The following is a 115,343-nucleotide window of genomic DNA, read 5'->3' as shown; positions in this document are numbered from 1 at the left end:
CCTTCCCCGTCGTCGACCAGCGGATCACGATCCTCGGCAACAACTCCACGTTCTTCCACGACGGCACCGCACTGTTCCGCTTCTTCGAAGTCGCCTCCGGCGGCAACCTGACACTCAAGGACCTCACCCTCAAGGGCGGCCAGATCACCGCGCCCCCGCCACCACCAAGCACCGCCAACGGCGGCGCCCTGCTGGTCCAGGAAGGCGGCGAGGCCACCCTGAAGCACACCAAGCTCATCGACAACCGCGCCACCGGCGTCGGCACCCAGGGCAACGGCGGCGCCATCGCCAACTTCGGCACGGTCGAGATCGACAAGAGCGTCCTCGCCAACAACCACGCCCGCGGCGTCGGCAACGGCGGCAACGGCGGCGCCATCTACAACGAAGGCGACCTCACCGTCCACGACACCCGCATCGACAACAACACCGCCACCGGCAACAGCGCCGTCAGCGGCAACGGCGGCGGCATCGCCAACGAGGACGACGGCATCGCCACCATCGCCTACAGCCAGATCACCAACAACAAGGCCAGCAACGACGGCGGCGGCATCCACAGCGAAGACGACGCCCGACTCACCGTCACCCGCACCAAGATCGCCCACAACACCGCGTGCGACGACGGCGGCGGCATCCACAACGACGGCGACTCCACCATGCTGCTCGAATACGTCATCGTCACCGGAAACAAGGCCACCGACGACGGCGGCGGCGTCTTCCACGACAGCGACAACATCGCCACCATCCGACACACCGTCTTCACCGACAACACCGCCGGCGACAACGGCGGCGGCCTCTACAACGGCGAAACCCTGAACCTGCACGACAGCGAGTTCAAGGACAACCACGCCGAACAGGGCGGCGCCATCTACAACAACAACAACGCCACCCTCACCATCCGCAACAGCAAGATCGTCGGCAACTTCGCCGCCGAAACCGCCGGCGCGGGCGGCATCTTCAACGCCAACAACGCCACCGTCAACCTCGACAACAAGACCATCATCAAGAAGAACGAACCCCGCAACTGCACCAACGTCCCCGGCTGCGCCAACTGACGACAGTCACCCGGCATCAGCTGGAACGGCACCGGCTGACGCAGAGGACGGTCCGGCCCCCTTCCGCAGAGCGGAAGGGGGCCGGACACGTGTGACACCTACTACCGCTGCACGAAGACCGCCACGCTGCGGGCCGGCACGGTGAACGTGCCGCTGGCCCGGTCGAAGGAGGCCGTCCGCAGCACCTCGTCGGCCGAGGTACGCAGCACCGGGTGCAGCGCCACGTCCGCCCCGCGCAGCCCGGTCAGCCGCTGCGTCGCCGTCTCGGGTGTGGCGTTGAAGACCACCGTGACCGACTTCCACCGCCCGTCGAGGCCCCGAGCGTCCAGCGTCATGGTGAGCACGCCCGGGGTCTCCCCCGCGCCGGAGAGCGGGAAGGCGACCCGGTTCTGCACCTGCTCGGCCGTGGTCAGCCCGAAGACCGGCGAGGAGCGGCGGATCTCCAGCAGCTCGGCGTAGCGGGCGCCGGCCAGGTTGATCGCGGCGCAGTCCGGGACCAGCGCCGGGTCGGCCAGCAGCGGCTTGGCGTACGGCCACTTGTCCCGGTTGTCCTGCTCGGGCGGCAGGCCGACGCCGAAGCCGTTGCCCTGGGCGCAGTCCCAGCGGATCTGGTTGAACCAGTCACCCGAGTTGTACGAGTTACGGTCCAGCGACTTCGAGCGCAGCCGTTCGGTGCCGGTGGTGACGAACCCGGGCCCCTGCCCCATCACCACCGTGCCCAGCGCCAGCACCTGCATCCGGGCCCGGTCCGCCGCCGGGGTGTCCTGCGGCAGCTTGTACGCCAGCGCGTCGTACAGGATCTCGTTGTCGTGCGCGTCGACGTAGGTGACCGCCTCCCCTGGCGCGGCGGTGTAGCCGGCGGGCGAGCCGTTGTAGTCGACCTGCGCGCCGGTCACCCGCCGGCCCGACGAGTCGGTGAAGCGGTAGCCGCGCAGGTTGCCGGTCAGCCCCACCTTGATCAGGTCGTGCTGGTGCAGCAGGCGGGCCCGCTGCTCGGCCGTGGACCCGTTCACGGCGTCGCCGTTGGGGTCGGTGAACAGGCCGGAGGCAAAACCCTGCACCCGGGGGTTGGCGTCGAACGGCCCGCCCCCGCGTACCGCGTCGCGCAGCCGGTCGTTGAAGGTGCCGATCCCGGTGCCGGCCATGTTGGCCTGGGTGGCCTGCGTGAACCGGGCGTCGTCGGCGACCTCGCCGAAGTTCCAGCCCTCGCCGTAGAGCAGGATCTTCTTCCCGTCCACACCGTCGCGGGCGACGGTCAGCGCGTCGAGCGCCGCGCGTACGGCCAGGATGTTCGCCTTCGGGTGGTGGCCCATCAGGTCGAACCGGAAGCCGTCCACCTTGTACGCCCGGGCCCAGGTGACCAGCGAGTCCACGACGAGCTTGCCCATCATGGCGTGCTCCGGGGCGGTGTTGGCGCAGCAGGTCGAGGTGGCGACGCTGCCGTCGTCCAGCAACCGGTGGTAGTAGCCGGGCACGATCTGGTCGAGCACCGACTTCGGATCGGCACCCGACGCCGAGGTGTGGTTGTAGACGACGTCCATCACCACGCGCAGCCCCGCGCCGTTGACGCCGGCCACCATCTGCCGGAACTCGGTGGTCCGCTTCGCCCCGGCCGGGTCGACGGCGTAGCCGCCCTCCGGCACGGTGTAGTGCAGCGGGTCGTACCCCCAGTTGTAGCCGTCGGTGTCCGCGACCGCCGCGACGCACTTCTGCTGCTGCTCGGAGTCCGGCGGCAGCGCGGCCAGGTCGCAGGCCGGCTGCCGCTGGTCGGCACGCCGCTCGGGGATCGTGGCGAAGTCGAACGCGGGCAGCAGGTGCAGGTGGGTGACCCCGGCGTCGCCGAGCGCCTTCAGGTGCCGCATTCCGGCGGTGCCCGGGTCGGTGAAGGCGAGGAAGGTGCCCCGCCGCTCGGCCGGCACGGTGGTGTCGGCGACCGAGAAGTCCCGCACCGACAGCTCGGAGATCTGCACCTTCGTCGACGGCACCGCCGCCGGCTTGCGCAGCTGCGCCCAGCCCGCCGGGGCGAGCGCCGGGTCGGCCAGGTCCACGAGCTGGCTGTGCGTGGAGTCCGGCGCCAACGCCAGCGAGTACGGGTCGGTCACCGAGGCGGTGACCAGCTGCTGCGTCGCCGGCTGCCACGCCTGGACCTGGTACCGGTAGTACCTGTTCCGCCAGTCGCGGGCGCCGCGCACCGACCAGACGCCGGTGCGGTCGTCGCGGCGCATCGCGACGGTCCTCGGCTGCGCGGTGGGCGAGTCGAACAGCTGCAACGACACCTGCCGCGCGGTCGGCGCCCAGAGCGCCAGCGTCGGCACCCCGCCGGTGAAGGTCGGCCCGAGCCGCGCGTCGGTGGCGCGGGCGTAGACGTCGTCGAGCACACCGGGGATCTGCACGCCGGTCGCGGCGAGCAGGGCGCCCTCGGCGTCGCGCTCGGTCACCAGGAGCTGCCCGCGCAGGGCCGCCGGGACCTTCGCCAGGTCACGCCGGTCGAGCGTGAAGGCGCCGTGCGCCCACAGGTGCGGGAAGTCCGCGCGCTGGGCCTCGGTGAGCCCGTTGCGCCGCGCGGTCAACGGCAGTGTGTCGTACGTCCCGACCAGCTCGCCGTCGACGACGGTGACCCCGCCGGCCGGGGCGGCCACCAGGGCGTACGTCCTGCCGTCGGTGGGCCCGGCCTGCCAGGCCACGGTGGAGCGGTCGATCCAGTGCGCCTTCTGCTTCGTGATGTCGACGTCCCGGGCGGCGCCGGACGCGGTGGACGGCAGCAGCCGTCCGGGCGTGCCGGCGAGCAGCCACACCTCCCGCCCGGCGGCGGCGAAGTCGAGCCGCTGGTCGGTGGGCAGGTCCTTCTCGTCTCCACGGTGGATGATGTAGCTCAGCCCGGTGGCTCCGGCCGCCAGCGGCACCTGGAAGACCGCGCCGAAGGCGTCGATCCGGGCGGGGGCTAGCGGCGTGGCCCAGTCCGTCGGGTTGGCGGCGCCGTCCCACACGTGCAGGCCCCAACCGTCGTGGTTGCCGTCGGCGCGGCGGTAGTGGATGAGCGCGGTGCCGTCCGCCACGGGCGGGTCGGGCTCGCCGGTGGCGGCCTGCCGGCTGGGGTAGGTCGCCGGGTCGCCCTGCTTGACCCAGACCTCGCCGGTCTGCGTCACGTCGATCGTCCGGTCCTGTTCCACGTCCTTGTTCCCGGACTTGTCGACGACCAGGAAGCCGACGGACTTCGCGCCCGGCTTGAGCTTCACCCACGCGAAACGGCCGTAGGAGTCCTCGCCGACGAACGGCTGCCCCTTGGGCCACTCGGTCGCGTACGCGGGGTCGATGTCGCCCCACGTGTAGAGGCCCCAGTCGTCGTAGCCGCCGGCGGGGCGCTGGTAGTGCACCACCGCCCAGTCACGGGAGGCGGACTGCGCCGGGGTGCCCACGGTCGCGGTGGACCGGGCGGTCGCCGTACGGCCCTTGCCGTCGCGGACGACCGCCTTGTACTCGATCCGCGTGCCGCCGGCCAGCCCGGTCAGGTCGTGGTGCACCGTGTACGGGGCCGTCTCGGCGCTGCCGAGCAGCGTCCATTTGCCGCCGGTGACCCGGGCGGCGACGGTGACGGTGGCCAGCGGGTCGCCGGTGACCTGGGCGGTGACGGCGGCCCTCGTGGCGACGGGCTCGCCCGGTGCCGGGGCGGCGATCGAGATCCTCGGCGCGGCGTCGGGCGACGCGATCGGCGTGCCGGCGCGGTGCACCACGGCCGACAACGGGGGCACGGTCAGCGTGAGTCTGCCGTCCGCCCCGGCGACCGGGGCGGCCGAGGCGCCGTACACGCCGGTGAAGGTGGCGCCGGCCGACCAGGTGTCCACGGTGACAGTCTGCGCGGTCGCGGCGTTGTTCACCGCGACGACGTACTCGCTGCGCTGCTTCGGGTCGATCCGGGAGAACGCGAAGACGCCGGGGCCGTCGGCGGCGTACCGGGTGACCTGCACGCCGTCGCGCAGGGCCGGGTGCGCCTGGCGCAGCGCGCCCAGCTCGGCGATGGCCCGGTACAGCGGGTGGCCGCGGTCGAACTGGTCGCTGGCGTGGGTGCGGTCGGTGCCGAGCAGGTCGTCGTCGAGGTAGTCGGGGGTCTTCGAGGCGAACATGTCCTGCCGGGCGTCCTTGTCGCCGCCCGGGCCGGTGAAGCCCTGCTCGTCGCCGGAGTAGATCACCGGCTGGCCGCGGGTGAGGAACATCAGCTCGTGGGCGAGCCGGTCGCGGCGCAGGTGGGTGGCCGGGTCGGTGCCGCCACCGGCGATGAACGAGCCGATCCGGCCCATGTCGTGGTTGCCGAGGAAGGTGGTCAGCCGGCGCGCGTCGGTGTCGCGGGCGCGGTAGAGGTCGTCGCGCGCGTACACGTCGGCGAGGGACTTGGCGGAGCCGTCGCCGGCGGTGTAGCCGCGCGCCGCCTCCTGGAAGGCGAAGTCGAGGGTGGCCGGCAGGCCACCGCGCCGCACGTACGTCGAGGTGATCTCCGGGTCGGCGCTGTAGACCTCGCCGAACATGAAGAAGTCCTGCTTGCCGGCGCGCGCGGCGGCGCGCTCGATGCCCTGGCTGAACTGCGGCCAGAATTCGAGGTTGGCGTGCTTGACGGTGTCCAGCCGGAAGCCGTCGACGCCCGTGGCGGCAACCCAGTCGGAGTAGACCTGGGTCAGGCCACGCACCACCTCGGGGCGCTCGGTCCACAGGTCGTCGAGGCCGAAGAAGTCGCCGTACTCGCTGTTCTCGCCGGCGAAGGTGGAGTCGCCCCGGTTGTGGTACATCGTCGGGTCGTTCAGCCACGCCGGGACCTTGACCTTCGCGTCGGCCGGGGTCTCGAACGTCGGGGTGTACGGGAACGACGACGTGTCCACCTTCGGGAAGCCCCGGCTGCCGTCGGCGTGGTTGCGGTCCTCGAAGGGACGCCCCTGCGCGTCGGTGTACGGCGACGTCGCCTTGTCGACGTAGGTGTACTTGTCCTCGGCGTACTTGATGACGTCGGCGGTGTGGTTGACGATGACGTCGAGGTAGACCTTGATGCCCCGCCGGTGCGCGAGCGCGACCAGCCGCTTCAGGTCCTCCTTGGTGCCGAAGTGCGGGTCGACCTGGGTGAAGTCGGTTATCCAGTAACCGTGGTAGCCGGCGGAGGCGTCGGCCCCGCTGCCCTGCACGGGACGGTTCTTGAAGACGGGGGCGAGCCAGATGGCCGTCGTGCCCAGCCCTTCGATGTAGTCGAGCCGGTCCATGACGCCCTTGAGGTCGCCACCGTGGTAGAAGCCCTTGTCGGTCGGGTCGAGGCCGGTGGAGAGGCGGTCCCCGGTGAGGCCGCCGGTGTCGTTGCGCCGGTCGCCGTTGGCGAACCGGTCCGGCAGGACGAAGTAGAACTGCTCGGCGCGGCCCTTCGTGTCCGCCGCCTTCAGCAGCGCCTCCGCGGAGGGCTCCGCGCCCCACTGGGTGGCGCCGGCGGTGGCCAGCGGGCCGGTGTCGTCGGCGGCGTCGGCACCGAGCTGTCGTACGGCGAGGGGGGTGCCGACGAGGGTGAGGGTGAGCAGGGAGACGAGGGCGAGCAGGGCCTTGTGCGGTATCGGCGGGGGTTTCATCGACGCCTTTCCTCTGGTCGCTGACTGGCCCGCACGCTAGCCCTTGCCGAAACGTTCTGCAATACCTTGCAAACAAAGTCGTAACACGACAGCCGACTTGCAAAAGACGCGGCCCGGCGGGTTTCCGCCGGGCCGTAGGGAGAAGGGGACGGGTCAGGCGCGGCAGGCGCTGCCGTCGACCGTGCAGCTCGCCGGGCGGCTCTGCGCGCCCTGGACGTAGAAGCGCAGCGTGGCCGACCCGCCTGCGGGCAGGTCGACGCCGCTGCGGTAGGTGAAGCCGTCGTCGATGCGCTGTGCCGTCCCCTGCGTCGTGCCCTCGACCCACGCACTGCTCAGCCGCGTGCCCGGGAAGGTCAACTGTGCCGTCCAACCCCGACGCGTCGACGAGGTGTTGGTGATCAGCACTTCCCCGACGAACCCGTCCGCGAACGACTCCACCAGCCGGTAGCGGCCGGTCACCGGCGACGGCGGCGGCGCGATCAGCAGCGTGCCGCCGCTGGAGGTGGGAGTGGGGGCGGGGGTGGGAGACGGCGGGCTGCTGGTGCGGGCGGGCGTGGGTCGCTCCGGAGTGGGCCGGCTGGTGGCCCGGCGCGACGGCGCGGCCGTCGCCCGCGGCGAGGGCGTCGCGGTCGGGCTGGCGGCCGAGGGCACCGGACCGGCCAGGCCGACGGTCGGCAGCGGCGGGCCGGGCTGCGCGTCGAACGCGGGGCCACGCCCCCGGTAGGTGCCGAGCGCGATGGCGAGCAGGACCACCATCACCACGACGCCGACGGAGACCACGATCCATGGCGAGGACGCGACGGCGGTCGTGCCGTAGGACCTGCTCGGTGCGCGCCGCGTGTCGGACATGCCCCTCCTCCCGCTCGTCTCGGGCAGCGTAGCGGTGAGGGGGCCGTGACGCGACCGCTCGCCGGGGCGTTTGTCGCGGTCGCGGCGGCGGTCAGGCGGTCCGCAGGACGGTGCAGATGAGCGGGCCGTCGTCGGTGGCCCGGATCAGGTAGCGGTAGCGCTCGCCGGGCACCGCCCGGCCCCGGCTGTCCAGGAACTCCCACTCCACCGTCACCATGGTCAGCAGCGCGGACATCGGCTGCACGTCCTCGATGGCCGCGTGCGCCGCGACCAGCTCGCGCTCCTGGTAGTCGGGGGCGGCGCCCACGAAGGACAGCGCCACCGCCGCCGGCGAGGTGAACGAGAAGCTGTACGTGTCGGCGACCACCATCCCCGGCAGGGCGTAACAGCCGGCGATGGCGGCCACGTCGCCGGTGGTCAGCGCCACGCCGTACCGGTCGAAGAAGTCGGTCAGCGTGTCCAGATCGGTGGAGGCTCTCACGGGGACAGCAATTGCCGGCCCGGCCACGGACCAAACCTCAGCGCGGCGGGATGGCCACCTCGATCTCGGCCCCGAGCCGGGCGCCGCCCGCGAGCCCGAGGTCGTCGCCGCTCCAGAACCGGCCCGGGTCGTACCAGTTGGGACGCCGCCCCGCCGGCAGCAGCCCCATCGCCTCGTAGGTCACCGCGACCACCTCCGCGCAGTACGCCGTCTCTAGTGCACGGTCGCGCGCGGCCGTGCCGGCGGGCTCGGACGCCGCCGCCCCGACCCGCTCCGGCGCGGGTTCGCCGGGGCGCTTCCCTGCCCGGCCGGGCAGGGCCGGCAGGCGTACCGCCGGGACCCGGCCTCGCAGCCAACGCCAGGCGAGCTGGGCGGTGGACGGGAACGGGGTGCCGTCCAGGCGGGCGACCGTGCGCAGCACCGCCTTCTCCATCTCCGCGTCGGCCGGCGGGTCGAGCTGGCGCAGCCAGGCGCGCTGGCCGTACCGGTTGGCCCAGACGCAGACCGCGTCGCGCAGGTCGTGCAGCTGTACGCCGCGCTGGTGGGTGCCCGTCCACATGTCCGGCAGCGAGCGGCCCAGCTCGGCGTGCCACATCAGGGGCGGCATGTCGTCCAGCACGAGGGCCATGCCGACGTGGTTGACCGGGCTGTTGGTGGTGAACTGGATGGCCCGGTCGGGCACGCTGCGGCCTCGGAACACCCACACGTCACCGGTACGGGTCAGCTCCACGGCCTCGTCCAGGCTGATGCTCATGAGGGTCTACCCTAGGCCGATGCGGCAACGGATGCGGTGGTGGAAGGTGCTCGGGCTGGCGGGCCTCGCCGGCGTCGCGGCGTCGGGCGTGGTCATCGCGCGGGCGGAACGGCGGCGCCGGGCGTACACCCCGGAGGAGATCCGGGCCCGGCTGCGCGACCGGCACGCGGAGGCCACGGCGCCCGCCGACGACGCGCGCTGAGCGCCCGGCGTCAGTCCACCTCGTGGTGGTTGCGGTCCCAGCGCCCGCCGACCGGCGGGGTGTCGAGCCGCACCGCCCCGACGGCGTTGCCTGCCAGATCGTTGTCCTCGATCCGGCAGGACACGCAGCTGCCGGCCGACGTGATCCAGAGCCCGTAGGTCTGGGTCTGCTCGTCGCGGTGGTCCCAGATCCGGTTGCCGCGCACCGTCGCGGAGTCGAACGGCGCGTTGACGGTGATGCCGGCCCGGATCGGCGGGGCCGCCGGCAGTTCGTACGACGCCCCGGGCGGCGGCGTGTCCGCGTTCCAGCCGGTGGGGGAATCCGCCCGCACCTCCGCGAGGGTGAGGTCGGTGTCGGTGTTGGACACCACCACCGCCATGCGTGAGCCGACCCGTACCGCCTTGCCCCGGTGCCCGTCGTGCGGCCAGTGCGCCGTCAGGTCGGTGACGGAACGGTGGTGGTAGCGCACCGACTCGCCCCCGCCGGTGGCCGCCGGGGCGCACCTGCGGCCGTTGTTGCGGATCCGGTTGTTCACCACGACCGCGTCGGTCATCGGCCGGTCGATCCGGATCGCGTCCAGGCCGTTGTCCGAGAAGTCGTTGCCGTCGATGACCACGCCCGTCGCCGCGCCCGGGAAGCCGTGCCCCAGGTCGTGCTCGTGGTAGCCGTAGGCGCCGTTGGCGCTGATCCGGTTTCCGCGCACGGTGTACGGGCCGGGCGTGTTGCCCATGCTGATCCCGTCGCCGACGTTGCGGTCGATGACGCAGTCGCTGACGATGCCGCCCCGACCGGCGACGCCCGCCGTGCCGTTGCCCGAGACGTCGAAGCCCGCCTCCAGGTTGCCGGTCAGCGTGCAGGCGGAGACGATCAGGCCGTCGGCGCCCCAGTCGGAGATACCGAAGCGGTTCGCCTGGCTGTGGCAGCCGACGATGCGGTAGCCACGCGGCGGCGTCCAGTAGTCCTTCTGGAGTTCGAGGAAGATCCCGTTGGTGCCGTTGCCGACGGCGGTGCAGTTGGCGATCGTGAGGCGTTCCACGTCGCCCCACCCGCCGATGCCGACGCCGATCCCGGCACCGCCCATCTCCTCGCCGTTGTCCAGCCGGCCGCAACCGACCACCACCACGCCGTCGATGATGCTGTCCTGGAGGAAGTCGCAGCCGAGTCCGGTGGCGCCGGTGTGGTGGATGTAGAGGTTGCGGAAGATGCCGCGCACGACGTACTGGAGTCCGAGCCCCTTGGCGAGGTAGTTGTACTCGACCATCGCCACGCCGGAGCCGTCGATCTCGAAGTCGGCGAAGGTGCAGTCGGCGATGTACCGGTCGCGGCTCGCGCCGTGCTGCACGGTGGTCCAGAAGGCCAACGGGGTGGGGTCCGCCCGGTTCCCCTCGTTGCTGAGCACGAACCGCGTCGCCCCCGGGCCGGCGCCGATCAGCGACACCCCGCTGCGCCACACCGTCCCGGCGTCCCGGATCGAGTAGATCCCCGGCGGGCAGTGGATGACCCGGGCCCGCCCGTCGGCGGCGTACCCCTCTCCGAGGCGGTCGACCAGGGCCGACAGCGCCGGTTGGTCGTTCGTCACGCCGTCGCCGCGCAGCCCGAACTCCCGCGCGTCGCACCACAGGGGCGCCCCGGCGACGGGGGTGGGTCGCTTCGCGGCCGTGGACACGCCCTGTTGCGGCATCCGACCCCTCCTCTGCGGCGTCCGGTCGTTCGCGAGCGCCGCATTCCCGCCGTACCCGTCCGGAAACGCGCCACCCCGTCGGTGCCGGGACCGGCCTACGCGTCGGTGCCCGGGCCGGACTGCCCGTCGGAGGCGGGAACCGGGCTACGCGTCGGCGCCTGGGCCGGGCTACGCGTCGGCGCCTGGGCCGGGCTGCGCGTCGGTGCCGGGGGTCGCGCCGCTGCGGCGAAGCGCCTCCGCCAGCGCCCCGGCGGTACGCCCCACGAGCGCTCCCCCGTCGTCGAGCAGCAGCAGCGGGCGCTGGATCAGCTCCGGCGCGGCCACCATCGCGTCGATCCAGCGCGGCTCGGCCGCCTCGTCCCGTGGCCAGTCGGCCATGCCGAGGGCCACGGCGGCGGGCTCCTGCGTGCGGCACACGTCCCAGGGGCGCGCGTCGAGCCGGCGCAGCACCTCGGTCAGCTCCGCCGCGCTCGGCGGCCGGTCCAGGTACGGGCGCACCACGTACCCGACCCCTGCCTCGTCGCACGCGGTGCGGGCGGCGGCGCACTTCGAGCAGGACGGGTTGTTCCAGATCTCCATACCCGTCATCGTCGCAAGCGTCCCGCCGCCGGCCCGACGAGGGCGTACGGCCTACGGGTTCCGGCTGCCGCCGGAGTGGTGGTGGAGGCCCTCCACGGGATCCCCGTGCGACCCGGCCGGCGCGGACGGCTCACCGGTCGGCGGCTCACCGGCCTGCGGGGGCACTGGGCGGTGAGACACCGGCCGGCGGGGCGCCGGTCGGGGGGACGTCACGCAGCAGGCGGACGATCAGCACGGCGACGACCGCGAGGAGCGCGGCGCTGATCGCGGCGACCAGGTGCAGCCCGTCGACGTACGCCTCGCGGGCCGGCACGAGCAGCGCCCCGGCCAGATCGGCGGGCAGGTCGCGGGCGGCGACCACGGCGTCCGCGAGGCTCTCCCGCGCGGCGTCGGCGGCGTCGACCGGAACCCCGCTCGGCGGGGCGAACCGGCTGTCGTAGACGGTGGCGCCGATGCTGCCCAGGGCGGCGAGCCCGAACGCGAAGCCGAACTGGCCGCTGGTCTCGTTCAGTCCGGCGGCCGAGCCGGCCTTCTCCGGCGGCGCGGAGGCCATGATCAGGTGGATGCTCAGCGTCACCAGCGGGCCGGCACCGAGGAAGATCAGCGCGAATCCGGTCGCCAGGGTGGTCGGCCCGGATGTCGTGTCGGTCCGGGTGAGCACGAGCAGACCGACCACCGAGATCACCAGACCGGAACCGATCACGTACGCGGGCCGGAACCGGCGGGCGAGAACCGGCGAGACGAGGAACGACAGCGCGTTCGCCGCGACGGCGGGCATCATCCACAGGCCGGCCTCGAACGGGGTGAGACCCTCGACCAGTTGCAGGTCCTGGGTGATGAACAGCATGATCGCGCCCATCAGCAGCGTGCCGGACATCATCGCGCCGAGCGCCGTGCTGAACGACCGGCTGGCGAACAGCCGCAGGTCCAGCAGCGGATGCTCCAGCCGCTGCTGTCTGCGTACGAACAGCACGGCGCAGACGAGCCCGGTCACGACGCCGGCGACGGGCAGCGCCGCCCAGCCGTTCTTGGCCAGTTCCTTGAGCCCGTGGATGGCCGGCAGTACGGCGGCGAGGGAGAGCGCCACGCTGGTCAGGTCCAGCCTCCCGGCGTTCGGGTCGCGGTACTCGGGCAGCAGGACCGGACCGACCACGAGCAGCAACGCCATCGCCGGCACGCCGAACAGGAAGACCGAGCCCCACCAGAACCGCGACAGCGTCGCGCCACCGACCACCGGGCCGATCACGGCACCGGCCGAGAAGCACAGCGCCCAGATCGCGATCGCCAGCCCCAACTGCCTCGCGTCGCGGAACAGGGTGCGGATCAGCGACATGGTCGACGGCGCCAGGGTCGCGCCGGCCACACCGAGCGCGGAGCGGGCGGCGATCAGCATCGCCGGGCTGGTCGCGTACGCGGCGACGACGGAGGCGACGCCGAACGCCACGGCTCCGGTCAGCAGCAGCTTCCGCCGGCCGATCCGGTCGCCGAGCGTACCCATCGTGATCAGGAACCCGGCGAGCATGAACGCGTAGACGTCGGTGATCCACAGCTGCGCGATGCTGCCAGCGCCGAGGTCTGCCGTCAGCTGCGGCAGCGCGAGGAGCAGGACGTACACGTCGATGGAGACCAGCAGGGTCGGCAGGGCGAGCACGGCCAGCCCGGTCCACTCCCGCCGGCCGGCCCTCGCGGGGGGCGGGTCGGCCACGACGTCCCCCTGCACGCTCACCGGGCGCTCCGCCCACCGGCCGCGCAGGTCGCCGCCGGCAGGTCGCGGCAGGCGGCCGATCCCCGACACCCGACGACGTACGACAGTCCCGCGCCGATCCACGGTAGCTTCACCTGGATCTCCCTCCGTGCTCCGTTCGTCCTCTGGCATGGGGTCGGAGTGGGGTGGGCGGTCTTGCGCCGCGATTCCCCGGCGATGTCAAAGTCGGCCGCTCGGCGACGACCACTGAGCGAGCGGCGTCACCGGGGCGCCGGCCACGAGGAGGAGAAGGCGTGAAGTTCCTGTTGATCATGCACATGAACCCGCGGATCTGGGAGGCGCTCACCGAGGACGAACGCAACGAGGTCATGCAGGGACACGACGGCTTCACCGAGACGATCCGCGGATCCGGTGAGATGCTCGGGTCGGTTGCCCTGGCCGAGCCCGAGAACAGCGCCGTCGTCCGGGTCCGCGACGGCGTGCCCGCGGTCAGCGACGGGCCGTACCTCGAGGCCAAGGAGTACCTCGGCGGCTACTACCTCGTCGAATGCGCGAGCCGGGAGCGCGCCTTCGAGCTGGCCGCGATGATCCCGGACGCCAGGGTGGAGGGGCTCGGTGTCGAGGTCCGTCAGGTGGTCTTCTCGGCGGGGGCCGAGGCGGCGTCGGAGGGATGAGCGCGGCGGCGGCAGGGCTCGGATCGGCTGGACCGGCTGACGCTGAGGTGCTGACCCACCCGCCCGCCGGCATGCCGGACAGTGCCGCCGGCAGCGGGCCGGACGGTCCAGTCGGCAGCGGGCCGGACGATGCCGTCGGCAGCGGGCTGGACGGTCCCGTCGGCAGCGGGGCACCGCCGTCGACGACCCGGCCGCCGCTGTCGACGACCCGGCCGCCGCTGTCGACGGGCCGGCTGCCGGCGCGGGACGGTGAGGTGAGCAGCGACGATCTCGGTCGCCTGCTCCGGGAGCTGGCACCGCAGGTTCTCGGCGCCCTCCTTCGCCGGTACCACGACTTCGACGCCTGCGAGGACGCGCTCCAGGAGGCCATGCTGGCGGCGACGGTCCAGTGGCCGGTCGACGGAATGCCGGAGCACCCGCGCGGCTGGTTGGTCACGGTCGCCACCCGCAGGTTCATCGACCAGATCCGCAGCGAGCGGGCCCGCCGTGACCGCGAGACGGCCAGCGCGAACAGGGAGCTTCCGGACGCGATGGTCGCCCCCGGCCCCGACGAACAGGTCACGTACGACCACGACGACACCCTGACGCTGCTGTTCATGTGCTGCCATCACGCGCTGACGCCGGCCTCGCAGGTCGCCCTCACGCTCCGCGCCGTCGGGGGTCTGAGCACGGCTGAGGTGGCCAGCGCCTTCCTGGTGCCGGAGGCCACCATGGGCCCGCGCATCAGCCGCGCCAAGCAACGGATCCGGGCCGCCGGCACGACGCTGCGCCTCTCCGGGTCGGCGTACGCCGATCGACTGGGCGCCGTCCTGCACGTGCTCTATCTGATCTTCAACGAGGGGTACACGGCGAGTTCGGGCCCCGACCTGCACCGACCCGACCTGGCCGCCGAGGCTGTCCGGCTCACCCGGGCCATCCACCGGTCGCTACCCGACGACGGCGAGGTCGCGGGCCTGCTCGCGCTGATGTTACTGACCGACGCCCGCCGCGCGGCCCGTACCGACGCCGAGGGCGGCCTGCTCCCGCTGGCGGAGCAGGACAGGCTCCGCTGGGACGGCGACCTGATCGAGGAGGGCACGCGGCTGGTCACCGACGCGATGCTGCGCTGCCCACTCGGGCCGTACCAACTGCAGGCGGCGATCGCGTCCCTGCACGTGCAGGCGGCCGACGTGGCCGACACCGACTGGCGGCAGATCGAGTTCCTCTACCGGGTGCTGTGCCGGATCGCGCCGAATCCGATGGCCACGCTCAACCACGCCATCGCGGTGGCGATGACTGACGGTCCGGAGGCCGGCCTGGCCATGGTGTCGGCGCTGGCCGCCGATGACCGGATGGCCCGGCACCACCGCCTCACGGCCACCCGCGCCCACCTGAGGGAACTCGCCGGGGACACGGCCGCCGCGCGGGAGGACTACCTGCTCGCGTCCCGTCGCACCGCCAGCCTGCCGGAGCAGCGTTACCTCCGCGCCCGCGCCGCCCGGCTCAGTCGCTGAACACCCCACACCGAAAGCACGCACTGCCGTTGACCACACCCGTGATCAGGACGCCATGGACCTTAAAACCCCCAGATAACGCCCATGGCGCCCTGATCAACATGCACCCACCCCGCGCTTTGCCCTGACAGGGCTCCGGACGACGCACGTGCCTGATGCGCGGGCTGTCCCGGACGCGACGCACCCGCCGCCCCGGGGCGCAACGCACGGTTCGGGCAGGTGTCGGGCCACCTCGCCGCGGTCCGGTTCGCGGAGCAGCGTCCGGTTCGGGCGCTCCGCGATCAGGCGACCCGTCCCGTCTGTCCGGTTTGTGGTGGCGGCCGTCACCGGCCCGGTGGGCATGGCCCGGGGCCCCGGGTCGTTGTAACCACCGTGAGCGCGTGACCCCCCGAGCTAGCTCGACGGCCGGGGCGAGCCGGTCGGAATGCCGGCCGGGCCCGCGTCGTTACATCCCCCCGGAACGCGCACCGCCCTCTCACCCGAGGGCGCGCACCTGGTTCGACCTTTCCCTCAGCCCGCGACCACACCCACCCCCCTGGGTTGTGTCGCGACCCCCGATCGAAAGGTGTTGCCATCATGCGTACCGACATCTTCCGTACCAGCGCCCTGACCGTTGCCGGGCTCGCCTTCGCCGGCGGCGCCATCGCCGGCCCGATCACCGCCGCACACACCGCCTCCCCCACCGACACCCGACCCGCCACCGCCGGCAAGGACCGCAAGCACGGCGAGCGCGAACTGGGCGTGCGCTACGAAGCCCAGCCCAACTTCTACTACTGCGGCCCCGCCGCCGCCCGCAACGCCCTCAGCGTGCAGGGCAAGAACATCGACGTACACGGCATGGCCCAACGCATGGGCACCACCGAAGCCGGCACCAACTCCATCAACGACATCACCCCCGTCCTGAACAAGGAAACCGGCAAGGACGCCTACCAGTCGGTCGAGATCCCCGAGCCCAAGGCCGACGACAAGCAGACCGACAAGCTCCGCACCGACATCGTCACCGCCATCGACGAAGGCCACGCCATCGTCGCCAACATCGCCGGCACCGCCACCGACACCGACGGCACCACCCACTCCTTCGAAGGCGGCCACTACATCAGCGTCGTCGGCTACCGCGACAACGGCAACACCGTCACCATCGCCGACTCCGCCAACCCCAACCAGGCCTCCTACCGCATGAACATCGACAACCTCGCCGACTGGATCGCCACCCGCGGCTACACCTCCTGACACCCACCACGAACGAACGAAAGGGCCGGCCCCCGACAACGGGGACCGGCCCTTTCGGCATGCGCCGTGCGGGCCGTTTCGGCGCCATCCACCCCGACGGCGGAGGGGATCAGTCGACCGGGGCGAGGAACTCCAGCCGGTTGCCGTGCGCGTCCTGGCTGTGGAAGCGGCGCATGCCGGGCAGCTCGTCGTCGCCCCAGGTGACCGGATAGCCGGCGGCGGCCAGCCGGGCGGCGAGCGCGTCCAGGTCCGGCCAGAGCAGGCCCGGGTGGGCCTTGCGGGCGGGGCTGAAGTCGTCCTCCACGCCCAGGTGCAGCTCCGCGCCGTACGCCGTGAACCAGCAGCCACCACGGGCGGCGAGGGCGGGTGGCTTGGGCTTCTCGGTCATCCCGAGCACCCCCACGTAGAAGGCCCGCGACGCATCCTCGGAGCCGCGTGGGCAGGCGAGCTGGACGTGATGGATCATGGTGGCACCTCCTCGTCCCGAACGATGGCACGAGGTTGCGGAGTTAGCAAGACGGACGTACGGTTTTGTTGACGACGAGAATCGGCGGTAAGTGTCCCCTAACCACGGCGGCACCCCGACCGGTGCGACAGACTGCTCAGGACTACTCACGGTCGCTGGTGTGAAGGAGTACGACGTGGCGAGCCTCGACACCTTCGGTGCGAAGACCCAGCTACGCGTCGGAGACGCGAGCTACGAGATTTTCAAGATCAGCAAGGTGGAGGGCCACGAACGGCTCCCCTACAGCCTGAAGATCCTCCTGGAGAACCTGCTCCGGACGGAGGACGGCGCGAACATCACCGCCGACCACATCCGGCAGCTCGGCGCCTGGGATTCCGGCGCCGACCCGAGCGTGGAGATCCAGTTCACCCCGGCGCGGGTGCTCATGCAGGACTTCACCGGCGTACCCTGCGTGGTCGACCTGGCCACCATGCGCGAGGCCGTCCGCGACCTGGGCGGCGACGCCACCAAGGTGAACCCGCTGGCCCCCGCCGAGCTGGTGATCGACCACTCCGTCATCGCCGACCTGTTCGGCCGGGAGGACGCCTTCGAGCGCAACGTCGAGCTGGAGTACGAGCGCAACAAGGAGCGCTACCAGTTCCTGCGCTGGGGCCAGACCGCGTTCAACGAGTTCAAGGTCGTCCCGCCGGGCACCGGCATCGTGCACCAGGTCAACATCGAGTACCTGGCCCGTACGATCATGGAGCGCAACGGCCAGGCGTACCCGGACACGGTGGTCGGCACCGACTCGCACACCACGATGGTCAACGGCCTGGGCGTGCTGGGCTGGGGCGTCGGCGGCATCGAGGCCGAGGCCGCGATGCTCGGCCAGCCGGTCAGCATGCTAATCCCGCGCGTGGTGGGCTTCAAGCTCTCCGGCGAGATGCCGGCCGGCACCACCGCCACCGACCTGGTGCTCACCATCACCGAGATGCTGCGCAAGCACGGGGTGGTCGGCAAGTTCGTCGAGTTCTACGGTCCCGGCGTGGGCGCCGTGCCGCTGGCCAACCGGGCCACCATCGGCAACATGTCCCCCGAGTACGGTTCGACCGTCGCGATCTTCCCGATCGACGCCGAGACCGTCCGCTACCTGGAGCTGACCGGTCGCGACGCCGCGCAGGTCGCGCTCGTCGAGGCGTACGCCAAGGAGCAGGGCCTCTGGCACGACCCGGACGCCGAGCCGGAGTACTCGGAGCGCCTGGAACTCGACCTGAGCACCATCGAGCCGTCCCTGGCCGGCCCGAAGCGCCCGCAGGACCGGGTCCCGCTGGGCAACGCCAAGACGCTGTTCCGCTCGGCGCTCACCGACTACGTGGCCGCCGACGAGACCGGCGGCGATGCCGGCCGCAAGCCGGGCGTCCCGCAGCAGAGCACGCCGTTCGGTGTGCAGGGCCGCGCCGACGAGGCCAGCGCCGAGTCCTTCCCGGCCAGCGACTCGCCGGCCGTCGACGGCGTCAACGACCCCGCCGACGCCCCGCGTGAGCTCATCAACGGCGCGCTCGGCGCCGGCGGCCGGGCCAGCAACCCGATCCGGGTCACCGGCGCCGACGGCGTCGAGTACGAGCTGGACCACGGCGCCGTGGTGATCGCCGCGATCACGTCCTGCACCAACACGTCCAACCCGCAGGTGATGATCGGCGCGGCCCTGCTGGCCCGCAACGCCGTCGACAAGGGCCTGACCCGCAAGCCGTGGGTGAAGACCACCCTGGCCCCGGGTTCCAAGGTCGTCATGGACTACTACGAGCGGGCCGGCCTCACGCCCTACCTGGAGAAGCTCGGCTTCCACCTGGTCGGCTACGGCTGCACCACCTGCATCGGCAACTCCGGCCCGCTGCCGGAGGAGGTCTCGGCCGCGGTCAACGAGGCCGACCTGGCCGTCGTCTCCGTGCTTTCCGGCAACCGGAACTTCGAGGGCCGGATCAACCCGGACGTCAAGATGAACTACCTGGCCTCCCCGCCGCTGGTGGTCGCGTACGCGCTGGCCGGCACGATGGACATCGACCTGGCCAACGAGCCGATCGGTGAGGACAGCGAGGGCAATCCGGTGTTCCTGCGGGACATCTGGCCCAACAGCGCCGAGATCCAGGACGTCATCGCCTCGGCGATCGGCGCCACCGGCTTCAGCTCCGCGTACGAGGACGTCTTCGCCGGTGACGAGCGCTGGCAGTCGCTGCCCACGCCGACCGGCGACACGTTCGCCTGGGCGGACGAGTCCACCTACGTCCGCAAGCCCCCGTACTTCGAGGGGATGCAGCGGGAGCCGAAGGCGGTCGTCGACATCACCGGCGCGCGGGTGCTGGCCAAGCTGGGCGACTCGGTGACCACCGACCACATCTCGCCGGCCGGCTCCATCAAGGCCGACTCGCCGGCCGGCACGTACCTCGCCGAGCACGGCGTGCCGCGCCACGAGTTCAACTCGTACGGCTCGCGCCGGGGCAACCACGAGGTGATGATCCGGGGCACCTTCGCCAACATCCGGCTGCGCAACCAGCTGGTCCCCGGAGTCGAGGGCGGCTTCACGGTCAACCACCTGACCGGCGAGCAGACCTCGATCTACGACGCCTCCGTGGCCTACCAGGAGGCGGGCGTCCCGCTGGTCGTCCTGGCCGGCAAGGAGTACGGCTCCGGCTCGTCGCGCGACTGGGCGGCCAAGGGCACCATGCTGCTCGGCGTCCGGGCGGTCATCGCCGAGTCGTACGAGCGGATCCACCGCTCGAACCTGATCGGCATGGGCGTGCTCCCGCTGCAGTTCCCGGCCGGCGAGACCGCCGAGTCGCTCGGCCTCACCGGCACGGAGACGTTCTCCATCACCGGCGTCACCGCGCTCAACGACGGCGAGACCCCGCGTACGGTCAAGGTCAGCACCGACAGCGGCGTCGAGTTCGACGCGGTGGTGCGGATCGACACCCCGGGTGAGGCGGACTACTACCGCCACGGCGGCATCCTGCAGTACGTGCTGCGTCGCATGATCGCCAGCTGACGCACCGAGGCGAACGGGCCCCCTGCCGGCGTCGGCAGGGGGCCCGTTTCATCGCTCTGACGCACCACGCAGCTCGTGGGCGCGCCGGGGGAAGCCGCAGCGAGGAGCTACGGCGTCCGGTTACTCGGAGGCCGCCGCGCGGCGGCGGGCCTCGCGGGTCTTCATGGCGTGCTCCATCAGCGTGATGAGCACCTCCTTGCTCGACTCCCGCTGCCGGGCGTCGCAGAGCAGCACCGGCACCCCCGGGTCGAGGTTGAGCGCCGCCTGGACCTCGTCGAGCCGGTACTTGCGGGCCCCCTCGAAGCAGTTGACCGCCACGACGAACGGCGTGCCCCGCCCCTCGAAGTAGTCGATGGAGGGGAAGCAGTCGGCCAGCCGGCGGGTGTCGGCCAGCACCACCGCCCCGAGCGCGCCGAGCGCCAGCTCGTCCCAGACGAACCAGAACCGGTCCTGGCCCGGGGTGCCGAAGAGATAGAGCACCAGGTCGTCGCTGATGGTGATGCGGCCGAAGTCCATCGCCACCGTGGTGGTCGTCTTGCTCTCCACCCCGGAGAGGTCGTCGATACCGACGCCGGACTCGGTCAACACCTCCTCCGTACGCAACGGGCGGGTCTCGCTGACCGCGCCGACCATGGTGGTCTTGCCCACGCCGAAGCCACCCGCGACGAGGATCTTGATCGCGGTGGGCAGTGGCGTCGCTCCCGCCGGCCGCTCAGAGTGCCCGTAGTCCATTGATTACCGCCTCGAAAATGCTGTTGTCGGGAAGGCCGGCCGTGGTGTGCGGCTCGCGTACCTGTACCAGGCTGCGGGCCGCCAGGTCACCGAGAAGGACCCGGATTGTGCCCACCGGCAGGTCCAGGTGGGCGGCGATCTCGGCGACGGACTGGATCCGCTGGCAGAGCCCGACGATCGCCAGGTGCTCCGGGCCCAGCCCGACCTCCGGGGTCACGTCCCCGCGGGTCGCCGTCACCAGGGAAATCAGGTCGAACGTGCCGGTGACCGGCCGTGCCCGGCCACGCGTCACCGCGTACGGGCGCACGACCGGGCCGGCATGGTCGTCGACCCACTGGTGCTCCGAGGACTCCCCCTGCACCGTCATCGCGGCTACTTCTCGCCGGTCTGCTGCTCGCCGGTCCGCGTCGGCGACGCCACGTACTTGCCGACGCGGGTGACCAGCATCGCCATCTCGTAGGCGATCAGGCCGACGTCGGCGTCCTCGCTCGCGAGGACGGCGAGGCAGGCGTTGCGCCCGGCCGCTGTGACGAACAGGAACGACGACTGCATCTCGATGATGGTCTGCTGCACCTGCCCGCCACCGAAACGCTTGCCCGCACCTCGGGCCAGGCTCTGGATGCCGGCCGCCATGGCCGCCAGGTGCTCGGCGTCGTCCCGGCCGAGCCCTCGCGAGGCGGCCATCAGCAGGCCGTCCGTCGAGAGCGCAACCGCGTGGTCGGCCTGCTTCACCCGGCCGACCAGATCATCCAGCAACCACGTCAGGTCGGCACTCGAAGCCGTCTTCTGCGCCACTCGTCGTCCTCTTCTCCCCCGGCACTTGTCGCCGTGATCGTCTCGGCGGCCCGCCACGCCACGGGATTCCCCGCACCGTGGCGGCGCCGATCAGGTCGCTTGCAGGTCGTCGCCGGCGTCGGGTTCCTCGCCGGCCTCGGTTCGGCTGTCGCCCGCTCCACCCAACAGCCGGGCGGCGTCCGTACGGCCACGCCGGGTGCCGGTCTGGTAGGAGCTCATCATCCGGCGCACCTGCTCCGGCGGGCGCACCTCGTCGTCGGTGTCGTCGTCCCCGGCGGTCGCCGGATCGTCGCGAAGCTCCGGGACGATGCTGGCCTGCCGGACCCGCACGGGCAGCCCCGAGTCGGTACGCGCCGTCACCTGGCGGGCCGTCGGCGCCGGGCCGCCGGCAGCGGTGGATCCGGTGCCGGGCTCCGGTGCGCCCGGTGTCCCGGTCGCCTCGGTCGTCCCCGCCGGCGTGGGCCGGGCGGCGGTCACCGGCAGGCCGGTCGGGAAGGTCGGGCCGTCCAGGGCGTACTGCTCGGATCCGCCCCTGGGCCGCGCGGGCAGCCGCGCGTCGAGGGCCGGGGCGGCAGCCGGCAGGCTCCGGCCGCGCGACCGGGTCGGCAGGGCATCCCCGTCGGCCTCCATCGCGGTGGCGTCGTCGGCCTCCGGGGACTGCCGGGCGCGGGGCGCGAACGGCGGCTCGGCCAGCGCCACCGGCGCCGCGGCCAGCGGCGGCTCGGCGGCAGGCGGCGCCTGCTCGGGCGTGCCGGAGACCGGGCCGGTGGCGGCGGGCAGGCCGGTGGGGAACCCGCCGGAGGTGCTCGGGTCCTCGTCCCCGGCGGTCACCAGCTCGGCCGGGATCAGCACGACGGCCGTGGTGCCGCCGTACGCGGACTCCTTGAGCTGCACCCGCACACCGTGCCGCTCGGTCAGCCGGCTGACCACGTAGAGCCCGAGGCGGGAGGCGTTGGCCAGGTTCAGCTCGGACTGGTCGACGATCCGGTGGTTCGCGGCGGCCAGGTCCTCCTCGCTCATGCCCAGGCCGCGGTCCTCGATCTCGATGGCGAAACCGTTGGACACCATCTGCCCGCGCACCTCGACGGTGGTGTGCGGCGGGGAGAACGACAGCCCGTTCTCGATCAGCTCGGCGAGCAGGTGGATGACGTCGCCGACCGCCCGGCCGGTGAGCGAGACCGCACCCAGCGGCAGCACGTTGACCCGGGTGTAGTCCTCGACCTCGGCGACCGCGCCCCGGACGACGTCGACCATCGGCACGTTGCGCCGCCAGGCGCGGCCGGGGGTCGAGCCGGAGAGCACGATCAGGTTCTCCGCGTTGCGCCGCATCCGGGTGGCCAGGTGGTCGACCCGGAACAGGTCCTCCAGCTCCTCGGCGTCGTGCTCGCGGCGCTCCATCGCGTCGAGCAGGGTGAGCTGACGGTGCACCAGCGCCTGGGTGCGCCGGGCCAGGCTCAGGAAGACCTCGCGTACGTTGCGGCGCAGCTCGGCCTGCTCGACGGCGGTGCGGATCGCGGTCTCCTGCACGGCGTTGAACGCCTTGCCCACCTGGCCGATCTCGTCGTCGCCGAACTCCAGCGGCGGCGCCTCCTTGGCGACGTCGACCTCCTCGCCGTGGCCGAGCCGCTCGACCACACCGGGCAGCCGTTCGTTGGCGAGCCGGAAGGCGGCCTCGCGCAGCCGTTCCAACTGCTGCACGAGGGCCCGGGCGGTGGTGATCGACACGACGATCGAGGCGATGACGGCGAGCAGGCCCAGACCGGCGGCCAGCACCAGCCGCAGGACGACACCGACGGCGATCGGCGCGGCCCGTTCCACGAGGGCGTCACCGGCCTCGATGATGAAGCGCTGCTGCTCCTCGACGACCACGTCGGCCGCCGCGCGCCACTCGGCCGCCGAGACCGGTGGCGCGCCGCCCGCCCGGCCCTGTACGACGACGCGGTCCTCCAGGGCCCGGAAGGCGGTGAACGCCTCGCCGGCGAGCAGTGCCTCGTAGCGGGTCCGGTCGGCGCTCGAAAGGTCGGTGCGGACCTGGCTGTCCAGGTAGCGCTGGGCGCCCGTGGCGCGGGCGAAGGCGGCGGTCTCCTCGGGCGTCATCCGGCCGGCGGCCAGGGCGCCGGTGATGAGGGCGTCCTCCTGGGACATGAGTTCGCGGATCCGGACGAGCTCGATCAGCGCCGCGGTCTCCTGCGTGAACCGCTCGTCGTCCAGGTTGCCCAGCGACCCGTACATACGCAGCACCGAGTCGATCAGCTCGGTGTACGCGCGGGTGGCGGCGGCCCGGTCCACCTGACGGTCGCGGATGGACTCGCGTACGCCGTCGAGCCGGTCCAGCCCGGCGACGACCGTGTCGATCTGCCGCTGGCTCTCGTCGGCCGCCAGGTCCACCCGCCAGCTGCTCACGGACTCGCGGAAGTCGTCGGCGACCTTCTCGGTCCGCTGCCACTGCGCGTCGAGCTGTTCGCGCTCGGCCGCGCCGGAGCCGCCCAGGTACGCCGCGGACGCCCGGCGTTCGGCCTGCAACTCCAGCACCAGCGGCTCACCCGGTTGGGCGACCTGCGCGTCGAGCACCTGCACCCAGAGGAGACTGACACCTTCCCGGAGGGTCACCCACGCGGCGAACGCCCACAGCGCAACGAGTGAGGCCAGCAGAGCCACGACTTTCCGGCGCAGATTGGAACTGCGGGAACCCATTGAAAACCATCCCTGGCGGGGAGTCTGATTCATCCGATCGGCGGCTTCCGCATGGCGCTTCGACCGACCCGGCGCACGGTAGCAGTGTCGGGACGATCACTCAAGCAGTGCTGATCATGACCGGTGCGTGGTGGACAGCAAGGGTTCACGGTCCTGCGTGGCCGGTCGACCGGGCCAGCTGCCGCGCCGCCAGCACGGCGGCCCGCACGATGAGCACCGGGTGGTAGAGATCCTTGTCATGCCACAGTGGAGCGTCGTCGTCCGTGCCGTCGCGGTCGGCGTCGAGGTAGGCGAGGGCCCGGCGCACGACCGGGGCGAGGTCCGGCCGGGGCGGTCGCCCGGTGCCGAGCAGCACCTGCAGGGCGTACGCGGTCTCCTCCGGCGTACCCGTCCACAGCCCCCACGAGCCGTCGTCGCGCTGGGTGTCGCGCACCCAGTCGGCAGCCCGGTCGAGCCGCCCGGCGACGGCGTCGGGCGCGTACTCGGCCAGGCTCGTCGCGGCGCTGGCCGTCGCGTAGTACGGCGAGGCGTGCCAGCGGTCCGTCCAGCTGCCGTCGGCGAGCTGGCCGTCGACCAGCCAGCCCGCCACCCGCCGCGCCACGTCGGCGTACGGGCGGCCGGGGCGGTGCAGGGCGTGCCAGCCCAGCGCCTCCAGCACGTGGGCGTTCGTGGTGACCGACGCGCCGTCCTCGCCCTGCCACGTGCAGAAGTGCGTGCCCGTGTCGTACGCCAGGAGACTGTCGGGCGCGACCGGGCGGCCGAGCAGGGCCAGCGCGAAGAGCGTGACGGCGGTGGTGTCGGCGTCCGTCGGCAGTCCGGGCGAGGTGGCCGCGCCGGTCGGCCCGAGCGCGGCGACCAGGCCGTCGGTCAGCGCGGCGGGGACGTCCGCCGCCGCGCCGACCCGGGCCAGGCCGCTGAGCACCCAGGCCCGCTCGAACACGGCGATCGGGGTCGTGCACGGCACCGGGCCGCCGCCGCGCGCGACGACCTCGGTCAGGTAGGCCAGCGCGGCGCGGTCGGCATCCGGGCGGGTGGGATCGCCCAGCCAGGCAGCGGTGGCGGCGGGCGAGGCGCCGACGGCGCCCGAGACGGGCCGGGCCCGCAGGTGCGTGCGGGCCCGCCCGTCCAGCACCTCGAAGGCGTGCCACAGCTTCTCCGGGATGGGCCCGTCGGCCGCGAGGAGCCGCGTGACCGCCTCGGCCCGGTGCCGGGTCATCCCGTACGGCATCGGCAGCGTGGGCGCTGGCCGCCCGGTCCGGTCGACCGCGCCGTCGCCGAGGAGCGCGTCGATCCGGTCGATCAGGGCGGGCACGATCAGGTCGACGCCCGGCATGTCCGGCACCGGCTCGGCGGCGACCAGCAGCCGGTCCCGCAGCGCCGCCACGCCCCGGTCCACGGCGGGCGCGAGTCGCCGCGCCTCGCCGGGCTCGACGCGCCCCGGGCTGCGCAGGGTGCTCAGCAGCGCCTCCACCGCGCTCAGGGTCGGCACCAGGCCGTACGCGCCGGGCGCCCCCCATCCGCCGTCGGCGCGCTGGGTGGCCAGCAGGTGACGCAGCCGCTCGGCGTGCCCCGGCAGCCAGGGCGCGTCGCTGACCAGCCGGCCGGTCTCGTAGACCGAGGGCGAGACCGTGCCGGCGGGGGCCGCCAGCATCGCCGCCACCAGTTCGCGGCCGGCGGCGGCCAGCCCGGCGCCGCCCACGTCCGGTACGGCGAGCGGGGCCGCCGTCACGACATTCCCCAGAAGTCGGCCAGCTGGTAGAAGCCGCTGCTGAACCCGACCTGCCGGGCCAGGTAGTCCGCCTCGCGCGGGCAGGTCGCGCGCAGCGGCACCAGCATCTGGCGGCACGTGTCCACCAGCGCGGCGAGCCGCTGCTCCACCTCGGCGCGGTCCTCGACCAGCAGCAGCGCGTTGAGGTCGCCCCAGCGCAGGTCCCGTTCGTAGGTGCCCAGGTCGTTGACGAGGCGCAGGGCGCGCTGCACCTGGTCGCTGACCGCGACCAGCTCGTCCAGCCGGGCGAGGGTGGCCTCGTCGCCGGTGTAGAGCCAGTGCGCGACGTTGACGATCGTGCAGGCGTGGTTGTCGGCGTTGTCGAGATAGGCGTCGAGGCTCGGCAGGGACGACCGGTCCCCGGGCCGCCGGGCCGCCTTCCACTCCCACTCGCGGGCCATCGCCCGCACGGTCGCGTCCACCCGGTCCCGCCACAGCGGACGGTACGCCGCGAAGGCGTCGGACGTCGCCAGCTCCCCCTGGAGCTCGGCCAGGTAGGCGCCGAGGTGGTCGTCGGCGGCGGGCGGTTCGCCGGCGGCCACCGCGAGGCAGCGCGCGACGAGCCCGTCCACCTCGTCGCGGGTACGCGCCCGGTGGTCGATCAGCCAGTCGAGGGCGAAGCCCCACAGCACGGTCCGGTTCGCGGCGCGCAGCTGCTGGGCCGTGCACCACGGCGCGCCGAAGGCGATGGCCAGCGAGATGTTGGCGAACAGCATGGTGTCGAACGGTTCCGCGGGGAACAGTTCGGGGTGGGCGGCGGCCGACGTCTGCAGGTCGCGCTGCCCGCGTACCGCCAGGCCGCAGATGCGCCCCTGTTCCTGCGCGTCGCGCAGTTCGTCGCGCCCGACCGTCGCCGCGCCGGCCGCCGCCGGCACCCCGGTCACGCCGGCCTCCGCTCGCGTACCGGGGTCAGCGCCATGACCACCGGTCGGCCGGGGCGCAGGGCCGCCGCCAGCTGCCGGGGTGGCATGCCGCGCTCCCGCAGGCGGAATCGGTAGCGGCTGAGCATCGTGGCCACCACCAGCGGAGCCTCCAGGTTGAACAGGTACATGCCGAGGCACTGGTGCGGGCCGCCGCCGAACGGGAAGTACGCGTACCGGTGGCTGCGGCGCGGCTGGTCGCCGAGGAACCGCTCGGGGTCGAAGGTGTCCGGACGGTCCCAGAACCGGGCGAGCCGCTGGGTGATGTAGGAGCTGACCACGACGATGCTGCCCGCCTTGATCCTGGTGCCGCCGATGACGTCGTCGGCGAGGGCCGTACGCGGCAGCAGCCAGCCCGCCGGGTACATCCGCAGCAGTTCGTCCACCACGGCGCGGGTGTAGGTGAGCGCACGCAGCTGGTCCCGGCTGATCGTCCGGTCCGTGCCCACCACCTCGTCCAGCTCGGCGTAGAGCCGCTCGGCGATCTCCGGGTGGGCGTCCAGGATCGGCCACAGCCAGGTCAGCACGGCGTAGGTGGTCTCCGTCGCGGTGGCGAAGGACGAGACCACGTCGTCGCGGACCTGCCGCTCGTCGAGGGGGCGCCCCTGCTCGTCGCGGGCGCGGGCCAGGGCGGCGAGCAGGTCGTCGCCGTCGCGCGGGTGGGCGATCTCCCTGCGTACCAGCGGCAGCATGATGTCGTCGACGACGCCGATCGCGCGGCTCAGGGCCCGGTCGCCCGGCACCGGCACGGCGTCCGGCACGAACGGCAGGAGCAGGCGCGCCCGCAGCGCCGTGACGATCGTGCCCTGGGCGGCGACGATCCGCAGCTGGTCGGCGAGGCTCACCTGGTCGGCGAAGAAGACGCTGCTGATCGCCCGGCAGATGACGCGGCCCAGTTCGTTGCCGGCGTCGAACCAGCGGCCGGTCCGGGCCGGCTCCTCGAACTCGTCGACGGCCTCGCTGACGGCGTGGCTCATGGAGTCGACGAGGGAGTCGATGCGCTTGGCGGTGAAGTGCGGCTGCATCCGCGCGCGGCTGGCCTGCCACCGTGGCCCGTCGGACAGGATGCCGTCGCCGGTGAGCCGGCGTACCGGGCGCCAGAGCATGCTCTGCCCGCCACGGGTGTAGTTGGCCTCGTTGTCGCGCAGGATGTGCTGCACGTGGGCCGGCTCGGTGACCAGGTACGGGCGGATCGTCCCGAGGTTGAGCCGGACGATCTCACCTTCGGCCTCGTCCGCCAGCGCGACGAGTCGGCTCAGCGGATCGCGCAGCAGACCGGGGAGCATTGTCCACAGTGGTATCGAGCGGGCCGCCCGTCCCCGTGCGTCCTCGACGCTCCGCCCGGCATTGGCATCCCGCACCCGCGGCTCCTCCCCCTCGGTCACGCTCCGTTGTGACGGACCGTCAAGTGGACGGCTGCCTTGCGTCACAACCCGGGAAGCATGCCACCACCCGCCGAGGCTCCGCTAGCCATCGAACGAGAATTTTGCTCATGGGAATGCTCGTCCATGAAGGATTTCGTGGTGGGAGTCACTTCTGGAGGGTGCGCAGGTGGCGCCATTCGGCGGCCGCCGGCCGGTACCCGAACCACGCGTTCACCGCCCGCATCGCGTCGTTGCCGGCATCGTTGATCGTGAATGCCCGACGGAGGCCCGCCGCGCGGGCGGCCCGTAGCGACGCGTGCTTGACCAGCCGGGCGAGGCCCCGACCCCGCCACCCGGGCCGGGTGCCCGTCATTCCCGACAGGTACCGGTTCCGGCCATCGGTCAGCGCGACCGTGAACGCCACCACGGCACCGTCGGCCGTCGCCACCGTGCTGAGCGCCCGGTCCAGGTCCGGCCGGTCCCAGTACGCGGCCCGCCAGTCGTCAAAGCTGATCTCGTCCATCCCGACGTCGCCCGGCTCGTCCGCGGCGGCGGCCAGGTCCGCCTCGTACAGCGGACGCGGGTCGACCAGGTCCGCGGCCGTACCCAGGCGCACCCCGGCCGGCGGGGCGGGCGCGGGCGGCAGCGCCTCGGTCGCCAGGTCCAGGCCCAGGATCACGTTGCGCCGGCCGGAGCGGTAGCCGTGCCGCTCGGCGAAGGCGAGCGCCGCCGGTTCGTCGGCGACCCGGGCGTACGCCCGACGCACGCCGAGCCCGACGAGCCGCTCCTCGGCGGCGGCGAGCAGCGCCGAGCCGACGCCCCGCCGACGCCCCTCGGGGTGCACGACCAGGTTGACGAAGCCGAGCCCCGGCTCCGCGCTCTCGTGCAGCAACCCCGTACGGGCGACGCCGGCGATCCCGCCGCCCTCCTCGGCGACGAGCATCCCGAAGCGTTCCGCAGGTTTGCCGGTCGCCTGCCAGGCGAGCAGCGCCGAAGTGACCACCAGGTGGGGCCGGGCGGCACGGAGCAGGTCGACGACCGGCGCCGCGTCGGAGGGGCCGGCGGCCCGGACGATGGGGGCCATGGCTGGGCAACCTACCGCAGCGGCGGGCCCGGCGGGGGGGCGTGCGGCGGTGGAAGCCGGGGCGCGCCCGCGCGGGCTGTGCCAGGCTCAGGGACATGGACGACAAGACCATCCTGAACCGGATCTCCGAGCTGGTCGACGAGGAGCACCGCCTGCGCGCCGACGCGCAGGCCGGCGAGTCGGGCACGGACGACGACGCCCGCACGCGGCTGCGCGAGCTGGAGGAGTCCCTGGACCAGTGCTGGGACCTGCTGCGCCGGCGGCGGGCCGCCCGACAGACCCACGGCGACCCGGACGCCCAGGGCCTGCGCCCCAAGCCGGCGGTCGAGCGCTACCTCCAGTGACCCGGTCCCGGGCGGCGGGTGCCGGCCGCCCGGGATGTCGCGGTCAGCGGATCCCCGCCTCCCGCAACAGCAGCGCGGTCAGCGCGGCCGGCTCGGCGTCCGCCGCCGGCAGGCCCCGGGCCGCGAACCAGGTGCCGACCACCCGGACGTCGCGGGCCAGGAACTCCGGCCCCTGCGGGTTGGCCACCACGTCGACCACCTGCGGCAGGTCGATCAGCACCAGCCGCCCCGCGTGCACCAGCAGGTTGTACGGCGACAGGTCGCCGTGGGCCAGGCCGGCGCGGGCGAGCACCACGAGGGCGTCGACGAGCTGTCCCCACAGCTCGCGCAGCTCCCCCGCCTCCGGCCTGAGCTGGGCCAGCCGGGGCGCGGCCAGCCCCTCGTCGTGGTCACCGACGAACTCGAGCATCAGCTCGGTGCCGCGCACCTGCACGGGATAGGGGACGGAGATCGTGCCGTACCGGGCGCCGACCTCCCAGAGCCGGGTCAGCGCGGCGAACTCGGCCGCCGCCCACTGTCCGGCGATCATCTGCCGGCCGAAGGTGGTACGCCCCGCCATCGCCCGGTTCTCCCTGGACCGGCGGACCCGCCGTCCCTCCAGGTAACCGGCGTCGCGGTGGAAGAGTCGGTGCTGCGGGTCCCGGTACCGCTTGACCGCCAGCAGGCAGGACCGGTCGGTGCCGGGCACCGCCCGGCGGACCAGGTGGACGTCCGCCTCCTTGCCGGTCTTGAGTACGCCCAGCTCGGTGTCCCTGGCGGCCAGTTCGGTGACCAGCCAGTCCGGGTAGGGCTGGGGGCCGTGCACGGCGTCGTCCCAGGAGGACCAGCGCTCCCCCGTCTCGGGGTCCGGCTCGTCGTCGGGGTCGGCGGGGGCGGGACCGGTGGCCCGGCCCCGCTTCAGGAAGAGCTGTTCGTCGTCGTCGAAGCGGCGCTTGCCGCGGGTACGGCGCTCGCGCGCCGGAAGGTCGTGATCGCGCACTGCGGTGGTGTTCCCTTGCTCGAGGCTACTGGGGGCAGGTGGAAGTGACCTGCGAAGACGGCCATGACCGACCCCCTCTCCTCGACCGGGCGCGGGCCCGGCTGCACGATGCGCCGACCATGCTCGCGAACCGACGGCGACCCGGTCAACCGGTTTTCGCCCACCGCCCGTCCGGCACACCGCGGGCGGCCACGGCACCCCCTCGGGCGGCGCGCACCGGTCCCGAGGCGGGGCCGGTGGACCGGCAGTCGCGGTCGGGGCACCCGTCCGTCAGGCGGCGAGCACCGCCGCGACGGCGGCGATCAGGCCGTCCGCCGTGCGGGTGGGGGCGAACCGGCTGTCCACCCAGCTCCGTCCCCGGTGCAGCCAGACACTGGGCAGGCCCACGGCGGCGGCGCCCCCGATGTCCGCCTCCGGACCGTCGCCGATCACCCAGGCGCCGTGCAACGGCCGCCGTACCCGCTGGGCGGCCAGCACGAAGATCCTCGGGTCGGGCTTGCTGACGCCGACCTCCTCGGAGATGACCCAGTCGGCGACGAAGCGGTCCAGCCCGGTACGGCGGATGACGGCCTCCTGCTGCCGTACGCCGCCGTTGCTGACCACCACGGGCGTCCAGCCGGCCTCGTCGGCGATCCGCAGGGCACAGGCCACCAGCGGATCGAGCCGGATGTTGGCCACCACGCCGTCGTGCAGCTCCTCGACCAGGTCGATGGACGGGATCAGCAGCCCGTACCGGTCGCGTACGGCGTCGGCCACGTCCCACCGGTCGGTCAGCCCGTCCGCGTCGATCGACACCAGCCAGTCGATGTCGGCCGGCGGCGCACCCACACCGGCCAGGAACCGCTCTCCCCAGGCGCGGAACGGACCGGCGCGGTCAAGCAGCGTGTTGTCCAGGTCCAGCAGGAGCAGCGGCACTCGGGCACCCTACGGGAACGCCACCGCCCACCGACAGTGCCGCGGCCCTCCCAAACCCTCAGGCCGGCAGCGCCGAGCGGGCGGTTCCCTGGTGGGGCAGACGGTCGAGCAGCATGCAGTGCGCCGCCCGGGTCGCCGCGAGGGCCTCCGGGGCGAGCGTGACGACCAGCACGGCCTCGCCGGTGTCGGCGCCGCGCGCCAGCGGCCGGCCCTCCGGGTCGTAGACGGCGGCGCCGCCGTTGAACCGCCACGGGTCGGTGCCGCCGACGAGGTTGGCGAACACGACGTACATCGTGTTGTCCAGCGCGCGGGCGGCGTAGTAGAGGTCGCGGCGGTGCTCCGAGCCGGCCAGGTAGCCGCTCGGGCAGAGGTAGCCGTGCGCCCCGTCGGCCGCCGCGGCCCGGCCGTGCTCCGGGAAGCAGCCGTCGTAGCAGATGCCGACCCCGAGCCGCCAGTCGTCGACGAGCAGGGTCGCGCCCCGGTCGCCGGGCACGAACAGCTCCCGCTCGCCGCTCCACAGCTGCTGCTTGTCGTAGCCGACGCGGACGTCGCCGGCGCGGTCGACCAGCAGGGCGGAGATCGTCCGCCGGCCGTCGGGGTGCCGGACGGCGGCGCCGACCACCACCGCGCCGCCGCCGTCGCGGGCCGCCCCGCGCAGCGGGTCCAGCCGCGGGTCGTCGACGGCGCCGGCCCCGTCGGCCGCGACGTCGGTGCCGGCCGGATCGGCCGCGAGCGTCGGCAGGTGGTACGCCGGCAGGAAGAGCTCGGGCAGCACCGTGACCCGGGCGCCCTGCTGCGTCGCGTGGCGGACCAGCCGGGCGGCGCGCGCCGCGTTGCCGGCCACGTCGCCGGGGATGGATTCGGCCTGCACGGCGGCGACGGTCAGCGGGTCGGCGGGGACCGCGACGGCGGTGGGGAGTGGCGTCACAACGGGATCCTAGCGGCCGACCGGCGGACGATGATCTTTCGCGCGACCAAACCAAGCCGTACGTACGGTTTGCCAGACGAGGGGTGAGCTGTCACGATCGACCCGTGCCCAGAGTAAGCCAGGACCAACTCGACGCGCGCCGCCAGGAGATCCTCGCCGCCGCGCGGGCCTGTTTCGCCCGGCACGGCTACGAGGGCGCCACCGTCCGCAGGCTCGAGGAGGCCACGCGGCTGTCCCGGGGCGCGATCTTCCACCACTTCCGCGACAAGGACTCACTCTTCCTCGCCGTGGCCGAGGACGACGCCGCCGCCATGGTGGAGACGGTCGCCCGCAACGGCCTCGTCCAGGTCATGCGGGACCTGCTGGCCGGCGCGGTCTCCCCCGACACCACCGGCTGGCTCGGCAGCCAACTGGAGGTCTCCCGACGGCTGCGTACCGACCCGGCGTTCGCGAAGCGGTGGGCGCAACGGTCGGCGGCGGTCGCCGAGGCGACCCGCGACCGGTTGGCCCGACAGCGCGAGGCGGGCGTGCTCCGCGCGGACGTGCCGATCGACGTGCTGGCCCAGTTCCTCGAACTCGCCTACGACGGCCTGGTGCTGCACCTGGCCATGGGCCGCCCCGCCGGCGACCTCGGCCCGGTGCTCGACCTGGTCGAGGAGGCCGTACGCCGCCGCTGACCCCGTCGCCGGGATGGACCTCCCCGAGGCGCGTATCGGTCCGGTAACTCGACCCACGCGGTGGGGACGGCGTGGCGGGGCTGCTCCACAATTGGGCCGCGATCCCCCCTCGCCTCAAGGAGCAGCAGATGACCGTCTTCGCCGCACCTGGTGACACCTGGGGCATCTCCGGCCCCACCTTCCTGCGGGTCTACCTGCTCGCGGCCGTCGTGATCGTCGCCGGCACGCTCGTCCACCGCCTCGCGGTCCTCGCCGGCCCGTCGGTGGACAACCTCGGGCAGCTCCACCCGCAGCAGGTCGCCTACCTCAACGGCGGGCAGCAACTGGCCATCTGGGCCTCGGTCGGCGGGCTGCGCAGCAGCGGGGCGCTCGGCGTACGACCGGACCGGCGGCTCACCACCGGCGGACCGCTGCCGGCCGGGATCACGCCACTGGACCAGGCGATCCACATCGCCGCCGGCCGGCACGCCAAGACCCGGGAGCTGGCCCGCGACGGGCGGGTGTGCCAGGCGCTCGACCAGCTCAGGGCCGACCTGGAGCAGCGCGGGCTGGCGCTCGCACCGGCCCGCCGGACCGCGCTGCGCGGCGGCGCGGTCCTGCTCACCGCCCTGTTGCTGATCGGCGTCGTACGCGTCTTCGCGGGGCTGGGCAACGACCGTCCGGTGGGCTGGCTCATGCTCACCCTCCTTCCGCTGTCCGTCGTGGCGATCGTGCTGTACCGCGTGCCGTGGCGCACCCACGCCGCCACCCGTGCCCTGCGTGGCCTGCGCCGCCAGCACACCTACCTCGCGCCGGCCTCGGCCCCCGCCCACACCACGTACGGCGCGGCGGGCGCCGCGATGGGGATCGCGTTGTACGGCACCGCGTCGCTCTACGCCATGGACCCCGGCTTCGCCAGTCAGGCCGAGATCCAGCGCCAGGCGATCAGCGGCACCGGGGCCTCCTCCAGCGGCGGCGGGTGCGGCGGGGGTGCCTCGTGCGGCGGGGGCAGCTCGTGCGGAGGCGGCGGGGGCTGCGGCGGAGGCGGGTGCGGCGGATGACCGGGCCGGCCGGCGTGGGCATCGGCTGGCGGCCCGAGATCGCCGGATTCGTGGCCGACCTGCCCGGGCTGCGTTTCGTGGAGGTGGTCGCGGAGGGCGTCGCCGCCGCCGGGCCCCTGCCGGCGGGGCTGGCCGCGCTGCGCGAGCGCGGCGTGACGGTCGTACCGCACGGTGTGCGGCTGTCCCTCGGCGGCGCGGAACCGGTCGACCCGGCGCGCGTCGCGCACCTGGGCGCGGTGGCGGAACGCCTCGGGGCGCCGATCGTCAGCGAGCACATCGCGTTCGTCCGGGCCGGCGGCGTCGAGGCCGGCCACCTGCTGCCGCTGCCCCGCAGCCGGGAGGCGGTCGACGCGGTCTGCGCCAACGTCGCCCGCGCGCAGGCCGGGTTGCCGGTGCCGCTCGCGCTGGAACCGATCGCGGCCCTCTTCGACTGGCCCGACGACGAGCTGGACGAGGCCGACTTCCTCACCGAGATCCTGGAACGCACCGGCGCGTTCCTGCTGCTGGACATCGCCAACGTCTACGCCAACGCCCGCAACCGGGGCGCCGACCCGGTCGCGCTGCTCGACCGGCTGCCGTTGGACCGGGTCTCCTACGTGCACGTGGCGGGCGGCACCGAGCACGGCGGCTACTACCACGACACGCACACCGATCCGGTGCCCCCGGCGGTGCTCGACCTGCTGCGCGAGCTGTGCGCCCGCCGCCGGCCACCGGCGCTCCTGCTCGAACGCGACGGGCACTACCCGCCCGCCCCGGTGCTCCGCGCCGAGTTGGACGCCCTCTCCGCCGCCTCCGGCTTCCCGGTGGTGACGTGAGCGGCGACCTGACCGAGCGGCAGGCGGCGCTGGTGGCGGCACTGGTGGCCGGCGGCCCGGTGCCGGCGGGTTTCGACCCGGCGGCGCTGGCCGCCGCCGGGGCCGCGCTGCTGCGCAAGCGCGCCGGGGAGGTGGCCCGGCACTGGCCGCTGCTCGCCGCCGGTCTCGGCCCGCAGTGGCCGGCGACCTTCGCCGGCTGGGCGGCGGGGCGGCCGACCGAGGGCTCGCTGCGTGACGGCTGGGACCTGGCCCGCGACCTGCGCGAGCGGGGCGCGCTGCCGCCGCTGGGCGCGGAGGAGCTGGCCGCGCGCGAGGCCACCCACCGCTACGACGGGCACACCCCGCCGCGCCCGCGCCGGCTGCCGGCATGGGGGCGCGCCGACGGGGCCGTCGCGGTCCAGATCGCCGGTCGGGTACGCCTGCTGCGTCCCGCCCGCCGCTGACCGCCCGCCGCTGGCCGCCGCTGGTCGCCGCTGGATCGCCCGCCGCTGGCCGCCCGCCGCTGACCGCCGCTGGATCGCCCGCCGCTGGCCGCCCCCGGATCGGCGACCGCCGAACCGGTCGCCGCCGAACCGCCCGCTGGACCGGCCGCCGCTGGTCGCCGACCGCCGGTCGGCCCGAGCGCCGGTCGGCCCGCTGCCGGTCGGACCGAGGGCCCCGCTGGCGGATCCCGCCGGGTGCGGCAGGATCGGCGGCATGGATCTCGGACTCACCGATCGGGTGTACGTACTCACCGGCGCCTCCCGGGGGCTGGGTTACGCCACCGCGCAGTGCCTCGTCGCCGACGGCGCCCGCGTGGTGCTCTCCGCCCGCGACGCCGACGCCGTGGCCGCCGCCGCGCAACGCCTCGGCGGACCGGAGCGGGCGGTCGGGCTGGCCGCCGACCTGGCCGACGCCCGGACGCCGGAGCGTCTCGTGGCGGCGGCGCGGGAGCACTTCGGCCGGCTGGACGGGGCGCTGGTCTCGGTCGGCGGACCACCGCCGGGCAGCGCCGCCTCGGTCACCGACGAGCAGTGGCGCCGCTCCTTCGAGACGGTCTTCCTCGGCAGCGTGCGCATGGTCCGTACCGTCGCCGAGAACCTGACCGGGGGCGGGGCGATCGGGCTGGTCCTGTCGACCTCGGCCCGTGGGCCGGTGCCCGGCCTGGGCATCTCCAACGGCCTGCGCCCCGGCCTCGTGGGCATGGCCAAGGACGTCGCCGACGAGTACGGACCCCGGGGCGTACGGGTGGTCGGTCTGCTGCCCGGCCGGATCATGACCGACCGCAACGTGGAGCTCTTCGCGGCCACCGGCGATCCCGAACGGGCGCGCGCGGAGGCCGAGGCCGCCATCCCGCTGCGCCGCATCGGTGCCCCGGTCGAGTTCGGCCGGGTGGCCGCGTTCGTCCTCTCCCCCGCCGCGAGCTACCTGACCGGGGTGACCGTGCCGGTCGACGGCGGCGCGCTGCGGGGCCTGTGATGGCCGCACCCGCCGGCGGATCGGGCACCGGTTCTCCCGGCGGGCCGGACACTGGCTCTCCCGGCGGATCGGGCACCAGCACCCCGAGTGGGTCGGGCACCGGCTCTCCCGGCGGATCGGGCACCGGCACCCCGGGCGGATCGGGCACCGGCTCCGCCGGTCGGCGGAAGGCCCGTGCGGCGGAGGCGGTCGGACGGTATCCGCGCCCCAGCGGGGAGGAACTCGCCGCCGCGGCGGAGCGCACCATTCCCGACGTCATCGCCCCCGGTCTGGACGTGCTCTTCGTCGGGATCAACCCGGGGCTGTGGTCGGCCGCGACCGGGTGGCACTTCGCCCGGCCGGGCAACCGGTTCTGGCCCGCGCTGCACCGGGGCGGGTTCACGCCCCGGCTGCTGCACCCCAGCGAGCAGGACGAGCTGCCCGGATACGGCCTCGGCATCACCAACATGGTCGCGCGGGCCAGTGCGCGCGCCGACGAGCTGACCCCGGCCGAACTGGTCGCGGGGGCGCAGCTCCTCACCAAGAAGGTCGAGCGGCACCGCCCCCGCTGGGTGGCCGTGGTGGGGGTGACCGCGTACCGGGTCGGCTTCGCCCGGCCGAAGGCCGCCTTCGGGCCGCAGCGGGAGCCGCTGGCGGGCGCCCGGCTCTGGGTGCTGCCCAACCCCAGCGGCCTGAACGCGCACTTCACACCGGAGACGCTCGGCGCCGCGTTCGGGGAGCTGCGCGCTGCGGTCGCCGCCGGCTGAGGCGCGCCGTCCCGCTCACGGCGCTCCGGGCGGTGTCACTCGGCGGCGGCCTGCTCAGGCGGTGTCACTTGGCGGCGGCCGGCTGAGGCGGCGTCAGTTGGCGGCGGCCGGCGGCAGCGCCTCTTCGGCGAGGTAGGGCCGCAGCGGCGGCACGGCCACCGGCTCGGGTCCTGTCGCGTCGGCGTACGGGGCCGGCGAGTCGGCGACCGCGAACTGGGTGCGGTAGAGCTCGGCGTAGAGCCCGCCCACGGCCACCAGTTCCTCGTGCCGTCCCCGCTCGACGATCCGCCCGCCGTCGAGCACCAGGATCTGGTCGGCGTCGCGGACGGTCGACAGCCGGTGCGCGATCACCAGCGCCGTACGCCCGGTCAGCGCCACCGACAGCGCCCGCTGCACGGCGGCCTCGCTCTCCGAGTCGAGGTGCGCCGTCGCCTCGTCGAGGATCACGATCGACGGGGCCTTGAGCAGCAGCCGGGCGATGGCGATGCGCTGCTTCTCGCCGCCCGAGAAGCGGTAGCCGCGCTCGCCGACGAGGGTGTCCAGCCCCTCCGGCAGCGACCGGACCAGGTCGGCGACCTGCGCCCCGGCCAGGGCGGCCCAGATCTCGTCGTCGGTGGCGTCCGGCTTGGCGTAGCGCAGGTTCTCGGCGATGGTCTCGTGGAACAGGTGCGAATCCTGGGTGACCACACCGATCTCGTCGCGCAGCGAGTCGAGGGTGGCGTCGCGGACGTCGACGCCGCCGACCAGCACCTGGCCGTCGGTGACGTCGTAGACGCGGGAGATCAGCATGGACAGCGTCGACTTGCCGGCCCCGGAGGGGCCGACCAGCGCCACCATCTGCCCCGGCGCGACCGCGAACGACACGCCCTTGAGCACGGGCTCGTTGACCGTACGGTCGAGGGCGGCGACCTCCTCCAGGCTGGCGAGCGAGATCTCGGCGGCGCTGGGGTAGCGGAACCGGACGTCGCGGAACTCGATCCGGCCGCTGCCCCGGGGCACCGGCACGGCGTCGGTTTTCTCCTGGATCGTCGGCTTCAGATCGAGCACCTCGAAGACCCGGTCGAAGGAGACCAGCGCGCTCATCACGTCGACCCGGACGTTGGAGAGCGCGGTCAGCGGGCCGTAGAGGCGGGTGAGCAGCAGGGCGAGGGTCACCACGGTGCCGGCGCTGACGTTTCCGGTGACCGCCAGCCAGCCACCGAGACCGTAGGTGAGCGCCTGGGCCAGGGAGGCGACCAGCAGCATCGCCACGAAGAACGTCCGTGAGTACATCGCGGACTGGATGCCGATGTCGCGGACCCGCTCGGCCCGCCCGGCGAACCGGCGCGCCTCCACCTCGGGCCGGCCGAAGAGCTTCACGAGCAACGCACCCGATACGCCGAACCGCTCGGTCATCGTCGCGTTCATCTTCGCGTCGAGGTTGTAGGACTCCCGGGTGATCTCGGCGAGCCGTTTGCCGACCCGGCGGGCCGGGATGATGAACACCGGCAGCAGCACCAGCGAGAGCGCGGTGATCTGCCAGGAGAGGGTGAACATCACGGCGGCGGTGAGCACGAGCTGGATGACGTTGCTGACGACGCCGGACAGCGTCGAGGTGAACGCCCGCTGCGCGCCGAGCACGTCGTTGTTGAGCCGGCTGACCAGCGCGCCGGTCTGCGTACGGGTGAAGAACTGCAGCGGCATCCGCTGGACGTGGTCGTAGACCCGGGTGCGCAGGTCGAGGATGATGCCCTCGCCGATGCGGGCCGAATACCACCGCTGGGCGAGCGAGAGCAGCGCGTCGGCCACCGCGAGCCCGGCGATGACGAGCGCCAGCCGCACCACCGCGTTGCCGGCGTCGGTGCCGCCCCGGGTGATCGTGTCGATCACGTCGCCGGCGAGCACCGGGGTGGCCACCCCGATGACCGCGGCGAGCACCACGGTGACCAGGAAGACGACGATGTCCCGGCGGTAGGGCGCGGCGAAGGCCACGATCCGGCGGGCCACCCCGCGCTTGAGTCGGTGGGTGGAGATCTCGTCGCGGCTGCGTATCGACCGGAGCATGCTCCACCCGGCCATGCCGCCGCCGGACATCGAGTTGGACACGTTCACCTCCGGGTCGTCGGGCTGACCGCACCGTCAGGTCAATTCTCCCGACGACTCTGACAACCTCGGCCGTGACCCTGATCTTCCCGAACGGTCCTTACCGAGTGCTCTCCCTGGCCAGCAAGGCCCCAGCCGGCCGATCCGCCTACTCTCCCGGCCAACGAAATTCCGTAGCCGGCCGGCCCGCCTGCCCTCCCACCTGGTGAGGTTCCGCAGGCGGACGGTCGCGCTACTCTCCCCGTCCGGCGAGGTCGCGCAGCCGGCGGGTCTGCGCCTCCCGCTCGGCCCGCTGCTGGTCGGCGGCGGAGCGGCCGGTCGCACCGGCCAGCAGCGCCTTGATCTCCACCACCGCGTCGCGGTTGTTGGCCAGCAGCCCGGCGGTCAGGTCGCGCACCGCCGCGTCCAGTTCGGCGTTCGGCACCACCAGGGTGGCCAGGCCGATCCGGTCCGCCTCGGCGGCGTCCAGCCGCCGGCCGGTCGCGCAGATCTCCAGCGCGCGGCTGTAGCCGACCAGGTCGACCAGGCGCCCGGTGCCGGCGAGATCCGGGACCAGGCCGAGCGTCACCTCTCCCATGGAGAACTTCGCGTCCTCGGCCAGCACGCGCAGGTCGCAGGCTAGCGCCAACTGGAAGCCGGCGCCGATCGCGTGCCCCTGGACGGCGGCGACAGTGACGACGTCGGGGCGGTGCAACCAGGTGAAGCCGTCCTGGTATTCGGCGATCCGGTCGGCGCACTCCTGCTCGGACAGGGTGGCCAGCGCGGCGAACGACTCCGCGCCGGAGGAGCCAGCCGCCGACAGGTCGAGGCCGGCGGAGAACGCCCGGCCCTCGCCACGCACGATCACTACGCGTACGTCGCCAGGGAGGTCCCGGGAGAAATCGCTCATCGCGCGCCACATCGACGGGGTCTGCGCGTTGAGCACGTCGGGCCGGCACAACGTGACCGTCGCGACCGGCCCGTCGCATTCCAGCCGGACCCCGGTCGCCTCGGCGGTCACCGAGCGACCCGGGGAACGGCGCTGACGTACGACGCTGGTGGGCGGGTCACGCCTTCTTACGGCGTCGGGCGCCGCCCCGCTGCCGCAGCTGGACCCCGGACTCGGTGAGCACCCGGTGGATGAACCCGTAGGAACGGCCGGTCGAGGCCGCGAGCGCGCGGATGCTCTCACCCGAGGTGTACCGCTTTACCAGGTCCTTGGCGAGCGTCTGACGCTCGGCTCCGACGATCCGGCGACCCTTCTCAGTGCTGGTGGCTGTGCCAGTGGCTGCCATGCTGTGTCCTCACGTCCCAGACTGTGCGGTTCGGATACGGTCCCACCTATTAGACCGCCTCGAACGATCATGCGCCAGATATCAACTCTTCGCCAACCGACACGCTATGCGATGTCATCTTCCCGATAGCGTGATGCTCACGACGCGTCGGGGCGGCCCGACCAGCCCCCGCGCCCCGTCCGGAGCGGCCGGCTCGGTGCAGGCGACGGCGGTCGACGCGCCCTCAGGGTGTCGGCCGGCGGGCCGTACCCTGCTGGCGTGATCGACCTGCTCGGCACCGCCGCCAGCGCCGCCGTGGTGTTCGCCGCCACCGACATCGACGACATCGTCATCCTGACGCTGTTCTTCGTCGCCGCCCGCACCACCGGCCGGCCCCGCACCTGGCAGATCGTCGCCGGGCAGTACCTGGGCATCGGCGCGCTTGCGCTGCTCAGCGCGGTGGTCGCGGCCGGGCTGCTGGTGGTGCCCGATCCGTGGACCGGGCTGCTCGGCCTGCTCCCGATCGCCCTGGGCGTCCGTGCGCTGCTCGACCGCGACGCCGACGACGCCCCGGCCGTGGTGGGCTCCGCCCTCGGCGTGGCCGGGGTGACGATCGCCAACGGCGCCGACAACATCGCCGTCTACGTGCCGGTCTTCCGGGCGCTCGGCCCGGCCGACAGCGCGGTGTTCCTGCTGGTCTTCGTGGTGCTCATCGCGCTGTGGTGCGTCGCAGGGGCCTGGCTGGGCGGTCACCCCCGGGTGACGCGGCTGGTCGGGCGCGTCGGCCACTGGCTCGTCCCGGCCGTCTTCATCGCCATCGGCCTGGTCATCCTGGCCACCTCCGGCGTCCTGCCCCACCTGCTCGCCCTGCTGCCCTGAACCGCCCCTCCCTGCCCTGACCGCCTCCGAACCCCGTTGATCATGAAGTTGTTGGCACGACACGCCGGGACGGAGCGCAACAACTTCATGATCAACGCCGCGGGGCGGGGCGGGTGGCGCGGGGCGGGCGGGTCAGGCGAGTTCTACCAGTTCCAGGAGGTCGTCGCTCCAGGCGTCCTCGTCGCCGTCGGGGAGCAGGATGGCGCGGTCGGGCTTCAGCGCCATGACCGCGCCCGGGTCGTGGGTGACCAGCACGATCGCGCCCGGGTAGCGGGCGATGGCGTCGAGCACCTGCTCCCGGCTGACCGGGTCGAGGTTGTTCGTCGGCTCGTCGAGCAGCAGCACGTTCGCCCCGGAGCAGACCAGGGTGGCCAGCGCGAGTCGGGTCTTCTCGCCGCCGGAGAGCACCCCGGCCGGCTTGTCCACGTCGTCGCCGGAGAACAGGAACGCCCCGAGGATCTTCCGCAGGTCGGTGTCGGTCTGCTCGATGGCGGCGCTGCGCATGTGCTCCAGCACCGTACGGTCCACGTCGAGCGTCTCGTGCTCCTGCGCGTAGTAGCCGAGCCGAAGGCCGTGACCGGCGTGCACTCCGCCGGTGTCCGGCTCCAGCAGGCCGCCGAGCATCCGCAGCAGGGTGGTCTTGCCGGCGCCGTTGAGGCCGAGGATGGCCACCCGGGAGCCCCGGTCGACCGCCACGTTGACGTCGGTGAAGATCTCCAGTGAGCCGTACGATTTCGACAGGCCGGTCGCGGTGAGCGGGGTCTTGCCGCACGGGGCCGGGTTCGGGAAACGCACCTTCGCCACCCTGTCGGCGACGCGTACCTCCTCCAGGCCCGAGATCAGCTTCTCGGCCCGGCGGGCCATGTTCTGCGCGGCGACGGTCTTGGTGGCCTTGGCCCGCATCTTGTCGGCCTGGGCCATCAGCGCGCCGGCCTTCTTCTCGGCGTTGGCGCGCTCCCGGCGGCGGCGCCGCTCGTCGGTCTCGCGGGCCTCCAGGTAGGCCTTCCAGCCCAGGTTGTAGACGTCGACCACGGAGCGGGTGGCGTCGAGGAACCACACCTTGTTGACCACCGACTCCAGCAGCGAGCCGTCGTGGGAGATCACGATCAGGCCGCCCTTGTGGTTGGCGAGGAAGCTGCGCAGCCAGGTGATCGAGTCGGCGTCGAGGTGGTTGGTCGGCTCGTCGAGCAGCAGGATGCCGCCGCCGTTCTCGCCCGCGTCGCGGAACAGGATCCGGGCCAGCTCGATGCGGCGGCGCTGACCGCCGGAGAGGGTGCCGATGGTCTGGGCGAGCGCCCGGTCAGGCAGGCCGAGGTTGGCGCAGATCCGGGCGGCCTCGGCCTCGGCCGCGTACCCGCCGAGGGAGGCGAACTGGTCCTCCAGCGCGCCGTAGCGGCGGACCAGCCGGTCGTCGGCGCCGTCGGCGAGCTTGGCCTCGATCTCCTTCATCTGGGCCATCAGCACGTCCAGGCCCCGGGCGGAGAGCACCCGGTCGCGGCCGGTGACCTCCAGGTCGCCGGTGCGGGGGTCCTGCGGGAGGTAGCCGATGGCGCTGCGCCGATCGATCTGCCCGGCGTACGGCTGGCCCTCGCCGGCGAGCACCTTCAGCGTGGTGGTCTTGCCGGCGCCGTTGCGGCCGACCAGGCCGATCCGGTCACCCGGCTGCACCCGCAGCGTGGTGTCGGACAGCAGGATGCGGGCGCCGGCGCGCAGCTCCAGGCCGGTGGCAGTGATCATGTCGGAGGACTCGCTCTCGGGGTCTGGAAGGGCTGACTCAGGGCACGCGAAAGCGCCGGCGAGCACGAGGCCCGTCGGCGCGGGGCGGTTCAGCCTTCGCAGAGCAGCACGGGGGCAAGTGTACCGGGCGTCGTCCGGCCGCCCCTCCGGATTACCGATCAAGATCATCGGGTACCGGAACGCCGTCCGGACCCGGTCCGGTACCGCAACCACCAAAACGGATCAAATCGGTGATCGGGGTAGACATGGAGCTGAACGAGAACGCACGGATCGACACCAGCCAGGTGGACGACCGGCGAGGATCCGGCGGGGGCGGCGGGCTGGGCGGCATCCCCATCCCGATCGGTGGCGGCCGGGGTGGCCTCGTCGGCCTGGTCATCGCCGTGCTCGTCGCGCTCGTCGGCGGCGGCTTCGGCCTGAACGCGGCCACCAGCGGCGGCGACGAGCCGCAGGGCGACAACACGTCCCTGGAGCAGAAGTGCTCGGCCGAGGACGCGCTCCAGCAGCTCGACTGCCGCAACGCGCTCTACGTCAACTCGATCCAGGCGTACTGGCAGAAGGCCCTGCCCGAGGCGTTCGGCGAGCAGTACCGCCCGTCGAAGACGGTGTTCTTCAGCCAGGGCGTCAACACCGCCTGCGGGCAGGCCGACTCCGGGGTCGGCCCGTTCTACTGCCCCGCCGACGACCAGGTCTACATCGACCTCACCTTCTACCAGGTGCTCGCCCAGCAGCTCGGCGCCTCCGGTGAGTTCGCCCAGCCGTACGTGCTCGCCCACGAGTACGGCCACCACGTGCAGGACCTGCTCGGCACCGAGGCGGAGATGCGCCGCCAGCAGCAGCGCGACCCGGACAACGCGAACGCCCTCTCGGTGAAGCTGGAGTTGCAGGCCGACTGCTACGCGGGCGCCTGGGCGAAGAACGCCACCGGCACCGCCGACGCGAGCGGTCAGAAGATCTTCACCAGCATCAGCGAGCAGGACATCCAGCAGGCCATCGACGCCGCCGAGAAGATCGGCGACGACGCCATCTCCAAGCGGGCCAACCGGCCGGTGAACCCGGAGGAGTTCACCCACGGCTCGTCGGCGCAGCGCAAGGAGTGGTTCACCCGGGGCTACAGCACGGGCGACCCGAAGTCCTGCGACACCTTCCGCGGCAGCCTCTGACCCACCATGGGCGTCGGGCGGGGACGGCAGGCCCCGCCGAGCGCGCCGCCACATCCCGTACAGGCAGGCCACGGGCCCGGTCGGTGACCGGGCCCGTGGCGCGTACGCGTGGCGGAGCGGCGGCGGTCAGACCCGCTGCCAGAGCGCCGGCACGTTCGGCGGCTCCCAGCCCGGCTGGGCGATGTGTCCCTGCAGGCAGCGGTACGACTGGCCCGCGTAGCTCACCGTCGCGCCGGCGGCGTATCCGGTGCCGACCTGCCAGGTCGTGCCGTCGGGCGGGTTGCCGGTCGAGGTGGGTGTGGGGGTCGGCGCGGGGCCGCCGGCGGTGACGAGGCTCAGCCCGTACGCCGCCAGGATCGCGTTGACCGGCTGGAAGTACATCGTCCCGCCGGTGGTGCAGTTGCCGGAGCCACCCGAGGTGACCCCCTGCGCCTGGTCGCCGGAGATCCACGAGCCGCCGGAGTCGCCCGGCTCGGCGCAGGCGTTGCTCCGGGTCAGTCCGGTGACCGTGCCCTCCGGGTAGGTCACCGAGGCGTTCTTCTGCTGGATGGTGCCGCAGCGCCAGCCGGTGGTGGAGCCGGACCGGCAGACCGCCGCCCCCACGGCGGCCTCGGTGCTGCCCGCCACCGTGACCGTGCCGCCGCGGTAGTCGTTCACCAGCCCGCGCGGGGTGTTCCCGGCGTCCACCTGCACCCAGGCGTAGTCGCGGCCCGGGAAGGTGGAGCCGCGGACGGTGCCGCCCGGCTGGGAGGTGCGGGCGCCGGCCCGGCCGCAGTGCCCGGCGGTGACGAAGCCGCCGTTGACGGAGAACCCGATCGAGCACCGGCTACTGCCGGTGTAGTAGGCGTTGCCACCGATCACGTCGGCGTACGGCCTCGGGTTCTCGGTGCTGCCCTGGACCCGCACCGCGCCGGCCGGCACGCCCGCCGCGGCGGCGAAGGACCGGGCCGCGGCCGAGCCGCCGTCGCGGGCCAGCACCACGACGGAGTTGCCGGGAAGGTCGGCGTACCAGCCGACCACGGTGGCCGGCGCGGCGGCGGCCCGACGGTTCAGCCGGTCGACCGCCGCGTGCAGGGTGTCCTCGCCGTAGGTGACCGGGACCGGGACAGCGCCGAGGGCGCGGACGGGGCCGGCGTCGGCGGCGCGGGTGACGCCGACCGCCACGGCGGCACCTTCGGCGGTGACCCAGGTGCCGCCGTAGCCGGCACCGAGCGTGGTCCGCAGCACCTGCTGCGCGCGGCTGGCGCGATCGTCGACCGCCAGGCGGGCGCGGGCCTGGTCCGGGGTCAGCCGAAGGTCCCGTTGCAGGGCGGCGAACATCTCCGGCGCGACGCCGCCGGAACCGACGGCCGGCGCGGTGGGGCTGGGGGTGGTGTCGGCGCCGGCCTGGGTGGCCAGGGCCATGGTCAGCACCAGAACGGCAGCACCCAGGGTAGTTGCCGCCACGGTGGCTGGTCGTCGGAGCATGGGGGTCTCCTCGCGGTCAGAACGATGTGGAGGGTCGGATAAAGCCCGCCTGATCAGGCATGTGAGTGCCGTACGGCGGGATCGCGCCGATGCGCTACAGACACAACAACAAATGTTGTTAACCGTGTTGCCCTCACCGTAGGTTAGACATCCGATGCCGTCAATACAGGTCGCGATCGATCGCACCCCGTCCCTCCACCGCGAACGGAGCCGCCCGTGTCCCCGCCGCGCCCGCACGACCGCCGGACCAGGACCGTGCCCGCACGACCCGCCGTGGTCCCCGCACCGGCCACCCGCTCCCGGCGCCGAGCCCCGTGACCGGCCCGTCGCCGGCGCTGCCCCGGCACGACCTGGCGGTATCCGCCCCGGACGAGCTGCCCTTCGCCGTCGGGTCCTTCGAGGAGATCGGCCCGCTCTCCCGCGCCGACTTTCCGCACCGGCACGTCTTCTACGAGCTGGTGTACGTGACCCACGGGCGGGCCACGCACGTCATCGACCTCGACGCCCACCCCGTCCGACCGCCACACCTGTTCGTCGTCACGCCCGGCCAGGTGCACCACTGGCAGGACCAGCGCGACCTGCGCGGGCACGTGCTGCTCTGCGCCGCCGAGTTCCTGCTGACCTTCCCGGCCGACCGCGACGCGCTGCACCGCTCGGGGCACCGCTCCTGGCGCCCGCGCGACGACGCGCAGGCGAGGCGGATCGCCACCCTGATGCGGTGGACGACGGCCGAGTACCGCCGGGGTGGGCGCGGCCGGGCGAGCACCCTGCGCGCCTACCTGCACCTGCTGCTCACCGAGGTGCGCCGCTCCCGCCCCACGGGCCCGCCTCCCGGCCCGCCGCCCGAGCCGGGCACCCGCAACCAGCGCGCCGCCGCGATCGCCCGCCGCTTCGAGGAGCTGCTCGGCGAGCCGGACCTCGTCGGCGAGCCTCCCCGCGCGTACGCCCGTCGCATCGGCGTGTCGGTGCGCCACCTCAACGACGCGGTCCCGCTGGCCACCGGCGCCACCCCCGCCCGGCTGATCCGCCGGGCCCGGGTCCTGGAGGCGAAGCGCCTGCTGACCCGGACCGACCTCACCGTGGCCGCGATCGCCGACCGGCTCGGCTTCGCCGACCCCGCCTACTTCTGCCGGTTCTTCCGCCGGGAGACCGGCGACTCCCCCGGCACGTTCCGCCGGCACGGCGGAAAACACCACGATTCCGCCGGCTGACACATCGACGTACCCCGACGTCCGTCAATAGCGTCGGGTCGCCGGCCGCGCCGGCCCGCCCGGGTGAGCCGGGACTTCCCGGGCCGGCCGGGCCCCGACACCCGTCCCCCACCAGAAGGAACGCTCATGAACGATGCAGCCAGCGACGCACCGGAACCGGACGGTTCCCGCGCCAACAGCGGCGTGACACGCAAGAGCGTGCTGCGGGCGGCAGCACTGGCCCTGCCCGCCCCGTTCCTCGTCACCGGCGCCGCGCGGGCGGTGGGCGCGAGGACGGCCGACCCCGCGTCGGCGCCGCCGCTCACCCCGTACTGCGACGACGGCGACGACCCGACGCCGGCGCAGATGGAGGGCCCCTACTTCAAGCCGAACTCACCGCGCCGCTCCTCGCTCGTCGAGGCCGGCACGGTCGGCACCCGACTCACCGTCACCGGCCACGTCTTCGGGCTGGACTGCCGGCCGCTCCCCGACGTGCTGCTGGACTTCTGGCAGGCCGACGCCAACGGCGGCTACGACAACACCGGCTACCGGCTGCGCGGCCACCAGTTCACCGACGCGTCCGGCGCGTACCGGCTCAGCACGATCGTGCCGGGCCTCTATCCCGGGCGGACGCGGCACATCCACGTCAAGGCGCAGGCGCCGAACCGGCCGGTGCTCACCACCCAGCTGTACTTCCCCGGCGAGCCCCGCAACAGCACGGACACTCTCTTCGATCCCGCGCTGCTGATGACGGTACGCACGGTGAACGGCGTCCGGGAGGCGAGTTTCGACTTCGTCCTCAACGTGACCTCGGGCCCCGCCCCGACCCCGACCGGCACCGCCCCCGGCGGCACCTGGGCGGCCGGCACCGCGTACCCGGCCGGGGCCCGGGTCACCTACGGCGGCGTCGGCTACCGCTGTCTGCAGGCGCACACCGCCCAGCCCGGCTGGGAACCGCCGAACGCGCCGGCGCTCTGGGCCCGGGACTGACACCCGGCAAGCACCGGCCGCCCCGCGGACCGAGGCAGGGCGACCGGGCGGTGACCAGTGTTTGCGGCCGACCAGACGACCCGGCCGAAGGCCCCCGGCGGCGTACCCGTCGCCGGGGGCTCAGGCCGTGGCGCGCAGCACGGCGACCCGCTCGCCGAGCTGCTCCACCTGGCGCAGCCCTTCGCGGAGCAGGTCGAGCGCGTCGTCCGGGCGGCCCCACCCCTGCATCCGGTCGGCCAGCAGCAGGACCACCGCCGCCAGCTCCCGGCGCCGCCCGGCCGCCCGGTAGCCGGCGAGCGCCGCCCGCAGGTGCCGCTCGGCACCGGCCCGGTCGCCGTCGTCGTCGCGCAGCAGGCCGCGCACCCAGTCGGCGCGGGCCGCCACCACCGGGTCGTCGCCGAGGTCGACGGCGTCGCGCAACAGGGCCTCGGCCCGCGCCGGCTGGCCCAGCGCGTGGTAGACCTCCGCCAGTTCCACCCCGACCTCACGGGCCAGCGTCGGCTGGCCGGCGTCCGCCAGCACCGCGTGCGCCCTCGCCAGGTCGGCGAGGGCACCGGCGAGGTCGCCCGCCTTCCGGCGCCCCTGCCCCCGGGCCCGGTGACAGCACGCCAGCAGCCACCGCATGGCGACCTGCCGGGCCGCATGGCGGGCCTGCTCGGCAGCGACCCCGGCCTCCGCCGTCCGCCCCGCCGCGAGCAACGAGGACGCGACGCTCAGGTGCAGACCGGCGACCCGGGCCGGCGCGGCGAGCACCGCCAGGGCCAGGGCCTGCGTGGCGGCCTCCGCCGCCGCCCCCTCGTCGCCGAGCGCGACGTGACAGCGCACCAGCTCGGCGTGCAGGACCAGCAGGACCGACGGATCCGGGTACCCGTCGCGCAGCAGCGCGTCCCGCGCCTCGGTGAGCAGGTAGCGGGCGTAGCGCGGGTCACCGGCGTGGTATGCCAGCCCGGCCCGGCCAACCGCCGCCTCGGCGCGCACGTGCGGGGACGCCCCTGCCAGGAGAGCCTCCGCACGATCGAGCTGGGCCGACGCGGCCCCGGGTTCGTCGCGGCGCAGCGCCGCGCCCGCCAGGCCCAGCCGGGCCCAGGCTTCCAACACCGGCTCGGCCAGCTCGACGGCGGCCTCGGCCACCTCGCGGCAGACGGCAGCCGCCTCTTCGGCGGAGCCGGCCAGGTCGGCCTCGGCCAGGCGTAGCCGCAGGCGCACCGCGTCCGCCGGCGAGCGGCCGGTGTACAGGTCCGAGGGCGTGACGCCGAGCCGCTCGGCGAAATGGGCGACGGCGTCGGCGGAGGGCACCCGGCGACCGCTCTCCACGGCGGAGACGTAGGCCGCGCTGTACCGGGGCTCGGCCAGGGCGCGCTGGGTGAGCCCCCGTGCCGCGCGCAGCCGCTGCACACGCGCGCCCAGCCCGCTCGTCGCCGCACCCGCCACGACGGGCTCCGGCCGGCTCACGACAGCCGCTCCGCCGCGCGCAGGCCGCGACGCAGCACCGCCGCCGCCTCGTCGCGCTCCCCCCGGGCCAGCAACAGCTCCGCGAGGTGGCGACAGGTGATCACCACGTCACCCATCAGGCCGGCCCGCTCGTACCGGTCGACGGCCCGCAGCAGCAGCCGCCGCGCCTGCTCGCCGTCGCCCTGGACGGCCCGCACCAGCCCGCGTACCCGGTCGGCCTCGGCCATGATCTCGCGGTGGTCGCTGGCGGTCGCCGCCCCGGCCGCCTCCTCGGCCAGCTCAGCCGCCTCGTCCAGCGCGCCCTCGCGCCGACGCGCCTCGGCCAGCTCGAGCGTCGCCCCGGCGTGGTCGAGCACCGCGCCGACGGCGCCCAGCGTCTCCCGGGCGCGCCGCAACTGCGCCCCCGCCTCCCCCGGTCGCCCGGCCCGCAACAGGACGTAGCCACGGGCCCAGTGACACAAGCCGATCTCCCGGGTCAGCCCCAGCTCGGTGTAGCGACGGACGGCCTCCCGCAGGTGCCGGTCCGCCTCGTCCAGCTCGCCGTCGCGACGCAACTGCCCGGCGACGGCGTGGAACTGTGCCACCCACTCCCGGTTGGTCACCCGGGCGAGCAGGGGCGTCACCTCCCGCTCCAACCGTCGGGCCCGCTCCCGCCAGCTCAGCTCGAGAAACGTGTACATCAACGCGTTGGTCAACCGCAGCTCGGCGTCGGCGTCCACCGGGGGCACCGCCCGCAGGTCCCGCAGGCCGCCCTCCAGGATCGCCACCGCCCGCGGCGCGTCCCCGGCGACCAGCAGGCAGTACGCCTGCCGGGCCAGCACCGCCGCGCGCAGCCCCGGACAGTCGTCGGGCAGTTGGTCGGCAAGCTCGTCGTACCGGGTGGCGGCGTCCTCGGTGCGCCCCCGGTGCAGCTGGGCCTCCGCCAGGTGGTATCCGGCCCAACCGGCCAGCTCGGACAGGCGGTAGCGCTCCGCGCGACGGCGTATTCCGGTCAACGCACGCTCGGCGGCGTCCAACCTGCCGGCGGAGAGGTCCCGGCGGGCCGCCGCCAGCTCGGCCTCGAGCTGGGCGGCCGCGTTGGCCGGCCGGCCGTGGCGCAGGTCGTCGACCGCCAACCCGAGGCGGTCGGCGAAGTGGGCCAGCGCCTCGGGGCTGGGCATCCGGGCCCCGGACTCCACGGCGCCCAGGTAGGCGCGGGTGTAGCGGGAGCCGACGACCTGCTGCTGGGTGAGGCCACGGGCCAGGCGCAGCCGTCTGATCCGGTCACCCAGGCTCTCCCTGACCGCGTCGTCGCGGGAGTCGACGTCCCCGAACACGGCGACGTCGGCCGCCGTCTGCGTCATCCTGGCCCCTTCCCCGACCGTCACGCCCAGCCTAGTGCGCCGGGTCAGGACGGCGCGGGGTCGCGGACCAGGATCCGGACCGCCCGGGCCGCCGCGATCGCGCCGACGAGCACGGCGTGGCGGGGCTCGGGCACGTCCAGCAGCCGCTCGGCGCGCAGCGCCGCGAGCGGGGCGAGCCGCCGGTCGGCCAGCACGGTGTCCACCGCCCGCCGATCGCCGCCGCAGACCAGCGCGCTGAGCGACGCCGCCTCCGGCAGCAGCAGCCGTACGGCCAGGTCGACGGCGTCACCCAGCGCCGCCTTCGCCTGGTTGTCGCGCCGCCGGGCGAAGCGCTGCTGGGACCACCCCCCGGCGGCGGTTCGTCCCTGCACGTAGCGGGTGTCCACCTTGGAGACCACCAGTTCCTCCCCCGCCGCGACGCCCACCGCCACCGCGCCCTTGCGGGCCAGCAGCAGGCCGATGCGCCGGGGCGCGGTCGCGGCGGCCACGAAACCGGGCAGGTCGGCGGCGGTGGGCGCGCCGGGCGGGGTGTGCAGCTCGGCGGTCGCGCCGTCCGGCGCGGCCAGCCGCAGTCCGTACGCCTCGATTGTGGTGGTCGGCGGGCCGTGCCGGTCGGCGAAGCCGGCGACCCAGCGGGCCATCCGGCCGGGCTCCACGTCCACCCACCGGCCTCCCCCGGCCGCCGGTCTGCTGCTCATAGGCCCGAAGGTACGGCACTCCCGGCCGCCCAGCTCCGGCGGTCGCTCAGCAGACGGGTACGGATCCGGGGCATCGACATGCTCTAGTACGCTGCCGCTGCCGCTTCCCGGATCGGGGCACTTTCCGGGCGGTCGTGTTCTTCGCCGTTGCGAGCATCGACGAGAGGGCAGGTATGGAGTCGGTAACGGGTGGGATGGACAGCCCTGTCGACGGCTCAGCCGGGACGAGCGCCGACCCGCCGAGTAACGGGCAGTCCCCGGCAGGTGCCGCTCCCGCGACGGAAGAATCCCGACGCCTGCGCGTACGGGACGTGCTCTGGCTGCCCCTGGGGCTGGCCCTGCTCCTGCTCGGCTGGTGGCTTCCCCTCAGGGAGCTGTACCTCGTCGGCGCCGTGACGGCCCCGGCGGGAGTCGCGGTGATCGTCTTCAGGATCTCCGGCGGGCTGCGCGGCATCCGACCACGGCCACTGCTCGTCGCCACGGTCGTCCTCGCCACCTTCGCCGCCGGGGCACTCGTCCAGGCACCACGACTGGTGATGTCCCAGCCGGATGGACCGTACGTGTGGCACTCGTCGAGAGGCACCGGCGACGACAGGTACGGCGCATTTGTCGAAGAGGTCAAGACGCTGCCCCACGTGCTACTCATGAAGACTCGTAGCGGGCTGCGGGGACGCGACCCGCAGACGGGCGAGAGGATGTTCGGGATCTGGACGAAGAACGGTCGCGTTTTCGTCGGCCCGGACGGAAACATGGCGGTGCATGACAGCGCCGAATTCAGATATTACAGCGCCACCGGCTCGTTGCTGTGGCAGCTTGCGCACCCCTCCCGTGTCCCTGTCGAGCGTGTACTGGTCGCCATGGGCACTGGCACCGTCGTCCTGCGCGACTGCCTCAAAGACTCGTGCGTCTACACCGGGCACGGGCCGTCCGGCGCGGTGTTGTGGACGGCCACCGGCGCCCACCATAAAACCGAGTTCGGCCCCGTCGGCAACGACGATCGCATCAGTGGTGCGCGCATCCGGGTCGCTCCGACTGTCGTCGCCGTCGACCCGAACCCGCGCACCGATGAGCGTGCGACCCTCATCAGGACGACCACGGTACGCGGGGCCGACGGACGAATCCTCGGCACCACACGCGGCAACGCGACCGCCGTCATCGGCGAGACGGTGGTGCTGGACGTGGGCGGATGCCAGCTCGCCGCAGTCCGGGGCGGCAAGGCCATCTGGACCACCCAGGGCCTGCCCTGTGCAGACGTGCCCCGGAACGCAAACCCGAGATACTTCGAGAAGCGCCTCTACTTCAAGAGCTTCACCGACAACGAATGGACCGGCACCATCACGGTCGGTCTCGACGACGGTCAGTGGCGCGCGACCGGTCCTCTCCAGACCGACTTCGACAGCAAGTTCGTTCCACATCGCACGACGGGCGTGGCCGGCGACGAGATATGGGTCGAGCGACGCGGCCAGTCCCTCACCGGTGTGGACGCCGCCACCGGCCAGGCCCTCTGGACCTTCCGCGCTCCGGGCCCCCTCTTTCCGACGATGCTCGTTCTCCAGCAGGGGGCTGTCGTGGTGGCGTCGAGCCCGGGCGAGCGGCTCACCGAACTCACCGGAGAGCACGATTCGTGCCTCATCACGGTGCTCGACGCGCGCACCGGCCGGACGACCGCCCGACTGGTCCTGCCGCACCCACGCGGCTCCAGCATCTCCGGCGTCGCACCGGGGCGAGCCTTCCTCCAGGGCCCCAGCTTCGTCGACGATCGAGACGCCGACGGACTTCTGGGCCGCCCGTAGCATCTGCCGACCGGCCAGTGACGGGATGGTCGGTTACGCATCGAGCGCGGCACCCCTGCTGAGGTGCCGCGCTCGACGAGAAACGGGTCAGACGTTGAAGCCGAGGGAGCGGAGCTGGTCGCGCCCCTCGTCGGTGATCTTGTCCGGCCCCCACGGCGGGAGCCACACCCAGTTGATCCGGATGTCGTCGACCAGTCCCCCACCCGGTCCGGTGGTCAGCGCCTGCCGGGCCTGGTCCTCGATCACGTCGGTCAGCGGGCAGGCCGCCGAGGTCAGCGTCATGTCCAGGGTGGCCACGTTGTCGTCGCCGACGTGCACGCCGTAGACCAGGCCGAGGTCGACCACGTTGATGCCCAGCTCGGGGTCGACGACGTCCTTCATCGCCTCCTCGACGTCGGCGACGGCGGCCTTCCCCTTGGCCGCCGACGCGGCGGCCGGCGCCCCGTCCACAGCCGGCGCGGCGGCCTGCGCGGCCGGGGTGGCCGTGCCCTCGGTCTCCGGGGTCGCCGCGGTGGCGGTGTCCTCGCTGCTCATGCCTCAACCTCCGTCGGGCTCACGCCCACACCGGCGCGTGCCGCGGCGTCCTTGAACGCCATCCACGGCAACAGCGCGCACTTGACCCGGGCGGGGTAGCGGGCGACACCCGCGAACGCGACCCCGTCACCGAGCACGTCCTCGTCCGGCGTGACCTGGCCACGACCGGACATCAACTCGACGAACGCCTCGTGCACCCGGAACGCGTCGCCCGCGCCCCGGCCCACCAGCAGCTCGTGCAGCACGCTCGCCGACGCCTGGCTGATGGAGCAGCCCATGCCGTCGTACGAGACGTCGTGCAGCACGTCGCCGTCGGTGGCCACCCGTACGGTCACCTCGTCGCCGCACGTCGGGTTGACGTGGTGCGCCTCGGCGACCCGGGCGTCCGTGGCATCCGTGTCACGCAGGCCGCGACCGTGCGGGTGCTTGTAGTGGTCCAGGATGATCTCCTGGTAAAGAGATTCAAGCTGCATCAGGCTGAACTCCCGTCGATCCGCGGGCTCCCGCGTCGCCGCTCACTCGAACACCTTCCGCACCTGCTCCAGGCCCGCCACCAGGGCGTCGATCTCCTCGGTGGTGGTGTAGAGGTAGAACGAGGCACGCGTCATGGCCGGCACCCGGAACCGGGTGCACACCGGCTTGGCGCAGTGGTGGCCGACGCGCACCTGCACACCGAGCGAGTCGAGCACCTGCCCGACGTCGTGCGGATGGATGTCACCGAGGGCGAAGGAGATGGTGCCGCCCCGGCCCACCGGCACGCTCGGCCCGAAGATCCGCAGGCCGGGCACCGTGGCGAGGGCGTCCAACGCGTACGCCGTCAGCTCCTTCTCGTGCCACTGGATGGCCCGCATCCCGATGCCGCTGAGGTAGTCGACGGCCGCGCCGAGCGCGACCGCCTCGGCGATCGGCGGGGTGCCGGCCTCGAAGCGGGCCGGCGGCGCGGCGAACGTGGAGCGGGCCATGCTGACGGTCTCGATCATCGACCCGCCGCCCAGCACCGGCGGCATCGCCGCCAGCAGCTCCGCCCGGCCCCAGAGCACCCCGATGCCGGTCGGGCCGCACATCTTGTGCCCGGTGAAGACGACGAAGTCGACGTCGTAGTCGACCACGTCCATCGGCATGTGCGGCACCGACTGGGAGCAGTCGAGCAGCAGCAGCGCGCCCACCTCGCGGACCCGCGCGGTGATCCGCGAGGTGGCGTTGACCGTGCCGAGGATGTTGGACATGTGCACCAGCGAGACGATCTTCGTCCGCTCGGTGACCAGGTCCTCCAGGCCCGACTCGTCCAGGCGCCCCTGATCGGTGACCGGGAACCAGCGCAGGGTCGCGCCGGTGCGCTCGCAGAGCAACTGCCACGGGACGATGTTCGAGTGGTGCTCCATCTCGGAGATCACCACCTCGTCACCCGGCCCGAGCCGGAAGCGCTCGTCGGCGTCGGAGCGCAGCGACGCGTTGGAGAACGCGTACGCCACGACGTTGATCGCCTCGGTGGAGTTCTTGGTGAACACCACCTCGTCCACGCTCGGCGCGTTGATGAACGCGGCGATCTTCGCCCGCGCGCCCTCGTACGCCTCGGTGGCCTCCGTGCCCAGCGTGTGCACCGAGCGGGACACGTTGGCGTTGTGCATGGCGTAGTGCTCGCCGAGCACGTCGAGCACCTGCCGCGGCTTGTGCGAGGTGTTGGCGCTGTCGAGGTAGACCAGCCGGTGCCCGTTGACCTCCCGGTCGAGGATCGGGAAGTCGGCGCGCACCGCCGCCACGTCGTAACGCGGCACGTCGTCGTACTGCGGCATCCCCGACGGGATCGCGATGGAAGTCATGTCGACCGGCCCACCCATTCTTCCGAGAGGACTCAGGCCCGCGCCGCGCCGGCCCCGGCGACGTAGCGCTCGTAGCCCTCTTCCTCGAGCTTGTCGGCCAGCTCCGGGCCGCCCTGCTCGACGATCCGGCCGGCGACGAAGACGTGCACGAAGTCCGGCTTGATGTAGCGCAGGATCCGGGTGTAGTGGGTGATCAGCAGCATTCCGGTGTCGCCGGTGTCGCGGACCCGGTTGACGCCCTCGCTGACCACGCGCAGCGCGTCCACGTCGAGGCCGGAGTCGGTCTCGTCGAGGATCGCGATCTTCGGCTTGAGCAGCTCCAGCTGCACGATCTCGTGCCGCTTCTTCTCACCGCCGGAGAAGCCCTCGTTGACGTTGCGCTGGGCGAACGCCGGGTCCATCTGGAGGCGCTCCATGGCCCCGCGCAGCTCGCCACCCCAGGTGCGCAGCTTGGGCGCCTGGCCGTCGATGGCGGTCTTGGCGGTACGCAGGAAGTTCGCCACCGAGACGCCGGGGACCTCGACCGGGTACTGCATGGCCAGGAAGAGGCCGGCGCGGGCGCGCTCGTCCACGGACAGGGCCAGCACGTCCTCGCCGTCGAGGGTCACCGAGCCGCCGGTGATCTCGTACTTGGGGTGGCCGGCGATCGAGTAGGCCAGGGTGGACTTGCCGGAGCCGTTCGGGCCCATGATCGCGTGGGTCTCGCCCGAGCGGACGGTCAGGTCGACACCGGCCAGGATCGGCTTGAGCTCACCCTCGGGCAGCTTGACCGACACCTTCAGGTCGCGGATCTCCAGGGTGCTCATTATCGGGTCACTCCATTGCTCGGCGTGAGACTGACGTAGATGTCGCCGTCTCGGACTTCGACGGGATAGACGGGTACGGGTTCGGTGGCGGGCAGCCCGGTCGGCTCGCCGGTCCTCAGGTCGAAACGGGATCCGTGCAGCCAGCATTCCAGCGTGCAACCCTCGACCTCCCCCTCGGAGAGGGCGACCGCGGCGTGCGAGCACTCGTCGTAGGCGGCGTAGAAGACGCCGTCCTCGCCGTGCACCAGCGCGATCGGGGTGCCGTCGACGTCGGCACTGATCACGGTGCCCTTCGGCACGTCCTCGGTGGAGCAGAGCCGGATCATCAGGCGCCGGCCTTCGCGAGGCGGCCCTCGATGGCGTCGCCCAGCCGCTCCCGCAGCTCCTCGACCGGGATCTTGTTGATCAGCTCGGCGAAGAAGCCGCGGACCACCAGGCGCCGTGCCTCGGCCTCCGGGATGCCCCGGGCCATCAGGTAGAACAGCTGCTCGTCGTCGAAGCGGCCGGTCGCGCTCGCGTGCCCGGCGCCGGCGATCTCGCCGGTCTCGATCTCCAGATTGGGTACGGAGTCGGCCCGCGCGCCGTCGGTCAGCAGCAGGTTCCGGTTGATCTCGTACGTGTCGGTGCCGGTCGCCTCGGCGCGGATCAGCACGTCGCCCACCCAGACGGTACGCGCGCTCTCGCCCTGCAACGCGCCCCGGTAGCCGACGTAGCTGCGGCAGTCCGGCACGGTGTGGTCGACGAGCTGACGGTGCTCCAGGTGCTGCCCCGAGTCGGCGAAGTAGAGGCCGTACAGTTCGGCCTCGCCGCCCCGGTCGGTGTACTCCACCGAGGTGTACTGCCGGACCAGGTCGCCGCCGAGGGAGACCTGGACGTGCACCACCTTCGCGTCGCGACCCAGCCGCACCTTCAGGTGCTGCGCCTGCACGGCGTCGCCGGCCCAGTCGGCGACGGTGACCAGGGTGAGCTTGGCCCCGTCGGCCACGGACACCTCGACGTTGTCGGCCAGCGTGGCCGAACCGACGTGCTCCACCACCAGGGTCACCTCGGCGAACCGGCCCACCTCCACGAAGGTGTGCCCGAAGGCCAGGCCCTCGACGCCCTCGCCGACCACCCGCAGGCTCACCGGCTCGGCCACCACGGCGTCGCGGGCGACCTGGACCAGCAGCGCCTGGTCGGCCCCGCCGTAGGCCAGCGCGCTGACCCGGTCGACCGGGGTGAGCACGCTGCCCACCCGCGGGTCGTCGGAGCCGATCCGCTCGACGGTGACGCCCGCGGGCAGGTCGCCGTACTCGTGGCGGACCGCGCCGGTGGCGGCCTGCGCCCCGCCGGTGAGCCCGCGCAGTCGCTTGAGCGGGGTGAAGCGCCAGTCCTCCTCCAGGCCGGTGAGGGCCGGGAAGTCGGCGACGTCGTACGAGCGGAGCGCCTGCGACTTGGTGCTGGGCGGCGCGGAAGCCTGGGTAGTCATCTCTTCCTTGGGTCTGTTCTACGACGACGGTGTCATTGGTCGGAGGTCGGTCGGCGTCCGCCGGCCCCGCAGCGGGCCGGCTCTCGCGCGGCCCGCAGCGGGTCGGGGTGACGTCAGCCGACCGCGCCCTCCATCTGGAGCTCGATCAGGCGGTTGAGCTCCAGGGCGTACTCCATCGGGAGCTCCTTGGCGATCGGCTCGATGAAGCCGCGCACGATCATCGCCATCGCCTCGTCCTCGCTCAGGCCCCGGCTCATCAGGTAGAAGAGCTGGTCGTCACTGATCTTGGAGACGGTGGCCTCGTGCCCCATCGACACGTCGTCCTCGCGGATGTCGACGTACGGGTAGGTGTCCGAGCGGGAGATGGTGTCGACCAGCAGCGCGTCGCACTTGACCGTGCTGCGGCTGCTGTGCGAACCCTCCAGCACCTGGACCAGGCCCCGGTACGACGTGCGGCCGCCGCCCCGGGCGATCGACTTGGAGACGATGGTGGAGGAGGTGTGCGGCGCGGCGTGCACCATCTTGGCGCCCGCGTCCTGGTGCTGCCCCTCGCCGGCCATGGCCACCGAGAGCACCTCGCCCTTGGCGTGCTCGCCGGTCATGTAGACCGCCGGGTACTTCATGGTGACCTTGGAGCCGATGTTGCCGTCGACCCACTCCATGGTCGCGCCCTCGTGGCACACGGCCCGCTTGGTGACCAGGTTGTAGACGTTGTTCGACCAGTTCTGGATGGTCGTGTAGCGGCACCGGGCGTTCTTCTTGACGATGATCTCCACGACGGCGCTGTGCAGCGAGTCGGAGGAGTACAGCGGCGCGGTGCAGCCCTCGACGTAGTGCACGTACGCACCCTCGTCGACGATGATCAGCGTCCGCTCGAACTGGCCCATGTTCTCCGTGTTGATCCGGAAGTAGGCCTGCAGCGGGATCTCCACGTGCACGCCCTTCGGCACGTAGATGAACGAGCCACCGGACCAGACGGAGGTGTTCAGCGCGGCGAACTTGTTGTCGCCGACCGGGATCACCGTGCCGAAGTACTCCTTGAAGATGTCCTCGTGCTCGCGCAGCGCGGTGTCGGTGTCGAGGAAGACGACGCCCTGCTCCTCGAGGTCCTCACGGATCTTGTGGTAGACGACCTCGGACTCGTACTGCGCCGCGACGCCGGCGACCAGCCGCTGCTTCTCCGCCTCGGGGATGCCCAGCCGGTCGTAGGTGTTCTTGATGTCCTCGGGCAGGTCCTCCCAGCTGGTGGCCTGCTTCTCGGTGGACCGCACGAAGTACTTGATGTTGTCGAAGTCGATCCCGGTGAGGTCCGCGCCCCAGCCCGGCATCGGCTTGCGGCCGAACAGCCGCAGGCCCTTCAGACGCAGGTCGAGCATCCAGGCCGGCTCGTTCTTCTTGGCCGAGATGTCCCGCACCACCGCCTCGTTGAGGCCGCGCTGGGCGGACGCCCCCGCGACGTCGGGGTCGGCCCAGCCGTACTCGTAGCGACCGAGGGCGGCGAGCTGCTCCTCCTGGGTCAGGGGCTGGACGATCTGCTCGGTCATCTATCTGTCCTCACAGTGGTGACGGTGTTACCGGACTGGGCGCGCGGCTGGGTGGGGATGTGCGTGGTGCACACCCCGTCGCCGTGCGCGATGGTGGCCAGGCGCTGCACGTGGGTGCCGACCAGACGGGAGATCACCGCGGTCTCGGCCTCGCACAGCTGGGGGAACTCGGCGGCCACGTGCGCCACCGGGCAGTGGTGCTGACAGAGCTGGCCGCCGGAGGCGATCGTGGACGCGTTCGCAGCGTAGCCCTCGGCGGTCAGCGCTCCGGCGAGCGCCTCGGCCCGCGCGAGCGGATCGTCGCCGGCGTCCTCCATGGCGGCCCGGCAGCGGGCCTCCAGCGCGGCGACCTGGTCGGTGGCGAACGCCTCAACCGCCTCCGCGCCGCCGTTGCGCGAGATCCAGCGCAGCGCGGCGGTGGCCATGTTGTCGTAGTGGTGGGTGCCACAGCGCACGCGGGCCGCGTCGGTCAGCACGAACACCTTCGCCGGACGGCCCCGGCCGCGGTGGCCACGGACGGTCTGCTCGCGGGCGACCACGTCACCGTCGGCGAGCATCGCGTCGAGGTGCCGGCGGATCGCGGCCGGGCTGAGCCCGAGCGCCGAGCCGAGCTGCGCGGCGGTGGTCGCGCCCCGCTCCAGCAGCAGCTGGGTGACCCGGTCGCGGGTGGAGAGGTCCGCGACGGACGCGGACTGACCGGCGGCCCGGGTGGCCGTCGGCCGGTGCCCCGAGAGCCCCGCCACGTTTTTCACAACGCCAACGTTACGTAATTCGTCGGAGCCCCGCAAACTCGGGTCCCGGTGATCCGAACCACCGCACGGACGGAGTCACCCGATCGTGGTCCACTACGGTGCGTAGGATTTGCGCCGTGAAGCGACCCGCCCGATTTCCGGTCTCCACCACCCTGCTGCGCCGTCTCGCGCTCGCCTCGATCATCGCGAACGTGGGAATCGTCGTCACCGGCGGGGCCGTCCGACTCACCGCCTCCGGCCTCGGCTGCCCCACCTGGCCCAGGTGCACCGAGGAGTCGTACGTGACGACACCGGAGATGGGCATCTACGGCGTGATCGAGTTCGGCAACCGCCTGCTCACCTTCGCGGTCGGCTTCATCGCGCTGGCGGTGCTGCTGGCCGTGCTGCTGCACCTCCCCCGGCGCGGGGACCTGGTCCCGCTCGCGGTCGCCGTGCTCTTCGGCATCCCGGCACAGGCGATCATCGGCGGGATCACCGTACTGACCAACCTCAACCCGTGGGTGGTCGGCCTGCACTTCCTCGCCTCGATGCTGGTGATCGCGGCGGCGTACGCCCTCTGGCGCCGGATCGAGGACCCGGTGGGCCCGGCAGCGTCCGTCGTGCCGGCACCGCTGCGGACCCTGACCGCGCTCACCACCGTGGTCAGCGCCGCCGTGCTGGTGATCGGCACCTGGGTCACCGGCAGCGGCCCGCACGCGGGCGACCACGGCGCCGCGCGCAACGGGCTCGACCCGCAGACGATCTCCCAGGTGCACGCCGACAGCGTCTTCCTGCTGATCGGCCTCTCCGTGGCGCTGGTCTTCGCCTTCCGCGCGGTCGGCGCCCACCGGGCCGCGCGGGCCGCCACGGTGCTGGTCGCGGTCGAGCTGGGCCAGGGCCTGATCGGCTTCGTGCAGTACTTCACGAACCTGCCGGCGCTGCTGGTGGGCGCGCACATGCTGGGCTCCTGTCTCGTGCTGCTGGCCACCCTGTCGATGCAGTGGTCGACCCGCGAGCGCCGTCCGGTCGGATCGACCCCGACCCCGGAGGCCGCCGACCGGGCCGTCCCGGTCGCCGCCTGACCGCGCTGGCGCCTCCGGTACGCCCGCGGGCGAACCGTCAGACGCCGCCGTCCAGGCGGGCGAGGATCGCGTCGGCCAGGCGGTCGGCGGCGCCGTCGGCGTGCCCGAGGAACAGCGACGGCTCGGTCAGCTCCAGTTCCACCAGCACCGGCGCGCCGTCCGGTCCCGGGATCAGGTCCACCCGGGCGTAGAGCAGCCGTCCCGGCCCGCCGGGCACCGCCGCGAGGGCCTTCTCCGCCACCGTCAACTGCTCCGCGGTGGCGGTACGGGCCGTGATCTCCTCCGGCCTGAACAGCCCCTCCACGCCGAGATCCGGGCCGGTCAGCATCGGGCCCTTGCGCACGGCGTGGCTGAACGTCGGGCCGTGCGGCCCGGCCAGGAAGAGCAGCGCCGTCTCACCGGCCGTGTCGACCGCGCCGAGGTACGGCTGGACCATGGCCAGCCGCCCCGCGTCCGACAGCCGCCGCAGGTGTGCCGCCGCCAGTGCCCGGTGTCCGGGGTCGGCCAGGTCGTAGCAGCCGGTGTCCTGGCTGCCCGCGCTCACGGCCGGCTTGACGACGTACTCGCCGCGCTCGGCGGGTGGTCGCCAGGTCTCCCCCGGCGCGATCCAGGACGTCGGCACGGTGGGCACCCCGGCGGCGGACAACTCGGCCAGGTACCGCTTGTCGGTGTTCCAGCGCACCACGTCGCCCGGGTTGGCAAGGGCCGGGACCCGCGCGGCCCAGGCGACGAACTCGTCCCGCCGCAGCGCGTAGTCCCACGGCGAGCGGAGCACCGCCAGGTCGTACGCCGGCCAGTCGACGCCCGGGTCGGCCCAGTCGAGCACGTCGACGGCCACGCCCCGGCGCGCCAGCGGGTCGAGCAGCAGCCGGTCGTCGGGGTCGAGGTCGGGCAGCCGGGCACAGGTAACGAGAGCGACCCGGGGTCTCCCCCGGGTCGACTGGTGGTGTTCGGTCAATTTATGTCAACGGGCCATCGTGCGCCGGGCCATCGACCGCCAGAGGTCGTTGCTCGGACGCATCTGGTCCATCAGTTCACGCTCCCAGGCGTTCTCGACGGTGACTCCCGCCTTCGCGCACGCCTGCCGCGCCACGACGGTGTCGTCGGCGAACTGGTCACCCCACACCCCGTCCTCACCCACGAGGACGATGCGCGCGCCACGCTTGCCGACGTACTCGATGACCGCCTTCGCCCCGCCGTGCCCGGCGGCGAACGACTTGATGCCCGCGACCAGGCCCTGCGGGGTCTGCTCAGCCGTCAGCGTCGTATCGGAACCTTCTGCCATGCCGGGAAGCGTAAGCAGACTTCCACCCGGGCGGGCGAGAACCATGAACCTTTTGTGATGCCAATTACCCGCAGGTTTAAGGAGAACCAAAGGCAGTTTGCCCTGCTCAATCAGCACTTATCATGCCAAACCGCCGCCGCGAACCGGCCCGGCTCCGGGCATCCGCGCGTTTCCCGGGGCCCATGGCCACGGTGTAACCGATGTGACACAAAAACCGGACAAGCCATGCAGAATGACGACTTTCCAGGTGGGCGGAGTGCCGGTGGGCGGTCGACGCCGGTCAGATGAGGGCGTCGAGCGCGACGGCGGCGAAGAGGATCGTCAGGTAGGTCGTCGACCAGTGGAACAGCCGCATCGGCTTCACGGCCTGCCCGCGCGCCACCCGCCGGGCGAGCTTGTGCGCCTCGATCACGAAGATCGCACCGACCACCACGGCGGGCACGCCGTAGATCAGGCTCATTCCCAGCGGCCACACGGCCAGCGAGGACGCCACGGTCAGCCAGGCGAACCCGATGATCTCGGCGTTCACCCGCCGGGTGGAGGCCACCACCGGCAGCATCGGGATGCCCGCCCGGGCGTAGTCGTCCTTGTACTTCATCGCCAGCGGGTAGAAGTGCGGCATCTGCCAGAAGAAGACCACCGCGAACAGCGCCCACGCGGCCGGGGAGAGGGTCCCGGTCACCGCCGCCCAGCCGATCAGCACCGGCGCCGCCCCGCAGGCCCCGCCCCAGAACGTGTTCGCCGTCGTGGTGCGCTTGAGCCACAGGGTGTAGACGACGTCGTAGTAGACGATCGCCGCCAGCGTGAGCCCGGCGGCCAGCAGGTTGGTGAACACCGCCATCATCGCGACCGACACCGCCGCCAGCACCAGCCCGAAGATCAGCGCGTTGCGCGGCGTCACGGTGTGCGTCGGCAGCGGGCGGCGCTTGGTGCGCCGCATCAACTGGTCGATGTCCCGGTCGATGTAGCAGTTGATGACGCTGGCGGCGCCGGCGGCGAGCGAGCCGCCGACCAGCACCACGGCCACCAGCCAGAGCGACGGCATGCCGCCGTCCGCGAGCATCATCGCCGGCACCGTGGTGACGAGGAGCAGTTCCACGATCCGCGGCTTGGTCAGCGTCACGTAGGCCGAGACAACCGCGCGGATGTCGCGCCGGACCGCCTCCGACGTCTCCACCGTGGTCCGCACCGGCGGCTCCCCGGCAGAGTTGCTGACGGGGCGCTCGGTGATCATGCTCACGGATTGCCACCTTCCGGCGTCGGCAGGGGAGGTCGGATCGGCTGGGCCCGGCTGGGGCCACACGCCGCACCACAGACTACGCGTCGTCGTTTTGGCTGCCCGGGCGACCCGACAACGGTGCGGGCCGTCACACTGTCGGGGCACGACCAGGAGTGACGCGGACCAGTACAGACCGGCATGCAGAGATCCCTGGGCGGACGTTTAGGACCGCTCGATAGGGTCACCAGTGAGGGTTCCGCCCATCTGCCGAGGAGCACAACCATCGTGGCTGCCAACCGACCCGAGCACCCCGCACTCAACTGGTCCGACCTCGACCGCCGGGCCGTCGACACCGTCCGCGTGCTGGCCATGGATGCCGTGGAGAAATCCGGCAACGGCCACCCGGGCACCGCGATGAGCCTCGCGCCCGCGGCCTACCTCCTCTTCAACCGGGTCATGCGGCACAACCCGGCCGACCCCAACTGGGCCGGCCGGGACCGCTTCGTGCTGTCCGCGGGCCACTCCAGCCTCACCCTCTACATCCAGCTCTTCCTCTCCGGCTACCCCATGTCGCTGGAGGACCTGAAGTCGCTGCGGCAGTGGGGCTCGCTGACCCCGGGCCACCCCGAGCACGGGCACACCCCCGGTGTGGAGACCACCACCGGGCCGCTCGGGCAGGGCATGGGCAACGCGGTCGGCATGGCGATGGCCGCCCGCCGCGAGCGCGGCCTGTTCGACCCGGAGGCGGAGCCGGGCCGGTCGGTCTTCGACCACGACATCTGGTGCATCGCCTCGGACGGCGACATCGAGGAGGGCATCAGCCACGAGGCCAGCGCGCTCGCCGGGCACCAGCAGCTCGGCAACCTCACGGTGATCTACGACGACAACGAGATCTCGATCGAGGACGACACCCGGATCGCCAAGAGCGAGGACGTCGCGGCCCGCTACGAGGCGTACGGCTGGCACGTGCAGACCGTCGACTGGCGCATCGGCGACGCCGACCAGGGCGACTACCACGAGGACGTCGAGGCCCTGTACCAGGCGTTGCTGGCGGCGAAGGCCGAGACCGGCCGCCCCTCCTTCATCGCGCTGCGCACCATCATCGGCTGGCCCGCGCCCAACAAGAAGAACACCGGCAAGATCCACGGCTCGGCGCTGGGCGGCGACGAGGTGGCCGCCACCAAGCGGCTGCTCGGCTTCGACCCGGCCCGCTCCTTCGAGGTCGACGAGGAGGTGCTCGGCCACGCCCGCAGCGTCATGGAGCGCGGCGCCCGCGCCCAGCAGGAGTGGACCACGGCGTTCGACGGCTGGGCGAAGGCCAACCCCGAGCGCCACGCGCTCTACGACCGGATGGCCGGGCGGATCCTGCCGAACGGCTGGACCGAGGCGCTGCCGGAGTTCCCGGCCGACGCCAAGGGCGTCGCCACCCGGGCGGCCTCCGGCAAGGTCCTGGAGGCGCTCGCCGGGGTGCTGCCGGAGCTGTGGGGCGGCTCGGCCGACCTGGCGGAGAGCAACAACACCACCATGAAGGGCGAGCCGTCCTTCGTCCCCGCCGTCCACGCCACCAAGGACTTCCCCGGCCACGAGTACGGCCGCACGCTGCACTTCGGCATCCGCGAGCACGCCATGGGCGCGATCCTCAACGGCATCGCCCTGCACGGCGGCACCCGCCCGTACGGCGGCACCTTCCTGGTGTTCAGCGACTACATGCGCCCCGCGGTGCGGCTCGCCGCGCTGATGAAGCTGCCGGTGATCTACGTCTGGACGCACGACTCGATCGGCCTCGGCGAGGACGGCCCCACGCACCAGCCGGTGGAACACCTGACCGCGCTGCGCGCCATCCCCGGCCTGGACGTGGTCCGGCCCGCCGACGCCAACGAGACGGCCTGGGCCTGGCGGCAGGCGCTGGAGCACACCGACCGGCCGACCGCGCTGGCGCTGAGCCGCCAGGCGCTGCCGACGTTCGACCGGTCGACCCTGGCTGGCGCCGAGGGCGTGGCGAAGGGCGGCTACGTGCTGGCCGAGGCCTCCAACAGCAAGCCGCAGGTGATCCTCGTCGGCACCGGCTCCGAGGTGCAGCTCTGCCTGACGGCGCGCGAGCGGCTGGAGGCCGACGGCACCCCGACCCGGGTCGTGTCGATGCCCTGCCAGGAGTGGTTCTTCGCGCAGGACGAGGCGTACCGGGAGTCGGTGCTGCCGCGCGGGGTAAAGGCACGGGTGAGCGTGGAGGCGGGCATCGCCATGTCCTGGCGGGGCATCGTCGGCGACATCGGCGAGAGCGTCAGCCTGGAGCACTACGGCGCGAGCGCCCCGCACTCCGTGCTCTTCGAGCAGTTCGGCTTCACCCCCGACCGGATCGTGGCCGCCGCACACGCGGCGCTGACCCGGGCGGGCGACATCACCGGTTTCACGACCGGCAACTGAGGGGAGCGTGGACGGCATGACGGACAGGCTGAGTGAACTCACCGCCGCAGGCGTGGCGGTCTGGCTCGACGACCTTTCCCGGGTACGGCTCTCCTCCGGCGGGCTGGACCAGCTCCGCCGGGAGAAGCACGTGGCCGGGGTGACCACCAACCCGACGATCTTCGCCAAGGCGTTGAGCGACGCCGACGAGTACGACTGGCAGCTGCGCGACCTCGCCGCCCGTGGGGTGGAGGTCGAGGAGGCCGTGCGCATGCTCACCACGTACGACGTGCGGTGGGCGTGCGACGTGATGCACCCGTCGTACGAGCGCAGCGCCGGGGTCGACGGCCGGGTCTCCATCGAGGTGGACCCACGGCTGGCCCACGAGACCGACAAGACGGTCGCCGAGGCCAAGGCGCTGTGGTGGCTGGTCGACCGGCCCAACCTCTTCATCAAGATCCCGGCCACCGAGGCCGGCCTGCCGGCGATCACCGCCACCCTCGCGGAGGGGATCAGCGTCAACGTCACGCTGATCTTCGGGCTGGACCGCTACTCGCAGGTGATGGAGGCGTTCCTGGCCGGCCTGGAGCAGGCGAAGGCGAACGGGCACGACCTGTCGAAGATCGGGTCGGTCGCGTCGTTCTTCGTGTCCCGGGTCGACAGCGAGGTCGACAAGAGGCTGGAGAAGATCGGCTCCGCCGAGGCGAAGGCGCTGCGCGGCAAGGCAGCCGTCGCCAACGCCAAGCTCGCGTACGAGCGCTACAGCGAGGTGTTCGCCTCCGACCGCTGGCAGGCCCTCGCCGACGCCGGCGCCCACCCGCAGCGGCCGCTGTGGGCCTCGACCTCGACCAAGAATCCGGACTACCGGGACGTGATCTACGTCGAGGAGCTGATCGCCCCCGGCACGGTCAACACGATGCCGGAGCCGGTCGTGCACGCGTACGCCGACCACGGCGAGACCCGCGGCGACACCATCACCGGCTCCTACGCGGAGGCCCGCGAGGTCTTCGCCGGCCTGGAGTCGGTCGGGGTCGACATGGCCGACGTGATCGAGACCCTGGAGCGCGAGGGCGTGGAGAAGTTCGAGGCGAGCTGGCAGGAACTGCTCGACGGCGTCCGCAAGTCGCTGGCGGCCGCGGGCCGGGGCGCCGGTCGTCCGAGCGACGCCGCGACGGGCAACGCCCAGGCCGCGCAGCAGGCGGGAGGGAACGCGTGAGTGAGCGTAGCGAGCGAACCATCAGGCTCAGCAGTGCGGCGCCTCGCGCCGCCGCCGAGCGGAGCGAGGTGGCGGCGTGAGTGACCTGCTCAACGGGGCGGTCGAGGCCGCCGCGGGGCTTTCGGTGCACGGGGCCGACCCGGTCGACAAGGCGGCCCCCGCTTCCACGCGGGACGCGCTGGTCAACGCCGGCGTCCCGGGCAAGCTGGCCGCGAAGGACCCGACCCTGTGGGGCCCGGACGCCGAGGCCGAGGCGAAGATCCGCCTCGGCTGGGTGGACACCCACCTGCGCAGTCGGGAGCTGCTCCCCCAGCTCGCCGAGCTGAAGGCGGAGCTGGCCGACCTCGACCACGTGGTGCTCGCCGGAATGGGCGGCTCGTCGCTGGCTCCCGAGGTCATCGCCCGTACCCTCGGCAAGCAGCTGACGGTGCTCGACACCACCGACCCGGGGCAGGTACGGGCGGCGCTGGCCGACCGGCTGGAGCGCACCGTGGTCGTGGTGGCCAGCAAGTCCGGCTCGACCGTCGAGACCGACAGCCACCGCCGCGCCTACTGGCAGGCGTTCCTCGACGCGGGGATGACCGAGGCGGAGGCCGGCCGGCACTTCGTCATCGTCACGGACCCCGGCTCGCCGCTGGAGGCGACCGCCGCCGAGATGGGCGCCTTCACCGTGCTCGCCGACCCGAACGTCGGCGGCCGGTACTCGGCGCTGACCGCGTTCGGGCTGGTCCCGTCGGCGCTGGTCGGCGTCGAGGTGGCCGAGCTGCTCGACGAGGCCGACGAGCTGGCGCGGTCGCTGGGCGGGGACCGCGACAACCCGGGCCTGGCGCTCGGCGCGGCCCTCGGGGCGGCGGCCACCATGGGCCGGGACAAGATCGCCCTGATCTCCGACGGCACCGGCATCGAGGGTCTCGGCGACTGGGCCGAGCAGCTGATCGCGGAGTCCACCGGCAAGGCCGGGGTCGGCATCCTGCCGGTCGTCGTGGAGTCGCCACAGAGCCCCGGCGCCGCCGGCGACGACGTGCTCACCGTGACCTACGGCGGGGCGCTGCCCGCCGGCGCCGTGCCAGGCGGCGGCGTCGACGCGGACGTGGCGGTCAACGGCCCGCTCGGCGCGCAGTTCCTGGCCTGGGAGTACGCCACCGCGATCGCCGGGGTGGTCCTCGGCATCGACCCGTTCAACCAGCCCAACGTCACCGAGAGCAAGGAGAACACGAACCGGATCCTCGCCTCGGGCCCGCCGGCGGAGACGCCGTCGTTCACCGAGGGCGCGATCGAGGTGTACGCGCCGCAGGGCGCCCCGGGCGACCTGGTCGGCGTGCTCCGCCAGTTGGTCGACGCGACGGGCGACGACGGTTACCTCGCGGTGATGGCGTACCTCGACCGCTTCGCCGACGCCGACGCGGCCCGGCTGCGGCCGCTGCTGGCCGGTGCCGCCGCGCGGCCGGTCACCTTCGGTTGGGGCCCGCGGTTCCTGCACTCCACCGGCCAGTACCACAAGGGCGGTCCGCAGGTCGGCAGCTACCTCCAGCTCACCGGCGCGGTCGTCGACGACCTGCCGGTGCCGGGCCGGCCGTACACCTTCGGGCAGTTGCAGGCGGCGCAGGCCGCCGGCGACCGGCAGGCCCTGGCGGAGCGGGAGCGCCCGGTGGTCCGGCTGCACCTGACCGACCGGTCCGCGGGCGTGGCCCAGCTGCTCGATGCGGCCGGGTCGTTGCGGGCGTGACGATGGGAGCATGGACGACGCGGAGCGAGGAGGCGGCGTGAACCCCCTACGCGACCCGCAGGACCGCCGGCTGCCGAGGATCCCGGAGCCGTGCGCTCTGGTGATCTTCGGCGTCACCGGTGACCTGGCCCGCAAGAAGCTCCTGCCCGCCGTGTACGACCTGGCGAACCGGGGGCTGCTGCCCCCGGGCTTCGCCGTGCTCGGCTTCGCCCGCCGGGACTGGGGCGACGGGGACTTCGAGTCGCTCGCCCACGAGGCCGCCAAGAAGCACGCCCGCACCCCCTGGCGGGAGGAGGTGTGGGCGCGGCTCGTGGGCAACATCAAGTTCGTCGGCGGCTCGTTCGACGACGACGCCGCGTTCGACCACCTCTCCGAGATGCTCGACGAGCTGCGCCAGACGCACGGCATCCCCGGCAACGCCGCCTTCTACTTCTCCATCCCCCCGGCGGCGTTCCCCGTGGTCCTCAAGCAGCTGGCCCGCACCGGGATGGCCGACAACGCCAAGTCCGGCGGCTGGCGCCGGGTCGTGGTGGAGAAGCCCTTCGGGCACGACCTGCCCTCGGCGAAGGCGCTCAACGACCTGGTCGACGACGTCTTCACCCGCAAGGACGTCTTCCGCATCGACCACTACCTGGGCAAGGAGACCGTCCAGAACATCCTCGCCCTGCGGTTCGCCAACAACCTGTTCGAGCCGCTGTGGAACTCCCAGTACGTCGACTCGGTGCAGATCACCATGGCCGAGGACGTCGGCATCGGCACCCGCGCCGGCTTCTACGACTCGGCCGGCGCGGCCCGGGACGTGTTCCAGAACCACCTGCTCCAACTGCTGGCGCTGGTGGCGATGGAGGAGCCGACGAGCTTCGACGCCGACGAGATCCGCACGGAGAAGCTCAAGGTGCTCCGGGCGATCACGCTGCCCAAGGACGTCGCCAAGGGCACCGTACGCGGCCAGTACCTGCCCGGCTGGGTGGGCGGCGAGCGTGCCGTCGGGTACCTGGAGGAGGAGGGCGTCCCGGAGGACTCCACCACGGAGACCTACGTGGCCGTCCGGCTCGGCATCCAGAACCGCCGCTGGGCGGAGGTGCCGTTCTACATCCGGGCCGGCAAGCGGCTGCCGCGTCGCGTCACCGAGGTCGCGATCATGTTCAAGCGGGCGCCGCACCTGCCGTTCAACGCCGCCGACATGGAGTCGCTGGGCAACAACCAGCTCGTGATCCGCGTACAGCCGGACGAGGGCGTCGTGCTCAAGTTCGGCTCCAAGGTGCCCGGCACGACGATGGAGGTCCGCGACATCGCCATGGACTTCCAGTACGGCGAGGCGTTCACCGAGGCCAGCCCCGAGGCGTACGAGCGGCTCGTGCTGGACGTGCTGATCGGCGACCGTACGCTCTTCCCGGACGCCGCCGAGGTCGAGCAGAGCTGGCAGGTGGTGGACCCGTTGGAGCACGCGTGGGCGGGCACGAAGCCGGAGCCGTACCGGGCCGGCGAGTGGGGCCCCCGGGCCGCCGACGAGATGCTGGCCCGCGAGGGCCGGGCCTGGCGCAGAGCGTGAGCGCGAGGAGTGAGCCGGTTCTGCGAGCCCCGCAGTCGCGAACGAAGACAAGCGCCGTGAGCAGCCGCAGCGAGCAAACCAGGAGGCTCCATTGATCGGCCTGTGGGACACCACCGGCAACGAGGTGGTCAAGGCGCTCGCCGCCGAGCGGCGCAGCGCCGGCGGGGTGGCCAGCGGCATGGCGCTCACCCTGATCGTGGTCGTGGACGAGAAGCGGGTCCGCGAGGCGGAGGCGGCGGCGACGATAGCCGCCGCCGCCCACCCCTGCCGGCTGCTGGTGGTGGTCCGCACCGACGTGGAGCGCGAGCGCAACCGGCTGGACGCGGAGATCGTCGTCGGCGGGCGGCTCGGCCCGTGCGAGGCGGTGGTCACCCGGATGTACGGGCGGCTGGCCCTGCACGCCGAGTCGGTGGTGATGCCGCTGCTGGTGCCGGACGTGCCGGTGGTGACGTGGTGGCACGGCGAGCCGCCGGCCGAGATCTCCACGGACTTCCTCGGCGTGGTGGCCGACCGGCGGATCACCGACTGCGCGCAGGCCGCCGATCCGATCGAGGCGCTGCGCCAGCGGGCCCGCGACTACGCGCCCGGCGACACCGACCTGGCGTGGACCCGGATCACCCCGTGGCGCACCCTGGTGGCGGGGGCGTTCGACACCACCCAGGCCCGGGTGACCGAGGCGACCGTGGTGGCCCCGCCCACCGACCCGACCGCCGCGCTGATGCGGGGTTGGCTGGCGGCGCGGCTCGGCATCGAGCCGGTGTGGGAGCACAGCGACGCGTCGCCCCGGATGCGGGAGGTGCAGCTGCGCTGCGCCAACGGCGACACGCTGACCCTGACCCGGGACGACAGCGTGGCGACGTTCCGGCGTACCGGCCAGGAGGACCGTCAGCTGCCGCTCGTCCGCCGGCCGCTGGGCGACGAACTGGCGGAGGAGCTGCGCCGGCTCGACGCCGACCAGGTGTACGCGGAGGCGCTGGGTACGGCGGCCGGGCTGGCCGGCCTCGACCAGCGCCCACCGCAGCGGGTGCACGTCTGGAAGGACCCGGCCACGGCCCAGCGGGCCGAGGCGGGGGTCACCGCGCACGTGGGTACGAGCGCCGAGCGCTGAGCCCCGGTCCCCGGGGCGTTACGGAAGACCGGCCGCGCGGGCGGCCGGAGAAACGAAGGCAGACAGATGAGTGAGGCGAGTGTCGCCGTCCACGCCGACGCCGACCTGCTGGCCCAGGCGGTGGCCGCCCGGCTGGTGGTCAAGCTGCTCGACGCGCAGGCCGAGCGGGGCCAGGCGTCGGTGGTGCTGACCGGCGGGCGGATAGCCGCGGCGGTGCACCGGGCGGTGGCGGCGCTGCCCGCCCGCGACGCCGTGGACTGGTCCCGGGTCGACGTCTGGTGGGGCGACGAGCGGTTCCTGCCCGCCGGCGACTCCGAGCGCAACGAGACCCAGGCCCGCGCCACGCTGCTGGACGCGGTGCCGCTGGATCCGGCCCGGGTACACCCGATGCCGGCCTCCGACGGGCCGGCCGGGGCGGACCCGGAGGAGGCGGCGGCCCGGTACGCCGAGGAACTGGCCCGCGCGGCACGCCCGGGGCACGCCGCACTCCCCCACTTCGACGTGTTGATGCTGGGCGTCGGCGAGGACGGGCACGTCGCCTCGGTCTTCCCCGAGCATCCGGTGCACCACGACAGCCGGCCGGTCAGCGCGGTGCGGGGCAGCCCGAAGCCCCCGCCCGTACGGACCACGCTGACCCTCCCGGCGATCAACACGGCCGAGGAGGTCTGGTTGGTGGCCAGCGGCGCCGACAAGGCGCGGGCCGTCGGCATGGCGCTGGCCGGGGCGGGCCCGGTGCAGCTGCCGGCGGCGGGGGCACGGGGCACGGGCCGCACCCTCTGGCTGCTGGACCGGGCGGCGGCGGCCGACGTACCGGCCCGCCTGCGCAGCCTGCGCTGACGAAAGAAGGACCCCTCGTCGACGCCGGGCGTGGACGAGGGGTCCTTTGCTGTCCGCCGTGGGCGGGAGGGCCAGCTAGCCGGTGGAGCGGCCACGACGGCGGCGCAGGGCGGCGAGGGCCTCGGCCAGGAGGGCCGCCCCCTCCTCCGCGGTGCGCCGCTCCTTCACGTACGCCAGGTGGGTCTTGTAGGGCTCGGGCCGGGTGCGGCCGGGCGGGTTCTGCGCGTCCTGACCGGCGGGGATGCCGCAGCGCGGGCAGTCCCACAGTTGCGGCGCCTCGACCTCGGCGGCGAGCCGGATCTCGGTGTGGTGGTCGTTGCGGCACCAGTAGGTGACCGTCCGGCGCGGGGCCGGCTGGTGACGCTCGGCGCGGCGGTCGGGCGCGGACCCGACCCGGGTGCCCCGGATGACGTTGCCAGTGGGCACGGCTGCTCGCTCCTGTCGTCGGAGGGGAACCGCCGCGGAGGGGGCGGCGGGCGACGCGGTGCAGCGGGTGAAACGGACTGCGCGCGGCCCGTCGGTGACGGACCGCGCGCAGATTGTACGACTTGACGGCCTCAGACCGTGCCGCTGGCCATCTGGAGGCGGAGCCAGAGCCCCAGCCCGACGATGCAGGCGAACCAGACGATACCCACCAGGACGGTGTAGCGGTCGAGGTTCTTCTCCGCCACCGAGGAGCCGGCGAGGCTGGAGCTGACGCCACCGCCGAACATGCTCGACAACCCGCCACCCTTACCGCGGTGCAGCAGGATCAGCATCGTCAGCAGGATGCTCGTGATGACCAGCAACACGATCAACGTGTATGCGAACCAGATCGGCATGGCTGGGGTCAGTCCTCTCGTTACGATCCTCGCCCGGGCAGATCGGGCACGGTGGCACCGACCGACGGACGGGCGGAGTCAAGGATAGCGAGCGATCAGCGGGCGATGTGCTCCGGGAACCGGCAGATCTTCGCGAACTCCTCGGCGTCCAGGCTCGCGCCGCCCACCAACGCCCCGTCGACGTCCGGCTGGGCCATGATCGCCGCGACGTTGGAGGACTTGACCGACCCGCCGTAGAGGATCCGGACCTGCGCGGCGGTGTCCTGGCCGAAGGACTCGGCGAGGCGCTGACGGACCGCGCCGCACACCTCCTGGGCGTCCTCCGGGGTGGCCGTCTTGCCCGTGCCGATCGCCCAGACCGGCTCGTACGCCACCACGACCTTCGTCACCTGCTCGGCGGTCAGCCCCTTCAGCGCGCCGTCGAGCTGGTCGCTGCAGTGCGCCACGTGGGTGCCCTTGTCGCGCACGTCGAGCCCCTCCCCCACGCAGAGGATCGGGGTGAGCCCGTGGGTCAGCGCGGCCTGCACCTTGGCGTTGACGATGGCGTCGTCCTCGTGGTGGTAGGCCCGCCGCTCCGAGTGCCCGATCACCACGTAGGTGCAGCCCAGCTTCGCCAGCATGGAGCCGGAGATGTCCCCGGTGTAGGCCCCCGACGCGTGCGGCGAGAGGTCCTGCGCGCCGTAGCCGATGAGCAGCTTGTCGCCGTCCACGGCGGTCTGCACCGTACGCAGGTCGGTGAACGGCGGCAGGACCACCGTCTCGACGTCCGTGAGCTGCTTCTCGGTGAGGCTGGCCGCCAGCTTCTGCACCAGCAGGTTGGCCTCGAGGTGGTTGCAGTTCATCTTCCAGTTGCCGGCCATCAGGGGCCGGCGGGTGACGCTCGCCATCAGTTCTCCAGGGCCGCGATGCCGGGGAGGGTCTTGCCCTCCAGGTATTCCAGGGAGGCGCCACCGCCGGTGGAGATGTGCCCGAAGGACGACTCGTCCAGCCCGAGCGCGCGGACCGCCGCCGCCGAGTCACCGCCGCCGACGACGGTGAACGCGTCGGCCTTCGCGATCGTCTCGGCGATGCCCCTGGTGCCGTGGGCGAACGCCGGCATCTCGAACACGCCCATCGGGCCGTTCCAGAAGATCGTCCGCGCGCCCTTGAGGGCGGCGGCGAACCCGGCGACCGTCTCCGGCCCGATGTCGAGCCCCACCCGCTTGCTGGGGATGCCGTCGGCCGGCACGGTGTCGTGCGCGGCGTCCGGGGCGAACGCGTCCGCGGCCACCACGTCGACCGGGAGCATAATCTTGCCCTCGGAGCGCTCCAGCAGGTTGCGGCAGGTCTCGACCATCTCCTCCTCCAGCAGCGAGGAGCCCACCTCGTGGCCCTGGGCCTTGAGGAAGGTGAAGCACATCCCGCCGCCGATGAGCAGCCGGTCGACCGTCGGCAGCAGCGCCTCGATCACCGCCAGCTTGTCGGAGACCTTCGAGCCGCCGAGCACCACGACGTACGGGCGCTCCGGCTCGCCGGTCAGCCGGGACAGGACCTCCACCTCGCGCAGCACCAGCCGGCCGGCGACGTGCGGCAGCCGGGCCGGCACGTCGTGGACGCTGGCGTGCTTGCGGTGCACCGCGCCGAACGCGTCGTCGACGTACGCGTCGGCGAACGCGGCGAGCTGGTCGGCGAAGGCGCCCCGCTCGGCGTCGTCCTTGCTGGTCTCGCCGGAGTTGAAGCGCAGGTTCTCCAGCAGCGCCACCTCGCCGTCGGCGAGCGCGTCCACCGTGGAGCGGGCGGACTCGCCGACCGTGTCGGAGGCGAAGTGCACCCGCGTGCCGAGCAGCTCACCGAGGCGACCGGCGACCGGGCTCAGGCTGAACTGCGGGTCCGGCGCGCCCTTCGGGCGGCCCAGGTGCGAGCAGACGACCACCTTGGCGCCGGCCTCCACCAGCGCGCCGAGCGTCGGCAGCACCGCGCGGATGCGACCGTCGTCAGTGATGTCGCCGGTCTGCTTGTCGAGCGGGACGTTCAGGTCGGCGCGCACCAGCACGCGCCGACCCGACACCCCCTCGGCGAGCAGGTCGTCGAGGGTACGGATGCTCACTTAGGCCAGCCCTCCGTTCGTGGCAGACGGCTCACTCACAGGGACTTACCGACCAGCTTGACCAGGTCGACCAGGCGGTTCGAGTAGCCCCACTCGTTGTCGTACCAGCCGACGACCTTGACCTGGTTGCCGACGACCTTGGTCAGCGGCGCGTCGAAGATGCACGACGCCGGGTCGGTGACGATGTCGGCGGAGACGATCGGGTCGTCGTTGTAGACCAGGATGCCCTTGAGCGGGCCCTCGGCGGCGGCCTTCAGCGCGGCGTTGACCTCGTCCACCGTGGTCTCCCGGTTGACGTCGACCGTCAGGTCGGTGGCCGAGCCGGTCGGGATCGGCACGCGCAGCGCGTAGCCGTCCAGCTTGCCCTTGAGCTCCGGCAGCACCAGGCCGATCGCCTTCGCCGCGCCGGTCGAGGTCGGCACGATGTTCAGCGCGGCGGCGCGGGCCCGACGCAGGTCGGAGTGCGGCGCGTCCTGCAGGTTCTGGTCCTGGGTGTACGCGTGGATCGTCGTCATCAGGCCGTGCTGGATGCCGAACGTGTCGTGCAGGACCTTCGCCATCGGCGCGAGGCAGTTGGTGGTGCAGGAGGCGTTCGAGATGATGGTGTGCTTGGCCGGGTCGTACTGGTCGTGGTTGACGCCCATGACGACCGTGACGTCCTCGTTCTTCGCCGGGGCGGAGATGATGACCTTCTTGGCCCCGCCGTCGACGTGCGCCTTCGCCTTGGTGGCGTCGGTGAAGAAGCCGGTGGACTCGATGACCACGTCCGCGCCGACCTCGCCCCACGGCAGCTTCGACGGGTCCTTCTCGGCGTACGCCTTGATGGTCTTGCCACCCACGGTGATCTCGTCGGCGGTGGCCTTCACCTCGTGCGGGAGGCGGCCCAGGATGCTGTCGTACTTGAGCAGGTGGGCGAGCGTGGCGTTGTCGGTCAGGTCGTTGACCGCCACGACCTCGATGTCAGCGCCGGACGCCAGCACTGCCCGGAAGAAGTTGCGGCCGATCCGGCCGAAGCCGTTGATGCCAACCCGGATGGTCACAGGTCCCATCTCCTTGCGTTCTGGTCCGCCGGCGTAAGACCCGGGCCGGCGGAGGTGTGTGCGCCGACCGTTGGAGCCGGCCGTTGACGGTTCATCTCGGCCACCCCGCCGCGGTCTCGAAGGACCTGACCGCCCGAGGCGGTGTGCACGGCGAGGAGTGCCTGTGCCGGCCTCCTTGCCGTACGCAGCGACCTTATCCGAGCGTGCGGCGCAGTGCAGCGCCGGGTGGTGATCCCACCGACACCGTCGACCCGCTCCGTCCTATCAGACCACGAGCATGTCGGGCGTGACGGCTGCTTCCGTATCCGGGATGCCCAGGTCCCGGGCCCGCTTGTCGGCCAGCGCCAGCAACCGGCGGATCCGGCCGGCGATCGCGTCCTTGGTCAACGGCGGGTCGGCCAACGCGCCCAACTCCTCCAGGGAGGCCTGCCGGTGCTCCAGACGCAGCCGGCCGGCCGAGGTGAGGTGGTGGGGCGCGTCGTCGGCGAGGATCTCCAACGCCCGCGTCACCCGGGCGGCGGCGGCGACGGCGGCCCGCGCCGAGCGGCGCAGGTTGGCGTCGTCGAAGTTGGCCAGCCGGTTCGCCGTGGCCCGCACCTCGCGGCGCACCCGACGCTCCTCCCACGCCAGCACGCTGGAGTGGGCGCCGATCCGGGTGAGCAGCGCGGCGATCGCGTCGCCGTCCTTGACCACCACCCGGTCCACGCCACGCACCTCGCGGTTCTTGGCGGTGATGCCGATGCGCCGGGCCGCACCCACCAGGGCCAGCGCGGACTCCGGGCCGGGGCAGGTGATCTCCAGCGCGCTGGAGCGACCCGGCTCGGTCAGCGAGCCGTGCGCCATGAACGCGCCGCGCCAGGCCGACACCGCACAGCAGACGTTCGCGGCGACGACGTGCGGCGGCAGGCCCCGCACCGGGCGCCCCCGCACGTCGAGCAGCCCGGTCTGTCGCGCGAGGGCCTCACCGTCCTTGACCACCCGGACGATGAAGTGGCTGCCCTTGCGCAGCCCACCGGACGCGAGCACGTGGATCTCGCTCGGATAGCCGTAGACCTCGGCGATCTCCCGCCGCAGCCGTCGGGCCACCGCCCCGGTGTCGAGTTCGGCCTCCACCACCACCCGACCGGAGACGATGTGCAGCCCGCCGGCGAAGCGCAGCAGCGCCGCCATCTCCGCCCGCCGGCAGCAGGGCTTGGGCACGTCGACCCGACTCAGCTCGTCCTTGACCGCAGCCGTCATCGCCATTGTGCGTCCCCTCACGGACCTGTTCCGGCGTGTCGCCGGAGATTACGTACGTGTCTAACGATCGGCGCCCAGGACAGGCACCAGTGCGGCGCCCAGGGCGGCTGGATCATGACGGGGAGTGCCGTCGGTGACCGCGATGGGAGCGAGGACCAGGCGGGCACCCAGCGATTCTGCCGCACGGGCGACCGGTTCGGGGTCACCCGCCGCCTTGGAATCGGCGACCACCCGGTCGACCCTCAGCTCCGGCAGATAGGCGCGCAGCGCGGCCAGATGGTCGGCCTGGGAGAGCCCCGACGTCTCCTTCTCCGCGGCGAGGTTCAGCGTGACGAGCCGCCGCGCCGGGCTGGCGACGACAGCGGCGGCGAGCTGCGGCACCAGCAGGTGCGGCAGCACGCTCGTGTACCAACTGCCCGGGCCGAAGATCAGCCAGTCGGCCGTGCCGATCGCGGCCACCGCCTGCGGGCAGGCCTCCGGCGCGGCCGGGGTGAGTCGCAACGACTCCACCCGCCCCGTGGTAACGGCGACCTGGTGCTGACCGGTGACCGTACGCACCTCGTCCGGCCGGCGCGGATCGGCGCCGCGCACCCGCGCCTCGATGCCCACCGGCTCACACGACATCGGCAGCACCCGGCCCACCGCGCCGAGCATCGCGCCGGCGTGTTCCAGGGCGGCCACCGGGTCGCCGAGCAGCTCCATCAGCCCGCAGAGCACCAGGTTGCCCACCGCATGCCCGGCCAATCCGTCGCCACTCTCCCGCGCAGCCTCGGCCGCCCCGGCCCCCGCCACGGGGGAAGGTGCCCTGCCCGCAGCGGAGACGTCGGGACGGCGACCGCCCGGTCCGCTGCCGGCACGGGCCGGTTCGTCGGCGCCGGGCGCGGACACCTTGGCGAAGCGGTGCTGGAAGAGGCTCGCGCTGCGCCGGGTGGCCGGGTGGTCCCCGGCCAGCGCGACCAGCGCCTGCCGCAGGTCCCCCGGGGGCAGGCCGCCCCGCTCGGCCCGCAGCCGGCCGCTGGAGCCGCCGTCGTCGCCGACGGTGACCACCGCCGTGATGTCCAGGTCCAGCTCGGGCGCGCAGCGGCGCAGGGCGCGCAGTGAGGCGGACAGGCCGTGCCCGCCGCCGAAGGCGACCACGCGCGTCGCCGTCACTCGCGCCCCAGATCGCGGTGCTGGGCGTTGGCCGCCAGACCCGAGTGGCGCAGCCGGGCGGCCAACTCCTCGGCGATGGCCACGCTGCGGTGCTTGCCGCCCGTGCAGCCGACCGCCACGGTCAGGTAGCGCTTGCCCTCCCGCTCGAAGCCGGCCGTGGTGGCGTTGACCAGGTCGGCGTACGACGTGACGAAGGCGTCCGCGCCCTCCTGCCCCAGCACGTACGAGCTGACCGCCTCCTCCCGCCCGGTGTGCTCGCGCAACTCCGGCACCCAGTACGGGTTGGGCAGGAACCGGGCGTCGAGCACGAAGTCGGCGTCCGGCGGCAGTCCGTACTTGAAGCCGAAGGAGAGCACGGTGAGGCGCAGCCGGCGGGCGTCCTCGCCGCCGAAGAGCTCCTCGACGCGGCGGCGCAGCTGGTTGACGTTCAGGTGGCTGGTGTCGATGATCACGTCGGCCTGGTCGCGGGCCTCCTCCAGCAGGCCGCGCTCGACCGCGATGCCGTCGGCGAGCCGCCCGTCGCCCTGCAACGGGTGCGAGCGCCGGACGCTCTCGAACCGCCGGATCAGCACCTCGTCGTCGGCGTCGACGAAGACCACCCGGGGCGAGAAGCCGCGCTCCTTCAGCTCCCGGATCGCCCCCGCCAGGTCGGTGGAGAAGGCGCGCGAGCGCACGTCCAGCACCATCGCCGTACGCCGGGCCGCCCCGCCCGCCTTGAACGCCAGCTCGGCCATGTCGAGCATCAGCGCCTGGGGCAGGTTGTCCACCACGTAGAACCCGACGTTCTCCAGCGCCCTCGCCACCGTGCTGCGACCGCCGCCGGAGAGCCCGGTGACCACCACCAGGGTGGTGTCCGACTCCGCCGGTGTCTGCTGCCCGGTCACTGTCACGCTCCGTTCCTCGGCCGTACGCGACTCGCCCACCTGACTACCCCCAAGCCGTGGCGCCGCGGCCGACACCCCCGGCCGCGCATGGTCAATCAGCGACTCTATCCCGCACCGTCCCCGCGTCGCCGGCACGCCCCGCGCCACGTCGCCGCCCCGGTGGCGAGCGCGCCACGGGCGGTGCGACCTGCGGCGCGAGGGTCGCGCTCCCGACAGGCGGACACCTTGATGACGATCAGTGAGCATCCATACGCTTAGCGCCATCGCCGCAGGTGGCGGCCATTTTCCGGGGAGGCACAGTGCACGATCTGGCGGAAAAGAACAAATACGTCGGCTTCCTGCTCATGAGGATCAGCCCGGAGTACTTCGCCCTGGGCCAGGAGGGCATCCACGAGATCTCCGCCGAGCACGCCCGCGACCTGGCGCGCTTCGCGAAGCAGCTCACCCACGTGGTCTGCACCGGGGTCAACGGCCGCTACGACCAGGTGACCATGGTCGAGGCGGACACCCTGGAGGAGATCAACGCGGCGGCCACGGCGTTCCGGACGGGCAACAAGGGCCGCTACATCGAGATCGTCGACATCGTGGTGGGGATGAAGGCCCCGCCGCGCGGACTGGCGAAGAGGTCCGCCCAGCCCGACTGAGCGCCCCGGAGCCGCCGGACCGGGACGCCGTGGTCCGGCCCGTCGAGGTCCGGCGCGACCCGCCCGCTCGGTTCACCCGGCTGTCGGGGAGGGTTCGTAGAATCCCCGGATGGCTTCCCCCACCGACCTGCGTACCTCCGACGCCCTGGAGGTGCTGCGCCGGGTGTTCGGCTACGACGCCTTCCGCGGCTTCCAGCAGGAGGTGATCGACCACGTGGTGGCCGGCGGCGACGCGCTGGTCCTGATGCCCACCGGCGGCGGCAAGTCGCTGTGCTACCAGATCCCGGCGCTGGTCCGCGACGGCGTGGCGGTGGTGCTCTCCCCGCTGATCGCGCTCATGCAGGACCAGGTCGACGCGCTGACCGCGGTCGGCGTCCGGGCCGGCTTCCTGAACTCCACCCAGGATCTCGACGCCCGCCGGGAGGTGGAGCGGGCGTTCGTCGGCGGCGAGCTGGACCTGCTCTACCTCGCCCCGGAGGCGCTGGGCACCCGCGGTGTGCAGCAGCTGCTCGACCGGGGCCGGATCGCCCTGTTCGCCATCGACGAGGCGCACTGCGTGTCGCAGTGGGGGCACGACTTCCGCCCCGACTACCTCGCCCTGTCGATGCTGCACGAGCGCTGGCCGGACGTACCCCGCATCGCGCTGACCGCCACCGCGACCAGCGCGACCCGCGACGAGATCGCCACCCGGCTCAAGCTCACCGACGCCCGGCACTTCGTGGCCAGCTTCGACCGGCCCAACATCCAGTACCGGATCGTGCCCAAGCGCGAGCCGCGCAAGCAGCTGCTCGGTCTGCTGCGCGACGAGCACCCCGGCGACGCGGGCATCGTCTACTGCCTGTCGCGCGCGTCGGTGGAGAAGACGGCGGAGTTCCTCACCGCCAACGGTGTCGCCGCGCTGCCCTACCACGCCGGCCTGGACGCGGCGACCCGCGCCCGCAACCAGCAGCGCTTCCTGCGCGAGGACGGCCTGGTGATGGTGGCGACCATCGCGTTCGGGATGGGCATCGACAAGCCCGACGTCCGCTTCGTCGCCCACCTCGACCTGCCCAAGTCGGTCGAGGGCTACTACCAGGAGACCGGCCGCGCCGGGCGTGACGGGCTGCCGTCGACCGCCTGGCTGGCGTACGGGCTGCAGGACGTGGTGCAGCAGCGCAAGATGATCGAGACCTCCGACGGGGACCTCACCCACCGGCGCAACCTCGCCGCCCACCTCGACGCGATGCTGGCGCTCTGCGAGACGGTCCGCTGCCGGCGCGGGCAGCTGCTCGACTACTTCGGCGAGAAGGCGACCGCCGCCTGCGGCAACTGCGACACCTGCCTCAGCCCGCCGGAGTCCTGGGACGGCACGGTCGCGGCGCAGAAGCTGCTCTCCACGGTCTTCCGGCTCGACCGGGAACGCAACCAGCGCTTCGGCGCGGGGCACTGCGTCGACATCCTGCTCGGCCGCACCACCGACAAGATCACCCAGTACGGCCACGACTCGCTGACCGTCTTCGGCATCGGCACCGAGCTGCGCGAGGCCGAGTGGCGCGGCGTGGTACGGCAACTGCTGGCCGAAGGGCTGCTGGCCGTCGAGGGCGACTACGGCACGCTGGCCCTCACCGAGGCGAGCGCCGAGGTGCTGGGCCGCCGCCGCACGGTGATGATGCGCCGCGAGCCGGAGAAGGTGGCCTCCGCGCGGGCGGCCAAGCCGCGTGGGGCGGCCACGGTCGTCGCCGAGCTGTCCCCGGCCGCCGCCGAGGTCTTCGAGCGGCTGCGCGCCTGGCGGGGGGCCACCGCCAAGGAACAGGGCGTCCCGGCGTACGTGATCTTCCACGACGCCACCCTGCGGCAGATCGCCACCGACGCGCCGACGTCCCTGCGGGAGCTGTCCGCCGTCAGCGGCGTGGGCGAGAACAAGCTCGCGAAGTACGGCGAGCAGATCCTGACGGTCCTCGCCGACGGGGCCGGGCCGGCCTGAACCCGCCGCAGCCGGCGTCTCGCCCCGGCGGCGGACACCATCGCCGCCGGGGCGAGCGGCTCTCCCGGGCGAAGGTGACCGGCCTCGGCCGGTTCCCGGTGGCTGAGGCCGGGGCGCCACGGGCCGAGGTGCGCCTCGTCCGCCCCTCTGCTTCGGCGTCACGACGTGGTCAGCGGAAGGCGTCGGCGTGCTCGGCCACGAACTCGGCGAGGGTGCGGGGCGGGCGACCGGTCACGTCGCGGACGACGCTCGTCGTGCCGGCCCAACGCCCGTCGCCGACGAGGCTCATCAGCGCGGCGAGGTCGTCGGCCAGGCCGGCCGGCATCCCGGCTCGGCGGAGGCGCTCGGCCATCTCGGACGGGGTCAGGTCGACGTACCGCACGGGCCGGCCCAGGGTCGCGCTCATCACCTCGGCGATCTCGGCGTGCGTCGGCGCCTCGGCACCGGTCACCACCAGCGTCGCGTCCTCCCCGACGGGCCGGGTCAGCACGACGGCGGCCACCGCCGCGACGTCCCGGGCGTCGACGTAGCCGACCCGGCCCGCGCCGTAGCTGCCGTGGAACCGGCCCTCGCCGTCGGCGGACACGACGTCGGCGGGGAGGTTCTGCATGAAGCCCACCGGCTGCAGGATCGTCCAGGGCAGCCCCGACCGCTTCAGATGTGTCTCGACCTCGCCGTGCATGCCCTGGCCGAGCAGCCCACCGGGCGCGGCGTCCCGCACCGACACCTTCACCACCTGGGCGATGCCCACCTCGGCGGCGAGGTCGATGATCCTGCGCTGCTGGTCGACGAAGTTCGGGCCGAGGGAGCCGTTCAACAGCAGTCGCGCTCCCGGGGCGAGGGCCCGCCTGATCGAGTCGGGATCGTCGAAGTCGCCGAGCACGTAGTCGCCGCCCAACTGCGCGCCCTGCTGGTGCTGCCGGACGAACGCGCGGCGCGGCGCATCCCACCGGTCGAGCCGTTCGATCAGGGCCCGGCCGATCTGTCCCGACGCCCCCATCACCACGATCACGACTACCTCCTAAGCGGAATGATGCCCTCCGGTTTCGCGGGATAGAATAACCGGAGGGCTGCATTCCGGATAGGGGTCAGGTGAAGCGCGACAAGTCGGGAGCCGGGTCGCTGCGGGCGGATGCCTCCCGCAACCTCGCCAAGATCCTCTCGGCCGCCCGTGCCGTCTTCGCGGAGGACGGACTCGCCGCCCCGATGGACCTGATCGCCCGCCGGGCCGGCGTCGGAATCGGCACGCTCTACCGCCGGTTCCCCACCCGCGACGCCCTCGTCGCCGCCATCGCCGAGGAGTACGTCACCGACCTCGTGGCCGTCACCCGTGAACTCGGCGAGGCCGAGCAGGACGTCCGGGCGGCGCTGTGCGGGCTGGTCGACTGGTGTGCGGAGCCGGGCCGCGGCGCCCTCGCGGCAGCCCTCGCCGACGTGCCCACGGAGCGGTTCCACGCCTCCCCGCCGTTCGCCCGGGCGCGCCACGAGTGGCTCGAACTCGTCGACGACCTCGTCCGCCGTGGGCAGCGGGACGGGGTGGTACGCCCCGACATCGGCACCGGCGACGTCGTGGGACTGCTCAACCTCTTCGCCTGCCACCCCGACCGACTGCCGGGGCAGGTCGGCGTCCAGCCCGGACGGTACCTGCGTCTCATGCTCGACGCGCTCCTGACCGGCCCGGCGCGGCTCGGCGAACTGCCCGGCGCGCCCGTCGATCTCGACGCCCTGCGGTGAGGGCTGGCCCCTCCCGCTCGACGCCCTGCGGTGAGGGCTGACCCCTCCCGCTCGTGCCCGCGTCAGCGGCCCCGCTGCGGCGACCCGGCGTTGTCGCTGCCGTGCAGGCTGGCGAGGATCGCCTCGGCCGTACGCCGGCCCACGCCGGGCACCTCGGTGATCTCCTCCACGGTGGCCGCGGAGAGCCGCTTGAGCGAGCCGAAGTGCCGCAGCAGCGCCTTGCGCCGCACCTCCCCCAGGCCCGGCACGCGATCCAGCGCCGACTCGGTCATCCGCTTGGAGCGCCGCTGCCGGTGGAAGGTGATGGCGAAGCGGTGCGCCTCGTCGCGTACCCGTTGCAGCAGGTAGAGCCCCTCCGAGGTGCGCGGCAGGATGACCGGGAACTCGTCGTCGGGCAGCCAGACCTCCTCCAGCCGCTTGGCCAGGCCGCACAGCGCCACGTCGTCGACTCCCAGCTCCGCGAGGGCCTGGGCCGCCGCCGCCACCTGCGGCGCGCCGCCGTCGACCACCACCAGCTGCGGCGGGTACGCGAACCTGCGGGGACGCCCGGTGGTCGGGTCGATGAGAGTGCCGACGCCGGGCTCGTCGGGCACACCCTGCCCCGCCGGGGCGGCCGGATCGTCGGTCGGCTCGACACCCGCCTCGCCCGTCTCGGCCCGGGCGTCCAGGTAGCGGGCGAAGCGGCGGCGCAGCACCTCCGACATCGCGGAGAGGTCGTCGGTGGCGCCCCGGATGATGAAGCGGCGGTATTCGCTCTTGCGGGGCAGCCCGTCCTCGAACACGACCATGCTCGCCACCACGTCGGTGCCCTGCATCTGGGAGATGTCGAAACACTCGATGCGCAACGGCGAGGTGCGCATGTCGAGGGCCTCGGTGATCTCGTCGAGCGCCTTGCTCCGGGTGGTCAGGTCACCGGCCCGGCGCAGCTTGTGCCGGGCGAGGGCGTCCTTGGCATTGCGTTCGACGGTCTCCAGCAGCGACCGCTTGTCGCCGCGCTGCGGCACCCGCAGGCTCACCCGGCTGCCCCGGTGGCCGGAGAGCCAGTCGGCCAGGGCCTCGGCGTCGGCGGGCAGCGCCGGCACGAGCAACTCGCGGGGCACGTCGGCCTCGCCCTGCTCGCCGCCGTAGACCTGGGTGCAGAAGTGGTGCACCAGATCGCCCGTGCTCAGTTCCTCGGTCTTCTCCACCACCCAGCCGCGCTGGCCACGGACCCGGCCGTCGCGGACGTGGAACACCTGGACGGCCGCTTCCAGCGGGTCGTCGGCGAACGCCACCACGTCGGCGTCGGTGCCGTCGCCGAGCACCACGGTCTGCTTCTCCATCGCCCGGCGCAGCGCGGCCACGTCGTCGCGCAGCCGGGCCGCCCGCTCGAACTCCAACTCCTCGCTGGCCTCGGTCATCTCCCGTTCCAGCCTGCGGACCATCGTGTCGGTGCGGCCGGCCATGAAGTCGCAGAAGCCGTCGACGATCTCCCGGTGCCGCTCCGGGGTGACGCTGCCGACGCAGGGAGCCGAGCACTTGCCGATGTAGCCCAGCAGGCAGGGGCGGCCGACCTGGCTGGCCCGCTTGAACACCCCGGCCGAGCAGGTGCGGGCCGGGAAGACCCGCAGCAGCAGGTCGAGCGTCTCGCGGATCGCCCAGGCGTGCGAGTAGGGCCCGAAGTAGCGCACCCCCTTGCGCTTCGCGCCCCGCATCACCTGCAACCGGGGGAACTCCTCGTCGAGGGTGACCGCGAGGTAGGGGTAGGACTTGTCGTCGCGGTAGCGGACGTTGAAACGCGGGTCGTACTGCTTGATCCAGGTGTATTCGAGCTGGAGCGCCTCGACCTCGGTGCCGACCGTGACCCAGTCCACCGACTCGGCGGTGGTGACCATCTGCTGGGTGCGCTGGTGCAGGCCCCACAGGTCGGCGAAGTAGGAATTCAGCCGGCTGCGCAGGTTCTTCGCCTTGCCGACGTAGATCACCCGGCCGGTGCCGTCGCGGAAACGGTAGACCCCCGGTGACTCCGGGATGGTGCCGGGCGCGGGACGGTAGGTCGAGGGGTCAGCCACACTCCGAGACTAGCCGCCGGCCCCGACAGTCCAGATCACGCCGAGCTGGTCGACCTCGCTGCCGGAGCGGCCGAAGAAGCCGGCGAGCCGCCCGCCGGTCGGGGCGGTGTAGGTCACCGCGTCGGAGGTCGGCGTGCCGCCGGTCAGCGTACGCCCGAGATTGGTGGTGAACCGGGCGGAGAAGATCCGCAGCTTGCCGTCCTTCTTCCCCTGGGTGAGGGTGACCTGGGTGACGTGCTCGCCCTCGGCCAACGCGAGGGTGCCCGCGGTGCCGCCCGTGCCGCCGTGGGTGAGGGTGACGCCGTCGGCGAGGCCGACGCCGACCTGGTCGAGCCGGGAGCCGCCGCGCAGCGACACGGCGGTGACCCGGGGGCCCACCCGGTCGGCGTCGCTGAACGGGGTGCCGCCCGGACCGCCCCAGGTGTCGCTGGCCCGCAGCCCGCTGGCGAGGGTCCAGCCGAACCAGGCGGCGTGCGGATAGTGGTCGGACAGCGGCTCGCCGGCCGGGTCGAGGAACCGGGCGTGCTCGTTGTGGTAGCGCGTCAGGGTCAGCCGGACCAGCCGGTTGCTCCGGTACAGGATCTTGTCGACCACCTCGCAGGCGTTCGTGACGTTCGCCGGGTCGCAGTTCAGCGCGGGGCTGCCGATGGCCGGGGGCACCCCGCCGCGTTCCTGCTGCACCCACGCGTCGGTGAGGCCGTTGGCGGCCACCAGGTCGCGGACGTTGTCCCCGGCGCGGGTGTAGCGGGCGTTGAGGTCGCCCGCCACGATCACGGCGTTGCCGGCGGAGTTGGCCGCGATGTACGCGGAGAGCTGGCTGAGGTTCGACCGCCGGGCGGCGAGGTCGGCCTCGGCACTGCCGGCGTTGGCGTGCACGTCGTAGAGGTCCACGAAGACCCCTTCGGCCAGCCGGACCCGGGAGCGGCTGAAGCCCTTCGGGGTGAGGCAGTCGAAGCCGTTGCAGTCGTCCCAGGTGACCCGGACCAGGTCGGCCACCGGGTGGTTGGACATCGTGTTGAGACCGTCGCCGAAGGGCACCCCGCCGCTGGTCGGGGTGCGGTACGGGTGCCGGTCGGTGGCGTACAGGTCGGCGTGGTAGTTGAAGTCCTCCTGGACGTGCACGATGTCGTAGGCGTTGACCCGCTCCCCGATCGGCCTGGTGTTGACGTCCGGCTTACTACCGGACAGCGGCTCGGGCAGGCCGGCCACGTTGTAGGTGAGCAGCGAGAAGGCACCGGAGGTGACGGCGGCCGGGGCGGAGGTGCCGGCGGCCGAGGCGGCCGGCGCGGACGGGGCGACCAGGGTCGCGGCCAGGGCGGCGGCCAGCGCCACGGAGGCGGTCAGACGGGCGGATCTCATCCGGCGTCCCTTCTCGGCGGTGCGACCGGTCCGACCGGAACCAGCCTGGGGATCGAAGGCTATCGAATCGATCCGGCCAGCTCAATGCGCACGGGCAGATCCCGGACGACGCCACGATCGACGCCTTCCAATACCGCGTCGCTCCACATACGATTCGACAACTGAATGTTCTTCACGATCGGCCCCCGTCCCACGTCCTGATCCCCACCCCTCGGAGGATCACCATGTCCCGTCCCCGTCCCGCGCGCCGGCTGCTGGCCGGCGCGACCGCCGCCGTCGGCGTCGCGGCCCTGCTCGTCGCCGTCCCCACACCGCCCGTCGCGACCGGTGCTCCGGCCGCCACCGCCGTCACGACCACCTCCTTCGCCGCCAACGACTACTGCCTCGGCGAGTGCGCCGACATCGTGCCGCCCGGCCAGAACGGCAACGCCACCCTCGTCGAGATCCTCGCCCACCAGACCCTCGGCACGAAGCCCCGGCACTCCGCCGACCAGCTCGGCCGCTACGCCGACCTCGTCTACGGCTACGCCGGGCTACGCGAGGACCAGATCGGCAGCTTCTTCAACGACGCCTCCTTCGGTGTCCCGGCCGGGCAGGTCGAGCGCGACTACTCCCCCCGCTCCGACGTGCGGATCGTGCGGGACAAGGCCCTCGGCATCCCACACGTCACCGGCACCACCCGGGCGGGCACCATGTACGGGGCCGGCTACGCCGGCGCCGAGGACAGGCTGTTCACCATGGACCTGCTGCGCCACGTCGGCCGCGGCACCCTCACCCCGTTCGCGGGCGGCGCGCCCGGCAACCGGGCGCTGGAGCAGAGCGTCTGGAGCAACTCGCCGTACACCGACGCGGACCTTGAGGCCCAGGTGAACGCCCTGCGCGCCAAGGGACCACGCGGCGAGCAGCTCTACGCCGACGTACGGGAGTACATCGCGGGCGTCAACGCCTACATCGGCGTGTGCATGGCCAACCGCAACTGCCCCGGCGAGTACGTGCTGACCGGGCACCTCGACGCGGTGACCAACAAGGGCGGCCCCGAGCCGTTCACGATGTCCGACCTGATCGCCATCGCCGGGGTCGTCGGCGGGCTGTTCGGCGGCGGGGGCGGCAACGAGATGCAGTCCGCGCTCGTCCGGATCGCCGCCCGCGCCAAGTACGGCCCCACCGAGGGCGACCGGGTGTGGGCGGCCTTCCGAGGCCAGAACGACCCCGAGGCGGTGCTGACCCTGCACGACGGGCAGAGCTTCCCGTACGGTGCGGCCTCCCCGGACGCCGCCAGCGTGGTGCTGCCCGACGCCGGCTCCGCCAGGCGCGAACCGATCTACACCGACCCCACCGGTTCCGCCACCGCCGCGAGCACCTCCAACCAGAGCTCGCAGCTGGCCGCCGCGCTGTCCGGGCTGACCATCGACCCGGCCCACCGGGGCATGTCCAACGCGGCCGTCGTCTCCGGCGCCCACACCACGTCCGGCCATCCCGTCGCCGTGTTCGGGCCGCAGACCGGCTACTTCGCCCCCCAACTGCTGATGGTGCAGGAGTTGCAGGGCCCCGGGATCAGCGCCCGGGGCGCCGCGTTCGCCGGCCTCAACCTCTACGTGCTGCTCGGCCGGGGCCAGGACTACGCCTGGAGCGCCACCTCGTCGACCCACGACATCACCGACACGTACGCGGTGCCGCTGTGCACCACCGACGGCAGCACGCCCACCCTCACCAGCAACCGCTACCTCTACCGCGGCCAGTGCGTGGCGATGGAGCGGCTCACCCGGACCAACCGGTGGAGCCCGACCGTCGCCGACAGCACCCCGGCCGGGTCGTACACGCTGGTGGCCTGGCGGACGAACCTCGGCCTGGTCGCCTGGCGGGGCACCGTCGGCGGCAAGCCGCACGCCTTCACCCAGCTCCGCTCGACGTACCGGCACGAGGCCGACTCCGCGATCGGCTTCCAGATGTTCAACGACCCCGCCGTGATGGGCTCCGCCGACGCCTTCATCACCTCGGCGCACAACGTCGAGTACGCGTTCAACTGGTTCTACGTCAACTCCACCCAGTCGGCGTTCTTCACCTCCGGGCTCAACCCCGTACGCGCCGCCGGGTCGAACCCGAACCTGCCCATGAAGGCCGAGCCCGCGTACGAGTGGCAGGGCTACCAGCCGGCGACGAACACCGCGACGTACGCCCCGCTGTCCGCCCACCCCCGCTCGGTGGACCAGGACTACTACGTCAACTGGAACAACAAGCAGGCCAAGGACTTCGGGGCCGCCGACGGCAACTTCAGCTTCGGCGCGGTGCACCGGGGCGACCTGCTCGACCGGCCGCTGCGGGCGGGCCTCGCCGCCGGCAAGAAGTACGACCGGGCGTCGCTGACCGAACTGGTGGAGCGTGCCGGGCTGACCGACCTGCGCGGGATCGAGGTGCTCGACGAGCTGATCCGGGTGCTGGAGAGCCAGCCCGTGACCGACTCCGCCCTGGCCGCCGAGATCAGCCGGCTGAAGGCGTGGCGGGCGGACGGCGCGCTGCGCGTGGAGACGGCCAAGGGCTCGAAGGTGTACCGGCACGCCGATGCGATCCGTACCTTCGACGCCTGGTGGCCGCTGCTGGTGCGGGGGATGTTCGCCGCGCCGCTCGGCGCGGACCTGTACCAGTCGCTGGTCAGCGCCATGCAGATCAACGAGTCCCCCTCCGGGCTTCAGCAGGGCGACGCGTCGGACGCGCCCGGCTCGGCGAACGGCGCCCAGACCCACAAGGGCTCGGCGTTCCAGTACGGCTGGTGGGGCTACGTCGACAAGGATCTGCGGGCGGTGCTCGGCGACCCGGTCTCCGGCGGCCTCGGCCGCACCCACTGCGGCGGCGGCACCCTCGCCGGCTGCCGGCAGGTCCTCCTCGACACCCTGCGCAGCGCGGCGGCGACCCCGGCCGCCCAGACCTACCCCGGCGACTCGACCTGCGCCGCCGGCGACCAGTGGTGTGCCGACGCCATCGTCCAGTCGCCGCTGGGCGGGATCACGCACGACCCGATCGCCTGGCAGAACCGACCCACCTTCCAGCAGGTCGTCTCGTTCCCCGCACGGCGCGGAGACGACCTGACCAACCTGGCCGCCGGCCGGGCGGTGACCGCGTCGAGCACCCAGCTCGGCTATCCCGCCGCCCGAGCCGTCGACGGGAACCTGGGCACCCGGTGGGCCAGCTCCCGCAACGACAACCAGACGCTCACCGTCGACCTGGGCTCCGCCCAACCGGTCGGCCGGGTCGTGGTGGCCTGGGAGGCGGCGTACGCGAGGTCGTACCGGATCGAGGTCTCCGCCGACGGGACGACCTGGCGCACGGCCTGGTCGACCACGGCCGGCGACGGCGGCACCGACGTGCTGGCCTTCCCCACCGCGACCGCCCGGTACGTGCGGCTGCACGGGCTGACCCGCGCCACCGAGTACGGCTTCTCACTGTGGGAGCTGTCCGTGTACGCCCGCTGACCGCAGCGACGGCGGCGACCCCGGCCCGGAAACCCCGTGCCCGCCCCACACGCCCTCGGCTAGCATCCGCCCCTGGCGATCCGAGGCGAGGGGGAGGCACGGGGACGTGGACGCGCACACCGCGACACGCAGCCGGGGCGCCGCCGTCCTCGTGGCGGCCCTCACCGTCGACTCGATCGGCAACGGGCTGTTCCTGCCTCTGTCGCTGGTGTACTTCCTGCGGCTGACCGACGTGCCCCTGGCGCTGCTCGGGGTGCTGCTCAGCGCGGCGACCGTGCTCACCCTGCCGGTGCCGCTGTGGGCGGGCTCGCTGGCCGACCGGCTGGGGGCGCTGCCGGTGGTGGTCGCCTCCCAGTTGCTACAGGCCGCCGGCTATCTGGCGTACGCCTGGGTGCGGGGACCGGTCGGCGTCTTCGTGGCGGCGGCGCTGGTCGCCGTCGGCGTGCGGTTCTTCTGGTCCACCGTCTTCACGGCGGTCGCCGACCACGCCGACGGCAGTCCGGGCGGCTGGACCCGCGACACCTGGTACGCGATCAGCAACGGCGCCCGCACGGCCGGCCTGGCCGTGGGGGGCCTGACCACCGGCGTGGTGGTGGCCGACGGGCGGGCGGGCACCTACCGCGCGGTGGCCTACGCGGCGGCGGCCTGCTTCGCCCTCGCCGCCGTGCTCATCGCCGCCTGCGTGCGGGTCCCGCCGCCCGCCGCCCGCCCGGCGGACTCCGGCCGGGGCGGGTACGCCGCCCTGGTCCGGGACCGGCCGTTCCTTGCCCTCATCGGCCTGAACACCGTCTTCGCCCTGAGCAGCATGATGCTCGGCCTGGCCCTGCCCACCGTGATGCTCACGGACCTGCGGGGCCCCGCGTGGCTGACCTCCGGCGTCCTGGCCGGCAACGCCTTCCTCGTCGCCCTGCTCTCCGCGCCCGTCGGCGCCCGCCTGCCGCGTCACCGCCGCACCCGCGCGGTCGCCCTGGCGGCGGCCCTGTGGACGCTCTGGGGACTCGCCATGGCCACCCTCGGCCCGGGGCGTCTCGGCGTGGTGGCCGCGTTGCTGGTCGCGGCGACGCTGCTGTTCACGGTCGCGGAGGTGGTGCACGCGCCGGCGTCCGCCGCGCTGGCCGCGGCTGCCGCACCGGTCGCCGCCCGGGGCCGGTACCTGGCGGCCTTCCAGTACTCGTTCGCCATCGCCTCGATGCTCGCGCCGGCCTTCTTCGGCACCCTGTACGAGGTCGGCACCGCCGCGCCCTGGCTGGCGCTGGCGCTGCTCAACGCCGCCGGCGTCGCCGGCATCCTGCTGCTGGAGCGGCGCCTGCCGCCGAACGCCCTGCGCGACCCGCCGCCAGCGGACCAGCGGCCGAAAGCCGGCGCGACCGCCCCGGCGGACTGACCGGCGCCAGCGCCCCGGCGGGGCAAGGGCCGGCGGGCAAGGGCCGGCGGGGCAAGGGCCGGCGACCAGGGGCCGGCGACCAGGGGCCGGGGCCGGCGACCAAGGGTTGACTCGAAGGGCCGGGGCCGGCGGCCCTCGTCCGGGTCGCCGGCCCCGCCCGGAGGGTCAGGCCAGCGAGATCTGGTCGCCGGTGACCTTGACGTTCTTCGGCGGGAGCGGCTTGGTGGCCGGGCCGCCCTTGACCGAGCCGTCCTCGATCGAGAACTTGCTGAAGTGGCAGGTGCAGTTGATGGTGCCGCCGTCGACGTTCGTCACCGGGCAGCCCTGGTGGGTGCAGATCGAGTCGAACGCCTTGAACTCGCCCTCGCGGGGTTGGGTGATGACCACACCCTGGGCGGGATAGACGGTGCCGCCGCCGACCGGGATGTCGGCCGTACGGGCCAGCGACTGCGCGCCCTGGCGGTCGCCGCCGCCGGCGTCACCGGTGCTGGGCACCGGCGGGCCGCCGCTGGTCGGGGCCCCGGCGTCGCCGGAGTCGTCGCTGCCGCAGGCGCCCAGGACCACCGCCGCGCCGACGGCGCCCGCGCCCGTGAGGAGGGCGCGTCGCGTCCTCGCCGGCCCGGTCAGCTCCTGATCGTCACTCATGCCTCGCCCTTCTCTCGGCTGCCGCTGCCTGGTCGTGATCTGCGGCGACACTCGGTTACACGGATCACTCTGCCCGACGGTTCACCCGACCGGCGACCGCGGGCCGCCCCGGCAGGCCCACGGCCCACCCGGCGGCCCCGGTCGGCGGTTCTCTCTCCCGCGCGGTGGTGCGGTTCCCGTCCGCGTACGGGCTGCGCGTCGAGCGGGTGGCGTCCAGCGCGCGGCGGGTGTCGTCAGCGGGCCCCGGCCGGCACCTTCCGGGCGCGGGACCTGGCGCCGTTGGCCTTGGCCGCCCGGGAGGTAGCCGCCGCCGCACCCTTCGCCTCGCCGCCGAGCTTGAGCACCTGCCGCAGGAACTGCCCGGTGTGGCTCTCGGGCACCTCGGCGACCTCCTCGGGGGTGCCGGTGGCGAGCACCGTGCCGCCCCGGTGACCGCCCTCGGGGCCCATGTCGATCAGCCAGTCGGCGGACTTGATCACGTCGAGGTTGTGCTCGATGGTGATCACCGTGTTGCCCTTGTCGACCAGCCCTTCGAGCACCATCAGCAGCTTGCGGATGTCCTCGAAGTGCAGGCCGGTGGTCGGCTCGTCGAGGACGTAGACCGTCCGCCCGGTCGAGCGCTTCTGCAGCTCGGAGGCGAGCTTGACCCGCTGCGCCTCGCCGCCGGAGAGCGTGGGCGCGGGCTGGCCGAGCCGGACGTAGCCGAGGCCGACGTCGACCAGCGTCTTGAGGTGCCGGTGGATGGCCGGGATGGCGGAGAAGAACTCGGCCGCCTCCTCGATCGGCATCTCCAGCACGTCGGAGACGGTCTTGCCCTTGTAGTGCACCTCCAGGGTCTCCCGGTTGTAGCGGGCGCCCTTGCAGACCTCGCACGGCACGTACACGTCGGGCAGGAAGTTCATCTCGATCTTGATCGTGCCGTCGCCGGAGCACGCCTCGCAGCGACCGCCCTTGACGTTGAACGAGAACCGGCCGGGGCCGTACCCCCGGACCTTGGCCTCCGTGGTCTCGGCGAAGAGCTTGCGGACGTGGTCCCAGACCCCGGTGTAGGTGGCCGGGTTGGAGCGCGGCGTACGCCCGATCGGCGACTGGTCGACGCCGACCACCTTGTCGACGTTCTCCAGGCCGGAGACCCTGGTGTGCCGGCCGGGGACCAGCCGGGCCCCGTTGATCTGGTTGGCCAGCACCGCGTAGAGGATGTCGTTGACCAGCGTGGACTTGCCGGAGCCGCTGACCCCGGTGACGGCGATGAGCTGGCCGAGCGGGAACGACACGGTCAGGTTGCGCAGGTTGTGCTCGCGGGCGCCGTGCACCACCAGCTCGCGGCCCGGCGTCTGCGGGCGGCGCCCCCCGGGGATCGGGATCGACCGGCGACCCGACAGATAGGCCCCGGTGATCGACTCCGGGTTCTCCAGCAGCGCCGGCACGGAACCGCTGTGCACGATCTCGCCGCCGTGCTCGCCCGCGCCCGGGCCGATGTCGACGATCCAGTCGGCGGTGCGGATGGTGTCCTCGTCGTGCTCGACCACGATCAGCGTGTTGCCCAGGCCGCGCAGCCGGACCAGGGTCTCGATCAGGCGGTGGTTGTCGCGCTGGTGCAGCCCGATCGACGGCTCGTCGAGGACGTAGAGCACGCCGACCAGGCCGGAGCCGATCTGGGTGGCCAGCCGGATGCGCTGCGCCTCGCCGCCGGAGAGGGTACCGGCCGGGCGGTCCAGGGAGAGATAGTCGAGACCGACGTCGAGCAGGAACTTCAGCCGGGCGTTGATCTCCTTCAGCACCCGCTCGGCGATCATCTTCTGCCGGTCGGTCAGCTCGATGCCGGCGAGCAGGTCGGCGGCCTCGCCGACGGACAGGTTGCAGACCTCGGCGATGCTCCTGCCGGCCAGGGTGACCGCGAGCACCTCGGGCTTGAGCCGGGCGCCACCGCAGGCCGCGCAGGGCACGTCGCGCATGTAGCCCTCGTACTTCTCCCGCGACCACTCCGACTCCGTGTCGGTGTGCCGGCGCTCGATCCACTGCACCACGCCCTCGAAGCCGGTGTAGTAGGAGCGTTCACGGCCGAACTTGTTGCGGTAGCGCACGTGCACCTGGTCGTCGGAGCCGTGCAGGATCGTCTTCTGCGCCCGCGACGGCAGGGCCCGCCAGGGCGTGTCGACGTCGAAGTGCTCGGCCGCGCCGAGAGCCTCCAGCAGGCGCAGGAAGTATTCCAGGTTGTGCCCGGTCGACCAGGGCTGGATCGCGCCCTCGCGCAGGGTGCGCTCGGGGTCGGGGACGACCAGCTCGGGGTCGACCTCCTTCTTGGTGCCCAGGCCGGTGCACTCGGGGCACGCGCCGTAGGGCGCGTTGAAGGAGAAGACCCGGGGCTCCAGGTCCTCGATCGCGAGCGGGTGGTCGTTGGGGCAGGCCAGGTGCTCGGAGTAGCGCCGCTCGCGCTCCGGATCGTCCTCCGGCAGGTCGACGAAGTCGAGCAGGACCAGGCCGTTGGACAGGCCCAGGGCCGCCTCGACGGAGTCGGTCAGCCGCTGCTTGGCGCTCGGCTTGACCGTGAGGCGGTCGATCACCACCTCGATGGTGTGCTTCTCCTGCTTCTTCAGCTTGGGCGGCTCGGTCAGCGGGTGCACCACGCCGTCGACCCGGGCGCGGGCGTAGCCCTTCGCCTGGAGCTCGGCGAAGAGGTCGACGTATTCGCCCTTGCGGCCGCGCACCACGGGCGCGAGCACCATGAACCGGGTGCCCTCGGCCATCGCGAGGACCCGGTCGACGATCTGCTGCGGGGTCTGCCGGGAGATCCGCTCGCCGCAGACCGGGCAGTGCGGCTCGCCGATGCGGGCGAAGAGCAGCCGGAGGTAGTCGTAGACCTCGGTGATGGTGCCCACCGTCGAGCGCGGGTTGCGCGAGGTCGACTTCTGGTCGATGGAGACCGCCGGGCTCAGGCCCTCGATGAAGTCGACGTCCGGCTTGTCCATCTGGCCGAGGAACTGCCGGGCGTACGACGACAGCGACTCCACGTAGCGGCGCTGCCCCTCGGCGAAGATCGTGTCGAAGGCCAGGCTCGACTTGCCCGACCCCGAGAGCCCCGTGAACACGATCAGGGCGTCCCGGGGCAGGTCGAGACTGACGTCACGCAGGTTGTGCTCGCGCGCGCCACGGATGATCAGTCGGTCGGCCACTGTCCGAGTACTCCAGGGTTGACGAGGATGAGGTGATCTGTCCCGCTCTGATGGCACCCTGAGCGGTCGAGTCAGCGCAGGAAAGCGCCCCGGCAACTCTAGCTCCGGGCTACGACACTTTCCCGCGCCGACTCGTCGCCCCAGCTCAAGCCCGCCACGATCAGCCTCGACGGGTCGACCTCCGGCCCCTCCCGCGGTGCCCCTGGTCGGCCGCCTACGGGTTGTCGGTCACCTCGAAACCCGCACCGTAGACGTCGGCGGGGTCGGCGGCGTCGCGGGCCCGCAGGTCGGCCAGGATGTTGGCCGAGCTGGTGTACGCGTACTGCGGCACGCCCAGGATGATCGCCTTGGTGATCCCGGCCCACGGCCCCTCGGCCTGGAACCCGTTCTGCTCCGACGGGTAGGCACTGCCCGGCACGTGCCAGATCGCCGGCCCGCCCGAGTCACCCGCCGCGTGCCTGGCCCAGCACTGGTAGACGCCTCTGCTGTTGTTGGTGATCCGCCCGTACCAGACGCCGAGCTGCCCCGACACCACGAGCTCGTTGTTGTTCAACAGCGCGGCCCCGAGCAGCCGCTCGTTGTCGAGTGCCGGGCTGAGGGCGTTCGGGCTGACGGCACCGCCCGGAACCTCCAGCTCACCCGTCTGCCGCAGGTGCGGTCCCTGCGCCGACGGCGTCACCCCCGGCACGAGCTCGATGACCATGTAGTCCTTGGTCAGATGGCCGGTCATCGAGCCCTCGGGGTCCTTGAAGTAGCGCACGTACCCGATCGGGCCGAACGCGACGTCCTGCCGGTGGTAGACGGGGGCGATGTTCTCGTGGATCTCCCGGTCGGCGTACTGGGGGCCGGTGACGCAGTGGCCTGCCGAGATGGCGATCTCACGCCCGTAGTCGTCCTCGCCGACCGCGCCGATGGTGCAGAAGGCGTCGAGGTTCGACGTGCTGAAGACGATCTGCATCGCGTTGTGGACGCGCTTCTCCGCCTGCGCCTGGGCCGCCCCCGGGCCCGACGCTCCGGCGAGCAGCAGCCCTGCGAGGAGGGCCCCCAACCATCGTGTACGCATGTGGCTCCCATTCCACGGGAAGGGACACAACCCTTCGATGGGCACCAATGTCTCACAACATACGTACTGCTGCCGTCCCGGACATCAGGGGCAACAGCCGCGCCGCCGCGCGGGACAGCGCTGCCGCCCGGGACAGCGCTGCCGCCGCCCGGGACGTCAGGGGCGGGCGGTGGGTCGCCGCCCGCGCCGCCAACCGCCACGCCGCTGCGCGGCCAGCCGGACCTCCCGCCGCCGGCTCTCGAAGGCCAGCTCCCGCTGGAGCTTGCGCCAGCTCTCCCAGCGCCGCACCGGCAGTTCGCCGCTCTCCAGCGCGTCGCGCACCGCGCAGGCGGGCTCCCCGTCGTGCCCGCAGTCGGCGTACCGGCAGCCGAGGGCCAGCTCGGCGATGTCCGCGAACGCCCGGTCCAGGCCCGCCGAGCCGTCCAGCAGGCCGACGGCCCGTACGCCCGGGGTGTCCAGCACCGCGCCGCCGCCCGGCACCGGCAGCAGCGCCCGCCACGTGGTGGTGTGCCGGCCCTTGCCGTCGACGCGCCGGATCGCCTGGGTGGGCATCAGCGCCGCCCCGGCCAGCGCGTTGACCAGGCTCGACTTGCCGGCGCCGGACGGGCCGAGCAGGCCGAGCGTGCGGCCAGGCGCCACCTCGGCGCGCAGCGGGTCGAGCCCGGTGCCGTGCTCGGCGCTGACGGCCAGCACGGGCACCCCCGGGGCCACCCCGGCGAGCTGACGCGCGACGGCCCGCGGGTCGGCCGCCAGGTCGGCCTTGGTGAGCACGACCAGCGGCCGGGCGCCGGACTCGTGCGCCAGGGAGAGCAGCCGTTCGATCCGGCCGACGTCCGGCTCGGGGTGCACCGGTTCCACCACTGCGGCGGCGTCGAGGTTGGCGGCCAGCACCTGGCCGCTGGCGTCCTTGCCGGCGGTGCGCCGGACGAGGGCGGTGCGCCTCGGCAGCACCGCCTCCACGGTGACGTTGCGGTCGGGCCAGGTGCCCAGCAGCACCCAGTCGCCCGCGCAGGGCAGCAGGGTCAGGTCGCGCGCGGCGGCGGCCAGGACCGCCCCGCCCAGGGTGGCGCGGACCGGGCCGTCCGCGCAGAGCACGGTGCAGACACCGCGGTCCACCCGGGCCACCCGGCCGGGACGGTGGCCGCCGCGTCGTGGTACGTGTGCCGCCCGCTCGGCGTCCCAGCCGAGGGCGGTCAGGTCGATGGTCATGGCATCCTCATCGGTGTCGGAGCGGTTGACGCACGCGTGCTGCTGCTACCGGCATGGTCACCACCTCCCCCGCCGTTCCGGTGCCGCGTTCGACGCCGACGGTAGGACGCGCCGCGACGCGCCGAAAGCGATTTCCCCGGCGACGCCGGGCCACCCGGCGGATAGGGTCGGTGGGTGACCACGGATCCGCTCCTGCTGACGGGCGAGGTGGACGCGGCCACGGACCGTCTGCTGCGGACCGCGGCCACCTTCGACGGCACCGACCTCGCCGCCGCGTCGCTGTTGGCGGGCTGGAGCCGGGGGCACGTCCTGGCCCATCTGGCCCGCAACGCCGACGGCTTCGTCAACCTGCTCACCTCGGCGCGCACCGGCGAGGCGATCCCGATGTACGCCTCCGCGGCGGCCCGCGACGCCGACATCGAGGCCGGCGCGCCCCGCCCGCCCGAGGCCCACCTCGACGACCTGCGCCGTTCGGCCGACCGGTTCGCCGAGGCGGTCGCCGCCATGCCGGTCGAGGCGTGGGCGGCCACCGTCCAGACGCGGCGCGGCCCCTGGCCGGCGGCCATGCTGGTGTGGGGCCGGCTGCGCGAGATCGAGGTGCACCACGTGGACCTCGACGCCGGCTACCGCCCGGCCGACTGGCCCGAGGCGTTCGGTCACCGGCTGCTGCACGAGGTGGCCGGCGACCTCGCCGGCCGCGCCGACGTGCCGCCGATGGTGCTGCGCTTCGACGGCAGCCGGCACGAACTGGTCGTCGGCGAGCGGGCCAGCGCGCCCACGGTCACCGGCGCCGCCCCCGAACTCGCCGCCTGGCTGATCGGCCGCAGCCCCGGCACCGTGTTGACCGTCACCCCCGACGGTCCCCTGCCGCAACCACCGGAATGGATATAGACGACCTCATGACCTACAGCGGAGACGTCACGCCCGGCGGCACGCCGGCCGTACGCGAGCTCGACCAGCTCACCATCACCAAGGTGTCGGTGGGCCCGATGGACAACAACGCCTACCTGCTGCGCTGCCGGGCGACCGGCGAGCAGGTGCTGATCGACGCCGCCAACGAGGCGTCCCGGCTGCTCGAACTGGTGGGCGACGCGGGGCTGACCACGGTGGTCACCACCCACCAGCACATGGACCACTGGGTGGCGCTGGAGGAGGTCGTCGCCAAGACGGGCGCCCGCCCGCTGGTGCACGCCGACGACGCGGCCGGGCTGCCCATCGAGGCCGAGACGCTCGCCGACGGCGACACCGTGGCGGTGGGCGGGTGCGCGCTGGAGGTCATCCACGTCAAGGGCCACACCCCCGGCTCGATCGCGCTGCTCTACCGCGACCCCGCGGGCACGCCGCACCTGTTCACCGGCGACAGCCTGTTCCCCGGCGGGGTCGGCAACACCGACAAGGACCCGGAGCGGTTCGCCGCGCTCATCGACGACGTCGAGCACAAGCTCTTCGACCGGCTGCCCGACGAGACCTGGTTCTACCCGGGTCACGGCAAGGACGGCACGCTCGGCGCGGAGCGCCCCGCGCTGCCCCAGTGGCGCGCCCGGGGCTGGTGAACCCAGTGGGGCCGGACGCGATCCGCGCCCGGCCCCACTCCCCCGTCGGCCCCCGTTCCCCCCGTCGGCCTCCGCGGCCCCGTCGATCCCCCGATCCCCGGGCTCTCCCCCGTCTTTGCTCCCCCCGGGATTCCGGTCGCCGCCCGTTCCCTGCCGACCCCCGTCGGCGCGCAGTCAGGCCCGGTGAGCGCAGTCAGGCCCCGGTGAGCGCACGCAGTCGGTGCCGCGTGCCCATCAGCACCGCGCCCGCCAGCAGGAGGCCGACCACCAGGGTGGCCAGCATCGGGCTGGGCTCCCCCGGCACCAGCCCGGCCAGCGACCGCGAGGCGGTACCCAGCCCCAGGTAGAGACCGGCCCACGCCGCCGCGCCGAGCGTCGCGCAGCCGAGGAATCGCGGGTACGACATCCGCAGCCCGCCCGCCGCCAGCGGCAGCAGCGCGTTGAACACCGGCAGGAAGGGCGCGACCAGCACCATCCGGCCACCCCCGCGCTGGAGGATCCCCTCCGCGGCCGCCCAGCGCGCCTCGCCGATCCAGTCCCCGAGGCGGCTGCGCCGCAGCCGTTCGCCGTAGCGGCGGCCCGCGAGGAAGCTCAGCGACCAGCCGGCGAGGCAACCGGCCACCACGACGGCGAAGGTCACCGCCCCGGTGCTCGGTCCGCCGACTCCCATGGCGGCCAGGACCGCCACGTCACCGGGCACCAGCACCCCGAGCAGCGGCACCGCGTCGAAGAGCATCACCACCCCGAGCACCCCCATGAGCAGGGTGGTGGGCAACTCCCCGATCTGGTGCAGCCATTCCGACATGCCCCGTACGCTATGGCCGCCCGGCCACCCGGGGCATCGGGTCCGATCCCCGACCACCCCCTGGTATCAGCCTCGGGGTCGACCCTGAGAACGGTGGGTCACCGGGGGCGCAGCACCTGCACCCGGCGCACGGACGAGTCGACGGAGGGTTCGGTGGTCGGCACGGGGTAGCTCGCCACCGTCGCCAGTACGCCCGGCGGCAGGTGGCCCCGCCCGGGGTCGCCGACCAGCACGTCGGCGCCCGTCGCGGCGGCCCGGCGTAGGAAGGGCAGCACCCGCGCCGCCATCGTCGCGTCGTAGAGCACGTCCCCGGCCACCAGGAGGTCCGTCCCGTCGGGCTCGGAGTCGAGCAGGTCACCACAGGTGGCCGCGACCGTCACGTGGTTGGCCCGGGCGTTGACGGTGACCGCCGCCAGCGCGTACGGGTCGATGTCGTTGGCGACCACCCGCTCGGCGCCGGCGAGCGCGGCGGCGATCGCCACCAGGCCGGAGCCGGCGGCGATGTCGAGCACCCGGCGGCCGGCCGCGAGGTCGGGGTGGTCCAGCAGGTGCCGCGCGAGGGCCTGGCCACCGGCCCACACGGAGGCCCAGTACGGCGGGGGCAGGGCGTGCCCGGCGTGCGCCTCCATCCGGGCCCACCAGACGATCGCGTCCTCGGCCAGGTGCAGCCGGACCTCGGGGACGAAGGGGATCCGCACCAGCCCGAGCCGGTCCAGCCCGCCGCCGGGAGCGTCGATCTCCCGCTCCAGCTCAATCAGCGCGTCGGCTGTGGCACCTCTCATCGGGGCAAGCATGCCGCAGCCGACCGGGCACCGCCCGGCTTTCGCGTCCCCTGCCTCCGCACGGCCCGGCTTCCCATCGCCCGCGTCGAGAGTTTCGCCGCACCGCCTGCGGCACTTCGGCCAGCAGATCGAGGTTCGGCCGGTTACTCTCGGGGTAGCACCGGGCGATCTTTGGTCGAAGACCGGGATTGGCCCGCTTTGGAACAGGGAGAGATGCATGGCAACCGGCACGGTTAAGTGGTTCAACTCGGAAAAGGGCTTCGGCTTCATCGAGCAGGATGGCGGAGGGCCGGACGTGTTCGTCCACTACTCGGCCATCGCGTCGAGCGGTTACCGGGAGCTGAACGAGGGCCAGAAGGTCGAGTTCGAGGTGACCCAGGGTCAGAAGGGCCCGCAGGCGGACAACGTCCGCTCGCTGTAGATCCCGTGCCGGTGGTGGCGGCCGTTCGCCGGCCGCCATCGCAGCGCGTTCAGGGCCGCTTCGGCGCGACTGGCAGGTTCCGTCGCCGCCGTAGCGGCCCGCTCAGCAGGATCGCCGGAGTGAGCGCCAGCCCGAGGTCGACCAGCCTCCGCAACGGTGGTGATGCGACACCGGCGACGAGGCGCATCCCGGCGACCCTGCGGAGCGGCAGGTCAGGCCGCCAGCCGGCGGGCCAGTTCGTCGGTGACCTGCTGGGCGATGGTGGGCGGGATGGCCTCCGCGATCTGCTCCGGCGAGAGACCGGCGAGCACGCCGGCGATGATGGCCTGCTCGTCGCTGAAATCGCCGTCGGCCAGCGCCTTGACCTGGTTGACCAGAGCCGGGTAGCCCCGCGCCATCGCGAGCAGGAGGGTCAGCGGCGACTGCTCACTGGGGGGACTCACCTGGTTCGGTGTGCCGACCGGTGAGACCAGCCAGTTGCGCAGGTTCGCCAGGTCGGCGAGGACCTGGCCGACGGTGCGGTTGGCCACGTCGGTCTTGTAGGCGAGCTTGTCGGTCTGCTCCATGGTGGACTCCTCTACGGGCGGGGCGATCAGTCCGATGCTGGTCAGGTAGCGGCGGAACAGCGGGGTCTGGTCCCGGTTCGCCTTCGTCGAGTCGCGGAAGAAGCTGAAGTGGGTGTGCCACAGGTGGGAGCTGTCGCCGCTCGTCCGCTTGCGCAGGCGGTCCCACCGTCGGACGACCTTGCCGTCCGGGGAGTAGATGATCTCCCGGATGTCCCGGCTGTCCGCGCTCCCCGCCGTGCACTGCGCGACACACCAGGTGGAGAAGCTGCGGAGGTCGTGGGTCCGGCCCGCGACGCTGACCCGGAAGCTGCCGACGTCGAGCGCGGACGCGTCGAGGGTCAGGCCGGATGAGTCGCGGGACGACTCGACGACGGAGTAGTCCCGGGTCACCACCCGGTCCTTCCCGCAGTGGTAGCCGCCCCGGTGGGCGGGGTCGCCGACGATGCCGACCTCGGCGGGTTCGAGATCCTGGTCGCGGGACTTGTTGGGGTCGACGTTGAGGTGCTCGAGTAGCAGACGGCGCACGGCCAGCAGATTCTGCGGTGCCCGCGTCATGGGATTCCCCCTTGCGGATGTCGTCGGGGCCGGGCACGACGGTGACACCGCGTAGGCGGTGTGCGAGCCTCACGCGCACGGCCCGACCGATGGTGCACGGCGTCGGGCGTTGGCCCAACCATAGCCCTGCGAATTGATGAATGCCCAGCTCAGGATGGGTTTTTTCGACTGGGGGAAAGCTTCGCCGCTGGCGGCATGATCGGCAGGACCACTGCGGACGGACACTGTGGGTCGTGGATGATCTCCCGCCATCCAGCACGCAGGGTCACGGCCGTGCCGAGAGGCTCGCCGGTGCCGGGGTTGCGTGCGTAGCGGGGATGGGCGCCCCCGGAGACCTGCACCCGCAACCGGTGCCCGGGCGCGAACCGGTGCGCGGCCGGCCAGAGTTCCACGGGTACGCGCACCGCGCCCGTCGGGTCGACGGGAAACCGGTCGGGGGTGACGCGGACCAGCCCGTCGCAGACGTTCCAGGACCGGCCGCGCCGGTCCACGTCGCACAGTCGCACGAAGACGTCCAGGTGGGACAACTCACTGCGCAGGTGGATCTCGGCGCGTACCGGGCCGATCACCTCGACGGACGCGGTCAGCGGGGCGCTGGTGAAGGTCAGCACGTCGGGCCGGGCCTCGACCGGACGGTTGTCGACCGGGCCGGCGCGCTGGGCGACGAGCAGCGGACCACCGAGTGAGGGCGTCGGGTCGGCCGGGTCGTAGTGGAAGCGGTCCGGCGCCGAGGGGACCGGCGCGGCGGTGGCCAGCTCGCCCGCCGGGTGCAGGTACCACGGGGTCGGCGCCGCCGGCGGCGGCCAGTCGGGCAGGTCCCGCCAGCCGCCGCCCGCCCCGCCGACGTACACGCGCACGGGCGCGCCGGGCGCCGCCGGTGGGATCCGCCCGGCGAGGTGTTCGTCGAGGTGCTCCAGCCCGCCGCGCAGCGCGGCGAGGAGGAGCCCGGGGCTGCCGTGGGTCCACGGCCCGACGGTCAACCGGGGCCGGGCGCCGGCCGCGCGCAGCGCCGCGAAGTCGCGCAGCTGGGCCGGCAGGAAGATGTCGTGCCAGCCGCTGACCATCGCCACCGGGGCGTGGACCTCGGTGATCCGGTCGCCGAAGACGCGCGGGCGCCAGTAGTCGGCGTCCGGGGTGTGGTGGCGCAGCCACTCCTGGAAGAACGGCACGGTCACGCCGGTGGCCACCCGGTCCGCCTCGACCAGCGGCAGGTGGGCCAGCGCCGCGACCAGCCGGGGCTGGCCGCGCTTGAGCTCCCACTGCCGGGCCAGCCACGGCACGGTCTGCGCCTGGAGCAGCTCGGCCCAGGTGAGCACGGTGTCCAGGGCGAAGGACTCCCCGGCGTACGTCGAGTCGCGGGTGCCCGAGGCCGTCACCACCGCGACCATGGCGCGCAGCTCCGGCCCGGCGTCGGCGGCGACGGCCCACTGCACGAAGCCCTGGTAACTGGCGCCGAACATGCCGAACGCCCCGGTCCACCAGGGCTGGCGGCGCAGCCAGTCGAGCGTGTCGAGGCCGTCCTCGCGCTCGTGCACCAGCGGGGCGAAGGTGCCGCCGGAGCCGAACGTGCCACGGCAGGACTGGATCACCACGTGGAAACCGCGTTCGGCCGCGAGCCGGCCGAGTAGCCGCATCGGCCCGCCCCGCCCGTACGGCGTGCGGATCAGCACGGTCGGCGCGTCGGCGAGGTCCGGGGCGTAGTGGTCGGTGCGCAGCGGCACACCGTCGCGGACCCGCACCGGGATGCCCCGGGTGAGGGTGACCCGCCGGGTGCGCGCGGGCGGCAACCGCAGCGCGGCGGTGGCGAGGCGGGTGGCCAGCCGGTCGAGCACCGCCTCAGCCGTTCGCGCGCCGGGCCGGCTCGTCGCGGGCGGCGCGCACGGCGTCGCGGTGCTCCGCCATCGAGGTGGTCATCGCGGACATGAACCGGTGCACCACCGCCAGCTCGTCGTCGCTGAAGCCGGCCATCACGTCGTCGGTGCGCCGGCCCAGCGGGCGGAAGAAGTCCGCGGCCAGCGCGGCGCCCCGCTCCGCGTAGTGCAGGAGGACCTTGCGCCGGTCGGTGGTGTCGCGGTCGCGGCGGATGTGCCCCGCGCGCTCCAGCCGGTCGACCAGCGCGGTGACCGAGCCGGACGAGAGGTTGAGCTGTTCGCCGAGGCGGCCGGGGGTGATCGGCTGGCCCGCCAGCTCGGCGTCCATCACCGCGATGAGCGCCTGCAGGTCGGTGGCGCCCAGCCCGTGCAGGTTGGCGAAGGCGTGCCCGATGTGCTGGGCGTCGACCGAGTAGCGCCGCAGTTCGATCCCGATCTCGGCGACCAGCCGTTCGCGGTGCGTGTCGCGCCGTCGGTACATGCCGTGACCTGCCACCTGGGTCGCCGCCTCCTGCCGTCCGTTCCGGTTGCAGCATAACTCAGCAGTCGATAATCTCGTTTATCAAGATACTCGGAGCTCGGCACTTTGCGTCGTTCGAGTCCTTGATCGTCGAAGGAAAATTCGTCGAGAGACCGTGAGGGCATCCCATGTCAGTGTTCACCCGCGCGGCGCGCGGACGGCTCGCCGCGTGGCTCACCGTGGTCGCCGCGATCGTCTTCGGGGCGATCGTCTTCGGGCTGCCCAAGCCCGACAATCCGGAGCCCGTCTCGTCCACCGGCCTTTCCGCGCAGTGGCAGTCGACCCAGGTGGAACGCCTCCAGGACCAACTGCCCTCCCGCGACGTCCAGGCGGCACTCGTCGTCGTCAGCCGCGCCGACCGGGCGCCCCTCACCGAAGCCGACCGCGCGGCCCTCACCAGCCAGTCCGGTGACCTCGGCCAGTTCGCCGTCGGCGGGCGCGTCAGCCCGCCGCAGATCTCACCCGACGGCACCGTCGCGCTGATCGCCGTGCCGCTGTCGGCCACCGGCGGCCAGGAGGCGGTCACCGAACGGGTCGACCAGCTCCGCGCGTCGCTCGACGACGTACCGGACGGGCTGACCGTGGAGGTCACCGGCGGGCCCGCGTTCGCCACCGACCTGACCAAGGTCTTCGACGGCGCGGACATCACGCTGCTCGCCGTCACCGCCAGCGTCGTGGCGCTGCTGCTGCTCATCACCTACCGCAGCCCGTTCCTGTGGATCGTGCCGCTCGTCGTCGTCGCGGCCACGGAACAGGTCACGCTGCGCGCCCTCGAGACGGTCGTCCCCGCCTTCGGCATCAACCTGCCCGGCGGCGCCGTCACCGGCATCGCCAGCGTCCTCGTCTTCGGCGCCGCCACCAACTACGCGCTGCTGCTCATCGCCCGCTACCGCGAGGAACTACGCCGCGAGGAGGACCGCTTCGTGGCCATGCGCGCCGCGCTGCGCCGCGTCGCCGAGCCCATCCTCGCCAGCGGCTCCACCGTCGTCCTCGGCGTGCTCACCCTGCTGCTGTCGGAGCAGGAGCTCAACCGCGCGCTCGCCGTGGCCTGCGCGACGGGCATCGTCCTCGCCATGCTCTCCGCGCTGTTCGTCCTGCCGGCCGCACTGCTGATCTTCGGTCGCGGCCTCTTCTGGCCGTTCGTGCCCCGCGTCGGCGGGGAGGCCCGCGAGGGCCGGCTGTGGGGCCGCCTCGGCGCCGCCGTCGAACGCCGCCCGATTCCGGTCGCGCTGCTCGCGACGCTGCTGCTCGCCGGGCTCGCCCTCGGCGGGCTCGGCATCCGCACCGGCCTGTCGGAGACCGAGCAGTTCCGGGTCAAGCCGGAGGCGGTCGCCGGCGCGGAGACCCTCGCCCGGGCCTTCCCCGCCGGCACGACCCAGCCGGTCGCCGTGCTCACCACCCCGTCGGCGGTGCAGGCCGTCACCGACACCGCCGCCGGGATCCCCGGCGTCGCCTCCGCGCGTCCCGGCGAGGCGGGCCCCCAGGTCGCCCAGGTCGACGTCGTACTCGAGGCCGAACCCGGCACCGCCGCCGCGAACCGGACCGTCGAGGCGCTGCGGGACGCGGTCGCCGCGATCCCCGGCTCCGCCCCGCCCGCGGTCGAGGGCGCACCCGCGTTCGACGGTGCGGTGGTGGGCGGCGCCGTCGCCGCCACCTACGACGAGAACCAGGCCAACGGCAAGGACCTGCGACTGATCCTGCCGATCATCCTGCTGCTCGTCGGCGCGGTGCTGGTGCTGCTCCTGCGCGGCCTGGTCGCCCCGGTGCTGCTGGTGCTCACCGTGGTCGCGTCGTTCTTCGCCAGCATCGGCGCGTCGTGGCTGGTCTTCGACCACGTGCTCGACATGCCGGCGCTCGACAGCGGGGTCCTGCTGCTGGCCTTCGTGTTCCTGGTGGCGCTCGGGGTGGACTACAACATCTTCCTCGTCACCAGGGCCCGCGAGGACGCCCGGCGCAGCGGCACCCGCGCCGGCATGCTCTCGGCCCTGCGGGTCACCGGCGGCGTCATCACCAGCGCCGGTGTCCTGCTCGCCGCGGTCTTCGCCGTCCTCGGCGTCCTGCCGCTGCTCCTGCTGACCCAGATCGGCGTCATCGTCTGCATCGGCGTCCTGCTGGACACCCTGCTCGTCCGGACGATCCTGGTGCCGGCGCTGGCGTTCACCCTCGGCGACCGCTTCTGGTGGCCGGGGCGGGTCGTCCGTAGGCCCGTCGGAGAGACGGGGGACGCGCAGGACGCGCCGACCGGACGCGAACCGACGGCCACCCGGGACTGACCGGCCCGCCGGAACGGGGGCCGTGGCGTCACCGCCACGGCCCCGTTTCCGTCAGTTCGGGCGGTGCGGGCCGGCTCACGCCTCGGCGCGTACCGCCACCGGTTCGGGTTCCGCCGCGCCGCCGCCCACCGCCTTGTCGCGGGTGGCCCAGGCGACCATGAACAACGCCGTCCAGGCCACCCCCAGCAGCACCGCCGTGGCGCTGCCGCTGAGGGTGCTCAATCCCAGGTAGAGGCGGGCGCCGACGAGGCCCACCACCCCGGCCGCCGCGGCCGTCCAGGCGGTGACCGCCACCGGCCAGCGCGCCCTGCGCGACAGCAGCCAGGCGAGCGTGCAGAGGCTGGCCGCCACCACCGCGTTCTGCGCCGGGAACAGGGCGGCCCCCCGGTCGCCCGGGCCACCCGCCGGCCCGGCCAGGTCGACCACCACGGCCAGCACCACCAGCGGTACGAACGCCCCGACCGTGCCGACCACGCTGAGCAGATCCGCCCGCCAGGGCCGGTTGCGCCAGGCCAGCACCGCCGCCACGGCGGCCACCAGCACGATCAACGACGATCCCCGCAGCGCCGAGACCACCGCGAGCGTGACGTCGACCGCCCCGGGCGTACGCCGCTCGGCGAACCAGTCGGCGATCGCGCCGTCGAGCACCGCCAAGCCGCTGTGCCGGACCACCGCCCCGAGCACCCAGGCGATGGCGAGCCCGACCACGAAGAGCAGCAGCAGGCCGACGGCCAGATTGATCAACAGCGTCCAGGCCGGACCGACGTGCATGGCGAGCAGGAAGAACAGCACCCCGTACCGGCCACTGAGCCAGCGCACCGGCCGCAGCCCGGCGGCCCGGGAAGCCAGCGCCCGCGCCGGGTCCGGGTTACGGCCCAGCCACCGCCCCGCCAGCACCACCGCCACCAGCGCGGCCACGAGCACCAGCACCGCCCCCGTGGCACGCCCGAGCAGCCGGGAGACCGTCTCGTACGACTCCCCCGCCAGGTTGCCGGCGAGCACCGAGCCACCCACCCAGGTCACCACCCCGGCCACGTTCCAGGGCGCGAACCGCCGGTACGGCATCCCGGCCGCCCCGGCCAGCCGGGGCACGAGGGTGCGCGCGAAGGCCACCCAGCGGGCGGTCAGCACCCCGCGCCCGCCCAGCCGGCCGAGCATCGCGTCCGCCCGGCTCCACCGCTCGTGCCCCACCCGGGCGCCCAGCCGGCCGGCGCGCAGCCGGGGCCCGTGCCGCCGGCCTGCCCGGAACGCCAGTGTGTCGCCGATCACTGCTGCAAGGATCATCACCAGCAGCGCCGGCGCGAGCCGCAGCGTCCCCGCGTACGCTAGGAAGCCGATCAGCAACAGGGTCGCCTCGCCCGGCACCAGCAGACCGAAGATCACGGCGGTCTCCCCCGCGACGACAATCGCGGCGATCACATAGATCAGCAGGGGCGGCAGGCCCTGCAGCGAGGTCAACAGGTCGTGCATCGGGCCCCCATTCCCACGGGGGTCAGCATGCCAGGCGCTGAAACGGTCGGAACATCAGTTCCGGCAGAGATCCGGGCCAATTCGGGGGTGGACCCCCGACGCGTGCCCGGCAACCGCAGACAGGAGTATGGAGGGTATGCAGCTTCGCACCGACCTCCGCAACGTCGCCATCATCGCCCACGTCGACCACGGCAAGACGACCCTGGTCGACGCCATGTTGCGGCAGGCCGGCGCCTACGGCGCCCGCGGCGAGGTAACCGAACGGGTCATGGACTCGATGGACCTCGAACGGGAAAAGGGCATCACCATCCTGGCCAAGAACACCGGCGTGCGGTACCTGCCGGCCGACGGCTCCGACCCGGTGACCATCAACATCATCGACACCCCCGGCCACGCCGACTTCGGCGGCGAGGTGGAGCGCGGCCTGACCATGGTCGACGGTGTGGTGCTGCTGGTGGACGCCAGCGAGGGCCCCCTGCCGCAGACCCGGTTCGTGCTCCGCAAGGCGCTCAAGGCGCGCATGCCGATCATCCTGGTCATCAACAAGGTGGACCGCCCCGACGCCCGGATCAAGGAGGTCGTGGACGACACCTACGAACTCTTCCTCGACCTGGACGCCGACGAGGAGCAGATCGACTTCCCGATCGTCTACGCCTGCGCCCGCGACGGCATCGCCTCGCTGACCCAGCCCGCCGACGGCGCTGTCCCCGACGACAGCAACAGCCTGGAGCCGCTGTTCCGCACCCTGCTCGACACCATCCCGCCGCCCGCGTACGACGAGGAGGCGCCGCTTCAGGCGCACGTCACCAACCTCGACGCCTCCCCGTTCCTCGGCCGGCTGGCGCTGTGCCGCGTACGTCAGGGCACCATCAGCAAAGGCCAGACGGTGGCCTGGTGCCGCACCGACGGCAGCACCCAGCGGGTCCGCATCTCCGAGCTGCTGATGACCGAGGGCCTGGAGCGCAAGCCGGCCGAATCGGCGGGCCCGGGCGACATCATCGCCGTCGCCGGCATCCCCGAGATCATGATCGGTGAGACCCTGGCCGACGCGGAGGACCCGCGCCCGCTGCCGCTGATCACCGTCGACGAGCCTGCCATCTCGATGACCATCGGCACCAACACCTCGCCGCTGGTCGGCCGGGTCAAGGGCGCCAAGGTCACCGCCCGGATGGTCAAGGACCGCCTCGACAAGGAACTCGTCGGCAACGTGTCGCTGCGGGTGCTGCCCACCGAGCGCCCCGACGCGTGGGAGGTGCAGGGCCGCGGCGAGCTGGCGCTGGCCATCCTCGTCGAGCAGATGCGCCGCGAGTCCTTCGAGCTGACCGTCGGCAAGCCGCAGGTGGTCACCCGGGAGATCGACGGCAAGACCTGCGAGCCCGTCGAGCGGCTCACCATCGACGCCCCCGAGGAGTACCTGGGCGCGATCACCCAGCTGCTGGCGACCCGCAAGGGCCGCATGGAGCAGCTGGTCAACCACGGCACGGGCTGGATCCGGATGGAGTGGCTGGTCCCGGCCCGGGGCCTGATCGGCTTCCGCACGGAGTTCCTCACCGAGACCCGGGGCACCGGCATCCTGCACCACGTCTTCGAGTCGTACGAGCCGTGGTTCGGCGAGCTGCGTACCCGCAACAACGGCTCGCTGGTCGCCGACCGCTCCGGCGCGGTCACCGCCTTCGCGATGACCAACCTCCAGGAGCGCGGCCAGCTCTTCGTCGAGCCGGGCACCGAGGTGTACGAGGGCATGATCGTCGGGGAGAACTCCCGCTCCGACGACATGGACGTCAACATCACCAAGGAGAAGAAGCTCACCAACATGCGCTCGTCGACGGCCGACGAGACCGAGAAGCTGATCCCGCCGCGCAAGCTGTCGCTGGAGCAGGCCCTCGAGTTCTGCCGCGAGGACGAGTGCGTCGAGGTCACCCCGGCCGCCGTGCGCATCCGTAAGGTCGTACTCGACCAGACCACCCGTGGCCGGGCCGCCGCCCGCCGCAAGCACGCCGGCTGACCTACGACGGCAGCCACCCCCGGAGCCCGGACCGCCCCGCGCGGTCCGGGCTCCGCCCGTTGCGCCCTCCGGACACTCAGGTGGGACGGGTGGCGAGGAAGCCGAACAGGTCCGGCACCGGGCCGGAGCCCGCCTCGACGGTACGCACCAGGGTCAGGCCGGCGTCGGTGACCGCGTTGAGCAGGTCGGCCAGCGGGACGTGCCACGCGCCGACGCGCACCCGCACCCCGTGCGGCGCCCAGGCCCGGAAGCTGCGCTCCCGCTCGGCGTAGCCGCCGTCGATCACGATCCGCTGCGGGTCGGAGCGGTCGGCGAAGGCCCCGATGAAGCACGGGTGCACTCCGACGTGGACGAACCGGCCGCCGGGCGTGAGCACCCGTGCGACCTCGGCGACGACCGCCGCGTAGTCGGGCACGTCGGTGTGCGCCAGCACGCACGCCACCGCCGGCACCGAGGCGTCGGCCACCGGCAGCGCCGCCGCGTCGGCACGGGCCACCGGCAGACGCGGTCGGGCGTGCCGCAACTGCCCGGCGGACAGGTCGAGCCCGACCGGCTCCCAGCCCAGCCGGCGCAGCTCCGCCGCCTGCAGCCCGGTCCCGCAGCACAGGTCGAGGCAGCGGCCGGGGCCGGGGCCGAGCAGGTCGCCGAGCCGGCTGCGGACCCGGGTCATGTAGTCGCTGGACGTGTCGGTGGCGAACGCCTCATACCAGTCGGCGTGCGCGTCGTAGGCGGCAACCGTCATCCCCGCACGGTACGACCGATCGCCCCGCCCCGCCGCCCCGTCGACCGACCCGCTACGGTCAGCCGCATGACCTGGGACGCGCTCGACGCCCATCTGGACGGGGTGCCCGGCACCGTGTCGGCGTACGTGGGGCGGGTCGGCGCCACTCCCACCTGGACCCGGCACGCCGACGCGACCCACTACGCCGCCAGCACCATGAAGGCCGCGGTGCTCGTCGCACTGCACCGCGCCGCCGAGGCCGGCACCCTCGACCTGGACGCCCCGGTGCCCGTGCGCAACGAGTTCGACTCGGCGCTGCCCGGCGCCCCCCGGTTCTCCTGCGCCCGCCACTACGACAACGACCAGGCCGTCTGGGAACGCGTCGGCGGTGACGCGCCACTGCGCTGGCTCGCCCACCGGATGATCGTCCGCTCCAGCAACCTCGCCACCAACGTGGTCATCGGCCACGTCGGACTGCCCGCCGTGGCACGGGTGTGGGACCTCGCCGGCGCCCGGCACAGCGTCACCGGCCGGGGCATCGAGGACTTCGCGGCCCGCGAGGCGGGCGTCACCAACCTGGTCACCGCCGCCGACCTGGCCGCGCTGCTCGCCGCCGTGGCCGCCGGCGCGGACCGCCCCGGCCCGCTCGCCTCACCGGCCGGCTGCGCCGCCATGCTCGACGTGCTGTTCGCCCAGGAACACCGCGAGGACCTGGCCGCCGGGCTGCCCGAGGGCACCCGCATCGCACACAAGAACGGCTGGGTACGCGGCGTGCGGCACGGCGCGGGAGTGGTCTTCCCCGACGACGCGCCGCCGTACGCCGTCGTCGTCTGCACCACCACCGACCTCGCCGACGGCGGCGCCTCCGGCGAGGAGGACGACGACGCCTGCCGACTCATCGCACGGGTGTCGGCCGCGGCCTGGGACGCCCGGCACGACCTGTGACCCGACGCCTCAGTCCAGCAGGTGCGCCCGCAGCGCCGCCACGACGTCGTCGCCCACCCCGAGCCCGTCACGCAGGTACGCCCCGAACGACCCGTGCACCCGGTGCACCTCCGCGTACGCGGCGTCCAGGTACTCCTCCCGCACCTCCAGCACCGGGCGCACCGCCTCGGCGTTTAGCCCCGGCATCCGCCGCCGCATCGCCTCCAGCATGACCTCCCGCAGGCTCTCGGTCAGCCGGTTGTTCGCCAGGTAGTCGGCCCGGATCGCGGCCTCGTCCACCCCGAGCGCGCTGAGCAGCAGCACCGTCAACCAGCCGGTCCGGTCCTTGCCCGCCGAGCAGTGGTAGACCAGCGGCAGGTTCTCCGCCTGCGCCGCCAGCCGCACCGCCGCGCCGAAGTTCGCCCGCGCCGACTCCCCGCTGACGAACCAGCGGTAGATCGCCTCCATCGCCGCCGGCGTCCCCTGTCGGGCCAGGGCCGCGTACGCGCTCAGGTCGTGCCCGAGCAGCACCGCCGAGACGTACGTGAAGACGGGATGCTCGGCGTCGTGCACCGGCAGGTGCACGACCCGCGGCTCGCCGGTCAGGCGGTCCGGCGGGGCGACCGTCATCTCCGAGTCGTGCCGCAGGTCGACCACGCACGCCGGGCCCAGCTTGGCCAGCAGCGGCACGTCCTCGTCGGTCAACCGACCCAGCGCCGGGGTACGGATCAGCACCCCCGGACGTACCCTGCGGCCGTCGACGCCGACCAGGCCGCCGAGGTCGCGCGCGTTCGGCGCGCCCACCAGCTCCCAGTCCCGCCCGACGATCCGCTCGCTCCCCGCGCTCATGCCGGCACTCCACCGCGCTCCGCGCCGCCATGGGGCGCCGCCGCCCCGCACCCGATGATCCGCTCACTTCGTTCGCTCATGCCGGCCTCCCCTTCGCCTGCCCGTGTCCGTATAGGGTGCCGCACATGACCATCGCCGCGGTACGCACCCATCGGCTCTCCGCGCCCCTGCACACGCCGTTCGTCACCGCGCTGCGCCGTACCACCACCGTGGAGACCCTGGTGGTGGAGGTGGTCGACGCGGACGGCCGGTCCGGCTACGGCGAGGCTCCGCAGGTGTGGCAGGTGACCGGGGCCTCCGTCGCCGGTTCCGAGGCGTGCGTCCGCGAGCTGATCGGCCCGATGCTCACCGGTCGCGACGCCGACGACCTGGTGGCCCGCTGCACCGAGGTGCAACGGGTCGCGGTCGGCAACGAGGCGGCCAAGGCGGCCGTCGACGTGGCGCTGCACGACCTGGCGGCGCGGCGGCTCGGCGTACCGCTGGTGCGCCTGCTGGGGGGCACCGCCCTGCGGGTGCCCACGGACGTCACGCTCGCCGCCGGCGACGCGGTGGACCTGGCAGCGGCGGCCCGGCAGCGGCGGGCGGAGGGCTTCGGCGTGCTCAAGCTGAAGGTCGGCACCGACGCCGCCGGCGACCTGGAGCGGGTCCGCGCGGTGCGCTCCGCGGTCGGCGACGGGGTGCGCATCCGGCTCGACGCCAACCAGGGCTGGACCCCGCGCGAGGCGGTCCGGGTGATCCGCGGCGTCGAGGACGCCGGGCTGGGCGTCGAGCTGGTCGAGCAGCCGGTCTCCCGCTGGGACCTGGACGGGCTGGCCTGGGTCAGCGATCGGGTGGACGTGCCGATCCTCGCCGACGAGTCGGTCTTCGGCGTCCGCGACCTGGTCGAGGTGATCCGCCGCCGGGCCGCCGACATGGTCAACGTCAAGCTCGCCAAGTGCGGCGGCCTGCACCCGGCCCGGACCCTGCTCGACCTGGCCGCCGCGCACGGCCTCGGCACCGTCGTCGGGTCGATGATGGAGACCCAGGTGGGCATCGGCGCCGCCGCGAGCCTGGTCGGCGCCTACGGCACCACCGCCGTGGCCGACCTCGACGCCGCCTGGTGGCTGGCCTGGTCGCCGGTGCGCGGCGGCCTGCGGTACGACGGCGCGACCGTCGTGCTGCCGGACGCGCCGGGCCTCGGAATCAGCTCCGTAAATGAAGTAAAGATGCAGAACCGTAGTTGATGCACGTCGGAAACTTTCATATGGTCGCGGGAACATTCGGCGCTAGCTGGGGGTGGACGTGGAGCTGCAACCGGGCCGGGAGGCCGTGGTCCGGGTCGCGGTCGCGACCCTCTGGAGCCACCCCGAGGCGGTACGACCCGTCGACGGTCCCGCTTTGGCCGCGCGTACCGACATCGCGGCCTGGATCTCCGGCATGGACACCGACCAGCAGGTCGGCGACTGCGTGCTCAGCCAGTTGCTGCTCGGCGAGCGGGTGCTGGTCACCGAGCTGCGCGGCGACGGCTGGGCCCACGTGGTGGCGGTCGAGCAGCCGGCCCCCCGGCTGCACCCGCACGGCTACCCCGGCTGGCTCCCCGCCGAGCAGCTCGCCCCCGTCGTCGCCGACGCCGACCCGCTCGTGGTCGACGCCACCGTCACCGCGCTGCGTGACGCGCCGGGCGGCGCCGAGGTGCTCTCCGGCGTCATCCTGGGCACC

General features: G+C 73.1%; 99 protein-coding genes (2 of these 99 cut by a window edge). 38 read left to right on the top strand and 61 right to left on the bottom strand.

The genetic code is table 11. The annotated features are described in order from the left end of the window. Positions 1–1,052, top strand: partial view of a hypothetical protein gene (locus ACGFIG_RS13970; protein WP_393002576.1) — the 3' portion only. The gene continues 514 nt to the left of window position 1, outside the view; 1,052 of the gene's 1,566 nt are visible here — the last part of the coding sequence; its start codon lies off the left edge, out of view; its stop codon occupies positions 1,050–1,052. Positions 1,053–1,153: 101 nt separating this feature from the next. Here the strand turns inward: ACGFIG_RS13970 and pulA are convergent, their stop codons facing one another. The 4 genes from pulA to ACGFIG_RS13950 all read right to left on the bottom strand — a co-directional run bounded on the left by pulA (position 1,154) and on the right by ACGFIG_RS13950 (position 8,730). Beyond that, positions 1,154–6,646, bottom strand: a complete 5,493-nt coding sequence (pulA, locus tag ACGFIG_RS13965; protein WP_393002574.1) for a pullulanase-type alpha-1,6-glucosidase — start codon at positions 6,644–6,646, stop codon at positions 1,154–1,156. 153 nt (positions 6,647–6,799) lie between these two features. Next, entirely contained in the window at positions 6,800–7,495 is a 696-nt protein-coding gene (locus tag ACGFIG_RS13960) for a cellulose binding domain-containing protein (protein ID WP_393002572.1), read from the bottom strand. 91 nt (positions 7,496–7,586) lie between these two features. Further along, a complete protein-coding gene (locus tag ACGFIG_RS13955) occupies positions 7,587–7,976 on the bottom strand; it encodes a hypothetical protein (RefSeq protein ID WP_393002570.1) in 390 nt (129 codons plus the stop codon). Positions 7,977–8,013: 37 nt separating this feature from the next. Beyond that, positions 8,014–8,730 carry a hypothetical protein gene (locus ACGFIG_RS13950; protein WP_393002568.1) on the bottom strand — a complete coding sequence of 239 codons (717 nt, stop codon included), beginning with the start codon at positions 8,728–8,730 and terminating at the stop codon, positions 8,014–8,016. Positions 8,731–8,749: 19 nt separating this feature from the next. Here ACGFIG_RS13950 and ACGFIG_RS13945 point away from each other — a divergent pair, with 19 nt between their 5' ends. Next, on the top strand, positions 8,750–8,932 hold the full coding sequence (locus ACGFIG_RS13945; RefSeq protein ID WP_091630004.1) for a hypothetical protein: 183 nt from the start codon (positions 8,750–8,752) through the stop codon (positions 8,930–8,932). A 10-nt stretch (positions 8,933–8,942) separates the two neighbouring features. Here ACGFIG_RS13945 and ACGFIG_RS13940 read toward each other — a convergent pair whose 3' ends face one another. From ACGFIG_RS13940 to ACGFIG_RS13930, 3 genes are all read right to left on the bottom strand, one after another. Continuing rightward, positions 8,943–10,613, bottom strand: coding sequence for a right-handed parallel beta-helix repeat-containing protein (locus ACGFIG_RS13940; RefSeq protein WP_393002566.1), 1,671 nt, complete (start codon positions 10,611–10,613; stop codon positions 8,943–8,945). A 168-nt stretch (positions 10,614–10,781) separates the two neighbouring features. Continuing rightward, entirely contained in the window at positions 10,782–11,201 is a 420-nt protein-coding gene (locus ACGFIG_RS13935; protein ID WP_393002564.1) for an ArsC/Spx/MgsR family protein, read from the bottom strand. A 136-nt stretch (positions 11,202–11,337) separates the two neighbouring features. Beyond that, positions 11,338–12,897: an MFS transporter gene (locus ACGFIG_RS13930; RefSeq protein WP_393002939.1), complete on the bottom strand. Its 1,560-nt coding sequence runs from the start codon at positions 12,895–12,897 to the stop codon at positions 11,338–11,340. 293 nt (positions 12,898–13,190) lie between these two features. On the opposite strand from ACGFIG_RS13930, the gene ACGFIG_RS13925 reads away from it, so the two are divergent. The 3 genes from ACGFIG_RS13925 to ACGFIG_RS13915 all read left to right on the top strand — a co-directional run bounded on the left by ACGFIG_RS13925 (position 13,191) and on the right by ACGFIG_RS13915 (position 16,294). Then, positions 13,191–13,571: a YciI family protein gene (locus tag ACGFIG_RS13925; protein WP_393002562.1), complete on the top strand. Its 381-nt coding sequence runs from the start codon at positions 13,191–13,193 to the stop codon at positions 13,569–13,571. A 47-nt stretch (positions 13,572–13,618) separates the two neighbouring features. Beyond that, entirely contained in the window at positions 13,619–15,064 is a 1,446-nt protein-coding gene (locus ACGFIG_RS13920) for an RNA polymerase sigma factor (RefSeq protein ID WP_393002560.1), read from the top strand. A gap of 576 nt (positions 15,065–15,640) precedes the next feature. Then, positions 15,641–16,294 carry a C39 family peptidase gene (locus tag ACGFIG_RS13915; protein WP_393002558.1) on the top strand — a complete coding sequence of 218 codons (654 nt, stop codon included), beginning with the start codon at positions 15,641–15,643 and terminating at the stop codon, positions 16,292–16,294. Positions 16,295–16,403: 109 nt separating this feature from the next. Here ACGFIG_RS13915 and ACGFIG_RS13910 read toward each other — a convergent pair whose 3' ends face one another. Next, positions 16,404–16,760, bottom strand: coding sequence for a VOC family protein (locus ACGFIG_RS13910; RefSeq protein ID WP_393002556.1), 357 nt, complete (start codon positions 16,758–16,760; stop codon positions 16,404–16,406). Between the two features lie 160 nt (positions 16,761–16,920). Between ACGFIG_RS13910 and ACGFIG_RS13905 the strand changes: the two genes are divergently transcribed. Further along, positions 16,921–19,779, top strand: coding sequence for an aconitate hydratase (locus ACGFIG_RS13905; RefSeq protein WP_393002554.1), 2,859 nt, complete (start codon positions 16,921–16,923; stop codon positions 19,777–19,779). 120 nt (positions 19,780–19,899) lie between these two features. Here the strand turns inward: ACGFIG_RS13905 and ACGFIG_RS13900 are convergent, their stop codons facing one another. The 8 genes from ACGFIG_RS13900 to ACGFIG_RS13865 all read right to left on the bottom strand — a co-directional run bounded on the left by ACGFIG_RS13900 (position 19,900) and on the right by ACGFIG_RS13865 (position 29,136). Next, positions 19,900–20,511 (bottom strand): ATP/GTP-binding protein, encoded by a 612-nt coding sequence (locus ACGFIG_RS13900; protein ID WP_393002552.1) that lies wholly within the window; start codon positions 20,509–20,511, stop codon positions 19,900–19,902. Next, positions 20,492–20,878 (bottom strand): DUF742 domain-containing protein, encoded by a 387-nt coding sequence (locus ACGFIG_RS13895; RefSeq protein ID WP_393002550.1) that lies wholly within the window; start codon positions 20,876–20,878, stop codon positions 20,492–20,494. The genes ACGFIG_RS13900 and ACGFIG_RS13895 overlap by 20 nt, the downstream gene beginning before the upstream one ends. Before the next feature lie 5 nt (positions 20,879–20,883). After that, complete coding sequence (locus ACGFIG_RS13890) at positions 20,884–21,306, bottom strand: roadblock/LC7 domain-containing protein (RefSeq protein WP_393002548.1); 423 nt, start codon at positions 21,304–21,306, stop codon at positions 20,884–20,886. Between the two features lie 90 nt (positions 21,307–21,396). Then, positions 21,397–24,000, bottom strand: coding sequence for a nitrate- and nitrite sensing domain-containing protein (locus ACGFIG_RS13885; protein ID WP_393002546.1), 2,604 nt, complete (start codon positions 23,998–24,000; stop codon positions 21,397–21,399). Positions 24,001–24,145: 145 nt separating this feature from the next. Further along, positions 24,146–25,729 carry a prenyltransferase/squalene oxidase repeat-containing protein gene (locus tag ACGFIG_RS13880; RefSeq protein ID WP_393002544.1) on the bottom strand — a complete coding sequence of 528 codons (1,584 nt, stop codon included), beginning with the start codon at positions 25,727–25,729 and terminating at the stop codon, positions 24,146–24,148. After that, positions 25,726–26,652 (bottom strand): terpene synthase family protein, encoded by a 927-nt coding sequence (locus tag ACGFIG_RS13875; protein ID WP_393002542.1) that lies wholly within the window; start codon positions 26,650–26,652, stop codon positions 25,726–25,728. The genes ACGFIG_RS13880 and ACGFIG_RS13875 overlap by 4 nt, the downstream gene beginning before the upstream one ends. After that, a complete protein-coding gene (locus tag ACGFIG_RS13870; protein WP_393002937.1) occupies positions 26,649–27,989 on the bottom strand; it encodes a cytochrome P450 in 1,341 nt (446 codons plus the stop codon). Before ACGFIG_RS13870 ends, ACGFIG_RS13875 begins: the two co-directional genes overlap by 4 nt. A gap of 229 nt (positions 27,990–28,218) precedes the next feature. Further along, entirely contained in the window at positions 28,219–29,136 is a 918-nt protein-coding gene (locus ACGFIG_RS13865) for a GNAT family N-acetyltransferase (RefSeq protein WP_393002540.1), read from the bottom strand. Between the two features lie 95 nt (positions 29,137–29,231). Here ACGFIG_RS13865 and ACGFIG_RS13860 point away from each other — a divergent pair, with 95 nt between their 5' ends. Continuing rightward, a complete protein-coding gene (locus ACGFIG_RS13860) occupies positions 29,232–29,480 on the top strand; it encodes a DUF2630 family protein (RefSeq protein ID WP_101411608.1) in 249 nt (82 codons plus the stop codon). A 43-nt stretch (positions 29,481–29,523) separates the two neighbouring features. Here ACGFIG_RS13860 and ACGFIG_RS13855 read toward each other — a convergent pair whose 3' ends face one another. The 3 genes from ACGFIG_RS13855 to ACGFIG_RS13845 form a co-directional block, all read right to left on the bottom strand. Then, positions 29,524–30,459, bottom strand: coding sequence for a serine protein kinase RIO (locus ACGFIG_RS13855; protein WP_393002538.1), 936 nt, complete (start codon positions 30,457–30,459; stop codon positions 29,524–29,526). A 270-nt stretch (positions 30,460–30,729) separates the two neighbouring features. Then, positions 30,730–31,374, bottom strand: coding sequence for an HAD family hydrolase (locus tag ACGFIG_RS13850; RefSeq protein ID WP_393002536.1), 645 nt, complete (start codon positions 31,372–31,374; stop codon positions 30,730–30,732). A gap of 58 nt (positions 31,375–31,432) precedes the next feature. Continuing rightward, on the bottom strand, positions 31,433–32,302 hold the full coding sequence (locus ACGFIG_RS13845; protein WP_393002534.1) for a carbon-nitrogen hydrolase family protein: 870 nt from the start codon (positions 32,300–32,302) through the stop codon (positions 31,433–31,435). 104 nt (positions 32,303–32,406) lie between these two features. On the opposite strand from ACGFIG_RS13845, the gene ACGFIG_RS13840 reads away from it, so the two are divergent. From ACGFIG_RS13840 to mug, 6 genes are all read left to right on the top strand, one after another. Further along, complete coding sequence (locus tag ACGFIG_RS13840) at positions 32,407–32,979, top strand: helix-turn-helix domain-containing protein (RefSeq protein ID WP_363902747.1); 573 nt, start codon at positions 32,407–32,409, stop codon at positions 32,977–32,979. Positions 32,980–33,107: 128 nt separating this feature from the next. After that, complete coding sequence (locus ACGFIG_RS13835) at positions 33,108–34,019, top strand: TIGR04222 domain-containing membrane protein (RefSeq protein ID WP_393002532.1); 912 nt, start codon at positions 33,108–33,110, stop codon at positions 34,017–34,019. Then, on the top strand, positions 34,016–34,834 hold the full coding sequence (locus ACGFIG_RS13830) for a DUF692 domain-containing protein (protein ID WP_393002530.1): 819 nt from the start codon (positions 34,016–34,018) through the stop codon (positions 34,832–34,834). Before ACGFIG_RS13835 ends, ACGFIG_RS13830 begins: the two co-directional genes overlap by 4 nt. Continuing rightward, positions 34,831–35,277 carry a hypothetical protein gene (locus ACGFIG_RS13825; protein ID WP_393002528.1) on the top strand — a complete coding sequence of 149 codons (447 nt, stop codon included), beginning with the start codon at positions 34,831–34,833 and terminating at the stop codon, positions 35,275–35,277. Before ACGFIG_RS13830 ends, ACGFIG_RS13825 begins: the two co-directional genes overlap by 4 nt. Positions 35,278–35,530: 253 nt before the next feature. Continuing rightward, on the top strand, positions 35,531–36,292 hold the full coding sequence (locus ACGFIG_RS13820; protein WP_393002526.1) for an SDR family oxidoreductase: 762 nt from the start codon (positions 35,531–35,533) through the stop codon (positions 36,290–36,292). Continuing rightward, the gene (gene mug, locus ACGFIG_RS13815; protein ID WP_393002524.1) at positions 36,292–37,038 is read left to right on the top strand and encodes a G/U mismatch-specific DNA glycosylase; all 747 of its coding nucleotides are present in this window, start codon (positions 36,292–36,294) and stop codon (positions 37,036–37,038) included. Before ACGFIG_RS13820 ends, mug begins: the two co-directional genes overlap by 1 nt. A gap of 93 nt (positions 37,039–37,131) precedes the next feature. Here the strand turns inward: mug and ACGFIG_RS13810 are convergent, their stop codons facing one another. From ACGFIG_RS13810 to ACGFIG_RS13800, 3 genes are all read right to left on the bottom strand, one after another. Continuing rightward, a complete protein-coding gene (locus ACGFIG_RS13810) occupies positions 37,132–39,111 on the bottom strand; it encodes an ABC transporter ATP-binding protein (protein WP_393002935.1) in 1,980 nt (659 codons plus the stop codon). Between the two features lie 241 nt (positions 39,112–39,352). After that, positions 39,353–40,120 (bottom strand): enoyl-CoA hydratase/isomerase family protein, encoded by a 768-nt coding sequence (locus ACGFIG_RS13805; protein ID WP_393002522.1) that lies wholly within the window; start codon positions 40,118–40,120, stop codon positions 39,353–39,355. Positions 40,121–40,166: 46 nt separating this feature from the next. After that, positions 40,167–40,394 carry a helix-turn-helix domain-containing protein gene (locus ACGFIG_RS13800; protein ID WP_007462679.1) on the bottom strand — a complete coding sequence of 76 codons (228 nt, stop codon included), beginning with the start codon at positions 40,392–40,394 and terminating at the stop codon, positions 40,167–40,169. Between the two features lie 258 nt (positions 40,395–40,652). Here ACGFIG_RS13800 and ACGFIG_RS13795 point away from each other — a divergent pair, with 258 nt between their 5' ends. Beyond that, positions 40,653–41,252, top strand: coding sequence for a cadmium resistance transporter (locus tag ACGFIG_RS13795; RefSeq protein WP_393002520.1), 600 nt, complete (start codon positions 40,653–40,655; stop codon positions 41,250–41,252). 132 nt (positions 41,253–41,384) lie between these two features. Here the strand turns inward: ACGFIG_RS13795 and ACGFIG_RS13790 are convergent, their stop codons facing one another. Next, complete coding sequence (locus ACGFIG_RS13790; protein ID WP_393002518.1) at positions 41,385–42,989, bottom strand: ABC-F family ATP-binding cassette domain-containing protein; 1,605 nt, start codon at positions 42,987–42,989, stop codon at positions 41,385–41,387. Positions 42,990–43,234: 245 nt separating this feature from the next. Between ACGFIG_RS13790 and ACGFIG_RS13785 the strand changes: the two genes are divergently transcribed. After that, positions 43,235–44,152: a neutral zinc metallopeptidase gene (locus tag ACGFIG_RS13785; RefSeq protein WP_393002933.1), complete on the top strand. Its 918-nt coding sequence runs from the start codon at positions 43,235–43,237 to the stop codon at positions 44,150–44,152. Positions 44,153–44,278: 126 nt separating this feature from the next. Here ACGFIG_RS13785 and ACGFIG_RS13780 read toward each other — a convergent pair whose 3' ends face one another. Further along, positions 44,279–45,598: a carbohydrate-binding protein gene (locus ACGFIG_RS13780; RefSeq protein ID WP_393002516.1), complete on the bottom strand. Its 1,320-nt coding sequence runs from the start codon at positions 45,596–45,598 to the stop codon at positions 44,279–44,281. A gap of 335 nt (positions 45,599–45,933) precedes the next feature. On the opposite strand from ACGFIG_RS13780, the gene ACGFIG_RS13775 reads away from it, so the two are divergent. Both ACGFIG_RS13775 and ACGFIG_RS13770 read left to right on the top strand, forming a co-directional pair. Continuing rightward, positions 45,934–46,830, top strand: coding sequence for a helix-turn-helix domain-containing protein (locus ACGFIG_RS13775; RefSeq protein ID WP_393002514.1), 897 nt, complete (start codon positions 45,934–45,936; stop codon positions 46,828–46,830). Positions 46,831–46,956: 126 nt separating this feature from the next. Then, the gene (locus ACGFIG_RS13770) at positions 46,957–47,799 is read left to right on the top strand and encodes a carbohydrate-binding protein (protein WP_393002512.1); all 843 of its coding nucleotides are present in this window, start codon (positions 46,957–46,959) and stop codon (positions 47,797–47,799) included. A gap of 120 nt (positions 47,800–47,919) precedes the next feature. On the opposite strand, the gene ACGFIG_RS13765 is transcribed toward ACGFIG_RS13770, so the two are convergent. Genes ACGFIG_RS13765 through ACGFIG_RS13755 form a run of 3 tightly spaced genes read right to left on the bottom strand, consistent with a single transcriptional unit; the run spans position 47,920 to position 51,292 of the window. Further along, positions 47,920–49,251, bottom strand: a complete 1,332-nt coding sequence (locus tag ACGFIG_RS13765) for a helix-turn-helix domain-containing protein (RefSeq protein WP_393002510.1) — start codon at positions 49,249–49,251, stop codon at positions 47,920–47,922. Continuing rightward, complete coding sequence (locus ACGFIG_RS13760) at positions 49,248–50,594, bottom strand: helix-turn-helix domain-containing protein (protein WP_393002508.1); 1,347 nt, start codon at positions 50,592–50,594, stop codon at positions 49,248–49,250. Before ACGFIG_RS13760 ends, ACGFIG_RS13765 begins: the two co-directional genes overlap by 4 nt. Positions 50,595–50,638: 44 nt before the next feature. Next, positions 50,639–51,292 carry an acVLRF1 family peptidyl-tRNA hydrolase gene (locus ACGFIG_RS13755; protein WP_393002506.1) on the bottom strand — a complete coding sequence of 218 codons (654 nt, stop codon included), beginning with the start codon at positions 51,290–51,292 and terminating at the stop codon, positions 50,639–50,641. Between the two features lie 311 nt (positions 51,293–51,603). Here ACGFIG_RS13755 and ACGFIG_RS13750 point away from each other — a divergent pair, with 311 nt between their 5' ends. Then, complete coding sequence (locus ACGFIG_RS13750; RefSeq protein ID WP_393002504.1) at positions 51,604–53,085, top strand: PQQ-binding-like beta-propeller repeat protein; 1,482 nt, start codon at positions 51,604–51,606, stop codon at positions 53,083–53,085. Positions 53,086–53,172: 87 nt separating this feature from the next. On the opposite strand, the gene ACGFIG_RS13745 is transcribed toward ACGFIG_RS13750, so the two are convergent. The 8 genes from ACGFIG_RS13745 to ACGFIG_RS13710 form a co-directional block, all read right to left on the bottom strand. Beyond that, positions 53,173–53,619: a metal-sulfur cluster assembly factor gene (locus ACGFIG_RS13745; RefSeq protein WP_393002502.1), complete on the bottom strand. Its 447-nt coding sequence runs from the start codon at positions 53,617–53,619 to the stop codon at positions 53,173–53,175. Beyond that, entirely contained in the window at positions 53,616–54,092 is a 477-nt protein-coding gene (gene sufU, locus ACGFIG_RS13740; protein ID WP_393002500.1) for a Fe-S cluster assembly sulfur transfer protein SufU, read from the bottom strand. Before sufU ends, ACGFIG_RS13745 begins: the two co-directional genes overlap by 4 nt. Positions 54,093–54,134: 42 nt before the next feature. Then, positions 54,135–55,439: a cysteine desulfurase gene (locus ACGFIG_RS13735; protein ID WP_393002498.1), complete on the bottom strand. Its 1,305-nt coding sequence runs from the start codon at positions 55,437–55,439 to the stop codon at positions 54,135–54,137. Positions 55,440–55,471: 32 nt separating this feature from the next. Next, complete coding sequence (sufC, locus tag ACGFIG_RS13730) at positions 55,472–56,245, bottom strand: Fe-S cluster assembly ATPase SufC (RefSeq protein WP_393002497.1); 774 nt, start codon at positions 56,243–56,245, stop codon at positions 55,472–55,474. Next, positions 56,245–56,571 (bottom strand): non-heme iron oxygenase ferredoxin subunit, encoded by a 327-nt coding sequence (locus ACGFIG_RS13725; RefSeq protein WP_393002496.1) that lies wholly within the window; start codon positions 56,569–56,571, stop codon positions 56,245–56,247. The genes sufC and ACGFIG_RS13725 overlap by 1 nt, the downstream gene beginning before the upstream one ends. After that, complete coding sequence (gene sufD, locus ACGFIG_RS13720) at positions 56,571–57,713, bottom strand: Fe-S cluster assembly protein SufD (protein ID WP_393002495.1); 1,143 nt, start codon at positions 57,711–57,713, stop codon at positions 56,571–56,573. The genes ACGFIG_RS13725 and sufD overlap by 1 nt, the downstream gene beginning before the upstream one ends. Before the next feature lie 113 nt (positions 57,714–57,826). After that, the gene (gene sufB, locus ACGFIG_RS13715; protein WP_393002494.1) at positions 57,827–59,257 is read right to left on the bottom strand and encodes a Fe-S cluster assembly protein SufB; all 1,431 of its coding nucleotides are present in this window, start codon (positions 59,255–59,257) and stop codon (positions 57,827–57,829) included. Next, positions 59,254–60,009, bottom strand: coding sequence for a helix-turn-helix transcriptional regulator (locus ACGFIG_RS13710; RefSeq protein ID WP_393002493.1), 756 nt, complete (start codon positions 60,007–60,009; stop codon positions 59,254–59,256). The genes sufB and ACGFIG_RS13710 overlap by 4 nt, the downstream gene beginning before the upstream one ends. A 98-nt stretch (positions 60,010–60,107) precedes the next feature. Here ACGFIG_RS13710 and ACGFIG_RS13705 point away from each other — a divergent pair, with 98 nt between their 5' ends. Next, positions 60,108–61,070 carry a heme A synthase gene (locus ACGFIG_RS13705; protein ID WP_393002492.1) on the top strand — a complete coding sequence of 321 codons (963 nt, stop codon included), beginning with the start codon at positions 60,108–60,110 and terminating at the stop codon, positions 61,068–61,070. Between the two features lie 37 nt (positions 61,071–61,107). Here the strand turns inward: ACGFIG_RS13705 and ACGFIG_RS13700 are convergent, their stop codons facing one another. The 3 genes from ACGFIG_RS13700 to ACGFIG_RS13690 form a co-directional block, all read right to left on the bottom strand. Further along, entirely contained in the window at positions 61,108–62,028 is a 921-nt protein-coding gene (locus tag ACGFIG_RS13700) for a RimK family alpha-L-glutamate ligase (protein WP_393002491.1), read from the bottom strand. A gap of 6 nt (positions 62,029–62,034) precedes the next feature. Continuing rightward, on the bottom strand, positions 62,035–62,355 hold the full coding sequence (locus tag ACGFIG_RS13695) for a hypothetical protein (protein ID WP_393002490.1): 321 nt from the start codon (positions 62,353–62,355) through the stop codon (positions 62,035–62,037). 280 nt (positions 62,356–62,635) lie between these two features. Then, positions 62,636–63,595, bottom strand: a complete 960-nt coding sequence (locus ACGFIG_RS13690) for a heme o synthase (protein ID WP_393002489.1) — start codon at positions 63,593–63,595, stop codon at positions 62,636–62,638. A gap of 264 nt (positions 63,596–63,859) precedes the next feature. Between ACGFIG_RS13690 and tkt the strand changes: the two genes are divergently transcribed. The 6 genes from tkt to pgl all read left to right on the top strand — a co-directional run bounded on the left by tkt (position 63,860) and on the right by pgl (position 72,416). After that, positions 63,860–65,998 carry a transketolase gene (gene tkt, locus ACGFIG_RS13685; protein WP_393002488.1) on the top strand — a complete coding sequence of 713 codons (2,139 nt, stop codon included), beginning with the start codon at positions 63,860–63,862 and terminating at the stop codon, positions 65,996–65,998. Between the two features lie 16 nt (positions 65,999–66,014). Further along, entirely contained in the window at positions 66,015–67,193 is a 1,179-nt protein-coding gene (gene tal, locus ACGFIG_RS13680) for a transaldolase (protein WP_393002487.1), read from the top strand. Between the two features lie 76 nt (positions 67,194–67,269). Beyond that, positions 67,270–68,919 (top strand): glucose-6-phosphate isomerase, encoded by a 1,650-nt coding sequence (locus ACGFIG_RS13675; RefSeq protein WP_393002486.1) that lies wholly within the window; start codon positions 67,270–67,272, stop codon positions 68,917–68,919. A gap of 10 nt (positions 68,920–68,929) precedes the next feature. Continuing rightward, a complete protein-coding gene (gene zwf / locus ACGFIG_RS13670; RefSeq protein ID WP_393002484.1) occupies positions 68,930–70,471 on the top strand; it encodes a glucose-6-phosphate dehydrogenase in 1,542 nt (513 codons plus the stop codon). A 91-nt stretch (positions 70,472–70,562) separates the two neighbouring features. After that, positions 70,563–71,579: a glucose-6-phosphate dehydrogenase assembly protein OpcA gene (locus tag ACGFIG_RS13665; protein ID WP_393002482.1), complete on the top strand. Its 1,017-nt coding sequence runs from the start codon at positions 70,563–70,565 to the stop codon at positions 71,577–71,579. Between the two features lie 66 nt (positions 71,580–71,645). Next, the gene (gene pgl, locus ACGFIG_RS13660) at positions 71,646–72,416 is read left to right on the top strand and encodes a 6-phosphogluconolactonase (protein ID WP_393002480.1); all 771 of its coding nucleotides are present in this window, start codon (positions 71,646–71,648) and stop codon (positions 72,414–72,416) included. A 75-nt stretch (positions 72,417–72,491) separates the two neighbouring features. Here pgl and ACGFIG_RS13655 read toward each other — a convergent pair whose 3' ends face one another. The 8 genes from ACGFIG_RS13655 to rapZ all read right to left on the bottom strand — a co-directional run bounded on the left by ACGFIG_RS13655 (position 72,492) and on the right by rapZ (position 79,638). Then, a complete protein-coding gene (locus tag ACGFIG_RS13655; RefSeq protein WP_393002478.1) occupies positions 72,492–72,842 on the bottom strand; it encodes an RNA polymerase-binding protein RbpA in 351 nt (116 codons plus the stop codon). Positions 72,843–72,973: 131 nt separating this feature from the next. Further along, positions 72,974–73,237: a preprotein translocase subunit SecG gene (gene secG / locus ACGFIG_RS13650; RefSeq protein ID WP_121400676.1), complete on the bottom strand. Its 264-nt coding sequence runs from the start codon at positions 73,235–73,237 to the stop codon at positions 72,974–72,976. Positions 73,238–73,332: 95 nt separating this feature from the next. Continuing rightward, entirely contained in the window at positions 73,333–74,124 is a 792-nt protein-coding gene (gene tpiA, locus ACGFIG_RS13645; protein ID WP_393002476.1) for a triose-phosphate isomerase, read from the bottom strand. Then, positions 74,124–75,323, bottom strand: a complete 1,200-nt coding sequence (locus tag ACGFIG_RS13640) for a phosphoglycerate kinase (RefSeq protein WP_393002474.1) — start codon at positions 75,321–75,323, stop codon at positions 74,124–74,126. The genes tpiA and ACGFIG_RS13640 overlap by 1 nt, the downstream gene beginning before the upstream one ends. A gap of 35 nt (positions 75,324–75,358) precedes the next feature. Beyond that, on the bottom strand, positions 75,359–76,363 hold the full coding sequence (gene gap / locus ACGFIG_RS13635; RefSeq protein WP_393002472.1) for a type I glyceraldehyde-3-phosphate dehydrogenase: 1,005 nt from the start codon (positions 76,361–76,363) through the stop codon (positions 75,359–75,361). Between the two features lie 264 nt (positions 76,364–76,627). After that, positions 76,628–77,608: a DNA-binding protein WhiA gene (whiA, locus tag ACGFIG_RS13630; RefSeq protein ID WP_088992890.1), complete on the bottom strand. Its 981-nt coding sequence runs from the start codon at positions 77,606–77,608 to the stop codon at positions 76,628–76,630. A gap of 54 nt (positions 77,609–77,662) precedes the next feature. Continuing rightward, positions 77,663–78,754, bottom strand: a complete 1,092-nt coding sequence (locus ACGFIG_RS13625) for a 2-phospho-L-lactate transferase CofD family protein (protein ID WP_393002470.1) — start codon at positions 78,752–78,754, stop codon at positions 77,663–77,665. Next, positions 78,751–79,638, bottom strand: a complete 888-nt coding sequence (rapZ, locus tag ACGFIG_RS13620) for an RNase adapter RapZ (RefSeq protein WP_393002931.1) — start codon at positions 79,636–79,638, stop codon at positions 78,751–78,753. The genes ACGFIG_RS13625 and rapZ overlap by 4 nt, the downstream gene beginning before the upstream one ends. Before the next feature lie 299 nt (positions 79,639–79,937). On the opposite strand from rapZ, the gene ACGFIG_RS13615 reads away from it, so the two are divergent. Continuing rightward, positions 79,938–80,282 carry a hypothetical protein gene (locus tag ACGFIG_RS13615; RefSeq protein ID WP_393002468.1) on the top strand — a complete coding sequence of 115 codons (345 nt, stop codon included), beginning with the start codon at positions 79,938–79,940 and terminating at the stop codon, positions 80,280–80,282. Between the two features lie 109 nt (positions 80,283–80,391). Then, positions 80,392–82,245: a DNA helicase RecQ gene (gene recQ, locus ACGFIG_RS13610; protein ID WP_393002466.1), complete on the top strand. Its 1,854-nt coding sequence runs from the start codon at positions 80,392–80,394 to the stop codon at positions 82,243–82,245. A gap of 169 nt (positions 82,246–82,414) precedes the next feature. On the opposite strand, the gene ACGFIG_RS13605 is transcribed toward recQ, so the two are convergent. Next, positions 82,415–83,257 carry an NAD(P)H-binding protein gene (locus ACGFIG_RS13605; protein ID WP_393002464.1) on the bottom strand — a complete coding sequence of 281 codons (843 nt, stop codon included), beginning with the start codon at positions 83,255–83,257 and terminating at the stop codon, positions 82,415–82,417. Positions 83,258–83,337: 80 nt separating this feature from the next. Between ACGFIG_RS13605 and ACGFIG_RS13600 the strand changes: the two genes are divergently transcribed. Further along, complete coding sequence (locus tag ACGFIG_RS13600; RefSeq protein WP_393002462.1) at positions 83,338–83,979, top strand: TetR/AcrR family transcriptional regulator; 642 nt, start codon at positions 83,338–83,340, stop codon at positions 83,977–83,979. 62 nt (positions 83,980–84,041) lie between these two features. On the opposite strand, the gene uvrC is transcribed toward ACGFIG_RS13600, so the two are convergent. Next, positions 84,042–86,030 (bottom strand): excinuclease ABC subunit UvrC, encoded by a 1,989-nt coding sequence (gene uvrC / locus ACGFIG_RS13595; RefSeq protein ID WP_393002460.1) that lies wholly within the window; start codon positions 86,028–86,030, stop codon positions 84,042–84,044. A 9-nt stretch (positions 86,031–86,039) separates the two neighbouring features. Next, the gene (locus ACGFIG_RS13590) at positions 86,040–87,389 is read right to left on the bottom strand and encodes a jacalin-like lectin (protein WP_393002458.1); all 1,350 of its coding nucleotides are present in this window, start codon (positions 87,387–87,389) and stop codon (positions 86,040–86,042) included. A 224-nt stretch (positions 87,390–87,613) separates the two neighbouring features. Between ACGFIG_RS13590 and ACGFIG_RS13585 the strand changes: the two genes are divergently transcribed. Beyond that, the gene (locus tag ACGFIG_RS13585) at positions 87,614–90,856 is read left to right on the top strand and encodes a penicillin acylase family protein (RefSeq protein ID WP_393002456.1); all 3,243 of its coding nucleotides are present in this window, start codon (positions 87,614–87,616) and stop codon (positions 90,854–90,856) included. A 106-nt stretch (positions 90,857–90,962) separates the two neighbouring features. Next, on the top strand, positions 90,963–92,240 hold the full coding sequence (locus tag ACGFIG_RS13580; protein ID WP_393002454.1) for an MFS transporter: 1,278 nt from the start codon (positions 90,963–90,965) through the stop codon (positions 92,238–92,240). A 165-nt stretch (positions 92,241–92,405) separates the two neighbouring features. Here ACGFIG_RS13580 and ACGFIG_RS13575 read toward each other — a convergent pair whose 3' ends face one another. The 4 genes from ACGFIG_RS13575 to rsgA all read right to left on the bottom strand — a co-directional run bounded on the left by ACGFIG_RS13575 (position 92,406) and on the right by rsgA (position 98,330). After that, positions 92,406–92,885, bottom strand: coding sequence for a Rieske (2Fe-2S) protein (locus ACGFIG_RS13575; protein ID WP_393002452.1), 480 nt, complete (start codon positions 92,883–92,885; stop codon positions 92,406–92,408). Between the two features lie 233 nt (positions 92,886–93,118). After that, entirely contained in the window at positions 93,119–96,058 is a 2,940-nt protein-coding gene (gene uvrA, locus ACGFIG_RS13570) for an excinuclease ABC subunit UvrA (RefSeq protein ID WP_393002450.1), read from the bottom strand. A gap of 214 nt (positions 96,059–96,272) precedes the next feature. After that, positions 96,273–97,121 (bottom strand): hypothetical protein, encoded by an 849-nt coding sequence (locus ACGFIG_RS13565; RefSeq protein ID WP_393002448.1) that lies wholly within the window; start codon positions 97,119–97,121, stop codon positions 96,273–96,275. Positions 97,122–97,277: 156 nt separating this feature from the next. Continuing rightward, positions 97,278–98,330: a ribosome small subunit-dependent GTPase A gene (gene rsgA / locus ACGFIG_RS13560; protein ID WP_393002446.1), complete on the bottom strand. Its 1,053-nt coding sequence runs from the start codon at positions 98,328–98,330 to the stop codon at positions 97,278–97,280. A gap of 174 nt (positions 98,331–98,504) precedes the next feature. On the opposite strand from rsgA, the gene ACGFIG_RS13555 reads away from it, so the two are divergent. Both ACGFIG_RS13555 and ACGFIG_RS13550 read left to right on the top strand, forming a co-directional pair. Then, positions 98,505–99,221, top strand: a complete 717-nt coding sequence (locus ACGFIG_RS13555; protein ID WP_393002444.1) for a maleylpyruvate isomerase family mycothiol-dependent enzyme — start codon at positions 98,505–98,507, stop codon at positions 99,219–99,221. 8 nt (positions 99,222–99,229) lie between these two features. Then, entirely contained in the window at positions 99,230–99,883 is a 654-nt protein-coding gene (locus ACGFIG_RS13550) for an MBL fold metallo-hydrolase (RefSeq protein ID WP_393002442.1), read from the top strand. 193 nt (positions 99,884–100,076) lie between these two features. Here the strand turns inward: ACGFIG_RS13550 and ACGFIG_RS13545 are convergent, their stop codons facing one another. Both ACGFIG_RS13545 and ACGFIG_RS13540 read right to left on the bottom strand, forming a co-directional pair. Continuing rightward, positions 100,077–100,688, bottom strand: coding sequence for a DedA family protein (locus ACGFIG_RS13545; RefSeq protein ID WP_393002440.1), 612 nt, complete (start codon positions 100,686–100,688; stop codon positions 100,077–100,079). Between the two features lie 98 nt (positions 100,689–100,786). Next, complete coding sequence (locus tag ACGFIG_RS13540) at positions 100,787–101,470, bottom strand: class I SAM-dependent methyltransferase (protein ID WP_393002438.1); 684 nt, start codon at positions 101,468–101,470, stop codon at positions 100,787–100,789. 217 nt (positions 101,471–101,687) lie between these two features. Here ACGFIG_RS13540 and ACGFIG_RS13535 point away from each other — a divergent pair, with 217 nt between their 5' ends. Further along, positions 101,688–101,891 carry a cold-shock protein gene (locus tag ACGFIG_RS13535; RefSeq protein ID WP_088999344.1) on the top strand — a complete coding sequence of 68 codons (204 nt, stop codon included), beginning with the start codon at positions 101,688–101,690 and terminating at the stop codon, positions 101,889–101,891. Positions 101,892–102,103: 212 nt separating this feature from the next. Here ACGFIG_RS13535 and ACGFIG_RS13530 read toward each other — a convergent pair whose 3' ends face one another. The 3 genes from ACGFIG_RS13530 to ACGFIG_RS13520 all read right to left on the bottom strand — a co-directional run bounded on the left by ACGFIG_RS13530 (position 102,104) and on the right by ACGFIG_RS13520 (position 105,364). Then, positions 102,104–103,012: a hypothetical protein gene (locus tag ACGFIG_RS13530; protein WP_393002436.1), complete on the bottom strand. Its 909-nt coding sequence runs from the start codon at positions 103,010–103,012 to the stop codon at positions 102,104–102,106. A gap of 149 nt (positions 103,013–103,161) precedes the next feature. Then, positions 103,162–104,844, bottom strand: a complete 1,683-nt coding sequence (locus tag ACGFIG_RS13525) for a CocE/NonD family hydrolase (RefSeq protein WP_393002434.1) — start codon at positions 104,842–104,844, stop codon at positions 103,162–103,164. A gap of 4 nt (positions 104,845–104,848) precedes the next feature. Beyond that, positions 104,849–105,364: a MarR family winged helix-turn-helix transcriptional regulator gene (locus tag ACGFIG_RS13520; RefSeq protein WP_393002432.1), complete on the bottom strand. Its 516-nt coding sequence runs from the start codon at positions 105,362–105,364 to the stop codon at positions 104,849–104,851. A gap of 167 nt (positions 105,365–105,531) precedes the next feature. On the opposite strand from ACGFIG_RS13520, the gene ACGFIG_RS13515 reads away from it, so the two are divergent. Then, positions 105,532–107,676: an MMPL family transporter gene (locus ACGFIG_RS13515; RefSeq protein ID WP_393002430.1), complete on the top strand. Its 2,145-nt coding sequence runs from the start codon at positions 105,532–105,534 to the stop codon at positions 107,674–107,676. Positions 107,677–107,751: 75 nt separating this feature from the next. Here the strand turns inward: ACGFIG_RS13515 and ACGFIG_RS13510 are convergent, their stop codons facing one another. Then, positions 107,752–109,146 (bottom strand): DedA family protein, encoded by a 1,395-nt coding sequence (locus ACGFIG_RS13510; protein WP_393002428.1) that lies wholly within the window; start codon positions 109,144–109,146, stop codon positions 107,752–107,754. A 136-nt stretch (positions 109,147–109,282) separates the two neighbouring features. On the opposite strand from ACGFIG_RS13510, the gene typA reads away from it, so the two are divergent. After that, positions 109,283–111,151, top strand: coding sequence for a translational GTPase TypA (gene typA, locus ACGFIG_RS13505; protein WP_393002426.1), 1,869 nt, complete (start codon positions 109,283–109,285; stop codon positions 111,149–111,151). 76 nt (positions 111,152–111,227) lie between these two features. Here typA and ACGFIG_RS13500 read toward each other — a convergent pair whose 3' ends face one another. Continuing rightward, on the bottom strand, positions 111,228–111,893 hold the full coding sequence (locus tag ACGFIG_RS13500) for a class I SAM-dependent methyltransferase (RefSeq protein ID WP_393002424.1): 666 nt from the start codon (positions 111,891–111,893) through the stop codon (positions 111,228–111,230). A 66-nt stretch (positions 111,894–111,959) separates the two neighbouring features. On the opposite strand from ACGFIG_RS13500, the gene ACGFIG_RS13495 reads away from it, so the two are divergent. Beyond that, on the top strand, positions 111,960–112,817 hold the full coding sequence (locus ACGFIG_RS13495) for a serine hydrolase (RefSeq protein ID WP_393002422.1): 858 nt from the start codon (positions 111,960–111,962) through the stop codon (positions 112,815–112,817). 9 nt (positions 112,818–112,826) lie between these two features. Here ACGFIG_RS13495 and ACGFIG_RS13490 read toward each other — a convergent pair whose 3' ends face one another. Next, the gene (locus ACGFIG_RS13490) at positions 112,827–113,624 is read right to left on the bottom strand and encodes a tyrosine-protein phosphatase (RefSeq protein WP_393002929.1); all 798 of its coding nucleotides are present in this window, start codon (positions 113,622–113,624) and stop codon (positions 112,827–112,829) included. Between the two features lie 146 nt (positions 113,625–113,770). Between ACGFIG_RS13490 and ACGFIG_RS13485 the strand changes: the two genes are divergently transcribed. Beyond that, positions 113,771–114,868: a mandelate racemase/muconate lactonizing enzyme family protein gene (locus tag ACGFIG_RS13485; RefSeq protein WP_393002420.1), complete on the top strand. Its 1,098-nt coding sequence runs from the start codon at positions 113,771–113,773 to the stop codon at positions 114,866–114,868. A gap of 58 nt (positions 114,869–114,926) precedes the next feature. Continuing rightward, on the top strand, positions 114,927–115,343 hold the 5' portion of the coding sequence (locus tag ACGFIG_RS13480) for an NlpC/P60 family protein (RefSeq protein ID WP_393002418.1). The gene runs 495 nt beyond the window's last position; 417 of the gene's 912 nt are visible here — the first part of the coding sequence; the start codon lies at positions 114,927–114,929; its stop codon lies off the right edge, out of view.

Source organism: Micromonospora sp. NPDC049048 (assembly GCF_043197615.1).
In the GTDB taxonomy this organism is placed as follows: Bacteria; Actinomycetota; Actinomycetes; order Mycobacteriales; family Micromonosporaceae; genus Micromonospora.
Note: the sequence above shows the minus strand (reverse complement) of the source record. Positions and strands in the feature narration are given on the sequence as shown.

Coding starts and splice junctions, on each gene's coding strand:
- pulA (WP_393002574.1), bottom strand. CDS start 6,646: ATGAAACCCCCGCCGATACCGCACAAGGCCCTGCTCGCCCTCGTCTCC.
- ACGFIG_RS13960 (WP_393002572.1), bottom strand. CDS start 7,495: ATGTCCGACACGCGGCGCGCACCGAGCAGGTCCTACGGCACGACCGCC.
- ACGFIG_RS13950 (WP_393002568.1), bottom strand. CDS start 8,730: ATGAGCATCAGCCTGGACGAGGCCGTGGAGCTGACCCGTACCGGTGAC.
- ACGFIG_RS13945 (WP_091630004.1), top strand. CDS start 8,750: ATGCGGCAACGGATGCGGTGGTGGAAGGTGCTCGGGCTGGCGGGCCTC.
- ACGFIG_RS13940 (WP_393002566.1), bottom strand. CDS start 10,613: ATGCCGCAACAGGGCGTGTCCACGGCCGCGAAGCGACCCACCCCCGTC.
- ACGFIG_RS13935 (WP_393002564.1), bottom strand. CDS start 11,201: ATGACGGGTATGGAGATCTGGAACAACCCGTCCTGCTCGAAGTGCGCC.
- ACGFIG_RS13915 (WP_393002558.1), top strand. CDS start 15,641: ATGCGTACCGACATCTTCCGTACCAGCGCCCTGACCGTTGCCGGGCTC.
- ACGFIG_RS13910 (WP_393002556.1), bottom strand. CDS start 16,760: ATGATCCATCACGTCCAGCTCGCCTGCCCACGCGGCTCCGAGGATGCG.
- ACGFIG_RS13900 (WP_393002552.1), bottom strand. CDS start 20,511: ATGGACTACGGGCACTCTGAGCGGCCGGCGGGAGCGACGCCACTGCCC.
- ACGFIG_RS13895 (WP_393002550.1), bottom strand. CDS start 20,878: ATGACGGTGCAGGGGGAGTCCTCGGAGCACCAGTGGGTCGACGACCAT.
- ACGFIG_RS13885 (WP_393002546.1), bottom strand. CDS start 24,000: ATGGGTTCCCGCAGTTCCAATCTGCGCCGGAAAGTCGTGGCTCTGCTG.
- ACGFIG_RS13865 (WP_393002540.1), bottom strand. CDS start 29,136: ATGGCCCCCATCGTCCGGGCCGCCGGCCCCTCCGACGCGGCGCCGGTC.
- ACGFIG_RS13860 (WP_101411608.1), top strand. CDS start 29,232: ATGGACGACAAGACCATCCTGAACCGGATCTCCGAGCTGGTCGACGAG.
- ACGFIG_RS13835 (WP_393002532.1), top strand. CDS start 33,108: ATGACCGTCTTCGCCGCACCTGGTGACACCTGGGGCATCTCCGGCCCC.
- ACGFIG_RS13830 (WP_393002530.1), top strand. CDS start 34,016: ATGACCGGGCCGGCCGGCGTGGGCATCGGCTGGCGGCCCGAGATCGCC.
- ACGFIG_RS13820 (WP_393002526.1), top strand. CDS start 35,531: ATGGATCTCGGACTCACCGATCGGGTGTACGTACTCACCGGCGCCTCC.
- mug (WP_393002524.1), top strand. CDS start 36,292: ATGGCCGCACCCGCCGGCGGATCGGGCACCGGTTCTCCCGGCGGGCCG.
- ACGFIG_RS13810 (WP_393002935.1), bottom strand. CDS start 39,111: ATGTCCGGCGGCGGCATGGCCGGGTGGAGCATGCTCCGGTCGATACGC.
- ACGFIG_RS13800 (WP_007462679.1), bottom strand. CDS start 40,394: ATGGCAGCCACTGGCACAGCCACCAGCACTGAGAAGGGTCGCCGGATC.
- ACGFIG_RS13790 (WP_393002518.1), bottom strand. CDS start 42,989: ATGATCACTGCCACCGGCCTGGAGCTGCGCGCCGGCGCCCGCATCCTG.
- ACGFIG_RS13785 (WP_393002933.1), top strand. CDS start 43,235: ATGGAGCTGAACGAGAACGCACGGATCGACACCAGCCAGGTGGACGAC.
- ACGFIG_RS13770 (WP_393002512.1), top strand. CDS start 46,957: ATGAACGATGCAGCCAGCGACGCACCGGAACCGGACGGTTCCCGCGCC.
- ACGFIG_RS13760 (WP_393002508.1), bottom strand. CDS start 50,594: ATGACGCAGACGGCGGCCGACGTCGCCGTGTTCGGGGACGTCGACTCC.
- ACGFIG_RS13755 (WP_393002506.1), bottom strand. CDS start 51,292: ATGAGCAGCAGACCGGCGGCCGGGGGAGGCCGGTGGGTGGACGTGGAG.
- ACGFIG_RS13745 (WP_393002502.1), bottom strand. CDS start 53,619: ATGAGCAGCGAGGACACCGCCACCGCGGCGACCCCGGAGACCGAGGGC.
- sufU (WP_393002500.1), bottom strand. CDS start 54,092: ATGCAGCTTGAATCTCTTTACCAGGAGATCATCCTGGACCACTACAAG.
- ACGFIG_RS13735 (WP_393002498.1), bottom strand. CDS start 55,439: ATGACTTCCATCGCGATCCCGTCGGGGATGCCGCAGTACGACGACGTG.
- sufC (WP_393002497.1), bottom strand. CDS start 56,245: ATGAGCACCCTGGAGATCCGCGACCTGAAGGTGTCGGTCAAGCTGCCC.
- ACGFIG_RS13725 (WP_393002496.1), bottom strand. CDS start 56,571: ATGATCCGGCTCTGCTCCACCGAGGACGTGCCGAAGGGCACCGTGATC.
- sufD (WP_393002495.1), bottom strand. CDS start 57,713: ATGACTACCCAGGCTTCCGCGCCGCCCAGCACCAAGTCGCAGGCGCTC.
- sufB (WP_393002494.1), bottom strand. CDS start 59,257: ATGACCGAGCAGATCGTCCAGCCCCTGACCCAGGAGGAGCAGCTCGCC.
- ACGFIG_RS13695 (WP_393002490.1), bottom strand. CDS start 62,355: ATGGCAGAAGGTTCCGATACGACGCTGACGGCTGAGCAGACCCCGCAG.
- tal (WP_393002487.1), top strand. CDS start 66,015: ATGACGGACAGGCTGAGTGAACTCACCGCCGCAGGCGTGGCGGTCTGG.
- zwf (WP_393002484.1), top strand. CDS start 68,930: ATGGACGACGCGGAGCGAGGAGGCGGCGTGAACCCCCTACGCGACCCG.
- pgl (WP_393002480.1), top strand. CDS start 71,646: ATGAGTGAGGCGAGTGTCGCCGTCCACGCCGACGCCGACCTGCTGGCC.
- secG (WP_121400676.1), bottom strand. CDS start 73,237: ATGCCGATCTGGTTCGCATACACGTTGATCGTGTTGCTGGTCATCACG.
- tpiA (WP_393002476.1), bottom strand. CDS start 74,124: ATGGCGAGCGTCACCCGCCGGCCCCTGATGGCCGGCAACTGGAAGATG.
- whiA (WP_088992890.1), bottom strand. CDS start 77,608: ATGGCGATGACGGCTGCGGTCAAGGACGAGCTGAGTCGGGTCGACGTG.
- recQ (WP_393002466.1), top strand. CDS start 80,392: ATGGCTTCCCCCACCGACCTGCGTACCTCCGACGCCCTGGAGGTGCTG.
- ACGFIG_RS13590 (WP_393002458.1), bottom strand. CDS start 87,389: ATGAGATCCGCCCGTCTGACCGCCTCCGTGGCGCTGGCCGCCGCCCTG.
- ACGFIG_RS13585 (WP_393002456.1), top strand. CDS start 87,614: ATGTCCCGTCCCCGTCCCGCGCGCCGGCTGCTGGCCGGCGCGACCGCC.
- ACGFIG_RS13575 (WP_393002452.1), bottom strand. CDS start 92,885: ATGAGTGACGATCAGGAGCTGACCGGGCCGGCGAGGACGCGACGCGCC.
- ACGFIG_RS13565 (WP_393002448.1), bottom strand. CDS start 97,121: ATGCGTACACGATGGTTGGGGGCCCTCCTCGCAGGGCTGCTGCTCGCC.
- rsgA (WP_393002446.1), bottom strand. CDS start 98,330: ATGACCATCGACCTGACCGCCCTCGGCTGGGACGCCGAGCGGGCGGCA.
- ACGFIG_RS13550 (WP_393002442.1), top strand. CDS start 99,230: ATGACCTACAGCGGAGACGTCACGCCCGGCGGCACGCCGGCCGTACGC.
- ACGFIG_RS13545 (WP_393002440.1), bottom strand. CDS start 100,688: ATGTCGGAATGGCTGCACCAGATCGGGGAGTTGCCCACCACCCTGCTC.
- ACGFIG_RS13540 (WP_393002438.1), bottom strand. CDS start 101,470: ATGAGAGGTGCCACAGCCGACGCGCTGATTGAGCTGGAGCGGGAGATC.
- ACGFIG_RS13535 (WP_088999344.1), top strand. CDS start 101,688: ATGGCAACCGGCACGGTTAAGTGGTTCAACTCGGAAAAGGGCTTCGGC.
- ACGFIG_RS13530 (WP_393002436.1), bottom strand. CDS start 103,012: ATGACGCGGGCACCGCAGAATCTGCTGGCCGTGCGCCGTCTGCTACTC.
- ACGFIG_RS13520 (WP_393002432.1), bottom strand. CDS start 105,364: ATGTACCGACGGCGCGACACGCACCGCGAACGGCTGGTCGCCGAGATC.
- ACGFIG_RS13515 (WP_393002430.1), top strand. CDS start 105,532: ATGTCAGTGTTCACCCGCGCGGCGCGCGGACGGCTCGCCGCGTGGCTC.
- ACGFIG_RS13510 (WP_393002428.1), bottom strand. CDS start 109,146: ATGCACGACCTGTTGACCTCGCTGCAGGGCCTGCCGCCCCTGCTGATC.
- typA (WP_393002426.1), top strand. CDS start 109,283: ATGCAGCTTCGCACCGACCTCCGCAACGTCGCCATCATCGCCCACGTC.
- ACGFIG_RS13500 (WP_393002424.1), bottom strand. CDS start 111,893: ATGACGGTTGCCGCCTACGACGCGCACGCCGACTGGTATGAGGCGTTC.
- ACGFIG_RS13495 (WP_393002422.1), top strand. CDS start 111,960: ATGACCTGGGACGCGCTCGACGCCCATCTGGACGGGGTGCCCGGCACC.
- ACGFIG_RS13485 (WP_393002420.1), top strand. CDS start 113,771: ATGACCATCGCCGCGGTACGCACCCATCGGCTCTCCGCGCCCCTGCAC.